Raw genomic sequence first — 114,232 nt, forward strand, 5'->3', positions numbered from 1 at the left:
TGCACGTCGATCGGGCGCAGGAAGTCGATGGCGACATCACCGGTTTTGATCCGGTCGACCAGGTCGATCTGCGGTCCCATGAACTGGGTGGCGCCGAGCAGTGCCTGCGACAACCACACATACGCCCCGATGGTGCCCTCGTCGTAGCCGCCGAAATCACCGGCGGCCCGCACCGCCGCGACCATCACCGCCGCGCGAACGAACCCGAACACACAGTTGGTGAAAAGCCCGGCGAACATCGCCAGTTTGTATTGCGCCTGCCGCTTGAACCCCGCCCGCGCCAACGTCCAATACACCCGGAAAGCACCTGGCTTGCGACGACGCCGCACCGCGACGGCAAGCCCACCATCCCCCACCACATCGCCCCGCACAATCACTCAACTCTAGGCCGATCGCCACGAATCAGGACGAAAACGGCACCGATCGCTGGTGCTTGGTCGATCCGCGGACGCTCAGTCCTTGGGGAAGCCTGTCGCGAACAAGATCGCAATCGCGACCGAGCTGACCACGGAGATGGCAAGGATGATCCACATGAGGCGAAAGATTACCTGCCTGCGGACGCAGTTCTGGCATCGCATCGCTGTGAGCGTCGTCCCACGCGCTGACCAGGCGAAATGGCAGTTCCGTCGGCGGCCGCGTCGGTTCGGCGGGTGGCGTACCCGGATCAGGACCTTCGCCACTGCGGTGGCGCGGACGCCTTCGCTCAATTCATCCCCTGGGGGTGAGGTTTCTCGCGGTGCCGGCATCGACGATGGATGCGGCCGACCTCACCGGGATCATGATCTGCAGCGGAGGCGTAATGAGCGTGTTGTCCAGTGATCTGAAAACCTTGAGCTACGAGGCGTACGTCTACCTGTACTCGTTGGTGACGATGGATGTCACCCGGCGGCAGCAGACGAACTCCCCGGCTGGTTCGACCCCGGGTTTCGGACCGCCGAACCAGTTCCATCACATGCGCGAGTTGCCTGATGTCGATTTTCGCGCGGTCGTACGCCCGAACTTCGACACGCTGTACTCGTCGGCGTGGCTTGACCTCACCGGCGGTCCGGTCCAGATTCATATTCCCGACAGTCACGGCCGGTATTACATGATGCCGATGCTCGACGCCTGGACGGACGCGTTCGCCGCACCGGGTAAGCGAACAACCGGCACCGAGGCCAAGGACTATGTCGTCGTCGGGCCGAGCTATCGCGGCCAGTTGCCCGCCGGCATCCCGGTGATCGAGGCGCCGACCCCGATCGTGTGGGTGATCGGGCGAACTCAGGCGAACGGCCCCGATGACTACGCCTCGGTCAACGAGTTCCAGGCCGGACTACAGATCACCGAGCTCGGCGACCGGCCGCCGTTCGTCCCCGATCCGGCCCTGGTCAGCGAGATCGAACCGCTCCGCACGGTCAACGAGATGACCGCGACGGAGTTCTTCGGCCACGCTGCCTCCGTATTGCAGACGATCCCCGCTCACCCGACCGACTTTTCCATCCTCGCCCGCATCTCGTTGCTCGGTATCGTCGTCGGCCAGGACTTCGACCCGACGCGGTTCTCCGCCGCCGACCTCGCCGAGATCGACGCGGGCGTCAGCGCGGCGCGTGCCGATCTCCTCGCCGCGCGGACCACGATGATCCCGCCCATCGACGGCTGGATGAGCATCCTCTACACCATCGGTGTCTACGGCAACGACTACTTTCGCAGGTCCGCGGTCACGCTGATCGGGCTCGGTGCCAACCCTGCCGAGGATGCGATCTACCCGCTGCTGGTTCGTGACGCCGCGGGCAACCCGCTCGTCGGCGACAACGACTATGTGCTCCACTTCGACGCCGGGAAACTGCCGCCGGTCGCGGCGTTCTGGTCGGTCACGATGTATGACCTGGAGGGCTTCCAGATCGCCAACGAACTCGACCGCTACGCCCTCGGCGACCGCGATCCGCTGACCTACAACTCCGACGGATCGCTCGACATCTACATCTCGCACAAGAACCCGGGCCCCGACCGCGAACCGAACTGGCTGCCCGCGCCGACCGGTCCGATGGGCATCACCTTGCGCCTCTACGCGCCCGCCGCCGAAGCCCTCGACGGAACCTGGACCCCGCCGCCGGTCCACCAAGCGTCATGACAACATCGCCATCGCCGGGCTGACGAAACTCTAGCTGTTGGATCGTTGTGCTGAAGTCGAGAATGGCCCCCGACCGGCAATTCATGCAGGTCAGAGGCCATTTGCGCCCCCGGCAGGAATCGAACCTGCGACCTAGAGATTAGAAGGCTCTTGCTCTATCCAACTGAGCTACGGAGGCAGTCGCTTTTACCTTGGCCGAAGTCGGCCGTGCTGTCCAGCTCGAAAAGTATAGCGACCGACCGGATCGTCGGGTTGGGGCTCGGGTGTGGCGCCCCCTCGGGGCGGGCCGGGGCACGTCGAACTACCCTCGTTGTCATGTCGTTATCGCAGGACCCTTCCGCTGGACCCGCCGTCGACGGCGGACCGTCGGCGGACTCGGGTCCGGCGGCGACGTTCGGTGTGCTCAGCGTCGTGGCCGGGTGTATCGCCGCGGTGGTCGCGGCCATGGTCGTCGGATTGTCGGCGGCGCACGCGCTCAGTTTGCTCGGTATACCCGATCCGGGGCCGTTGACAACATATGGATTGCCCGCGTTGCGCGCGGTGGCCGATCTGGCCGCCGCGATGACCGTCGGCTCGCTGTTGTTCGCGGCATTCCTGCTGCCACCGCGTGACGGTGGCCTGCTCGAAGCGGGCGGGTATCGGGCGGTGCGGCGGGCCTCGGACGCCGCGCTGGTGTGGGCCGCGAGTGCCGCGCTCCTGGTGCCGTTGACGGTGTCGGATACGACCGGTCAGCCGGTGAGCGCGATCTGGCGACCCGAAGTGTTGTGGCCGGTGATCACGCAGGTCGAGGTGGCGGGCGCCTGGCGCACGACGGTGTTGCTCGCGCTGATCGTGGCGATCGGGTGCCGGTGCGCGCTGCGCTGGGGCTGGACGCCGGTCCTGCTGGCGGGCGCGGTGGTGACGATGATGCCGCTGGCGCTGACCGGGCATTCGTCCTCCGGTGGCTCCCATGATGTCGCGACGAATTCGCTGATCCTGCACATGGTGTCGGCCGCGGTGTGGGTGGGCGGACTGGTGGCGGTGTTGGCGCACGCGATGCGTGGCGGCGCGAATACCGATATCGCGGCCCGGCGGTTCTCGGTGGCCGCGACCATCTCGATCGTGGTGATCGGCGTCAGCGGCGTGATCAACGCCTGGGTGCGGCTGCCCGCGTCGGACCTGTTCACCACCACCTACGGCAGGCTGGTCCTCGCGAAAGCGGCCGCGCTGCTTGTCCTCGGCGCCGTCGGCTATCTGCAGCGAAGGGCCTCGCTGCCCGCGCTGGCCGCAGACCCGCGCGACCGCGGCACACTCATCCGTTTCGCCGGCGTGGAGATGCTGATCTTCGCGGCGACCATCGGCCTGGCAGTCGGCCTCGGGCGTACCCCGCCACCGCCGCCGACCACGGTGCCGACACCGGTCGAGGTGGAGCTCGGCTACACCCTCGCGGGACCGCCTACGGTGAGCAGGCTGCTGTTCGACTGGCGCTTCGATCTGATCTTCGGAACCCTGGCGATCGTGTTGGCCGCCGTCTACCTGCTCGGCGTCTACCGGCTGCGCAAGCGCGGCGATGCCTGGCCGATAGGGCGCGCCATCGCCTGGTGCAGCGGCTGCCTGGTGCTGTTGATCGCCACGTCGTCGGGGGTCGGGCGCTATTCACCGGCCATGTTCAGCGTGCACATGGGCGCGCACATGGCGTTGTCGATGCTGGCGCCGATCCTGCTCGCGCTCGGTGGTGCGGTGACCCTGGCCTTGCGCGCGCTCCCACCCGCTGGACGCGGGGGTGTGCCCGGCCCGCGCGAGTGGATCCTGGCGGCCGTGCACAACCCGGTCTCGCGGTTTCTCACCCAGCCCGTGGTGGCGTCACTGATCTTCGTCGCCGGGTTCTACGCGTTGTACCTGGGCGGCATATTCGACACCTATGTCGACTCGCACGCCGCCCACCTGATGATGAACGCGCATTTCCTGCTCAGCGGCTACCTGTTCTACTGGGTGGTGATCGGCATCGATCCCAAGCCCCGCGAGGTGGCGCCGCTGACCAAACTCGCCATGGTGTTCGGCACGCTGCCCTTCCACGCCTTCTTCGGCATCGCGTTGATGAGCATGACGACCGTGCTCGGCGACTGGTTCTATCGCACCCTCGACCTCGGCTGGAACATCGACCTGCTCGCCGATCAGCGCAACGGCGGCAGTTTCGCCTGGGCCAGCGGCGAGGTGCCGCTGGTCGTGGTGATGCTCGCCCTGCTGATCCAGTGGTCACGCAGCGACACCAAGCTGGCCAAGCGCACCGATCGGGCCGCTGACCGGGACAACGACGCCGACCTGACCGCCGTCAACGCGATGTACGCGGAGCTGGCGCGTCGTGACGGCGAGGTCCGCCGGTGAGCGGATTCGGTGTGCCGTCGAGCGAATCGACTGAGCGGGCCGAGCCGGAACGGGTGCTGCGCACCGATGTGCGGGCGGCGCGGCGGCGGCTGGCCGGGCGGGTGCGCAAGACACCGGTGTTCCACACGAGCGTGGACGGCCCGACCGGGTCGGTGCCGGTCTCACTGAAAATGGAATTCCTCCAGCACGGCGGCACCTTCACGGTGCGCGGCGCGCTCAACGCTCTGCTGACCACCGACAGCGAGACCGACCATGTGGTGGTCGCCTCGGCGGGTAATACGGGCATCGCCGTCGCGTTGGCTGCCGCGCAGCTCGGCATGGAATGCACGATCATCGTGCCGGAGTCCGCGCCGCACACCAAGGTGGCCGCGATGTGGGCGCACGGTGCCGAAGTGCTGTGGCACGGAACGACTTACGCCGAGGCGCAACGACGGGCCGTCACGCTGGCCGCCGAGCGCGGCGCCGACCATCTGCACGCCTACGACATGCCCGCCGTGGTGGCGGGCGCCGGTGTGATCGGGCTCGAGCTGGAAGAGCAGGTGCGTGGCAGGCCGCCGGTGCTGGCCGCCGTCGGCGGCGGTGGGCTGATCGCGGGCCTCGGCGCGGCGCTGGGCAGGCGCAGGGAGATCGTCGGCATCGAATCCGAGCACATCCCGGTGCTCTCGGCCGCGCTCGCGGCCGGCGCGCCGGTCGATATCGACGTGCCCTCGCGTGCCACCGAACTGCTGTGCGCGACCAGGGTCGGCGATATCGCCTTCGACATCGCCCAGCGGCACCAGATGCCCGCGCTCGCGGTTGCCGACGACGCGGTCACCGCCGCCCGCGAATACCTCTGGCGTGAGTTCCGGGTGGTGGTCGAACTCGAGGGTGCCGCCGCGCTGGCCGCCGTGCAGAGCGGTGTGTACACGCCGGCGCCCGGCGTGCGGCCGATTGTGGTCCTGTGCGGGGCGAACACCGAGCTTCCCGTGCTCTGACACGGTCGATATCCACAACTGCCCGATTCATCCACAGATTCACTCGGCGCGTCCCACCCGCCCGCTCGCCAGGTCATCCTTGGGTGGTCAGAGCGACAAGCGGTGGATTCGAGCGGGGGGCGACTTCGATGTACGAGGCACACACGACGGTGATCGGCACCGTCATCACTCATCCGATACGGCGCGATCTCAGCAACGGCGAGCAGATGCTGACCTTCCGGATGGCGAGCAATTCGCGGCGATTCGACGCCAAAACGGGGGAGTGGACCGACAACGGGACGTTGTATCTGACGATCAGTTGCTGGCGCAGGCTGGTCGCGGGGGTCGACCGTTCGTTGCACCGTGGCGATCCGGTGATCGCCTACGGGCAACTGCGCTCGCACGAGTACCGCGGTAAGGACGGCACCGAGCGGCGGGATCTGGAGATGCGCGCGGTCGCGGTCGGTCCCGATCTGGCGCGTTGCCATGCGAGTGTGGTTCGCCGGTCCGAGGGCATGCGATCGCTGCCACACGCGGCGGTGCGGAATATTTCCGACCCCCGCGGCGCTGCCATATCAAGGATCGACGACGCTGCCACCGAGTATGCGCCGACCGCGCCCGGTGCCGTAGCCTCTACGACCGTGGCGGATCCCCTCCCCGCGCGATCGCCGGACGTGGTGTCGAGCACCAACCGTGCCGAGCAAGTCGACGCATGAGGGCTGTTTCCGCGGCACCCGACCTTTCCGCATCCCGTCCCTGTTTCCCCCACCGATAGGCTTCCGCGTATGGCTGAGTTCATTTATCAGATGATCAAGGTTCGCAAAGCGCACGGCGACAAAGTCATCCTCGACGACGTGTACTTGAACTTCCTTCCCGGCGCCAAGATCGGTGTGGTGGGTCCCAACGGCGCGGGTAAATCCAGCGTGCTGAAGATCATGGCGGGCCTGGACCGGCCGAACAACGGTGAGGCGTTCCTCGGCGCGGGCGCCACGGTCGGCATCCTCATGCAGGAACCCGACCTGAACGAGGAGAAGACCGTCCGCGGCAACGTGGAGGAGGGCCTCGGCGAGGTCAAGGTCAAACTGGATCGGTTCAACGAGATCGCTGAACTGATGGCCACCGACTACTCCGATGAGCTCATGGACGAAATGGGCAAGCTGCAGGAGTTCCTCGACCACGCCGATGCCTGGGATGTCGACTCCCAGCTCGAGCAGGCCATGGACGCGCTGCGCTGCCCGCCGCCGGACGAGCCGGTCACCAACCTCTCCGGTGGTGAGCGTCGCCGCGTCGCACTGTGCAAGTTGCTGCTGAGCAAGCCCGATCTGCTGCTGCTCGACGAACCGACCAACCACCTCGACGCCGAGAGTGTGCTCTGGCTCGAGAAGCACCTCGCCGACTATCCGGGCGCCGTACTGGCCGTCACCCACGACCGGTACTTCCTCGACAACGTCGCCGAGTGGATCCTCGAGCTCGACCGTGGCCGCGCCATCGGCTACGAGGGCAACTACTCCACCTACCTGGAGAAGAAGGCGCAGCGGCTCGAGGTCCAGGGCAAGAAGGACCAGAAGCTGCAGAAGCGCCTCAAGGACGAACTGGCATGGGTGCGGTCCGGCGCCAAGGCCCGTCAGGCCAAGAACAAGGCTCGACTGGGTCGCTACGAGGAAATGGCGGCCGAGGCCGAGCAGCACCGCAAGTTGGACTTCGAGGAAATTCAGATCCCCGCGGGTCCGCGACTGGGTGACATCGTGGTCAACGTGTCGAACCTGGACAAAGGCTACGGCGATCGTCAGCTCATCAAGGATCTGTCGTTCACGCTGCCGCGCAACGGTATCGTCGGCGTCATCGGACCCAACGGTGTCGGTAAGACCACGCTGTTCAAGACCATCGTCGGTCTCGAATCGCCCGACAGCGGTGAGGTGAAGGTCGGCGAGACGGTCAAGCTGAGCTATGTCGACCAGAACCGCGGAGGCATCGACCCGAAGAAGAACGTCTGGCAGGTCGTCTCCGAAGGGCTGGATTTCATCCAGGTCGGCAACCAGGAGATGCCCTCGCGCGCCTACGTCAGCGCGTTCGGCTTCAAGGGGCCGGATCAGCAGAAGCCGGCCGGTGTGCTCTCCGGTGGTGAGCGCAACCGCCTGAACCTGGCGTTGACCCTCAAGGAGGGCGGCAACCTGATCCTGCTCGACGAACCGACCAACGACCTCGACGTCGAAACCCTCGGTTCGCTCGAGAACGCGCTCGACCAGTTCCCCGGCTGCGCCGTCGTGATCTCCCACGATCGGTGGTTCCTCGATCGCACCTGCACCCACATCCTGGCGTGGGAAGGCGACAACGACAACGAAGCAAAGTGGTACTGGTTCGAGGGCAACTTCGAGGCGTACGAGGCGAACAAGATCGAGCGTATGGGCGCCGAAGCCGCTCGCCCGCACCGTGTTACGCACCGCAAGCTGACGCGCGACTGATACGCGCGGCCCGCATGACGGCCCGGTGGAACGATCTGTGAACGGTCGCTCCGCCGGGCCGTCGGCGTTGTGCCGATCGGCGCACCCTGCGCGTTCATCCAGCATTCCCCAAGTTACCGGCGCGGCAAGCCCGAATTCCCTCAGCGTGTTCGAGTACCCGGAGCTAGTCTCGAAAATGCGTCACCTGCGTTGCGAAATCGAAGCGAACCACAATCCATGGGAGTGGGCTAAACGATGACGGTCTCGTCGGAAATCTCCAGTGCGGCGTGGGCCGCGGGAATGCCGCAGAGTTTGCGCGGCGATCTCGCGACTCTCGAGGAGGCGTATTTCCGACACGTCGATGCCGGCGACGTGGACTTCCCGATCCCCGGAATCACCCAGATCTTCCGGCACCACATGGAATTGGCCGCCGTTCGCCGGCCGGGCAACGCCAAGGTGCGGGTACACCACCCCGACGACGGGACCGGAATGGGCGCGGCGGTCCAGGTCGTCACCGACGACATGCCGCTGCTGGTGGAATCGGTCACCGCGGCGCTTGGCCGGATGCAGGTGAGCGTCTCCGAGGTGATCCACCCGATCTTCGAGGTCACCCGCGACGAGGACGGCCACCTCACCGGCGCCGCGGCGCACGAGGTGGACGGCCACGGCGCGACCGGACTCACCGAATCGTGGATGCACCTGCAGCTGCACCCGTCGACCGGCAGAGCCCAGCTCGATCACATCGAACGCACCATGCCCGAGGTGATCGACGACGTCCGCCAGGTGATCGACGACACCGAGGCCATGGCCGCGGTGCAGAGTTCGCTCGCCGACGAGCTCGACCGGGCCGCTGCGGCCGGTGCCACGCCGTTCCCCGCCGTCGAGGTGTCCGACTGCGCCCAGCTGCTGCGCTGGCTGGCCGACGGCAACTTCACCCTGCTCGGATACGCGCGCTACCGCCGTGGTGTCGAGAACGGACACACCGTGTCGAGCGCGGTGCCCGGCGCGAGCCTCGGCGTCCTTCGCCCCGACATCGGCACCGACTTCCAGGTGCCCATCAACGGTGAGGACCGCCCGCTGCTGCTGCTCACCCAGGGGCTGGTGCGCGCGACCGTGCACCGCTCGGTGTACCCGTACTTCGTCGGTGTCGCCGACGTCGACGAGGCGGGCGCGGTGCTGGGCGTGCACCTGTTCATCGGCGTGTTCACCGTCAGCGCGGTGCACGAGAACGTGCTCGACATCCCGGTGATCAACCGCCGGGTTCGCACCGCGATCGAAGGCGCCGGGTTCGACAAGGACTCGTTCTCCGGGCAGGCGATGCTCGAGGTGATCGAGTCGTTCCCGCGCACCGAACTGTTCTCCGCCGACACCGAGGCCATGCGGCGCACCGCCGTCGCGGTGCTCGGCGTCGGTTTGCGCAGGCAGGTCCGGCTTTTCCTGCGCTGTGACGGCTACGGCCGCTTCGTGGCCTGCATGGTGTATCTGCCGCGTGATCGCTACACCACCGCGGTCCGCCTGGAGATGCAGGAGATCCTGGTCGCCGAACTCGGCGGTGTCGACATCGACTATTCGGCGCGGGTGAGCGAAAGCGAGCTCGCCAGTGTGTATTTCACGGTGATGTTGCCCGCCGACGCCACCGGCGGGGCCGCCACCGACACCTCCGAGGACAACCGGCTGCGACTGCAGTCCTTGCTCAACGCGGCCAGCCACACCTGGGACGACCGGATCGGCGATGCGGTCGCCTCCTCCACCGTGCTCGATCCCGCTGTGGTCAAACGGTATTCGGACGCACTGCCCGAAAGCTACAAGGAGGACTTCACCCCTGCCCGCGCGCTGGCCGACATCGTGCGGCTCGAGCAGCTCACCGAGGGTGGCATCGGTCAGTACCTGTACCGCAGGCCCGAGGCGGCGCCCGGTTCGTGGCGGTTCAGCCTCTACATCGCCGGTTCCGGTGTCTCGCTGAGCCAGGTGCTCCCGGTGCTGCAGAGCCTCGGCGTCGAGGTGGTCGACGAACGTCCCTACCAGCTCGAACGTGACGGCGGCACCGAGCGCTGGATCTATGATTTCGGGCTGGCTGCCCGCCCCGAATTGCTGCGCAACGCGCTCGGCGGCGACCTCGACGCCGCCCTGTTGCTCGAGGCCCCCGACCAGATCGACGCACTGCGCACCCGATTCACCGACGCCTTCGAAGCGGTCTGGTACGACCGGGCCGAAGCCGACGGACTCAATGAACTCGTGTTGCGCGCCGGCTTGCCGTGGCGGTCGGTCGCGATCCTGCGTGCGTACGCGAAGTACCTGCAGCAGGCCGGTTTCCCGTACTCCCAGGTCAATATCGCCCGCGTACTGCTGGCTCACCCGGAGGTCGCGCGCGATTTCGTCGACCTGTTCGCCGCCCGATTCGATCCGGCCACTGTCTCCGCCGAGGCCGCTGCCGAGCTCGAGGCGCGGGTGCGGGCCGGGATCGAGGAGGTGGTCAGCATGGATGCCGACCGCATCCTGCGCGCCATGCTCGGTCTGATCAAGGCCACGCTGCGAACCAACAACTACGTTCTCGACGCCGACGGCCGTCCGCGCGACTACCTGGCGCTGAAGGTGGAGCCGCGCGAGATCGCCGAATTGCCGAAGCCGCGACCGCAATTCGAGATCTTCGTGTACTCGCCGCGGGTCGAGGGCGTGCATCTGCGGTTCGGTTCGGTGGCACGCGGCGGCCTGCGCTGGTCGGATCGGCTGGAAGATTTCCGCACCGAGATCCTGGGGCTGGTCAAGGCGCAGGCGGTGAAGAACGCGGTGATCGTGCCGGTCGGCGCCAAGGGCGGTTTCGTGGTGAAGCGCCCGCCCGCGCCGATCGGCGACGCGGCTGTCGACCGCCAGGCGAGCATCGCCGAGGGTGTCGCCTGCTACCGCACCTTCATCTCCGGGCTGCTCGATGTCACCGACAATGTCGATCTGGCCACCGGTGCGGTGCTGCCGCCCGATCGGGTGGTGCGCCGCGACGGTGACGACACCTACCTGGTGGTCGCCGCCGACAAGGGCACCGCCAGCTTCTCCGATATCGCCAACGATGTGGCCCTGCGCTACGGATTCTGGCTCGGTGATGCCTTTGCCTCCGGTGGCTCGGCGGGCTACGACCACAAGGCGATGGGCATTACCGCCAAGGGTGCGTGGGAAGCGGTCAAACGCCACTTCCGGGAGATGGACATCGACACCCAGAGCCAGGAATTCACCGTTGTCGGTGTCGGCGACATGAGCGGCGATGTGTTCGGCAACGGCATGCTGCTCTCGCCGCACATCCGGCTGGTCGCCGCGTTCGACCACCGGCACATCTTCCTCGACCCGAACCCCGAGGCCGCGAGTTCCTTCGCCGAACGTGAACGGTTGTTCGCGCTGCCGCGATCGTCGTGGGCCGACTACGACCGGAGCCTGATCAGTGCGGGCGGCGGCGTGTTCGAGCGGACCGTGAAGTCGGTGCCGATCTCGCCGCAGGCACGGACCGCCCTCGGCCTGCCCGACTCCGTGCAGACGCTTTCGCCGCCGGAGCTGGTGCGCGCGATCCTGCTCGCGCCGGTGCAGTTGCTGTGGAACGGTGGCATCGGCACCTATGTGAAGGCGAGCACCGAATCCAATGCCGAGGTGGGCGACAAGTCCAACGACGCGGTGCGGGTCGACGGAAATCAGTTGCGGGTCAAGGTGATCGGCGAGGGCGGCAACCTGGGCGCCACCGCGCTCGGCCGGATCGAGTTCTGCCGCAACGGCGGCAAGATGAACACCGATGCCCTGGACAACTCCGCCGGCGTCGACTGCTCCGACCACGAGGTCAACATCAAGGTGCTGCTGGACGGTGTGGTCAGCGCGGGCGGACTCGCCCCCGCCGACCGCAATCCGCTGCTGGCCTCGATGACCGATGAAGTGGCTCGAATGGTGTTGCAGGACAACGTCGATCAGAACGTGTTGATCGGTATCGCGCGCACCGACGCGCCCCAGATGCTCACGGTGCACGGCCGTGTCATCACCGACCTCGAACAGCGCCGAGGCTTGGATCGTGAGCTCGAAGCGCTGCCCTCGCCAGCCGAACTGGCCCGTCGCGCTGAGGCGGGCGCCGGTCTGGCCTCGCCCGAACTGGCCAACCTGCTCGCGCATGTGAAGCTGGGACTCAAGGCCGATCTGCTCGACACCGATCTGCCCGACAGCACCTATTTCGCGACCAAGCTGCCGCTGTATTTCCCGACGCCGCTGCGCGAACAGTTCGGTGCGGCGATCAAGAAGCATCGGCTGCGCCGCGAGATCGTCACCACGATGATCGTCAACGAGGCCGTCGACTACGGCGGCATCACCTACGCCCATCGGCTCAACGAAGAGGTCGGCGCTACCACCTCCGACACGGTGCGCGCGTTCGCCGCGGCCAGCGAGATCTTCCAGCTCCACGACGTGTGGTCGCGCATCCGAAGCTCCGATGCGCCCGCCGGGGTGTGTGACCTGCTGGAACTGGAATCCAAGCGGACACTGGACCGGGCCTCGCGCTGGCTGCTGACCAACCGGCCGCAGCCGATCGCGGTCGGCGCCGAGATCAACCGGTATCACCGCCGGGTGCAGGAGCTGGCGCCGCAGGTACCGGGCTGGTTGCGCGGGCACCACGTCACCTCGCTCACCCAGGGCGCGGGCGAGCTGATCGCGCGCGGTGCGCCGACCGACCTGGCCACCGAGGTGTTCGGGCTGCTCGGGCTGTTCCCGCTGCTCGACATCGTCGACATCGCCGATATCACCGATCGCGACGGTGCCGAAGTGGGCGGTCTGTACTACGCGCTCAACGACCATCTCAAGATCGACTGGCTGCTCGAGGCGGTGAGCCACCTCGAACGGGGCGACCGCTGGCACGCGCTTGCCCGGCTCGCGCTGCGCGATGACATGTACGGTTCGCTGCGTTCGCTGACCCTCGATGTGCTCTCCGGGGGCGACCCGGAGGAAACGGCCGACGAAAAAATTGCATACTGGGAGTCGAAGAACCAGTCCCGGCTGGGTCGTGCGCGCGCGGCTCTGTCGGAATTGTTCGAGTCCGGGACCCACGACCTCGCCACACTGTCGGTTGCCGCGCGACAGGTGCGGAGCATGGTGAGCGGGGTGGGCGCCCAATCGGAGGTACCACGGTGACGAGTTCGCCGAACGGCAACACCGCCACGTCCGCACCGGAGTTGGTGTTGCCGCAGCGTTTTCACGCGAAAGTCGAGATCCGCTGGTCGGATATGGACGTGTTCCAGCACGTCAACCACGCTCGGATGGTGACCCTGCTGGAAGAGGCGCGGATTCCGTGGCTGTTCGACGACGACAAGCCGACGGCGTCGATGGGACGGCAAGGGTGTGTGCTGGTCGACCTGCACGTGAAGTATCGCGGGCAGTTGCGGCACGAGGACACCCCGCTCGACATCGCCATGTGGGTCAAGCAGCTGCGCGCGGTCGACTTCACCATCGGTTACGAAGTGCGGGCCGATGGCGCGGCCCCCGATTCGCCGCCCGCGGTCATCGCGACTACGCAGCTCGCCGCGTTCGACATCGACACGCAGCGGCTGCGCAGGCTCGCCGAGTCCGAACGTGACTACCTGGCGTTGTGGCGGGCCTGATTTCGTGAGCTCCGAACAGCGGGTGCTGCACACGCCCGACCCGGCCGAACGCGAAAACCTGGCCACCTTTCTCAGCCGCGCCATCCGGCTGGATCCGGCCGCTGTCGTCCGGTTGCGGCGGCGGGGGTCCAGCCTTGTATCAGCTTGGGTCGCAACGGGGTTCGAGACGCTCGCGGTGCGCACGATCACCGCTGAACTCGGTGTCGATGATGTCACCGTCGGCGCGGACATGGTCCTCGCCGGGCTCGGCACGGGCCACCCGATCGACCTCGGCTACTCGTTGGACTCGGCCTGGCGTGGTGCGCTACCGCCGACAGATGGATTCACCCACGTCGACGACATCCCCGCGCGAGCGCTCGTCGAATTGGCCGAACGTGGCGCCGACGTGGCACGCGAACACGGGGGGCCCAAGGGCCCGCCCGCGTCGCTGCTCGATCAGTCGGTGCTCACCGTCACCGGTCCCGGCGACCTCGAGGTGCAGGTGCCGATGCGCGTGGTCTTCGCGCTCACCGCAATGGATTTCATACCGCATGCGGGGGAGAAGACGGAGTCGCGGCGGATTCAGCCCTCGGAGTTGGTACGGGTTCGGGCGACCCGGACCTGGTTGCGGTTGGATGCGCGCTATGGCTCGGTGGCTCGGCGGCTGGGCGGTGGGATTCCGTTGTCGCCCAGCTGAATCGCATCGCGCCCGCGGCGCCAGGGGCGGTCAGTGCACGCCGATGAGTCGTAGCAGTGCGGTGGTGGCCGCCGCGGCCAGCACTGTGACGAGCAAAGGAGCGCGGCGCCAGGCGAGCACCCCGCCGATGGCGACGCCTGCGGGAAGGGCGACGCCGAGATGACCGGAACCGGTCGGCAGAGTCGCCGTCGCGACAAGTGCGGCGAGCAGGATCAGAGCGCCGGTGTCGAGAAGGTGAATTGCCCTGGGGGACAACCGTAGTCGGTGTCGCATCGCCGGCCCGGTCCAGCGGAGGGCGTAGGTGCCGACGGCCAGTGCCAACATCGCGGGCAGCAGATATGGCGCGTTCATGCCGTCACCGGATCCGCAGCGGTCGCGGGCGGTCGGAGCGCGAAGACCAGTCCGGCCAGTGCGATCAATACCGGCAGTCCCGCCGGCACGAACGGCGTCACGGCTACCGCCAACCCGGCGCCGACCAGCACCGGACGCAACGTCGCACGATCGCGCAGTGCGGGCAGGATCAACGCGAGCAGGATCACCGGGAACACCGCGTCCAGTCCGAGCGCCGACGTATCGGGGACCAGCGAACCCAGTGCCGCGCCGAGGGTCGCGCCCAGCGGCCAGCACAGCGCGACGCCGATCCCGCATGCCCAATACGCGGCACGTTTGCGCTCCTGATCGCCGGGGGCCGTGGCGAAGGCCACCGACTCGTCGTTGAGGACGTGGATACCGAGCACCCGCTTCCAGCCGCTCCCGAAGACCTCCGGCGCCGACAGCCCGTACGGCAGATGCCGCGCATTGAGCAGCAGCCCGGCCACCACCGCCGCCAGCGGACTACCACCGGCCGCGACGATCCCGAAGAACAGCAGCTCCGAGCCGCCCGCGAGCACCGTCACCGCCATCACGATCGGCATCCACATCGGGAACCCGGCCGCGATCGTCGACGCGCCGTAGGACACACCGAACAGGCCGACGGCAAAGCACGCCGCGGCTACGGCAGCCACGGTTCCCCGGTCGAGTGTTCGCCAGATCGAACGCATGTTGTTTATATTGAACGCATGGGGTGGGTAAAGTCAACGCGGTATCGCCAGCCCTCAGGAGGCGTAGATGGACCGGCAGGACCCTGTCGTCGGACCGCCCCAGGCGGTGATCGCGGCGGCGCTGCGTCGTGAACGCGGCCGCGCCGGCTTATCGCTGACGGAGGTCGCCAGTCGCGCGGGCGTCGCGAAATCCACACTGTCGCAACTGGAATCGGGCACGGGCAATCCGAGTCTGGAGACCCTGTGGGCGCTGTGCGTGGCGCTCGAGATGCCGTTCTCCCGGCTGCTCGACCCACCGCGCGCCAATGTGCAGGTCATCCGCGCCGACGAGGGCGCGCCCGTCCCATCGGCCGATGCCGACTACCGGGTGACATTGCTCGCAGCGGGCCAGTCACACACCCGCTGTGATGTGTACCGCATCGCGGCCGAACCCGGCCACACCCGCCGCTCGGATCCGCACAGCCCCGGCGTCGTCGAACATGTCGTGTTGGCAGCGGGCCACGCCATGGCGGGCCCGGCTGACGAGCCCGTGGAGATGCGCCCCGGCGACTACATCCGCTACCTGGGCGATCTCCCGCACATCTTCGAAGCCCTCGAACCGGGAACCTGGGCGACGATGGTCATCGAGAGCGCCTGAGTCGATCGACCGCAGTGTGTCAGGCGGCTCCTTCGCCGAGGTACTGCAACCAGATCGGATCCAGATCGGCGGTGGTGGACAGCAGTCGCCAGTGCGGGCCCTTGGGGGAGACCAGGGGATGGCGCAGGTGCCAGCCGAGGTCGGCCAGCATCTTGTCGGCCTTGCGGTGATTGCAGGGGGCGCAGCTGGCGACGCAGTTCTCCCACGAGTGTTCGCCACCGCGACTGCGGGGGATCACGTGGTCGATGGTCTCGGCTTTGCCGCCGCAGTATCCACAGCGGTAGTGGTCGCGATGCATGAGCGCGGCGCGGGTCATCGGCACGCGGGCGCGATAGGGCACCCGCACATAGGTGCGCAGGCGGATGACGGAGGGAATCGCGACTTGCGAGCCCGCGGAGTGCAGGACCGGGCCTTCCGGATCGTCGTGGACGGCGTCGGCTTTGGCGCAGATCAGCAGGACGACGGCGCGACGCGCGGACAGCGCGGTGAGCGGCTCGTAAGTGGCGTTGAGGAGGAGAACCCGGCGTTTGCGCCATGCGGCGGCGTCGTGGTCTCCGGCGAGGTGCAGAGGCGCGGGGATATGCGGCAGGTCGTGATGACCGTGTGCGCCCGGATGAGAATCGGACAAGATACGCAGCGGAACAGCCCCCGAGCCACGGTTGTGGACGTCGGCGGGCTGGAGTTGTCGGTGCGTGCGCGCCTCGTGTGAACGGGCGCTCGGTCGCTGCTTCATCTTCTTGACCTCAATTTCATGATTGGCAGGATCATGTGGTATCTGGGGCCGATACTGACCCCAGTTGACCATGGTTCTGCCGGTATTGCACGGCTATTTTTCAAACTTCCGGATGAACTGTGGTTGAAGGGCAGCGCGTTCGTGACCGTGGTGAACGGGGCACAATGGAGCGCGTGAGTACCGGTGAGCAGACAACGACCTCCTTCTACGAAGCCGTGGGCGGCGCGGAGACGTTTCGCCGTCTGGTGTCGGTCTTCTATCGAGAGGTCGCCGCAGACGAGATCCTGCGTCCGTTGTACCCCGAGGAAGACCTCGGGCCGGCCGAGCGACGGTTCCGGATGTTCCTCGAACAGTACTGGGGTGGTCCGCGCACCTACTCCGACGAGCGGGGACACCCACGCCTGCGCATGCGCCACAACCCGTTCGTCATCGGACCGCTCGAGCGCGACGCCTGGATGCGATGCATGCGGATCGCGGTCGGCGAGATCGAACCGTCGATCCTGGACGACGAACACCGCAAGGCCCTGCTCGACTACTTCCAAATGGCCGCAGCATCCCTCCAGAATTCCCCAGCCTGACCCCAGCAGGCGTACACCGTATTCCCGCAGCGTCCCTTCAGAACGCTCCAGCCTGACCCCAGTAGGCGTACACCGTATTCCCGCAGCGTCCCTCCAAAACGCCCCGTAGGCGCCTCCCCCGATGGTACGGGTGCCTGCTGTTCGCTGATGACCAGCAGATAGCGCCCCGGTTTCGGGTCGACGCCGCCTTTTACCACGATGTTTCGCAGCACCGTGGCGAACGCTGGTTATTTGCGGGATTCGCAGAAAGTCTCACCTCACATGATTATCCCGGGCGAACTTTGGCAATATTGCACGTGTGACACAGACACCTGCCTCGCCGGTGCCGGGGGAAGCAAGCACCGCTCCGTGGTGGAAAACCGCCGTGTTCTATCAGGTCTACCCGCGTTCGTTCGCAGACTCCGATGGTGACGGTGTCGGCGATCTGGGCGGTGTGCGCGAGAAGATGGGGTACCTGGAGCTATTGGGCGTAGACGCGCTGTGGATCTGTCCGGTGATGCGGTCACCGCAGGCCGACGGCGGCTACGACGTGTCCGATCCGCGCGATATCGACCCGCTGTTCGGCGGGCTGGCGGCGCTGGACGAGTTGATCGCCGAGGCGCACGACCGCGAGATCAAAGTGACGATGGATCTGGTGCCCAACCACACCAGCACCGAACACGTGTGGTTCGCCGAGGCATTGGAGGCCGCGCCGGGCAGTCCCGAACGCGCCCGCTACATCTTCCGCGACGGTCGCGGAGAGAACGGCGAAGAGCCGCCCAACAACTGGCCGAGTATCTTCGGCGGCCCCGCCTGGACCAGGATCACCGAGCCCGACGGCAAGCCGGGGCAGTGGTATCTGCACATCTTCGCGCCCGAACAACCCGACCTGAACTGGGACAACCCCGAGATCGCCGACGACTTCGAGAAGACCCTGCGCTTCTGGCTCGACCGCGGCGTCGACGGTTTCCGCCTCGATGTCGCGCACGGCATGGCCAAGCCCGAAGGCCTGCCCGACATGGACAAGGTCGAGACCAAGATGCTCGTCCACGACGACGACGATCCCCGCTTCAACAACCCGGGCGTGCACGCCATACACCGCCGTATCCGCACGGTGCTGAACGACTATCCGGCAGCGGTCTCGATCGGCGAGGTATGGGTCGACGACAACGTCCGCTTCGGCGAGTACGTCCGCCCCGACGAACTGCACCTGGCGTTCAACTTCCGGCTCGCCGAGACTCCCTTCACCGCACAGGGCGTCCACGACGCGATCACGCACTCGCTCGACGCGGTCGCCGACGCGGGCGCCCCGCCCACCTGGACGCTGTCCAACCACGACATCGAACGCGAGGTGACCCGCTACGGCGGCGGCAAGGCCGGCGTCGCACGGGCGCGGGCGATGATGATGGTCGAACTCGCCCTGCCCGGCGCGGTGTTCATCTACAACGGCGCCGAACTCGGCCTGCCCAATGTCGACGACCTGCCCGACGAGGTCCTGCAAGACCCCGTGTGGGAGCGCACCGGCCACACCGAACGCGGCCGCGACGGTTGCCGGGTGCCGATTCCGTGGGAAGGCGCGACCACACCGTTCGGATTCACCCAGGGCACGCCGTGGTTGCCGATCCCGGCCGACTGGGCCGAACGCACCGTCGAAGCGCAACTGGAAACCCTGCACTCGACGCTGTCGCTGTACCGACTGGCGATCGACCTGCGTGCCACCCGCCCGGAGTTCGCGGGTCAGCGGATCGAGTGGTACGGCAGTCCCGACGGCTGCCTGGCCTTCCGTCGTCCAGGCGGGCTGACCTGTGTGCTCAACGCCTCCGACGGCTCGATCCAGCTGCCACCGGGGGACGTGCTGCTGTCCAGCGCGCCCGTCGCCGACGACCGGTTGCCGCCGAACGCGGCGGCCTGGTTGGTGTGACACGCGCGTTAGGGACAGCCGGGGGATGAACTACTACACAGCATCGTCTACCTTTGGAGCGTGAGCATTCTCGAGACAGTGCTGATCTTCGTCGGCATCCCGGCCGCGATCTACTTCGCGATCGCGGGCTTGTCCTATCTCGGTAAGCCATTCCCCGGTGAGAAGCCGGCCCACTTCGCACTCGGGCAGAAGTGGACCCACCGGCCGGTGCTGTGGAGTGCGACCGATGAGGTGACCGCTGCGGCGGGTCACCACACCGCCGAGCCGCATGGCAGTCATGCGGCTCTCGAAACCGCGCATGCGGAGCTGATCGGAGGCCGGGCAAGTGGCAAGTTCTAATTGGCCCGCGGTGGTCGAGGCCGACCTGCCGCACGGATTCGCGCTGACCAGCAGCGGCCGCGTGTCCGGCGTGCACGAGCCGGGCACCGTGTTCGACGAGGTGCCGTTTACCGACCATGAGCGCATCTCCCTCGACAACGCGCTCACCGAGGCGACCCGCGCCACCAAGGTCCGCTTCAACATCTACCTCGGCGACCTCGGCGCCGATCCGGCGGCCGGTGCCGACGCGATCCTGCCGAACACCCCGGAGTCGGCCGATTCGGTGCTCATCGCCGTGTCCCCGAACCAGGGCGCGATCGAGGTCCGCTCCGGTGCGAACGTGGCCGAGCGCGCCAACGACCGCATCTGCCAGCTCGGCGTCACCGCCGCCCTGGCCTCGTTCCGTCAGGGCAACCTGATCGACGGCCTGATCTCGGCCTCCCGCGTGATGGCCGCCGCGATCGGCCGCTAGCTCGTTCTCTTCCGGACGGCGCGTTCACCTCATGGTGAACGCGCCGTTGGTGTTTGCGGACTTTCGTGACGAAGGAATACGGACACCGCCTGTCAGGTTCTAACCGCTGAAATCAATTTAGCGAGTTAGGAAATGCCATGATGAACCAGATCAGCCACCACACCGTCGAGATCCAGGGGCAGTCCCTCTTCTATCGCGAGGCGGGCGACCCGGACAAGCCGACTCTGCTTCTACTGCACGGCTTCCCGTCCACCTCGGCGATGTTTCGCAACCTCATCCCTGCGCTCGCCGACGACTATCACGTGATCGCCCCCGATCACCTGGGCTTCGGCCAGTCGTCGATGCCATCGGTCGACGAATTCGACTACACCTTCGACAAGCTCACCGAGCTCACCCGCGAACTGCTCGACACCCTCGGCATCGAACGCTTCGCGCTCTACATCCAGGACTACGGCGCCCCCATCGGTCTGCGGATCGCCGCGCGCAACCCCGAGCGGGTCAGCGCCATCATCACCCAGAGCGGCAACGCTTATATGGCGGGCTTCACCCCGTTCTGGGAGGTGCTGTTCGCGCACGCGACCGACCGTGTCACCCATGAGCCCGAAGTGCGCAAGCTGCTCGAGCTCGACGCCACGAAATGGCAGTACACGCACGGTGTTCCGGCCGACCGGCTCGCGTTGGTGAGCCCGGATACGTGGACCCTCGACCAGTCCTACCTGGACCGTCCCGGCAACAAGGAGATCCAGCTGCAACTGTTCTTCGACTACAAGAACAACCTCGACGGTTACCCCGGCTTCCAGAAGTACTTCGCCGAGCACCGGCCGCCGACACTCATCGCCTGGGGCGAGCACGACGAGATCTTCGGCGCCGACGGTGCCCGCGCCTACCTGCGTGACTTGCCCGACGCCGAACTGCATCTGCTCGACGCGGGCCACTTCGCGCTGGAGACGCACGGACCCGAGATCGCCGCGCTGATCCACGACTTCCTCGGCCGGGTCGTGCGCTGAGCTCGGTGGACGGCTGGGCATCGGGGGTGCCCGGCCGTCCGGATGGCATCGAGTAACCTGGTCGGCGGTCTATCGGCCACATCGTCGGCCGTCGGCATATCGGGGGGAAACTTGCACGCACGTATCACTCGGGTGCTCGCGGCGGCGTGCCTGGCGCTGACGGCGTCGTCCTGCGCGCAGGACAGTCAGCCGGTCGAATTCGCCGCCGCCGCACCTCTTTCCGCGTTCTACAACCCCAGCGCGGAATCGATTCCGGGGCAGCGTGGTTCGGTGATCCGCTCGCAGCCACTCACCGGGGCGCAGGTCGTGCCCGGCGCCCGCAACTACCTGACGCTGTACCGGTCGCTGGATGCGCAGGAGAAGCCCGTCGCGGTGTCAGGAACGCTCGCGGTGCCCGAAGGTGTTGCGCCCGCGGGTGGTTGGCCGCTCATTTCCTGGGGGCCGGGTAGCACCGGGGTCGCCGATGTCTGCGCGGCCTCGCGCTCCGAAGGTTCCTCGCCGAGCCGAGACGAACAGGCTCGCTGGGTGGCCAAGGGGTACGCGGTCGCCAGAACCGACTACCAGGGCTTGGGGACGCCGGGCGGTCACGGGTACATGATCGGTGAGACCGAACAGCGGGCGATGGCCGATATCGCCACGGCGGCAAGGGAAATCGACAAGTCGGTCGGATCACGCTGGGTGGCGATGGGGCATTCCCAAGGTGGTCACGCGGCCCTGTTCGCCGCCGTCGACGCCAAGGGCTGGACGCCGAATTCGCCGTTGCTCGGGGCCATCGCGCTGGCACCCGCCTCGCACCTGGGCGAACAGGTGCGCATGGCGAAGTGGGCGGCGTCGAATCCGCTGGGCAAACTCGGTACCGGCGATGTGTCGGTGTACCTACCGCTGTTGGTTCGCGGCGCCCAGACAGTGACCGATGTGGACCCCGCCCGATTCCTCACCGGCCGTGCGCAGTCCCTGCTGCCGGTCGCCGACTCCGAATGCACCGGCGGACTGCGCGACAAGAGCAAGTGGGGCGGTCTGTCGGCGAAGGACGTCTTCACCTCCGACGGCGACGTCTCGGGGCTGCTGCGAGTCCTCGACGACAACGACCCGAGCGGCCTCCGATTCACCGTTCCGGTCCTTGTTCTCCAGGGCCGTTCCGACCTCACCGTCCCGCTGAACGCGACCGATGCGATGGTCGCCGAACAGCAGGCACGCGGCGAGTCGGTCGACTACCGCAAATACGACGACGTCGACCACAGCGAAATCGTCTCCGCCTCCTTCGCCGACGCCCTCGGCTGGGCCGACACCTGCTTCGGCATCAATCGGTGAGGTTTGTACCTCGGTTACGCCGAGAGCAGAAGAGCCGGGTGTTTCGGTGCCGGTATCCCTACGCTCGGAGTATGGGCGAGCACAACGGGTTGCGGGTGATTCCAGGCGGACGCGGCGAACAGCGGTCGCGGCCGGAACCACTCTGGCGTGAGGCACTGGGCGAACGCCTGCGGGCCCTGCGTTTGGAGCAGTGCTCCACACTCGTCGACACCGCTGGTCGCGCGGGTATCTCGCCGCAATACCTCTCGGAAGTCGAGCGCGGGCGCAAAGAGCCGTCCAGCGAGATGATCGCCGCGCTGGCCGGTGCCCTCGGTACGTCGCTGGGCGAACTGGTCGCCCAGGTGGCCGAATCGATGCGTAGGTACGCACTTGTGCCGGCGCGTGCGGTGGTTCTGGGCGGGCAACGCCAGATCGCCCCCTCCCACGCGGGCCCGATGTCGCTGGCTCCGAACGCCGTCCTGCTCGCCGCCTGATTTGCACCTGTTCGCAGCGGCATCGCCTGTCGCTGTCCATCGAGATCAACCGGTCATGTGCTTTTCCGCTCGGACGACGCTTGCGAGATGTCCTGGCGATCAACCGTCCACTGACGCGCTTGTTCGCGCGGCGGCGATCTGGCTGCGGAGTAGATCGACGATCGCGCTGACGGGGAGTTCGGGGTCGATCGCGCGTTGCACCCCGAGGCCGATGCCGAGCGAGAGTAGTTGCAGCGCGGCATCTTCGGCGGCAATCGGGAGTTCGAGGCCGAGCTGATCGGCCTGTGTCTGGATCACCGTGGCGAGCATCGTCGTCAGGGTGCGTCGGCGATCGGCGAGCTCGGTGCGGATCTTGGGCATGTGCCGGGTGCTCGTCGCGAACTCGACCTCCAGCGCGGTCCAGCCGACATCACCGATGTTCTCGTCGGCCCATCGCGCGAAACCTTCGATCCGCGCCGCCATCGTGTCGTGCGGCAGCATCGCGTCCACGAGCGACTGCGCGCGCTCCACGTGCACGACATCGAGCACGGCGAGGCCCAATTCGTGCTTGGTCGCGAAGTTGGAGTACACCGCGCCCTTGGAGAACCCGGCCTCGGTGGCCACCTTCTCCAGCGGGGTCACGTTGTAGCCGTCGGCCATGAACAGCCGCTTGGCAGTCTCGACCAGTCGTTCACGCGTGAGAGCGTGCGACTCCTTGCGCGTCATCCTGGCCATGTGCAGGAGTTTAGCAAGATGGGCTACCGCTGGAATTCAAATACCGTTAGTATTCGAAATATGACAACACGACGTGGCTTAGCGATCGGCTGCGGTGGCCTGCTCGGCTTCGCCTGGACCGCGGTAGCCCTCGACGCCGTCGAACGCGCGATGAACTGGGACACCCGCACCGCCGATGTCCTGATCGGCACCTCCGCGGGCGCGGAACTCGTCGCGGCCCTCGGCTCCGGCCGCACCCCCGCTGACCTGCTCGCCGCCCTCGGCAAAGCCCCCGGCGCCGACCCGATCCTGGCCGCCCACATTGCCGTCGACCCCGGCAAATTCCCCCCGCTTCCGAGGCTCGGATTCCCCGGCCTCGGCCTGGTCGGTGCCGGTCTGCGCGCTCGTTCGCCCTACTCCGCGCTGGCCGGACTCCTTCCGTGTGGCCGCGGTGACGCCGACTGGTTGCGATCGTTCGGCCAGGCGCTCGCCGACCCGAGCGGCTGGGTGAGCCATCCCGCGACCTGGGTGGTGGGCGCCGACACGGCAACAGGCACGCGAGTCGCCTTCGGCGCGAACCGAAGGGGCAGCGGCATCGCGACGGCCGGAGATCCGACTGGTTCGGCGCCGGTCGACCTGGGTGACGCGATCGCCGCGTCCTGGGCCATCCCCGGTTGGTTCCCGCCTGCGCGGATCGGCGGGAAGGACTATGTGGACGGCGGTACGGTGTCGTCGGTGTCGGCCGATCTGCTGCTGCCACTGGAACTCGACGAGGTGGTGGTCATCGCCCCGATGACGTCCGAGGGCGGCGCACCGGCCACCGGCCTGAACCGCGTCGAACGCCTGCTCCGCGCGCAGATGACCCGCGGCCTCGACCGCGAAGTGGCCCTGCTGCGCGCCGCGGGCACCCGCGTGATCCGGGTCGAACCCGGCCCCGAGGAGCACGCCGCCATGGGCGCGAACTTCATGGATTCGGCCCGCCGTCCCGCCACCCTCGCCGCGGCCCGTCGCGGTGTCCCGGCCCGGGTCGCCGATGCGCTGCGCGCTTCCACCCTCGCGGGCCGACCCGCATGATCCGCCCGACCGGCTGGGTCGCGGATTCCGTCAGCACCGGCGCCGGGATCGGCGCACCATTTGTTTCGTTCGAAGGAGAAGTCGCATGAGCCGCCAGCACGAGGTCGTTGTGATCGGAGCGGGTGTCTCCGGCATCTGCGCGGCGATCAAGTTGATCGAGGCCGGTGTCGAGGATGTGGTGATCGTCGAGAAGGCCGAAACCTTCGGTGGCACTTGGCGAGCCAACACCTATCCCGGCTGCGCGTGCGATGTGCCCTCCGGCCTGTACTCGTTCTCCTTCGCGCCCAACATTGAGTGGTCGCGGCTGTTCGCGACCCAGCCCGAGATCCTCGCCTACGTCGATCGGGTGGCGCGCGAGCACGGGCTGGTCGAGCACACCCGCTTCGGGGTGGAGGTGGTCGGTTCGCGGTTCGACGAGGCCGCGCAACTGTGGCGGCTGGAGACCAGCGAGGGCCCGCTGAGCGCCCGCTTCGTCGTGTCGGCCGCGGGTCCGTGGAACGAACCGAACCTGCCCGAGATCCCGGGGCTGGCCGAATTCCCCGGCGAGGTCTTCCATTCCGCGCGCTGGAAACACGACTACGACCTGCGTGGCAAGCGGGTCGCGGTGGTGGGGTCTGGTGCGTCCGCGGTGCAATTCGTGCCCGCGATCGTGCCCGAGGTCGCCGAACTGCACCTGTTCCAGCGCACCGCGCAATGGGTGCTGCCCAAGCTCGATCACCGCGTACCCGGCTTCGAGAAGAAGGTGATGCGGCGATTCCCGTTCGCGCACAAGGCCTTGCGATCGACCGAGTACGCGTTGATGGAGGCTCTCGGGGTCGCGTTCCGGCATCCACGGCCGCTGATGCAGACCGTGCAGGCCGTGGGGTCGGCGTATCTGCGTGCCGTGGTGCGTGATCCGGCACTGCGGGCGAAGCTGACGCCGGACTATCTGCTCGGCTGTAAGCGAATCCTGTTCTCCAACAGCTACCTCCAGTCGCTGACCCGCGACAACGTCGACGTGCACGCCACCGGCGTCGCCGAATTCCGAGGCAACACCGTGGTCGGTGCCGACGGCACCACCGTCGAGGTCGACGCCGTCATCCTCGGTACCGGCTTCCACATCCTCGACACCCCGCTGGCCGACATCGTCCGCGGCGCCGACGGCCGCACCCTGGCCGAGCACTGGAAGGGCTCGCCCGAGGCCTATCTCGGCACCGTCACCACCGGTTTCCCCAACGCGTTCACCGTGCTCGGCCCCAGCCTCGGCACCGGCCACTCCTCGGCGTTCGCCATCCTGGAAGCCCAGGTCGCCTTCCTCGTCTCGGCAATCGAGAGCGCCCGGCGCGAAGGCTGGGCGGGGCTGGACGTGCGGCCCGAGGTGCAGGCGCGCTACGTCGACCAGGTGCAGGCCGCGCTCGCGGGCACCGTTTACAACGCGGGCGGTTGCCAGAGCTACTACATGGACGCCAACGGCCGCAACAGTTTCAGCTGGCCCTGGTCCACCGGCGAACTCACCACCCGCGTCAGCGCGTTCGACCCCGCCGACTTCACCATCACCGACGTGACAGTGCCCGCGTGAGCGCTTCCACCGCGCGCACGTCGATCACCATCGGGTGCGCGACCCGCAGACCGACCACCAGACGAGAGGCCACACGATGAGCTACCCACGGATCGATCTCGCAGGCGCGACGATCGCGATCACCGGTGCCGCCCGCGGCATCGGGCTGGCCACCGCCAATGCGTTCGTCGAGGCGGGCGCCTATGTCGCGCTCGGTGACCTCGATGAAGCGCTGGCGGTACAGGCCGCCACCGAGATCGGTGACCACGCGATGGGCCACGCGCTCGACGTCACCGACAAGGCTTCCTACGCACAGTTTCTCGATGCGGTCGCCCAATGGCACGGCCCGCTCGACGTGCTGGTGAACAATGCCGGCGTGATGCCGAACGGCCCGTTCCTGGCGCAGTCCGACCGCATCGACCAGCTCACGATGGACGTCAACGTCTACGGCGTCATCCACGGCATGCGGCTGGCACTGCCCGGCATGGTCGCGCGCGGCTACGGCCATGTCGTGAACGTCGCCTCGCTGGCGGGCAAGTTCCCGCTCAAGGGCCTCGCCGTGTACAACGCCAGCAAGTACGCGGTGGTCGGCCTGACCGCCGCCACCCGGCTGGAAATGGATGGCACCGGTGTCAGCGTGAGTGCGGTGCTGCCGTCGGCGGTGCGCACCGAACTCAGCTCCGGCATCGACTACGGCATCCTGCCCGCCGTCGATCCCGAGGACATCGCCGCCGCGGTTGTCCGCTCGGTCAGGACTCGGGCAGCCGAGACGGCGGTGCCCGGGTATGTCGGGCTGATGGCGAACGCGTCGGGCCTGGTGCCGGAGCCGGTGTTGCGGGCCATCCGCAAAGCTGCCAACGACGATGCCGCGATCAACGGGGTCGACGACAAGGTCCGCCGCGTCTACCTGGACCGCATCGAAAAGCAGTAGGTATCAGGTCAACCCGGCTCGGGTACAGGGGCTCGAGCCGGGATCCCACGCTGGGCGTATACAATCCGGATCTCGGTCGAATGTCCACCGCTCGAGCGGTGTTGTGAACTCCCAGCGTAGTCTCGGCTCCCGATCAGTCCCGCTCGTGCAGTACCTGGTCGACCAGTCCGTACTCGAGTGCGGTGTCGGCGGTGAACACCCGGTCGCGGTCGGTATCGCGGCGCAGGGTTTCCGGGGTCTGACCAGTGTGCTTGGACAGGATCGCCTCGATCGCCGCACGCATGCGGACAATCTCGTCGGCCTGCAGGATCAGGTCGGGAATCGTGCCCTGGCCGCGAGTCGCGGGCTGGTGCAACACGATTCGGGTATGCGGGAGCATCGCCCGATGACCGGCCGCGCCACCCGCGAGGAGAACGGCACCGACCGCGATCGCCTGTCCGACACAGGTGGTGTGCACCGGCGCCTTGATGAATCGCATGGTGTCGTAGACGGCGAGCATGGCGGACAAGTCGCCGCCTTCGCAGTTGATGTAGAGGCTGATCGCCTGGCCGGGGCTGTCGGATTCCAGGTGCAGGAGCTGGGCGATGAGGGCGTTGGCGACGCCGGAGTCGATGGGAGTGCCCAGGTAGACGATGCGTTCGCTGAGCAGGTGCGAGTAGATGTCGGTGATTCGCTCACCACCGCCGCGATGCTGGGACACCACGTTCGGAATCGTGTACGTCATGAGATCCGGCCCTCTCCGAGTATTTCTGCCTGATTCGTCTGCCTCGTGGATCGTGTCGGCGGCAGGCGGTCGTGCTGTTGGTCGTGTGCGCTCGCACCCGGTGAGCTACCCATGTGCGTGCGCGATCAGTGGCCGCTGTCGGCGCGGGAAGCAGATCATGCGGTGATCCCGATGCGGTGACGGTTCGGGACGACCTGGTCGAACGATTCGACGATGTGGTCGATGAACCCGTACTCGAGTGCCTGGGGTGCGGTGAACCAGCGGTCGTGCAGCGAGTCCTCGTACACACGGTCGAACGGCTGGCCGGTGTCCTCCGCGATGAGGCCGAGCACGGTGTCGACGGTGTAGCGCAGGTCGTCGGCCTGCACTTCCACCTCCACTGCGCTGCCACCGATTCCCGCCGACCCCTGGTGCATGAGGACGCGGGCGTGCGGCAGGGCGTACCGCTTACCCGGTGCGCCGGAGGAGAGCAGGAATTGCCCTGCGCTGCAAGCTAATCCGAGCGCCAGGGTGGACACCTCGCACGGCACGAGCCGCATCACGTCGCGGATCGCCAGCATCGACGGGACGGAACCGCCGGGGGAGTGGATCCACAGTGAGATCCCGGCCTCGGGGCTCTGGGCGCCGAGGGTGAGTAGTTGGGTGATCAGCAGGGTGCCGTTGTCGTCGTCGAGGGGGCCGTCGAGGACGAGGATGCGGCGGCCGAACAGTTGCTCGCGGGCCCGCCAGCTGAACATCGGGGTTTTCTCGTCGTGTGCCATGGGTCCACGGTGCCTCGTTTGCATGGTGGTTCGCTGGTAATGCTGCTGTGGGCGGATCTGCTCTCAGCAGCGTGTTCTGCGGGGGCTGGGGTTCGGGTGGTCGCAGGGGGCTGTCTGGCTGGGCTCCGGCGGGTTGGATAGGCCCGGGACGTGTGTGTGTGTGGCAGGGGCGCGGGTTTGAGTAGACCCAGGACGTGTTGGTATGGCAGAGCTCCGGGGTTTGAGTAGTCCTAGAGGCGCTGGCTGTGTTTATTGGAGCGCTGGCGCGCTCGAGTCGCGGCCCCTAGGGGCCGCCGGTTAGGCACCGGTGCTTGCTCCTTCGTCGCCTACGCACCGGCGCCTAACCGGCGACCCGGCCGCGACCGGCCACTTCGTGGCCGTCCCTCCCTAGGGGTCGGGAGTGCGGTGGGTGGGTTTTGTGGGGTGTGGAAGACGGGGACAGGCCATGTGCACGGTGTGGTCTGGAATGCGGTAGGCCTGCGGGTTTGGGGTAACCGCTGCGGCTGAAAGTGCGGTAGGCCTGCGGGTTTGGGGTGGCCGGTGTGGTTGGAAGTGCGGTAGGGCTGCGGTCTTTGGGGTGGCCGGTGTGGTTGGAAGTGCGGTAGGGGTGCGGTCTTTGGGGTGGCCGGTGTGGTTGGAAGTGCGGTAGGGGTGCGGTCTTTGGGGCGGCCGGTGTAGCTGGGAGTCGGTGGGCTGCGGACCGGGGTGAGTTGGTGTTGGGGGTGGTGTGGCTGGTACGCGGGGAGGGCGGCGGCATTGTGTCCGCCGCCCTCCCTGGTGCGTTTCTACTTGGCGTCGAATTCCCTTGCGCGCAGGGAGCGTTCGATGCCGGCACGGCCTTCGGAGACCAGGCGGTACAGGGCGGGCGGGTGGTTGCCGGACAGGAATTCGTCGGCCTTGGCGACGGCTTCCTCGGTGATCGCCCAGTGGGGGTACAGGCCGATCACGACGGTTTGGGCGACTTCGCTCGAGCGGCGTTCCCATACGGCGGAGATGTCGGCGAAGTACTTGTCCACGTATGGGGCGAGCAACGCGCCCTGGCCGGCGGGGGCGAAGCCGCCGACGATGGCGCGGGCGGTGATGTTGGGGACGGAGTCGTCGGCCATCACGGTGTGCCAAGCCTGCGCCTTGACCTCGGCGATCGGGCGCGCGGTGGCTGCCGTGGCTGCCTGGCGCTTGCCTGCCGCGGTCGGGTCGTTCTGGAGTTCGGCGTCGATGGTCGGGGAATCGACACCGCCGGCGTCGATCCGGCCTGCCGCCGCCAGTGCGGTGACGACGCGCCAGCGCAGATCGGTGTCGATGGTGAGTCCGGCCAGACCTGCCGCGCTCGGATCGTCGTCGAGCAGCCGCGCCAGTGCGTCGAGGTGGCGTGATTCCAGCTTTGCCCCGGTCAGCGCGTTGACGAAGGCCAGCTGGTAGTCCGAACCCGCCTCGGCACCGCGAGCCAGTTCGAGTAGCCGGTCGGCGAATTCCGGCCAGCCGACCTGGTCGGCCCACTCCGGATCGGCGTAGCTCCCGATGGCGGTGCTGGCCTGCATGAGTAGCCGCTGCACCACTCCGATCTCGGATTCGGCGCCGATCCCGCGCTGCACGAGAGCGACGAAATCGCGCGCCTTCATCTCGGACTGGCGGGTCATCTCCCAGGCCGCCGACCAGGCCAGCGTGCGCGGCAGCGAGTCGGCGATGTCACCGACGCGCTGCACGACCACGTCGAGGGAATCGGGGTCCAGACGCAGCGAGCAGTAGGTGAGGTCGTCGTCGTTGACCAGCACCAGCGCACCGCGCGGCACGCCGACCAGCTCGGGCACCTCGGTGCGCCCGGCGGCGTCGAGGTCGAGTTCGACGCGGTTGGTGCGCACCAGCTTTCCGTCGACATCGTCGTAGACACCGACCGCGATCCGGTGCACCCGGTACTCGCCCGCGCCCGGCGCGGCGCCTTCCTGCACGACCGCGAAGCTCGAGAACGTGCCGTCGGCCGCGACGGCGAAATCGGGGCGCAGGATATTGAGGCCGGTGGTCTTGAGCCACTGCGCGCCCCAGTCCGACAGGTCACGCCCCGACGCCTGCTCCAGCGCGGCGAGCAGATCGTCGAAAGTGGCGTTGCCGTAGGCATGTTCGGCGAAGTAGGCACGCAGACCGGCCAGGAACGGCTGTAGCCCCACGTAGGCCACGAGCTGCTTGAGGACCGAAGCGCCCTTGGCGTAGGTGATGCCGTCGAAATTGACCTCCACCGCGTGCAGGTCGGGGATGTCGGCGGCGATCGGGTGGGTCGAGGGCAGCTGGTCCTGGCGGTAGGCCCAGGACTTCTCCACATTCGCGAAAGTGGTCCAGGCGCTGGTGTATTCGGTGGCCTCGGCCTGGCACAGCACCGAGGCGAAGGTCGCGAACGACTCGTTCAACCACAGGTCGTCCCACCACTTCATGGTGACCAGGTCGCCGAACCACATGTGCGCCATCTCGTGCAGCACGGTCTCGGCGCGACGCTCGTACGACGCGCGGGTCACCTTGGACCGGAACACGTAGTCCTCGAGGAAGGTGACAGCGCCGGCGTTCTCCATCGCGCCCGCGTTGAACTCCGGCACGAACAGCTGGTCGTACTTGCCGAAGGCATAGGGCACGCCGAAGTTGTTGTGGTAGAACTCGAAACCCTGCTTGGTCTCGGTGAACAGCCGTTCGGCGTCCATGTACTCGGCCAGCGAGGACCGGCAGTACAGACCAAGTGGAATTTCGCCGCTCGCGTCGGTGAAGGTGTCGGACCACTTCGCGTACGGGCCCGCGATCATGGCGACCAGGTAGGTGCTCATCCGCGGGGTGGTGGCGAAGGTGTGGCGCACGACCGCGCCGATTGTGTGCTGCTCGATATCGGCACCGTTGGAGATGACCACCCAGTCCGCGGGCGCGGTGGCGACGATGTCGAAGGTGGCCTTGAGGTCGGGCTGATCGAAGCAGGCGAACATCCGCTTGGCATCGGCGGTCTCGAACTGCGAGTACAGGTACACCTTGTCGTCGGTCGGATCGACGAACCGGTGCAGACCCTCACCGGTGTGCGAGTACTCGCACTCGGCCTCGACTACCAGCTCGTTGTTCTCGGCCAGCTCCGGCAAGGCGATCCCGGCGGACTCGTCATACGAGGTCACCTCGAGCGCGACCCCGTTGAGCACCGCCGAGCGCACCCGCGGCGCCACCAGGTCGATGAACGTGCTCGCGCCGGGAGTGGCGGTGAAGGTGACAGTGGTCTTCGACCCGAACGTGTCCGACACCTCGGACCCGGCACCGCGCGGCTGATCGGTGAGGTCGAGTTCGATCCGGTAGTTCTGCACGGCCACCACGGCCGCGCGTTCGACCGCCTGGTCGCGGGTGAGATTCGGGGCGGACATTGATCTCCTTCGTCGTCGACGAACACGGCACGGTAGTTCGGCGTCCACAATGCCACTTGCCGTCGGCCCCCGCTCACGAGTTTCTCGCCCAGGCCGCTACGACGGTGGTGCGACCACACTGCGGCCGTGGCGAGCATCACGAGGGAAGTGACCGGCTCCGCGTCGCGGTGACCAGGCGTGATTCGGTGCTCGGGGCCGTCTGTAGAGTTCGTACATACTCAGTATGTGGACCCAGGATTCGGAGGCTCGACGTTGAAGCATGTGCACGCCGGGAAAGTTCGTGACCTCTACGAGGACGGCGATACCCTGCTGCTCGTCGCGTCGGACCGGGTTTCGGTCTATGACGTGGTGCTGCCGACGCCGATTCCGGACAAGGGCGCGTTGTTGACGCAGCTGTCGAACTGGTGGTTCGAGTACTTCACCGGGATTCCGAATCACGTGGTCTCGGCGACCGACGTGCCCGCCGAGTTCGCCGGGCGTGGGATTCGGGTGAAGCCGTTGAAGATGCTGTCGGTCGAGTGCATCGCGCGGGGATATCTGACCGGGTCGGGGCTGAAGGAGTACCAGCGGTCGGGGACCGTGTCGGGGATCGCGTTGCCTGCCGGGCTGCGTGACGGCGACAAATTGCCCGAGCCGATCTTCACCCCGTCGACCAAGGCTTCCGAAGGCCATGACGAGGCGATCAGCTTCGCCGATGTGGTGAATCAAGAGGGTCGCGAGGTGGCCGAGAAGCTGCGTGATCTCACCCTCGAGATCTACTCGCGCGGAGCCGAGCACGCGGCGAAGGCGGGCGTGATCGTGGCCGACACCAAGGTCGAATTCGGTTGGGACGGTGATGTTCTCACCCTCGGTGACGAGGTGCTGACCTCGGATTCCTCCCGCTTCTGGCCGGCCGACGAGTGGGAGCCGGGCCGGGCCCAGCGCTCCTTCGACAAGCAGTTCGTGCGCGACTGGTCGACCTCGACCGGCTGGAACAAGGAATATCCGGGCCCCGAGATCCCCGCCGACGTCGTCGAGGGGACGCGTCGCAAGTACGAAGAGGCCTACGAACGCATCACCGGCCGGCGGTGGAATCAGGCTTGATCCGCGGCGGCGCCGGTCGATGGGCCGTTGGAGTATCGCGTCAGTGCACGGGTGCGTCCACACCCTTGACCGCGCAGATATGTTCCAAGTTCTCGTTGCCCCAGGCGCCGAGGGTGACCAGCGCCGCGTTGAGTGACACCCCCCGTTCGGTGAGCGAGTACTCGACCTTCGGGGGCACCTGCGCGTAGACCTCGCGGCCGATGATGCCGTCGTGTTCGAGCTCGCGTAGCTGCTGGATCAACATCTTCTCGGTCACGCCGGGGATCAGCCGTTTCAGGTCGCCGAAGCGTTGGGTGCCGGTGGAAAGGGCCCACAGGATCAGCGCCTTCCACTTCCCGCCGACAACGTCGAGCGCGGCATCGATACCGCAGGAATAGGGACGTTCTCGCAGCTTCATGGTCGCCTTACTTACCTTTTGGTGGGTATTGCACTTCATAGTCGGTACTTGTCGATTGTAGTGTAACCCTAGATTCTAGGAGTGCGTTGCCGAGCGGCAGCGAAGAACTTCGGAACAAGGAGAACAATGGCCAACCAGACTGCAGCACAGCATGTTTCGGTGATCGGACTCGGCGCGATGGGTGCCGCGCTGGCGAAGGCTCTGCTGGCGGGCGGCCATGAGGTGACGGTATGGAACCGCACCCCGGCGCGGGCCGAGGCATTGGTGGCTCACGGCGCGAAGGTCGCGGCGAATGCCGCCGAGGCGATGGCGGCGGGGGACCTGGTGATCCTGTGCGTGCTCGACGACGCCGCGGTGCGCGAACACCTCGAGCCCGCCGCGGCGCAGGTGCGCGGGAAGGTGGTGGTCAATCTGACCACCACCTCGCCGGAGCAGGCGCGCTCGCTGGGTCGCTGGGCCGAGGCCGAGGCGGTCGAGCTGATCGACGGCGGCATCATGGCGGTGCCCGAAATGATCGGTGGACCTGCGGCTTTCGTGCTCTACAGCGGTGCCGTCGCCGGATTCGAGCGATTCCGCGCGGTGCTGGAATTGTTCGGTCGCGCCGAATTCGTCGGCGAGGATCTCGGTGCCGCCGCCATGTACGACGTCTCGATCCTCGGCGGCATGTACGCCATGTTCGCCGCGTTCCGTCAGGGCGGCGCGATGGTCCGCTCCACGGGTGGCTCGGCCGCGCGCCTGGCCGAGTTGATGGGGCCGTTCCTGCAGACGATGGCGACCTTGCTGGAAGGGTTTGCGGCGGGCATCGACAATCCGGCGGACTACGTGCAGCCGCAGAGCGACGAGTTCACCGCCGCCGCCATCGACCTGATCGACAAGTCCGCCGCAGAATCCGGCAACCCCACCGAGCTCTACGGAGTCCTGCGCGACGGTCTCGCCGGTCTGTGACCGTATTCAACCGGGCTACGTCCCGGGTCATCCTGGAACCGAACGAGGCGATCAGGCCGCAGGCCCGACCCCGCAGTGACCAGGGAGGGTCACTGCGCAGTCGGGCCGATCGTCCGGTGCGCGCCGATCACGCCGGGTGGTCAGCGCGTGTACGCGTCGATGGCGTTGTCGGAGTAGGGATCTCGTATATCAAGCATTGACCAGGTCGAGGGCGAGCAAGTCGTCGACGAAGGCTTCGGCTTTTGCCTCGAAGGCGGCGTAGTGGGTGGTCCGCGCGTCGCCGCTGATCGCCTCGCCGATCACGAGATTGCCCTCGGCATCGATACTTTGGGGCTGCTCCTCGGCGTCGGGGAGCAGCCCGACCCGGGAAATCGCGATACCGGCGTATTCGGCCAGACCCACGTTGAGCTGGGCCTCCAGCAGCTGCTGCATGCCGGGGACAATCGCGTCACCGGCTGTGGCACCGGCCAATCCGAGCCACAGGATGCGCTTGCCCGCCAGGCGTGGCTTGCTGCGGCCGTAGGCGAAACCGTAGTTCCAGACAGCATCGATCCAGCCCTTGAGCATCGCGGGCACGCTCTGCCAATAGACCGGGAACACCACGACGATGACGTCGGCGGCCAGCACGCGCCGCATGTGCGCCTCGGCGGTGGGGGAGTAGACCTTGTCGCGGTTGCCCCACTCGGGCTGGTCGGCCACGGTCATCCTCGGGTCGAAATTCTCGGCGTGCAGATCGAGGAAATCGATGGCGTAGCCGGCGGCGGTGAGCCGGTCGACGGCCCGGCCCGCGATATGGGCCGACAGCGAGTCGGCGCGATGGTGGCCGAGCACGACGAGCGCGGTCGGTGCGGAGTCGGCGGTGCTCGATCCGGTGGTGGTCAGTTCGGCGGTGGCAGTCGTGGTGGCGGCGGACTGGGTCACGGTGAGCTCCTGTTCGATCGTGGTGCGGGCTGTTCGGCCCGGTGTATCGAGTCAACCGCGAAATGCGTGGACGATCTATGGCTGATCATCTCGGGTCGATAGGAATTCGTCTACGCTGGTGCTGTGGACCCGTTGAGTTCGTTGCTGAGCGGCATTCGTGCCGAAGGATCGGTCGTCGCCCATGCTGTGCTGCGCCCACCGTGGACGATTCGCTTCGCCGACCGTGCTCCGCTGATCATGGTGACGGTGCTGCGTGGTGGCGGCACGCTGGTGCTCGCGGATGGCTCACGCACGAGTCTGATCGCCGGTGACACCGCGCTCGTGCAGGCAGGTGAACCGTTCCATCTGGTCGATACTCCCGCCGCGCTGGACAGTCCGCACGCGCGCTACGAGCTGTCCTGTTTCGTGCCGGACGGCTTCGGTCCCGCCGATTTCGACTGTGCGGTACCCGAATTGATCGACGCGCCCGCGAAAGAGGGCGCACCGGAGGAGACTTCGCTGCTGGTAGGCGCCTATCGCGCCTCGGGGCGACGCCACGAGCGGCTGTTGCGGGCGCTGCCGCAGGTGATGGTGGTCCACGAAGACCCTGAGATGTGTTTGTGGCTGGAACGATCCGCCGCCGACGCGGTGCGCTTCAGCGCGGGCTCGCAGGCGCTGATGGACCGGCTGCTGGACTGGGCGCTGGTCTGCACGCTGCGCTCCTGGCTCGCCGAACAGCAACACTGCGCGCCCGCCTGGTACCGCGGGATGGCCGACCCGATCGTCGGCCCCGCGCTCACCGCCATCCACGACCGGCCGTTCCACCGCTGGACCGTGGCGAGCCTGGCCACCGAGGCGGCGGTCTCGCGCGCCCTGTTCGCCCGGCGCTTCAGTGAGGTGATGGGCGAACCGCCACTGGCCTACCTCACCGAGTGGCGAATGGCCGAAGCCGAGGAACTGCTCGCCGACCCCGCCCGCAGCGTCGCGCAGGTGGCGACAACCGTCGGCTACTCCGATGCCTTCGGCTTCAGCGCGGCGTTCAAGCGGCTCCGCGGGACGAGTCCCACGGAGTTCCGGGCAGCGCTGGTGTAGCGCACACCTTCGCTGCGACGGAGTCGCGCCAAGCGATGAGCGCGCGCAGTCAGCTTCTCGGCGTGAGGAGGACCAAGGGGATCTCGCGGGTGGTTTTCGTCTGGTAGTCCGCGTACCCCTTGTAGGCCGCGGTGACCCTTGGCCACAGTGTCGCGCGTTCCTCGGCGGTGGCGACGTGGGCCGTCATCGGGCGCTCGGGACCCTCGCGCAGCGACACCTCGACGTTCGGGTTGTCGCGCAGGTTCAAAAACCAAGCGGGATGGGTGGGGTCGCCACCGCGGGAGGCGACGACGACGATCGTGTCGCCGTCGATGACGGGTGTGGTGAGCATGACCTTGCGTGGGTCACCGGTTTTGCGGCCGATCGTGGTGAGTTGCAGCGACGGCATCCCGAAGATCGAGTTGCCGATGCGCCCGCCGGTCACCGTGAGCAGCGTGCGGTGGACGGTGTTCATGATCTTCAGCTGCAAGTCGCTGGGCATGGTTGAAATCTACTCCGATTTCATGGCAGCTGTTCGGTGAGCCGGGTGAGGAAGGGGCGCTGTCCTTTGCCGAGCTTGTCCGCCGCGGTGCCGGGATCGAACCAGGCAGCGCGGTCGATCTCGGGGAATTCCGCGAGTCGCCCCGACCGCGGCGGCCACTCCATCTCGAAGGTGCCCGGCACTATCTCGGCAAGGTCGAGATCGCCCTCGACCGCCCACACGGTGAGGAACTTGCGCTTGCTCCCGCTGCGATAACTCACCTCGCCGAGGTCGAGCCACTCGCCCGCGGGCACCGGCAGCCCGAGCTCCTCGGTGAACTCCCGCGCGGCCGCGTCGCGTGCGGTCTCCTCGGGCTCGTACTCGCCCTTGGGAATCGACCAGGCCGACGCGTCCTTCTTCGCCCACAGCGGCCCGCCCATGTGCCCGAGCAGCACCTCGATCCCGGCCTCGCTCCGGCGATACACCAGCACGCCCGCGCTGAATACGTCCGTCATCGCAGTGAGTCTGCCAGTGGAGACGGCGTCGGTCGAGGTCGGTAGCGCCGCGTCAGATCGCGTCGCCCGCCCGCAGTCCGGCGGCGCGCAGCAGGAGGTAATCGCGTTCCGGCACGCTCGCGGTCTGCCTCGCGGCGCGCTGGTACTCGCGCACGGCGGCGGCCCGCTCACCGGCCATTTCGTGCAGGTGCCCGCGGACCGCCGCGAGCCGGTGTGAGCGCGAGAGCGGTTCGGCGACGCTGTCCGCGACCGCCAGCCCGGCGGCCGGACCGTGCACCATCGCGGTGGCCACCGCACGGTTGAGGGTGACCATCGGGTTCGGGGCAAGGCGTTCGATCATGGTGTAGAGCACCAGGATTCGCGACCAGTCGGTGTACTCGGGGCGGCGGGCCTCGGCGTGCAGGCCCGCGATGGCGGCCTGCAACTGGTACAGCCCGGTCAGCCCGGCGGGCAGGGTCGCGGTGAGCAGGCGCAGCCCCTCGGTGATCTGCGGGCGGTCCCAGCGCGAGCGGTCCTGTTCGGTGAGGGGGATCAGTTCGCCGTGTGGTCCGCAGCGGGCGGCGCGGCGTGCGTCGGTGAGCAGCATCAGCGCGAGCAGGCCGGTGACCTCGGTGTTCTCGGGGACCAGCGCGCGCAGGGCGCGGGTGAGCCGGATCGCCTCGGCCGACAGATCCCCACGCCGCAATCCCGCACCCGAACTGCTGGTGTGCCCCTCGGTGAAGATCACGTACAGCACCTGCAGCACCGCACTCACCCGGGTGCTGTCGTGCGCGCCGTCGGCGAACGGCCGCTCCGATTCCGCCAGTCGCTTCTTTGCCCGCGAAATACGTTGCCCCATCGTCGATTCCGGGACAAGGAAAGCGGCCGCGATCTCTGCGGTACTCAGGCCGCCGACCGCCCGCAGCGTCAGGGCGACGGCCCCGGCAGGCGGCAAGTCGGGATGGCAGCACAGGAAGTACAGGTCGAGGGTGTCATCGCGGTCGACCACGTCGACGGGCACGTCCCGCACGAAAACCGTGGTCTCCCTGCGTCGCCGCGCCACCTCGGCGCGCACCGCGTCCGCCATCCGGCGCTGCGCCACCTGGATCAGCCAGCCGCGTGGATTGTCCGGCAGCCCTTCCTGATTCCACTGGGTCGAGGCCGCGAGCAGCGCGTCCTGCACCGAATCCTCGGCGAGGTCGAAATCGCCGAAGCGGCGGACCAATACGCCGAGGACCTGCGGCGAAAGTTCACGCAGCAGGTGCTCGACGCGGGGGCGTGCCTCGATCACGCGACGTCGGGTGCGCTCATGATCTGACGCACCTCGATGTATTCACCGATCGGCTTGCCGCCGGGGCCGGGCGCCGCGGAGGCTTGCGCGGCGATCTCGACCGCGCGCTCGACCGAATCGACATCGACCACCCAGAAGCCGGCCAGGAACTCCTTGGTCTCCGGGAAAGGCCCGTCTGTCACGACCGGTGCCGACCGGCCATCGGAGCAGACGATGATCGCCTGATCGGGTGCGGCCAGGCCCTGGGCGTCGACGAGTTCACCCGCGGCGGCGAGCTGTTCGCCCAGTGCCCGCTGGAAGTCGATGTGGGCGGCGATGTCCTCGGGTGCCCACTCCGGCAGCGCGATATCGCAGTACGCGGCCTCGGAATAGGTCTTGACCAGCATGAATTTCATGGTTCGGCATCCTGCTCGATGCGCCCTTGTGGCGCGTTCGACAGTTGGTCGGAGCCGGCGAGCGGTCTTCGACACAACCATCGCTGTGAACTGAGTCACAGTGGGATGCTCGTGTCGGTGAGCCGATCGGGATCTACGGGTTCCGCCGAGCCGATCAGCTCCTTGATCCGGTCGGTCACATCCCACACGTTGACGTTCATCCCCGCACGTACCTTGTTCTGCTCGTCGAGCCAGAACGCGACGAACTCGCGCTCGTCGAGCTCGCCACGCACCACCACCCGCACGTCGTCGCCGCGCCCGACATAGCCGGAGTACTCCATCCCCACGTCGTACTGATCGCTGAAGAAGTACGGAAGCCGGTCGTAGACAGCGGTTTTGCCCAGCATCGTCTGCGCGGCGACGGCGGGCTGGTTCAGCGCGGTCGCCCAGTGCTCGATGCGGATCGGCCGGTGCAGCAGCGGATGGTCCTGCTCGGCGATGTCGCCCACCGCGACGACATCGGGGTTGCTGGTGCACAGCGCCGCGTCCACCAGTACGCCGCCGTCGACCGCCAGCCCAGCCGCGGTCGCGGTCTCGATATTGGGCTGTGCGCCCACCGCAACCAGCACCGCCTGTGCGGGCACTACGGTGCCGTCGCCGAGCTGCACGCCGGTCGCCTCACCCTCGTCGGTGAGTATCGCGTCGACGGAGGTGTTGGTGCGCAGGTCGACGCCGTGCGTGCGATGCAGACCGGCGTAGAACTCGCCCATCTCGGGGCCGAGCGCGCCGAGCAGTGGCAGGTCGGCCGACTCGATCACCGTAACCTCGACGCCCTTGGCGCGGGCCTGCGCGGCGACTTCGAGGCCGATCCACCCGGCCCCGATGATGACCAGCTGCCGGTCCGTGCGCAGTATCTCGAGCAGCGCGTTCGAATCGCCGATGGTGCGCAGGGTGTAGACGTTCGGCGCATCGGCGCCGGGAATGTCGAGCGTGCGGGCTCGCGAACCGGTGGCAAGGGCGAGCTTGTCGTAGTCGAGCGTGGAACCGTCGGGCAGCGTCACGGTCTTGGCGATCGGATCGAACGCGGTCGCTGTGGTGCCGAGCCGCAGGTCGACGTGGTGATCGCGGTACCAGGAGGCCGTGTCCACGGTGAAATCGGGCAGTTGCTGGGTGCCCGCCAGATGCTGTTTCGACAGTGGCGGGCGCTCGTAGGGCAGCTCTTCTTCGGCGGCCAGCACAGTGACGTGGCCGTCGAAGTCGTTGGCGCGCAGGGCTTCGGCGATCTTCGCCCCGCCCAGACCCCCACCGATGACGACGAAATGCTGATTCGAGCTCATGAACGGACCCCTTCTCGCGGACGACCCGGACTCCTCGCACCCCGAGCTTAGTGCGCGTTCTCGGCGACGGGAACGATTACGGCGCCGCCGCGGTTGCACCAGTCGACACCGGCGGTCCCACCCGCCGCAGCTGACCCGAGAGGAACCCATCGTGAGCGAGCAGGCCACCAAGGATGTCGCCGATTTCTGGTTCGACCCGCTGTGCCCGTGGTGCTGGATCACCTCGCGGTGGATCCTGGAAGTCGAGAAGGTGCGCGATATCGAGGCGCGCTTCCACGTGATGAGCCTGGCGGTGCTCAACGAGGGCAAAGACGACCTGCCGCAGGTCTATGTCGACATGATGGCCGCCGCCTGGGGCCCGGTGCGGGTCGTCATCGCCGCTGGTCAGAAGTACGGCGACGAGATCCTGCTCCCGCTCTACACCGCGATGGGCACCCGGATCCACGACCGCAAGTCCGAGTACGAGCGCGAGACGCTACAGGAAACCTTCGACGCGGTGATCGCCGATTCGCTCGCGGAGCTGGACCTGCCCGCCGAACTCGCGAAGGCCGCCACCAGCACCGACTACGACGAGGCGCTGCGGGCCAGCCATCACGCGGGCATGGACAAGGTCGGCCCCGATGTGGGTACGCCGACCATCCACGTGAACGGCTCCGCGTTCTTCGGGCCGGTGCTCTCGCGCATTCCGCGCGGTGAGGACGCGGGCCGGGTGTGGGACGGCGTGGTCGCGCTGGCCTCGTACCCGCACTTCTTCGAGCTCAAGCGCACGCGCACCGAGGACCCGGTCTTCGACTGATCGTGCAGTGCGGGGGGTGCCGGCGTCGGCACCCCCCCGCACCGATCAGACGGGTTTCGGCGGCAACGCCGGCGGCGCCGAATTCAGCGGATAACCACCCGGCGGCCCGATCATGCCGGGTTGCGGGGCGCTCGGACGCCAGAACATCGGGCCCGGCTTGCTGCGATCGCGCAGTGCCCACATCCGCCAGGTGAGCACCGGGTGGCTGGCCATCGCGTTGACCAGCCAGATGAAACCGCCCCTGTCGGAGGCGGCCCGATCGGCCATCTCGTCGACACCGACATCGGTGTTGAGGTACTTGCCCGCGGCCAGCGTGGCCATCGCGGTGGGTGCGCCGTGCGGACGGAAACAGAAGCCGTGATTGTCGGCGGTGTACTCCTGGGCGCGGATCAGCGACGACCCGAGCAGCGGCAACCACGGCGCGACGAACATCCCGAGCTGTCGCCAATACGACACGTGGCCCGCGGCGATATGGCCTACCTCATGGCCGATGATGAACGCGAGGCCGTCGGGTTCGCGTGCGGCGCCGCCGATTTCGAACAGGTCGCTGTAGACCACCACGAACCGGCGGAACCCGTGCCCGGCGGCGAACGCGTTGATCTGGCCGTTGCCCAGGATCACGTACGCGTCCGGCGCCTTGTGCATCCCGAATCGCGCCGCCGCCTCTTGCACCAGCTGGTACCCCTCGGGGAACTGGGTGGGCGACATCTTCACCCCGTTCACGCGCTGGGTCGCGAGGTTCATGCCACGACCGGCCCACAGCAGCACCGGCGCGAACAACAGCAGCAGGACATACGGGCTGGTGGCAATCGAACCGGCTTGCTCCACACCGTTCTCGTCGACGACAGGATCGGCGAACAACTCGACCGTCATCAGCAGCAGCGCCAGCAGGTACGCGACGGCGGTGATCATGATGACCACGATCAGCAGCGGGATCTCCCAGGGATGCCGGGCGGGGCGGTCCCACGGCATCAGGCCGCGCGGGCGGTGCAGCGGGGGTGCGGGCGGACCGCCGGGCGGGTAGTGGCCGGGAGCGTACTGACCCGGTGCGACGGGCGGATACTGGCCGGTCGGGCCAGGGAAAGGCGGCTGCGGTGCACTGCCATGCGCGGGGAAACCGCCGGTCCGTGGATCGGGTTGTGCCCACGGTGACGGCGGCGCGGCGTCTTTGTTCAGCGACGGCGTGTGCTCGGGCTGGGGGTCGGTGTGCTCCGGCGGGGAACCTGCCGAATGCGGGGAATGCGGTTCGTGCGGGTGCATGAAACGACTCTAAGCGGGCCTGCGACAATCGCAGCCATGCGCGTTTACCTGGGTGCCGACCATGCCGGTTTCGAACTGAAGAATCACGTCAAGGCCCATCTGCAGGAGGCCGGACACGAGGTCGTCGATTGTGGCGCCCTCGAATACGACGCTCTCGACGACTACCCCGGCTTCTGCATCGAAGCCGCGCGTCGCACCGTCGCCGATCCGGGCTCGCTCGGCCTGGTCTTCGGCGGCAGCGGCAACGGCGAGCAGATCGCCGCCAACAAGGTCCCCGGCGCCCGCTGCGCCCTGGCCTGGAGCGTCGAAACCGCCAAGCTGGCTCGCGAACACAACAACGCCCAGCTGATCGGCATCGGCGGCCGCATGCACTCCACCTCCGAAGCCCTCGCGATCGTCGACGCGTTCCTCGCGCAGGCCTGGTCGGAAGAGCCGCGCCACCAGCGCCGCATCGACATCCTGGCCGACTACGAGAAGTCCGGCGAAGCCCCCGAGATCCCCGCGTACTGAGTGCCTGAAGGACACACCCTCCACCGGATAGCGCAGCTGCATCAGCAGCGGTTTTCCGGTGGGGTGGTACGGGTTTCGAGTCCGCAGGGGCGGTTCACCGAGGGTGCCGCGCTCGTGGACGGACAGGTGCTGGAGCGGGCTGAGGCCTATGGCAAGCATCTGCTGCATCACTATGTGTCCGGGCTGACGGTGCACGTGCATCTCGGGTTGTATGGCACCTTCAGCGAGGTCGAGTTGCCGATGACGGCGCCGGTCGGGCAGGTACGGATGCGAATGCTCGGTGCCGCAACGGATTTCGGCACCGATCTGCGCGGACCAACCGCGTGTGAAGTGCTGATGCCGCCCGAGGTGGACGTACTCACCGCGCGACTCGGCGCCGATCCGTTACGCGCCGACGCCGACCATGAACGAGCGGGCGCGCGAATCCGCCGCTCCCGCAGGGCGATCGGCGCACTGCTGATGGACCAGGCCTTGATCGCCGGTGTCGGCAACGTCTACCGCGCGGAAGTCCTGTTCCGCCACGGCATCTCACCCTTTCGTCCTGGCACGTCGATCACCCCGGCCGACTGGGACGCGCTCTGGGCCGACCTGGTCGACCTCATGCCGATCGGCGTCAGCACCGGCCGCATGCACGTGGTCCGCCCCGAACACGACACCGGCGCACCGTCCTACAACAAGGACCGCCCCCGCACCTATGTCTACCGGCGCCAGGGCGAACCCTGCCGGGTCTGCGCGACTCCCATCGCGCACAAGGTCATGGAAGGCCGAAACCTCTTCTGGTGCCCCACCTGTCAGCCCGGGTAGAAATCGGCTGAGCCGGACCGCGAAGTGCAGGCTTCGCGATCCGACTCAGCCGGCGACCGCCGTTCCCAGTTCGGGGTCGCCCGATTCAGCGAGCGCGAAACGCCGCCCGCCCGCCGATTTCGCCGAGTACATCGCGCGGTCGGCGCGACGCAACAGATCGGTGAAATCGCACGTCTTTCCCGGTGGGCAGAAAGCGGTGCCCACGCTGGCCGAAACCGGTACGGGTCCCGCGCTCGACCACACCGGGTCGCGCAGTGCCGCGACCACCCGGTGAGCCAGCTCGCCGAGGGTGTCGCGGCGCGGGTTGGCCGCCACCACGAACTCGTCGCCGCCGTAACGGCAGATCACCGTGTCGGGCGGGCACACCTCACGCAAACGATTGGCCAGTTCGACCAGTACCTCGTCGCCGATCGCGTGTCCGTAGCCGTCGTTGATCTGTTTGAAGCGGTCCAGGTCCACCACCAGCACACCGACACCGCGGCTCGGGTCGGCGGCGAACGCGCGTACCCGTTCCTGCAGCAGCGTGCGGTTCGCCAGATCGGTGAGTGCGTCGTGGGTCGCCTCGTGGCGCAAGCGGTGCTGCAGCGCGGCGATCTCCTGTACGCGCAGTGACACTTTCGCCGAGATGTTCTGTTCCTGTTGCGCCAGAGCGCGTTCCTGCAGTGCCTGTGCGTAGCTGTCGATGGCCTGGCTGGCCACCAGCGGCCAGCGGGTCGCCACCAGCGAACCCGGAACCCCCGAGGGGAAACCGAGCAGCCAGCGACTGGCATGGGCCAGCATTCTGGTGCGTTCGAACGGTGCCTCGGCCAACCGCGCGCCGAGCTTGCGCGCCTGTGGAACCGGGAACGGTTCGGTCCGGGCCAGGTGCAGCAGCCGCTCGACGATGTCGACGAGCACCGGCTCCAACTGGTGCGGCGCCGTGGAAGAGCCCGGTTCGGCGCAGACCGCGCGGGCCCAGGCGCGGGCCATCGCGGCTACCGGTGGCTCGATGTGGGTCATCGAGATCACCGGCGGTGGGTGGCGACGAACTTGCCACCTCGATCATTCGCACTGCTACGCGGTTGGGTCCACCGAGTTCGGCACACGCTCACCGCCCCCTTTCCAGATACCCCCGTCCGGCAAAAAGGATCCTAGCAAGCCACCCGAGACCGAAAAGTCACGTTCTAGAACGTGTTCTCGCATCTCTCGCGAATGGCGATCGGCTATGACATCGCTGCAGAGTCTCCGGCGTTACATATTTCCCGAAAAGAATTTCGAGAGTCCGAAACGTGCAGCGTGATGCCCTCTGCTGGGCGGTGGCCGTTGCGTCGCCATGGGTCCCTCCTGGCACGGGTGCGAGTCGTGACGATGTGGCAATAACCGTCACGCGCACTCTCATGGTGGCCTACTCGCCGCCCACGTGCCAGGTTTTTAAGGAAAATTCTCCTGTTTAATCCCCCGGTGGAGCAGGCGCCGGTCCCCGTGAGCGCACCAACCATCGTCGCCGGGAGGGTGTTTCGGGGATAGGGTCATTAGGCCCTAATCGGGCATGGCGACGGTTGGTCGCGTGGGGGAGTGGGTACACCGGCGCCCGATGCGCGCGCCTCGACGGGCAAGCCGGGGCCGGATTGGCGTTTTTCGCGCGGGGTTCGGTACAGTCGTGGCGCACACGACATCGTGGCGATCCCATCGATGTCGTATGCCTGCGGGTGTAGTTCAATGGTAGAACCTCAGCCTTCCAAGCTGATGGTGCGGGTTCGATTCCCGTCACCCGCTCAAACATGTATTGCCTCGTCGGTGTACTCCGCCGGTGAAGTATCGGGGTGTAGCGCAGCTTGGTAGCGCATCCGCTTTGGGAGCGGAGGGTCGCAGGTTCAAATCCTGTCACCCCGACCATCACTCGAATCCAGCCCCGGACCAGGGGCTTTTTTCGATTTCGGGGCGCGATAGAGTGGCGCTCATGCCTTCTGACTCCAGGGTCGCGATCGTCACCGGTGCCGCACGCGGAATCGGTGCTGCCGTCGCCGCCAAACTCGCTGCCGACGGCAATGCTGTCGCCGTGCTCGACCTCGACGAAGCCGCCTGTGCCGGCACCGTCGCCGCCATCGAGGCCGCGGGCGGAACCGCGCTGGCCGTCGGTGCCGATGTTTCCGACGAAGCGGCGGTCGCGGCCGCGGTGGAGCGGATCGCCACCGAACTCGGCGCGCCGACGATCCTGGTCAACAACGCGGGCGTGCTGCGCGACAACCTGCTGTTCAAGATGTCGGTCGACGATTGGGACACCGTCATGAACGTGCACCTGCGCGGCGCCTTCCTGATGACCCGCGCGGTGCAGAAGCACATGGTGGAGGCGAAGTTCGGCCGCATCGTGAACCTGTCGAGCACCTCGGCGCTCGGCAACCGCGGCCAGGCCAACTACTCCGCCGCCAAGGCGGGCATGCAGGGCTTCACCAAGACTCTCGCCTTCGAACTCGGCAAGTTCGGCGTCACCGCCAACGCGATCGCCCCCGGCTTCATCGAAACCGACATGACCGCGGCCACCGCCGCCCGCGTCGGCGCCGACTTCGAGGCGTTCAAAGCCGCTGCCGCCGCGGCGATCCCGGTCAACCGGGTCGGCACTCCCGCCGATATCGCCAACACGGCATCTTTCTTCGCGAGCGAGGGTGCCGGTTTCGTGTCCGGTCAGGTGCTCTACGTGGCGGGCGGACCGCAGGATTAGGCGCAGCCGAAGCGGAAACCCGCGCGGGCGTCGGTGCCCGCCGCCACGGTAACCCGGACCGGCTCGGTATCGGTGAGCCCGCAGCCGCCGGGCACCGTCGCCACCCGCGCCTCGTAACAGCCGACGGGCAGGTCCGCCGTGACGTGCCCGTCGGCCCCGCTCACCAGGGTGGCGACGACCTGCTTCGCATCGCACGGTGTCACCTCGATCGTGGCCCGGTTCACCGGGATCGGTTCGGACCCGGTGAACGCCCGCACCGTCAACGTCCCGGTCCCCGGCGGTGCCGGATCGGCGCTCGCGATACCAGCAACCGCGAGCGGGCAGAGTACGGACAGTGCGAGCAGTGTTCGGCGCATGAACCTCTCCTCAACAGTGAGTGGGTCGTCCAGCGCTGATCGTAGGCCTGCCCTCACGAGAAACCGACGTCACACCCGGGTTTCGCGTTGACGATTCGATGACGATCGATCCAGGATCGACCGATGACCTATGTCGCCGATCCACGCGTCGACGCCTACATCGACGCGCTCCCCGCCTGGCAGCAGGCGATCTGTCACCAGGTGCGCGTCCTCGTCCACGGGGTCGACCCCGATGTGACGGAAACAGTCAAGCGAAGAGTCCGGCCCTACTTCGTCCTCGACGGCAATATCTGCGCCCTGCTCGCCGCTAAGACGCACGTCAACATCTTCCTCTACGACGGCGCGATCGTTCCCGACCCCGACAACATCATCACCGGTGGCCACGACAACAAGACCGCCCGAACGGTCGCGGTCCACGAGGGCGAGACCCTCAACGAACGAGCACTGGCGAAGATGCTGAAACAGATCATCGCCGACAACCGGGCGGGCGGCTGGCGCAAGATAAAGAAGGACCGCGGCGAGGTCTAGTCCGGTACGGCCGCGCCCGGGGTGATGCCCGCGCGCTCGCTCCAGACCTGTTCGGCGGGAACCGAGATCGTGGTCAGCTCCGGATACCGCACCGCCGACAGCGTGCCGCCGAAGACCGCGCCGGTGTCGAGGCAGAGGGTGTTGTTGACCCAGGTCAGATTGTGCACCGGGGTGTGGCCGTAGAGGACGGTGGCGGTGCCCCGGTAGTCCTGGGCCCAGTCGTAGCGGACGGGGTAGCCGTGCTCGTCCAGTTCGCCGGTGGGGGCGCCGTAGAGGGCGAAGGAGCGGGCTCGGCCGGAGGTGCTGCCGTGCAGGCTCGCGGGCAGACCGGCGTGGGCTACGACGAGCTTGCCGCCGTCCAGGAGATAGTGGGCGGGCAGATCGCGCAGGAAAGCGTGTGCGGCGGTCCGGAATTCGAGGTCTTCGTCGGCCAGTTGGGCCAGCGACTGTTCGAGGCCGTGCGCGATGCGGACATTGCGGCCGTCGAGGGCGCGCATCAGTTTGTGGTCGTGATTGCCGGTGACCGACAGCGCGGTCTTCGCTGCCACCATCCCCATCACCAGGCGCAGCACGCCGGGAGTGTCAGGGCCGCGGTCGACGAGATCGCCGACGAAAACCGCGGTGCGGTCCTCGGGGTGGGTAGCGCCGATCGCGCGGCCGCGGTCGTCGCGGTCGATCGCGAAGCCGAGCTCGCCGAGCAGGGTCTCCAGTTCGCTGCGGCAGCCGTGGACGTCGCCGATCACGTCGAACGGTCCGGTCAGGTCGCGGCGGTCGCGGGGGAGCAGGTCGGTGCGGCGGGGTTCGGTCATATCCTCTTCATCGTCGTGCAGGGCGGGCCCGCGCCGCAACTGCGTTACTCCGCGGTGGGGATCGCCGAGTCCGGCCAGGCCCAATTCGCGACGACCGGGATGTCGGCGCCCTGTTCACGGGTCCACCGGCGGGCGATCAACCGGGCGTCGACGATCTCCTGGCGCAGCCCAGCCGCTTGTTCACGCAGTCCGGGAACCCGGTCGATCACGTCGAGAACCAGGTGGAAGCGGTCGAGATCGTTGAGCATCACCATGTCGAAGGGCGTGGTCGTGGTGCCCTTCTCCTTGTACCCGCGCACATGCAGGTTGGCGTGATTGGTGCGGCGGTAGGTGAGCCGGTGCACCAGCCACGGGTAGCCGTGGAAGGCGAAGATCACCGGGCGGTCGGTGGTGAACAGGGCGTCGAACTCGGCATCGGGCAGCCCGTGCGGGTGTTCGTCGGCAGGCAGCATGCGCATCAGGTCGACGACATTGACGAATCGAATCCGTAGGTCCGGCAGCCGATCTCGCAGAATCGCCACCGCGGCCAGAGTTTCCAGCGTCGGCACATCACCCGCGCAGCCGAGCACCACATCGGGCGTCGTGCCGAGATCGTCGTTGTGACACGCCCAATCCCAGATCCCGAGTCCGCGCGTGCAGTGCGGCCCCGCCTGCTCGGCCGAAAGCCAGTCGGGCCCTGGCTGTTTGCCCGCGACCACCACATTCGCGTAGTGCAGCGACCGCAGACAGTGGTCGTAGGTCGAGAGCAGGGTATTGGCGTCGGGCGGCAGATACACGCGCACGATGTCGGGGCTCTTGTTTGCCACCACATCGAGGAAACCGGGGTCCTGATGGGTGAAACCGTTGTGGTCCTGGCGCCACACATGCGAGGTGAGCAGGTAGTTCAGGCTGGGGATCTTGCGCCGCCACGGCACCTGCAGGCTGGCATCGAGCCACTTGGCGTGCTGGTTGAACATCGCGTCGACGATGTGGATGAACGCCTCGTAGCAGGTGAACACGCCGTGCCGGCCGGTCAGCAGATAGCCCTCGAGCAGCCCTTCGCACATGTGCTCGGACAGCACCTCGACCGCGCGTCCGACCGGCGACAGATCGACGTCCCAGCGCCCGACTTCGCCCTGCCAGTCGCGTCCGGTCACCTCGAGAATGTCCTGCAACCGGTTGCTGGCCAGTTCGTCGGGGGCGAAGGTGAGGAAGTTGTGCGGATTGCGCGCGGTGACATCGCGCAGCCAGCTGCCGAGCACCCTGGTCGCCTCGTGCTGCCCCGCGCCGGGCGCCACGACGTCTACGCAGTAGTCACGCCAGTCGGGCAGGTCGAGATCGCGAATCAGCAAGCCGCCGTTGGCAATCGGATTGAGGCTCATCGGCCGCGTTGGGATCTGCTCCACGAGGGCGGGCACCGGCGAGCCGTCGTCGTCGAACAATTCCTCCGGTCGATACGACCGCAACCACAGCTCGAGCACCCGGCGGTGTTCCGGGTCGGTGCGCGCGTTGGGCAGCGGCACCTGATGCGCGCGGAACGTGCCCTCGACCCGCTGGCCGTCGACCACCGGGGGACAGGTCCACCCCTTCGGGGTGTGCATCACGATCATCGGCCAGCGCGGTCGGGTCGTGTCGCCGTCCTCGCGGGCGGCTCGCTGGTACTGGGCGATCCGGTCCATGCAGGTGTTCATCGCGGCGGCCATCGCCTGGTGCACCGGTGCAGGGTCGTTGCCGGAGACGATCAGCGGTTCGTAGCCGTAGCCGCGCAGCAGTTCGACCAGTTCCGACTCGGGGATGCGGGCGAAGATCGTCGGGTTGGCGATCTTGTACTCGTTGAGCGCGAGAATCGGCACCACCGCGCCGTCGCGACCCGCGTTGAGGAATTTGTTCGCGTGCCAGCTGCCCGCCAGCGGACCCGTCTCGGCCTCGCCGTCACCGACCACGCAGAACACGACGAGATCGGGGTTGTCCAGGGCCGCGCCGTAGGCGTGCAGCAGGCAGTAGCCGAGCTCGCCGCCCTCGTGGAAGGAACCGGGTGTCTCGGGCGCGCAGTGACTCGGCACGCCGCCGGGGAAGGAGAACCGGTGGAAGAATTCGCGCATGCCGTCCACGTCGCGGGCGATGTCGGGCTCGAGTTCGGCGTAGGCGTTCTCGAGCCAGGCGCAGGCGTTGGGACCAGGGCCGCCGTGGCCGGGGCCTGCGACGTACACCGCGTTCAGCCCGCGCTCCCGGATCACCCGATTGGCATGGGCCCAGACCAGATTCAACCCGGGCACGGTGCCGAAGTGGCCGAGCAGACGCGGCTTGATGTCGTCGGGGACCAGCGGGGTGCGCAGCAGTGGATTGCTCATCAGATAGATCTGGCCGACCGCGAGATAGTTCGACGCCCGCCACCACGCGTCGACGGCGACGAGCTCGGCGCGGGCGAGCGGGCCGGGCGCGTCGGTGAGAACGTAGGGCTCGGGGGCGATCGTCTCGCCCTGGTCGTCGCCGACGTTGTCCGCCGCGGTATCGCCGAACGTGGTCATCGCGGGCTCTCCTCGTACTCGCCGGAGTTTGCGGCGCCGTCCGCGCCGCGGGGCCTGCACGGGCGCCGATCGAGGACCGGCGACACCGGTGGAGAAACGCACCGACGAGCCTACCGTCGTGCCGGTACCCGATGCCGAAACGACGGTCGATTACTGTGCGGGCCATGCATTCTCTCGGCAGGATCATCGGAATCGGACTCGTCGCGGCCGCCGCGATCACCACAGCGGCCTGCGGCTCGGACACGGATTCGACCAGCTCCCCGAGCACCAGCGCGGCGGGCAACTCCGCCAGCACGGGTCTCGAGTGCACCGCCGACGACGTGAAGGTCAGCGGTGGTTTCGGCGAGACGCCCAAGATCACCATCCCCGACACCTGCGATGCGCCCAAGACCCTGATCACCAAGGATCTGGTGGTCGGCACCGGGCCCGGCGCGGTGGCCGGACAGCCGCTGACCATGAACTACGAGCTGGTCACCTGGTCGGACAAGCAGGTGCTCGACAGCTCCTTCCAGCGCGGCAAGCCGTTCGGGCTCACCCTCGGTACCGGCCAGGTCATCCAGGGTTGGGACGAGGGCCTGATCGGCGTGCAGCAGGGCACGCGCAGGCTGCTGATCGTGCCGCCGAACCTCGGCTACGGCGAAGGTGGCAACGGCGTGGCGCCGAACGAGACGCTGGTCTTCGTGACCGATGCCGTGCAGGTCGGCCGCTAGCGCACCCACAACCAACCGCCGATTGCGCGAGCACGTAGGCGGTCAACTACCCTGGTCGGGATGCGCGTTACGCGCCGCACCTGGCTTAGCCGTGCCTGACTATGGCGCGTCGCCCCACGCGGGGACACCACCATGAACTACGAACCAAGGAGTATGTCCGTGAAGAGCACCGTCGAGCAGCTGAGCCCGACCCGGGTCCGGATCAACGTCGAGGTGCCCTTCGAGGAGCTGAAGCCCGACTTCGACAAGGCATACAAGGCGCTGGCACAGCAGATCAAGATCCCCGGCTTCCGTCCCGGCAAGGCTCCGGCCAAGCTGATCGAGACCCGTGTCGGCCGTGGCGCCGTGCTCGAGCAGGTCGTCAACGACGCACTGCCGAACAAGTACGCCGAGGCCGTCGAGACCGCTGCGGTCAAGGTCATCGGCCAGCCCGAGATCGAGATCACCAAGATCGAAGACGGCGACGAGCTGGCGTTCACCGCCGAGGTCGACGTGCGCCCCGAGATCACCCTGCCCGATTACTCGGGCATCGAGGTGAGTGTCGATTCCTTCACCATCGGCGACGACGACATCGAAGAGCAGCTCACCTCGCTGCGTCAGCGCTTCGGCACCCTCACCGGTGTCGAGCGCGCGGTCGCCGACGGCGACTTCGTGTCGATCGATCTGTCGGCCACCGTCGACGGTGCGGACGTCCCCGAGGCGGCCACCACCGGCCTGTCGCACGAGGTCGGTTCGGGTCAGCTGATCGAGGGCCTCGACGAGGCCGTCATCGGCCTCAAGGCCGGCGAGTCCGCCGAGTTCACCTCCACCCTGGTCGCGGGCGACCACGCGGGCAAGGAAGCACTGATCACCGTCGCCGTGCAGTCGGTGAAGGAGCGCGAGCTGCCCGAGGCCGACGACGAGTTCGCCCAGCTGGCCAGTGAGTTCGACACCATCGACGAGCTCAAGGAAGACCTGAAGGGCCGCGTCGAGCGCGTCAAGAAGGTCGAGCAGGCCGGTTCGATCCGCGACAAGGTGCTCGACACCCTGCTCGAGACCGTCGAGGTTCCGCTGCCCGAGGCCGTCGTCAAGGCCGAGGTCGACGCCGTGGTCCACGACGCCGTGCACGGTTTCGACCACGACGAGGCCAAGCTGGCCGAGGCGCTCGAGGCGCAGGGCTCCTCCCGCGAGGAGTTCGACAAGGACACCCAGGAAGCTGCCGAGAAGTCGGTGAAGACCCAGCTGCTGCTCGACGCCATCGCCGAGGCCGAGAACACCCAGGTCGGCCAGCAGGAGCTGACCGAGCGGATCCTGTTCCAGGCCCAGCGTTACGGCATGTCGCCGGAGCAGTTCATCCAGCAGGTGCAGCAGGCCGGCCAGCTCGGCGCGGTCTTCGCCGACGTGCGACGCGGCAAGGCCCTTGCCGGAGTTGTCGGTCAGGTGAAGGTCACCGACTCCGACGGCAACGTGGTCGACACCACCGAAATGTTCGGTGACCCTGCGGAATCCGCTGACGCCGAGCCGGTAGACGCCGCTGCCGAGTAGCTTTCGGACGCGTGATTTGATTGCGCACGTGAGGAAGCGCCGCGAGCGAACCAATGTCGCAGCGCGTCTCGCGAAGAGTGGAATCGAGCGCGGCGAGATTGCGCTCTGAGCGAAGAAGGGCGGTGCCGGGAGTTCGGTGCCGCCCTGCTTCGTTAGTGTTTGTGACGACGAACCGTATTCGTATGGCCGTAGCAATCGGTGAGAAGAGAAGGCAGGTATCCGTGACGATCAACCAGGCAGGGGTCATGACAGCCGCTACCGCTGGACTCAACCTCAGTGATTCCGTATACGAACGGCTGCTTCGCGAGCGCATCATCTTCCTGGGCACCCAGGTCGACGATGAGATCGCGAACAAGATCTGCGCGCAGATCCTGCTGCTCTCGGCCGAGGACGCGACGAAGGACATCGCGCTCTACATCAACTCGCCCGGTGGCTCGGTCACCGCGGGCATGGCCATCTACGACACGATGCAGTTCGCCGAGTGCGACATCAAGACCGTCGCGATGGGCTTGGCGGCGTCGATGGGACAGTTCCTGCTGACCGCGGGCACCAAGGGCAAGCGTTTCGCGCTGCCGCACACCCGGATCATGATGCACCAGCCGTCGGCGGGCATCGGTGGTTCGGCGGCCGATATCGCGATCATGGCCGAGCAGTTCGCCCACACCAAGCGTGAGCTCAACGAACTGCAGTCGCTGCACACCGGCAAGTCGGTGGAGCAGGTGACCGAGGACGCGGACCGCGACCGCTGGTTCACGGCGAAGGAAGCCCTGGAATACGGCTTCATCGACCACGTGGTCGCGCACGCGAACCAGGCGAAGTAACCGCCGCCGTCCCCCCTCACTCGAGACAAGCTTGGAGATAACGATGGCCAACCTCTTCGACCCGCGCGCCGGCCACGGCGGCTCCCGTGCGGGCCTCCCGCAGTCGCGCTACATCCTGCCGCAGTTCACCGAGCAGACTTCGTTCGGCGTCAAGACCTCCGACCCGTACAACAAGCTGTTCGAGGAGCGCATCATCTTCCTGGGCAACCAGGTCGACGACGTCTCGGCGAACGACATCATGGCGCAGCTGCTGGTGCTGGAGTCCCAGGACCCCGACCGCGACATCACCATGTACATCAACTCGCCCGGTGGCTCGTTCACCGCGCTGATGGCGATCTACGACACCATGCAGTACGTGCGCCCCGACGTGGTCACGGTCTGCCTGGGTCAGGCCGCCTCGGCCGCCGCGGTGCTGCTGGCCGCCGGTGCCCCCGGTAAGCGTGCCGCGCTGCCCAACGCGCGCATCCTGATCCACCAGCCGTCCTCGGGCGGTGTGCAGGGCCAGGTATCCGACCTCGAGATCGCCGCGGCCGAGATCGAGCGGATGCGTCGCCTGATGGAAGTCACCATCTCGCGCCACACCGGCAAGCCCGAGGAGCAGGTCCGCAAGGACACCGACCGCGACAAGATCCTGACCGCCGAAGAAGCCAAGGATTACGGCATCATCGATCAGGTCTTCGACTACCGCAAGCTCAGCGGACAGAAGTGACACGCCCGGGCCCGCTGTCCTCATCTGGGCGGCGGGCCCGGCTTTTTCACCCGCGGTGGCTCACAATGGTGAGGACCCGCACAGCACTGCAGACAAACATGCGCGAGTTGTCGACCTCATTCGCGCACAACAGGTACGGTCGACTCAGGGACCATTGCTCTGATTGACGGCACCGAGACGTATTTCCGGCCCAATCGGGGGACGACGGTCGCACTCGGACAAGGAAGTAGGGACCTACGAGATGGCGCGCATCGGAGACGGCGGCGATCTGCTGAAGTGCTCGTTCTGCGGAAAGAGCCAGAAGCAGGTCAAGAAGCTCATCGCGGGCCCCGGGGTATATATCTGCGACGAGTGCATCGACCTGTGCAACGAGATCATCGAAGAAGAGCTGGCCGAGTCGAGCGAAGTGAAGCTCGACGAGCTGCCCAAGCCTTCGGAGATCCGGGATTTCCTGGAGAACTACGTGATCGGCCAGGACACCGCCAAGCGGACCCTCGCCGTCGCGGTCTACAACCACTACAAGCGCATCCAGGCGGGCGACAAGGGCCGCGACAGCCGCGGTGAGGCCGTCGAGCTGATGAAGTCGAACATCCTGATGCTCGGCCCCACGGGTTGCGGTAAGACCTACCTCGCGCAGACGCTGGCCAAGATGCTGAACGTGCCGTTCGCCATCGCCGATGCCACCGCGCTCACCGAGGCGGGCTATGTCGGCGAGGATGTCGAGAACATCCTGCTGAAGCTGATCCAGGCCGCCGACTACGACGTCAAGCGCGCCGAGACCGGCATCATCTACATCGACGAGGTCGACAAGATCGCCCGCAAGAGCGAGAACCCGTCGATCACCCGCGATGTGTCGGGCGAGGGCGTGCAGCAGGCGCTGCTGAAGATCCTGGAGGGCACCCAGGCGAGTGTGCCGCCGCAGGGCGGTCGCAAGCACCCGCACCAGGAGTTCATCCAGATCGACACCACCAACGTGCTGTTCATCGTTGCGGGCGCCTTCGCGGGCCTGGAGAAGATCATCTCCGACCGCACCGGTCACCGCGGCATCGGCTTCGGCGCCGAGGTGCGCTCCAAGGCCGAGGTCGACACCGACGACCACTTCGCCGACGTGATGCCCGAGGATCTGATCAAGTTCGGTCTGATCCCCGAGTTCATCGGCCGTCTGCCCATCGTCGCCTCGGTGACGAACCTGGACAAGGAATCGCTGGTCACCATCCTCTCCGAGCCGAAGAACGCACTGGTCAAGCAGTACGTTCGCCTGTTCGAGATGGACGGCGTCGACCTCGAGTTCACCACCGACGCCCTCGAGGCGATCGCCGATCAGGCCATCCTGCGTGGTACCGGTGCTCGCGGTCTGCGCGCCATCATGGAGGAAGTCCTGCTGCCCGTGATGTACGACATCCCGGGTCGTGACGATGTCGCCAAGGTGGTCGTGAACGCCGACACCGTCGTCGACAACGTCCTCCCGACGATCGTGCCGCGCAAGGCGCAGCGTCCCGAGCGTCGCGAGAAGTCGGCGTAACAAGCCAACGACAAAGGGCCCCTTCGGATCTGATCCGGAGGGGCCCTTCGCTGTGCGCTGGCAGCGATTAGATGGTGGCCGGGTTTCCCAGGCTCGGCGCGGCCAGGAGATCGTCGCCGTCGTCTGCCGGGATCTCCGCACTGGCACGCACGATCGCGGTGCTGTAGCGGGCGCTGGCGGCATTGTGGATGAGCAGTGCGACACCGATCATCACCGGGGCCACCGCGTGCACAGCGGCGTCGTACCAGTGCCCTGCGCTCAGATGGGGATAGGTGTTGAGGGCGATGGTCAGCGTGAGCAGGAACAGCTCCGCGATCAGCACCTGGTTGCGGTTGCCCATCACGCCCCACTCGGCCACCCGCGTGGTGCCGATCATGATGATGATCAGGCACACGCTGATCATCGCCTCCAAGCCGAAGCTGGCCCAGTAGAGCGGATCGCTCGGTCCGCCGGGGGCGATGTTGTGCTGGACGTTCACCGCCGACCACAGCATGCCCGTGATCACCACGCCTGCCAGCGCGCGCAGCGACCAGGTGCGGTGCTGATACAGCGAGGCCAGCCGGGCGCGCGGGTTGGATTCGCGGCGTTGCGCGGCGATGGCCTTGCGGGCCAGCATCAGGTCCGACATCTCGGCCCGCTCGAGTTCGGCGGTGGTGTCACGCAGACGGTCGGCGTGCGAGGAGGCGGCCTTGATGTGCTTCCAGCGCTGGTCGCGCTCGTAGGTGCGGATCTTCTCGGCGAGTTCGCGCTCGGCGCGCAACTCGTCTTCGGACAGCGCGTCGGTCAGTGCGGGGTCGGACTGATAGGCGATGCGACGCCTGGCCCGTTCCACCCGCACGGGCAGAGCGGTGACCTCGTGATCGAGCGGGTGTTCCTCGCGCATCGCAACTCCAGGTAGCAAAAGGGTTCGCCGGGTCGCGTCATTGTTGCGCATCGAGCGGGGAGACGACACCCGCGGGCCCGAATTGCTCGGCCCGCAGGCGCTGAAAATGTCTGGCGCACAACTGTGTAGCTGTCGGTGCAGCGATGCGGGAGACGGTGACGACCGTTCGAGAACGGGTCGCGCCCGGGCCGAGGAGCTTCGTTGATCCTCCATGGTTCGCCGTTGAACCTTGATCCCGTAAAAGTGCTTCTGATGATGTTTCGCTGCTGGTCACCGCGGTGTTACGTCGGCGAGAACCGCCTGTCTTTTCGTCCGTTTGGTCCGTCTTGCAAGGCCTTCAATGAATACGACGGGTTCGGCACGCAAAACTCATCGGCGTATCCTCGCGGTGTGTCGGACTGGTGCTGCCGATTTCGTGCTGTTTACTCGGTCCGTCAATCAGATGTTCGAGTGACGAGTGGAAGCGGAGGAGACATGGCACTGCCTACGATGACCGCCGAACAGCGCACCGAGGCGTTGGCCAAAGCGGCTGCCGTGCGCAAGGCGCGCTCGGAACTGATCGGCAAGGTGAAGGAGGGCAAGGTCACCGTCGCCGATCTGCTCAAGAAAGCCGACAGCGATGACCTGGTGAAGAAGACCAAGGTCGCTGCCGTGATCAAGGCACTGCCGGGCGTTGGTCCGGTCAAGGCCGCCAAGCTGATGGATCAGGCCGAGATTCCCGAGGATCGTCGTATCGGTGGGCTCGGTGCTCGTCAGCGCGCGGCACTGCTCGACGCCCTCGAGGCCTGAGCCGATTCGCGATCCGACGCCCGTGGAGCTGGATGCACGGGCGTCGGGATGGTCTGCAGGTATTTACACGCAGTAGGTCAGCAGGAAGTCGTTGATCCGCAGGCGCCAGCCCGGTTGCAGTTCGATCGGGAGGGTGCCGACGCGTGACCAGCGTTCGCTGTCGGGGGCGGCGAAGAAGGTTCCGGAGGTCGCGGGGGCCTCGCGGACGAACACCTTGCCACGGTCGGGGGCGACGAAGGCATGGACCCGCGAGACGAGCCGATCCCGTTCGATCAGTATCGGCGTCGCCGCGGAAGCGCGCACCGACTCCTCGCCCGAGGGGTTGCGGCCGAGAACATACGACCGGTCCAGTGGGTAACTCAAGCCGTCTTCGGTGACGAGGGCGCCGCGCGAACCACTGTGGGGCGCAGTGCCTTTGCTCAACGCGACCGGTTCGGCGCGTTTGGCGGCATCGAGTGCTTGGGACCAGGCGCGTGGCGCGTTGGCGGCGGGGGTGTTGCGTGGGCCGGTGCTCACCGTGACGCCGTCGGAGTTGGCCGGACCTGTACTGACGCTTTCGCCGGTGTTCGGCCGGGCACTCACTGTTTCGCCGTCGGGCTGGAAACCCGAGGTCGCGGGTTGATCCGGAGCCGGGAATCCCGCGGTGGCGGGCAGCGCGCCGCTGGTGTCGGTCGGTCTCGTGGACGGTCGGCGAACTGCCTGGAAGCCGGTGGCCTCGGTGGGGGCCGGTTCGTCGATGGCCTCGACCCGGCGCGGCGGGGGATTGCGGCGGCGGCCCAGGTTGAGGACGAAGCCGTTGCCGGTGACGATGCCCGCGCGCAGATCGGTGCGCGGATTGGCGCTGGTCGGGTCGGCCATCTCGGCGCCGACCGCGATCCGGCGGACGGGTTCGCGGATGATCTCGTCGACCCAGGTGAAGGCGCGGTCGCCGGCGAGGCGGCGGTTGCCCTCCGCGCCGGAGATCTCGGCGATCACCGCGCCGCGCAACAGGATCAGCATGCCGTCGGCGGTCGGGGCGAGTACACCGAAAGGCGGTGGCGCAGAGGCGCCGCCGAAGACCACGCCCGCCAGCCGCTGCGCCAGAGCCGCGCCGGGCGCGCTCGCCGCGGTGCTGTTGGCGACGGTTTCCACCGCGCCGAGTAAGCGATCGGTCGACGGTGTCTCCCCGGCCAGATAGACCACGACGTCGCCGAATCTAGCGACGATCCCGGTCCCCGGCACGATGGCCACGGTGGACGAATGCGCGTGCATCAACGCCTCCTAATCGGACTGGCCTTCACCGCCGCCCCGGCCGGTCACGCCCTGCGGCAGACCGCGACCGAGGTCCCGCCGCCAGCATAGATGGCCGGACGCTCGGGGATAAGGTCCGCAGGTGAATTTCGAACGTCGTTCGTGTCAAACGGCGTTCGTCCGGAGCGTAGGATCGGCGCATGAACGCCGCACCCGTCAGTCGCCGGGCCAGACCGGCGAAAGTCCCGCTGAGCCGGGACCTTGTCATCGAGACCGGCCTGCGCATCCTCGACACCGATGGCTCGGGCGCGCTCACCATGCGCCGGGTGGCCAAGGAGCTCGACACCGGCGCCGCGTCGCTGTACGTCTACGTCGCTCATCGTGACGACCTGCTGACCGGGATGCTCGATCACGTGCTGTCCCAGGTCACCGTGCCCGCCGAGGGGGACTGGCGTGCGCGGGTGACCCGGTTGGTCGAGTCCGCCATCGAGGCGCTGGGCCGCCATGACGGGCTCGCGCTCGTCGCGTTCGGGCGGTTTCCGATCACCGAACACGCCGTCGGCCTACGCGAACAGCTGCTCGGTCTGCTGCGTGAGGGGGGCGCAGACGCCGTGACCGCCGGTTGGGCCGGCGATCTGATCTACCGCCATATCGCCGCCGAAGCTGTCGAGCGTGCCGAGAGCGACGCGCGTGGGCGCTGGGCGATTCGCGCGCTGCTCAATGGGATCATCGCCACCCCGGCGGTCGGTGGGCCGGTCCGGCTCGCGCGCCAGGACGAGATCGCGGCGCTGCAGGAGATCGAGCGGCGGGCGGGCGCGCCGTTCGCCGAGGTGGGCATGGGTGCGATCGCCGACGACGAGCCGCCCTCCCGGGAAGTGTTGCGGGGCTTCGTGACCGATGGACGCGCGTGGGTCTGGCCTGATGGGGACGATCAGCCGATCGCGTATCTGATTCTCGGGCTTGTCGACGATCAGCCGCATATCGAGCAGGTTTCTGTCGATCCGGCTCATGCGGGGGCGCGGATCGGTAAGCGGCTGATCGACCATGCGGTGGGGTGGTCGAAAAGCAAGGGGTTGCGCGAGATCACGTTGACTACGTTCACCCAGGTTCCGTGGAACGGGCCGTATTACGAGCGGCTCGGGTTCACTTATATTTCGCCTGCGGACGAGTCTGCGGGGTTGCGTGCGATTCGGGTTGATGAGGTTGCTCATGGGCTTGATGAGTGGCCTCGTGCTTGTATGCGTGCAGAGGTGGCTACCTGGAGGAATGGGTGAGTGGGTGAGTGGTAGCCCTGGGTGGTTGTATGGCAAGGCCACGGGGGTGTTCGGGGTGGCCGGTGTGGTTGGGAGTGCGGGAGGGTGTTTTTGATCGGATGGGTCAGGTGGTGAGGGTGGCGTTTCTGGTGAGGGCGGCTTCGGCGGCGGGGGTGGCGGCTTCGCGGTCGGTGGGGATCAGGCCGATGCGGGTGCGGCGGTCGAGGAGGTCGTCGACTGTCAGGGCGGCTTCGTGGGTGAGGGCGAAGTCGAATTCGGCTGCGGTGACGTCGATTCCGGGGGCGACCGGTTCGGCGAGGGTGGGGTCGGCGAGCCAGGCGGAGACGATCTGGCTCGCTTCGGTGCCGTAGCGCTCGATGAGGACCGGTGGGGCGTCGATGCGGTCGCGGGCGGCGCCGGCGACCGCGCCGATGAGGGGGAGGCGGGTGGTTCGGCAGGGGGTGACGGGGAGTGCTGCCTGGGCTACTGCCGCGTCGACGGCGTCTTCGGCCATCTGGCGGTAGGTGGTGAGCTTGCCGCCGACGACGGTGATCAGGCCGTCGGGGGCGGTGAGGACGGCGTGTTCGCGGGAGATGTCGGCGGTGCTGTCGTCGGCGGTTTTGAGCAGGGGGCGCAAGCCGGCGAATTTGCCACGGATGTCGGAGCGGGTCAGCGGTTCCCGCAACGCGGTGTTGATGGTGTCGAGCAGGAAGTCGATCTCGGACTCGGTGGGCTGGGGTTCGTCGGGGATCGGGCCGGGGGCGTCCTCGTCGGTGAGGCCGAGGTAGACGCGGCCGTGGGCGGCTGGCAGCGCGAAGACGAACCGGCTGATGCTGCCGGGCACCGGCACGGTCAGTGCGGCGCTGAGCCCGCCGAAGGCCGCGGCGTCGAAGACGAGGTGGGTACCGCGGCTCGGCCGCAGTTCGATGCTGTGGTCGACCTCGCCCGCCCACACGCCGGTCGCGTTGATGACAGCGCGGGCGCGCACGTCCAAGGTTTCGCCGGTGAGAGTGTCGCGCAGCTGAACCGAATCACCGCTCGCCGCAACGGCTTCCACGCGGGTCAGAACTGTCGCGCCTTCGGCGGCCGCCGTGCGGGCCAGTGCGACGACCAGGCGGGCATCATCAACGAGCTGCCCGTCCCACGCCTGCAACCCGCCACGCAGCCCGTCGCGGCGCACGGTCGGCGCCAGTCGCAGGGCCTCGGCGGCGGCCACCCGGCGCGAGCGCGGCAATGTGTCGACGGACGTATGGGCCGCGATCCGCAGTGCGTCGCCGGCGGCGAAACCCGCACGGATGAGCGAACTCTGGGCCGATTTCAGGCCGGGCAGCAGTGGTACCAGCTGGGGTAGCGGGCGCACCAGATGCGGTGCGGTGGTGCGCAACAGGATGCCGCGTTCGACCGCGCTCTCGTGCGCGATCCCGACCCGCCCGCTCGCGAGGTAGCGCAACCCACCGTGCACCAGTTTCGAACTCCAGCGACTGGTGCCGAACGCGAAGTCGTTGCGCTCCACCAGGAGTGTGCGCAGACCGCGCGCGGCGGCGTCGAGGGCGACGCCGGTTCCGGTCACGCCGCCGCCGATCACCACCACATCCACGTCGGGATGGTCACCGAGGGCGCGCAGGTCGAAGGTGCGGCGCGCGGCGTTCAGCGTGGCCTTGGAGTCAGGAGTCATCACAGTCCTTGTCGGGTAGCGGGAGCAGGTAACCCTCGACAGCCCTGGACAATTCGGCATCGAACTCCGCACCGGCCAGCAGCGACTCCACGGTGCCCGCGGACTGCACCGCCGACTGGGTGATGAGCAGCAGCATGGTGGCCATGTGCTCGGCATCGCCCGCCCGAATCGACCCGTCTTCGTGCCCGATCCTGATCACCGTCGCGAACAGCCCGATCAGCGTGCGCTGATTGCGGCCGAGCCGACCGAACACATAGGTGAGCATCAGGTCGGTGTCGGTGCGGAAGATCTTGGCGAAAACCGCATTCGACCTGATCGCCCCCGCACCCGCCACGATGCCGCGCACCAGCCGATCCCGGCCGAGGCCGGTGTCGGGCACGGTCTCGGCGACGATCGTGCGCAGTTCGCGGACCAGCAGCTCGGCGATCAGCGACCCGGTGTCGGGCCAGCGGCGATACACCGTCGGCCTGCTCACGCCCGCCCGCCGCGCCACCTCGGTGAGTGTGGTTCGGCGAACGCCGAAATCGACGACGCAAGCCCGTGTGGCATCGAGAATCGCCACGTCGGTGGGCGAAAGCTGGTCAGCGTGGGTCGCGAGGTCGATCATCGTGCTTCACCGCCGGTGTGTTCGGCGGCGCCCGGAGAGGGCGCCGTGGTCGGGCTGGAACCGCCCAAGGGTATCGAGCGGACCAGCAGGGTTGACGTCGCGAATGTTCGGTAGTGACATCCGACAGCGGTACGGATGCCGACTCTGGGACATGTCGTTGGTTACTGCTTGACACTATATGTCATTATGTAACGCATGGTCGAGACGCAACACGAACAATCCGGGTCTGCCACCGAGGCGCCGAGCATGGTGTGGGATGCCTGGGGTGTCGCCGCCGGTCATCAGCCGCTGTCGGCGCAGATCCGTGGCCTGCTCGGGCAGGTGTTCGGGATCTCGGGTGAACCGGTAGCGCGCCGCGACGAGAACGATGTGCCGCTGATACCCACCGCCCTCACGGCCGCCGACCGGACCGGTCTGGCCGAGATCGTCGGTGACGAACATCTCACAACCGCCGATCTCGACCGGCTCCGGCACGCGGGCGGCAAGAGCACCCCGGACCTGCTGCGCCGCCGCGCGAGCGAGCCGCAGAACGCCCCCGACGCCGTCGTCTTCCCCGCCGACCACCCGCAGGTCCTCGCGCTGCTGACGTACTGCGCCGATCGCGGGATCGCCGTGGTCCCGTTCGGTGGCGGAACCAGCGTCGTCGGTGGCGTCGATCCGGTGCGCGGGCGCTTCGCCACCGTGATCGCCCTCGATCTGCGCAGGCTGGACACACTCACCGCGGTCGATCCGGCCAGCGGCACCGCCACTCTCGGTGCCGGTCTCACCGGCCCGCAGGCCGAGGAATTGCTGGGTGCGCACGGGCTCTCGCTCGGACACTTCCCGCAGAGTTTCGAATTCGCCAGCATCGGCGGGTTCGCCGCGACCAGGTCGTCGGGTCAGGCGTCGGCGGGCTACGGCCGGTTCGACGACATGGTCGAACGCCTGGTGATCGCCACCCCACAGGGCACCCTCGACCTCGGCCGCGCTCCCGCGTCGGCCGCCGGGCCGGATCTACGCGAGTTGTTCGTCGGGTCGGAGGGCGCGCTCGGCATCATCACCTCGGTCACCCTCCGGGTGCATCCGGTGCCGGAAACCGTTGGCTACCAGGCCTGGTCGTTCCCCGACTTCGCCACCGGTGCCGCCGCGCTGCGCGGTGTGGTGCAGGCCGGTGCCGCGCCGACGGTGATGCGGTTGTCCGACGAGGCCGAAACGGGACTGAACCTGGCCCGCTCCGCCGATGTCGGCGGCAACCCGGTGTCGGGCTGTCTGGCCATCACCACCTTCGAGGGCAGCCGGGCCCATGTCGCGGCGCGATCGGCCGAGGCGAGTGAGCTGCTGGCCGCCGCGGGTGGCACCGCGCTCGGTGCGGCGCCCGCGCAGCAGTGGGAGCACGGCCGGTTCGCCGCGCCCTACATGCGCGACGCGCTGCTCGATGTCGGCGTGCTGTGCGAGACGCTCGAAACCGCCACCAGCTGGGCCAATCTGGCGAATCTGAAGGTGAAGGTCACCGGCGCGCTGATGGACGCGCTCGGTGCGCAGGGCACGCCCGCGCTGGTCATGTGCCACATCTCGCACACCTATCCGACCGGCGCGTCGCTGTATTTCACCGTTGTCGCCAAGCAGCTCGACGATCCGATCGCGCAGTGGCGCATCGCCAAATCCGCCGCGAGCGACGCGATGGTGGCCGCGGGTGGGACCATCACCCACCATCACGCGGTCGGCGCCGACCACCGTCCGTGGATGCGTGCCGAGATCGGTGACCTGGGTGTTCGGGTTTTGCGTGCGGTGAAGCGCGAACTCGACCCCACCGGGGTGCTCAACCCTGGAAAGCTGGTGCCGTGAAGCAGCTTTGGCCAGCGAATCAGATGCCGACGGAGCCGAGCGCCTGCGGGGTGCGGTCGTGAGCGAACATCCGGTGCGGCGCGTCGTCGTGGTCACCAACCCGCATTCGGGGTCGGGCCGTGGTGACGGTGTCGCCGAGACGGTGCTGACTCGGCTCGCGGCGCGCGGTGTCGAGGTGGTCGAGGTGCGGGCGCCGAGTGCGGACGAGTCGGTGACGCAGGTGCGGACGCTGGTCGCGGGCGAGGACCGGCCGGATGCGGTGATCTGTGTCGGCGGTGACGGACTGATGAATGTGCTGCTGGCCGCCGTCGCGCACAGCGGAGTTCCGCTCGGACTGGTGCCCGCGGGCACGGGCAACGACCTGGCCCGGGAATTCGGGATACCGACCGGCGATCCGAAGGCCGCCGTCGACATCGTGCTCGGCGGCCGGACCCGCACCATCGATCTGGGGCGGATCGAATCGCCCACCGCCGCACCCACCTGGTTCGCGACCGTGGTGGGTACCGGGTTCGACGCACGAGTTACCTTGCGCGCCAACAAGATGCGGTATCCGCGCGGGCCGCTGCGCTACACCGCGGCCGCGGTGGTCGAGCTGATGCGCGGCTACACGCTGCCGTTCCGGATCGAGTTGTCAGGTCTGGCGCCCGGTGTTCTCGACAACCCGCCGGACTCGCATGTGGTGATCCTCACCGATGCGGTGATGGCGCCGATCGGCAACACCCGCACCTACGGGGGCGGGATGCTGGTGTGTCCGGAGGCCCGCGCCGACGACGGGTATCTCGACATCACGGTGGTGGGCGCGGTGTCGCGGCTGGAGATGGCGCGGCTGTTGCCCGCGTTGTCGGCGGGCAAGCGGATCGACCACCCGGCGACGAAGCGGTACCGGGCCCGGCGGATCACGGTCAGTGCCGAAGGCGGGTACGCGACGGCCGACGGTGAGCCCGCGGGGATGTTGCCGGTGACGGTGCAGGCGATGCCGGGGGCGCTGACTGTTCTGGTGCCGTAAGCGGCTGGAACGTGACGGCGGGCGCCGTCGTCGACCCGGGCGTAGCCGAGTCGACGACGAGGACGGTCACGTCGATCAGGCGGCGTCGAAAGCTATGCGCGACACGGCATGCAGGGTCGGCCGGTCGATGATCACCACCGACGTGGAGGACAGCGGTCGCGGGTCCGCGGTGTGGGTGGTGTCGCGGGCGCCGAGTTCGTCCATCATCGTGTCCCAGCGGCGGCAGTGGGCGACGAAGGCCAGGCCGTTGACGCTGCGGCCACGGCTGATCTGGCCGCGCCGCGCCTCGTCGGCGGGCACATCGATCAGCACCATGTGCAGTTCGCGGTGACCCTGCTCGGCCCAGCGGGTGATCAGGCGCCGACTCCAGCGGAAGGTCGCGCAGTCGTGGATGGCGACCGGCCCGTCGGTCTCGCGCAGCGCGTCGCGGATCGCGCGGTAGTGCGCCAGGTGCACCAGCGGGCGCCACAGCGAGTACGGCGCCCAGCCCAGACGATGGCGAAGGCGGTTGCGGGTGTGGTTCGAATCGAGGACCAGAGCGCCGGAAGCGGTGCGCACCGGGTGTTCGGCGTCGGGTCCCGCACCGAAGAAACGGTGTAGCGCGGTGGACTTTCCCGCGCCGGGGACGCCGGCGAAGACCAGAACGGTGGTGCGCGGGTAGCGCAGTTCTTCGACCTCGCTCGCGCGTAGGTCCACCAGGGCGACCGGGGTGATGGTCCGCGGTGCCGACGGCGGAACGGGGGAGGAGGATTCGAGCGGGGGCGTCACCCTCTCCAGGGTCCGGTAAATCGGACAAAACGGCAATCCGGGGTTACCCGGATATTCCGCTCGAGTGTTGGGCGACAACGGTTTCCGCGTGTCGTCGTGGCGCGTCACAGGCCTTGCTGACCAGCACAAGGCCGAAGCTGAGAATTCCATATGGATTCTCGTCGGCGGAGTTAATCGCCGGTAGTATCAGTGCTGTAGACGGAGTCTTCGGTGTCCCTCATCCACCGAAGAGTCCGTCTTTTTTGTGCCGGGGTAGGCGGGGAAAGGGTGGTTGCCGCTTCCCCTTAGGATTGGGACGTGACCAGCACAGCCCCTGACAACTCGCGTAATCGTGCCGATGCCCTGCCCAAGAGCTGGAACCCCAGCGAGGTAGAGGCCGACCTGTACGAGGGCTGGGTAAACGCCGGGTACTTCGCCGCCGACGCCGCCTCGGGCAAGCCGCCGTACTCGATCGTGCTGCCGCCGCCGAACGTCACCGGCACCCTGCACATGGGCCACGCGCTCGACCACACGATCATGGACCTGCTCACCCGCCGCAAGCGGATGCAGGGCTACGAGGTGCTGTGGCTGCCGGGCATGGACCACGCCGGTATCGCCACCCAGACGGTGGTGGAGAAGCAGCTCGCCGCCGACGGCAAGACCAAAGAAGAGTTCGGCCGTGAGCTGTTCATCGACAAGGTGTGGGACTGGAAGCGCGAGTCCGGCGGGCAGATCCAGGGGCAGATGCGTCGCCTCGGTGACGGCGTCGACTGGGCCCGCGACCGCTTCACCATGGACGACGGTCTCTCGCGCGCGGTGCAGACGATCTTCAAGCGGCTCTACGACTCCGGGCTGATCTACCGCGCCGAGCGACTGGTGAACTGGTCGCCGGTGCTGCAGACCGGTATCTCCGACCTCGAGGTGGACCACAAGGAGGTCGACGGCGAACTCGTGAGCATGCGGTTCGGTTCGCTGAACGACGACGAGCCGCACGTGATCGTGGCCACCACCCGCGTGGAGACGATGCTCGGCGACACCGCCGTCGCGGTGCACCCGGACGACGAGCGATACAAGGCGCTGATCGGCAGCACGCTGTACCACCCGATCACCGGCCGCCAGATCCCGATCGTCGCCGACGACTATGTCGACCCCGAATTCGGTTCCGGCGCAGTGAAGATCACCCCGGCGCACGACCCCAACGACTTCGAACTCGGCCTGCGCCATGGGCTGCCGATGCCGACGATCATGGACAAGACGGGCCGGATCGCCGACAGCGGCACCGAATTCGACGGCATGGACCGCTTCGAGGCCCGCGTCAAGATCCGCGAGCGGCTCGAGGCCGAAGGTCGCATCGCCGGACGCAAGTTCCCCTACAAGCACCAGGTCGGTCACTCGGAGCGCTCCGGCGAGCCGATCGAGCCGCGCCTGTCGATGCAGTGGTGGGTCAAGGTCGACACCCTGGCCAAGGCCGCGGGCGACGCCGTGCGCGAAGGCGACGTGAAGATCCACCCCGCCAGCCAGGAACCGCGCTGGTTCGACTGGGTCGACAACATGCACGACTGGTGCATCTCGCGTCAGCTGTGGTGGGGTCACCGCATTCCGATCTGGTACGGGCCCGACGGCGAGATCGTGTGCCTCGGCCCGGGCGAGGAAGCGCCCGAGGGCTGGGTGCAGGACCCCGATGTGCTCGACACCTGGTTCTCCTCCGGGCTGTGGCCGTTCTCCACGATGGGCTGGCCCGACTCGACCCCCGAGCTGTCGAAGTTCTATCCGACCAGCGTGCTCGTCACCGGTTACGACATCCTGTTCTTCTGGGTGGCCCGGATGATGATGTTCGGCATGTACGTCAGCGACGACCCGGTGCTCACCGCCGGTAAGGGCGGACAGAAGCAGGTCCCGTTCGAAGACGTGTTCCTGCACGGCCTGATCCGCGACCAGCACGGCAAGAAGATGTCGAAGTCGCGCGGCAACGGTATCGACCCGCTCGACTGGATCAACTCCTACGGCGCCGACGCGCTGCGCTTCACCCTGGCCCGCGGCGCCCAGCCCGGCGGCGACCTCTCCGTCGGCGACGCGCACGCGCTGGCCTCGCGCAGCTTCGTCACCAAGCTGTTCAACGCCACCAAGTTCGCGCTGATGAACGGCGCGCGCACCGGCGAGCTGCCCCCGCGCGAGACCCTCACCGACGCCGACCGCTGGATCGTCGACCGGCTCGACGAGGTCCGCGCCGAGGTCGACACGGCCTTCGACGCCTACGAATTCGGCAAGGCCTGCGAGGCGCTCTACCACTTCGCGTGGGACGAACTGTGTGACTGGTATCTGGAGCTGTCCAAGGTGCAGTTCGCCGAATCCGACGCGCGTGCCGAGAGCACCGCGGTGGTGCTCGGCAGCGTGCTCGACGCGGTGCTTCGCCTGCTGCACCCGGTGATCCCGTTCGTCACCGAGACGCTGTGGAAGGCGCTCACCGGCGGCGAATCGGTGGTGATCGCCGCGTGGCCGCAGGCCAGTGGCGTCGCGACCGACGAGCTCGCCGCGCAGCGAGTGGCCGATACGCAGCGGTTGATCACCGAGATCCGCCGGTTCCGCGGCGATCAGGGCCTGGCCGACAAGCAGAAGGTGAAGGCCACCCTCGTCGGCATCGAGGACGCCGGGCTCGGTGGTTTCGCCGACTCGGTGGCCAACCTGGCCCGCCTCACCGAACCGGGCGAGGACTTCGCCACCACCGCGGAGGTGGAGGTGCGACTGTCCGGCGGCACCGTCACCGTGCAGCTCGACACCTCCGGCGCGATCGACCTCGACGCCGAACGGCGCAGGCTGGAGAAGGATCTCGCGGCCGCGCAGAAGGATCTCGACACCACCACGGCCAAGCTCGGCAACGAGGCCTTCCTGGCCAAGGCGCCACAGCCGGTCGTCGACAAGATTACCGCGCGTCGTGATGTGGCCACGGCCGAAGTGGTTCGGATCGGCGCTCGCCTGGCGGAGTTGAGCGCCAAATGAGCGACCTCGGCCCCGGCGATATCGACCCGGAGGACATCGAACCCGACGACAGCGGTGACTTCGGTGGTACCGGCTATCAGGAGGCTCGGCTCGACACCGGGCCCTCACCGGTCGACCTCGCCGAAATGGCACTGGTAGAAGCCGAACTCGACAAGCGCTGGCCCGAAACCAAGATCGAGCCCTCGCTCACCAGGATCTCCACCCTGATGGACCTGCTCGGCAATCCGCAGAACAACTATCCGGCGATCCACGTCGCGGGCACCAACGGCAAGACCTCGGTCACGCGGATGATCGACGCCCTGCTCACCGCGCTGCACCGGCGCACGGGCCGGATCACCAGCCCGCACCTGCAGCTGGCGACCGAGCGGATCAGCATCGACAACGCGCCGATCTCGCCGGCCGACTACGTGGCGACCTATCACGAACTCGCCCCCTATATCGAGATGATCGACCAGCGTTCCGCCGAAACCGACGGCCCCGCGATGAGTAAGTTCGAGGTGCTCACCGGCATGGCCTACGCCGCGTTCGCCGAGGCACCGGTCGACGTGGCCGTCGTCGAAACCGGCATGGGCGGCACCTGGGACGCCACCAACGTGATCGGGGCGCAGGTCACGGTGATCACCCCGATCGGCCTCGACCACACCGAGTACCTCGGCCCCGACCTCGAATCGATCGCCAAGGAGAAGGCCGGGATCATCAAGCGCGCCCCCGAGGCGCTGATCCCGACCGACACCGTCGCGGTGATCGCCGAGCAGGAGCCCGAGGTGATGGACGTGCTGTTGCGCCGGGCCGTCGCCGAGGATGCCGCAGTGGCCCGCGCGGGCGCGGAGTTCCGGCTGCTGGAACGGGCCGTCGCCGTCGGCGGACAGCTACTGACGCTGCAGGGACTCGGCGGCGTCTACGACGAGATCTTCCTGCCGTTGCACGGTGAGCACCAGGCCCGCAACGCGTCGTTGGCGCTGGCCGCGGTCGAGGCGTTCTTCGGTGCGGGCGCGGATCGTCAGCTCGATATCGAGGCGGTGCGCACCGGTTTCGCGACTGTGGCCAGCCCTGGCCGGATGGAACGGATGCGCAACGCGCCGACCATCTTCGTCGACGCCGCCCACAACCCGGCGGGTGCGCAGGCACTGGCCGCGACGCTCACCGGCGAGTTCGACTTCCGCAAGCTGGTCGGGGTGGTCGCGGTGCTCGCCGACAAGGACGCGGCCGGCATTCTCGACGCGCTCGAACCGGTCTTCGACGAAATCGTCGTCACCAGCAACGGCTCACCCCGGGCCATGGATGTGGACGCACTGGCCGACCTGGCCGTGCAGCGGTTCGGCGATGAACGCGTGATCACCGCTGAGACGCTGCCCGACGCACTGGAGTCGGCGATCGCGCTGGCCGAGCAGGCCGGTGACGACGGCGACGTGATCTCGGGTGCCGGCGTGATCGTCACCGGGTCGGTCGTCACCGCGGGCGCGGCGCGTGCCCTGTTCGGAAAGGGACCGGCATGAGTGAAGTGCCTCCTCCCGCCACTGATCCTTGGAAGGGTCTGCGCGGGGTCATGGCGGGGACATTGGTCCTCGAGGCGATCGTGGTGCTGCTTGCGCTGCCGGTGGTCGCCGACGTCGGCGGCGGTGTCACGTGGTTCTCCGGGACCTACCTCGTGGTGCTGTCGGTGCTGATGATCCTGGGCGCCGGTGTGCAGCGGAAGCCGTGGGCGATCCCGTTCAACCTGGGGCTGCAGGTGTTGCTGCTCGCCGGTGCGTTCATCCACCTGTCCATCGGCGTGATCGCGGTGGTGTTCATCGCGGTCTGGGCCTTCATCCTCGTCCTGCGCTCGGACGTCCAGCGCCGCATGGATGCGGGACTCCTCCCCAGTCAGCGAATGGGCACCGAGTCCTGACAGCTCGAGGGCCCGATCGGCGTGCTGACGCGGCCGACGCTAGGGTTACCCCGTGACTGAGCAGACGTTGGTACTCATCAAGCCGGACGGTGTCTCCCGAGGCCTCACCGGCGAGATCCTGGCGCGCATCGAGCGCAAGGGCCTCACTTTCCAGGCGCTGGAGCTGAAGAACGTGTCCGCGGAACTCGCGGCCGAGCACTACGCCGAACACGCCGAGCGGCCCTTCTTCGGCTCGCTCATCGAATTCATCACCTCCGGCCCGGTCGTCGCGGCCGTGCTCGAGGGTCCGCGCGCGATCGCGGCGTTCCGTCAGCTCGCCGGTGGCACCGACCCGGTCGAGAAGGCCGTTCCCGGCACCATCCGCGGCGACTTCGGCCTGGAGACCCAGTTCAACCTGGTCCACGGATCCGACTCGCCCGAGTCCGCCAAGCGCGAGATCGCCCTCTGGTTCCCCGAATTTCCCGCCTGACCGCTCTGGTCGGTAGCGCAGTAGAGACAGTTGGACACCCGGTCAGGCGGTATCGAACTCCGCTCGACCGGGTTGGCCTCGCACGTGGCTGTGCACCGAGGAATACGGCGGCCGCGAGCGGGGCGGAGTTCGCGTGAGTTGCGCCGATGGCGATCCCCGCGCGAGCGGTATGGGATACTGACTACGGATGTGTTCGACGCCGACCTGTCGCGCAGGTACGTGACGCGGCGGCGGACATGACCGGATGACACCGCGGTTGATGCCGATCATCGCTGCCACGGACGGCCCTGTTGCTGGGGTTGCCCGCGCAGGCACGCTGGATGAGCGCTCGAAAGCGCGGTGGCACGCCGTACAGCCAGGCGCCGTGTGACCGGTTGGCCCGCCAGATGATCGATCAAGGTGCGACCGGACACGCGGGGCGAGACCAGATGACCCTCGTACCATCGGGTACGAGGTGCACGGACGATGCCCCCGCGTCGGCCGCGTTCCTCCCGTACCGGGGAAGGACGCGCCCGGGGGCCCGAGGAGACTTCGTGGCCGAAAAAGAGCCGCTGGACACAACACAACAGGATGCCGATCAATTGCCGGAGCGAATTCGAGTTCATGCACTGGCCAAACGGTTGGGAGTGACCAGCAAACGCATCCTGGCCAAACTGGCCGAGCTGGGCGCCGAGGCGCGCAGCGTTCAATCCAATGTCGACCGCTCGGTCGCCGAAACGGTGCGCGACGCGATCGCCGCCGCTGACGCCGAACCCGGCGAACCCGAGGTGGCCGCACCCACTACGCGCGCGAAGAAGCGCGCCGCGTCCACCCCCGTCGCCGAGCAGCCGGCCGACACCACAGCGGCGCCCGCGTCGCTGTTCTCCGCACCGCACGTCGCGCGCACCGACGAGGTGTTCGCCGCGATGCGCGAAGACGCGCACACCGATCTGTTCACCCACCGGTCCTCGGATGCTCCCGCGCAGACCGAGCCGGTGACCTTCGACGCACCCGCCTCCGTCGGCATGCCGCTGTTCCTCCCGCCGGATGCCACCGCCGCCGAGGAGACCCGCAAGCGCCGTCGCGCCGAGCGGACCCCCAAGCGCGAAGAGCCCGTCGCGCCGCCGGTCGAGGAGATCGAGGCCGAGGTCGAGGCGACCGAGGAATCCGCCGACGCCGCCGATGACAACGACAACGACGCCGACGGTCAGCCCCGCCGCCGCCGCCGTGGCCGCCGTGGCCGTGGCCGCGGTCGTGGCGAGCAGTCCGCCGACGGCGAGGACAACGAGTCCGACGAGGACGACACCGACGAGGCCGAGCAGCCGGCCGAGCAGGTCACCGCCGAGGCCGAACCGGCCGAGGACAGCGACACCGACGACGAAGACGGCACCTCCGATGGCGCGAGCCGCCGTCGCCGTCGCCGTCGCCGCCGCAAGGTGGGCGGTGAGTCCGCCGATGCCGAGGCAGCGACCGAGGACGACCCGCCCAACACCGTCGTGCACGAGCGCGAGCCACGCAACAAGCGGCGCGAACGTTCCAGCGCGAACAACAACCCCGACGAAGTGCAGGGCATCTCCGGCTCCACGCGCCTGGAAGCCAAGCGTCAGCGCCGCCGTGACGGCAGGGAAGCCGGGCGTCGCCGTCCGCCGATCCTGACCGAGTCGGAGTTCCTGGCCCGCCGCGAGGCGGTCGACCGGGTGATGGTCGTGCGCGAGAAGGCGTTCGACCCGGCCGAACACGCGCCCGGCCACCAGACCACCACCCAGGTGGCGGTCCTCGAGGACAACATCCTCGTCGAGCACTTCGTGACCAGTTCCGGTCAGGCGTCGATGGTGGGCAATGTCTACCTCGGCAAGGTGCAGAACGTGCTGCCCAGTATGGAAGCGGCGTTCATCGACATCGGCCGCGGCCGCAACGGCGTGCTCTACGCCGGTGAGGTGAACTGGGAGGCCGCCGGTCTCGGTGGTCGCGAGCGCAAGATCGAGCAGGCACTCATGCCCGGCGATCAGGTGCTGGTGCAGGTGTCCAAGGACCCGGTGGGTCACAAGGGCGCCCGCCTGACCACCCAGATCTCCCTGGCCGGTCGCTTCCTGGTGTACGTGCCCGGTGGCACGTCGACCGGGATCAGCCGCAAGCTGCCCGACACCGAGCGCAAGCGGCTCAAGGAGATCCTGCGCGAGATCGTCCCGTCCGACGCGGGCGTGATCATCCGGACCGCGTCCGAGGGTGTCAGCGAGCCCGAACTGGCACGCGATGTCGAACGGCTGCAGGCCGCCTGGCGCACCATCGAAGAGGCCGCCGCCAAGGAGACCAACGCACCGAAGGCGCTCTACGAAGAGCCCGACATGCTGGTCAAGGTCATCCGCGACCTGTTCAACGAGGACTTCGCCAAGCTGGTCATCGAAGGTGACCGCGCGTGGAGCACCGTCGAGACCTACGTCCGCACCGTCGCGCCCGACCTGCTGGGTCGGGTCAACCGGCACGAGAACAACGGCGTCGACGTCTTCGACGCCTTCCGGATCGACGAGCAGCTGGCCAAGGCGCTCGATCGCAAGGTGTGGCTGCCCTCGGGCGGCACCCTGGTGATCGACCGCACCGAGGCGATGACCGTCGTCGACGTCAACACCGGCAAGTTCACCGGCTCGGGCTCGTCGAACCTCGAAGAGACCGTCACCAAGAACAACCTGGAAGCGGCCGAGGAGATCGTGCGCCAGATGCGGCTGCGCGATATCGGCGGCATGATCGTCGTCGACTTCATCGACATGGTCCTCGAATCCAACCGTGACCTGGTGCTGCGTCGTCTCACCGAGGCGCTCGGCCGTGACCGCACCCGCCACCAGGTCTCGGAAGTCACCTCGCTGGGCCTGGTCCAGATGACCCGCAAGAAGCTGGGCACCGGACTGGTCGAGGCGTTCTCCACCACCTGTGAGCACTGCCACGGTCGCGGCATCCTCGTGCACTCCTACCCGGTGGATTCCGGGTCGGGCGTCGAGGAGCCGCGGTCGAAGGAGGGCGGTTCGCGCCGTCGTCGCGGTAAGGATCGCGACAAGCCCGCCACCACTGCCGCACCGGCGGCCAACGGCACCGCACCGGCCGCCGAACACGCCGAGGAGGACATCGCGGTCAAGCGTGCCCACCCGGTCGTGCTCGCGATGGCAGGTCACCACGACGACGAGGCCACCGAGGTTGCCGAAGCCGTCGAGGAGACGCCCGCCGAGCCGACCAGGTCGCGTTCCCGGTCGCGTTCGCGCCGGTCGGGACGTGGTTCCGCCGCGGCGAATCCTGAGCCGAGCACCGAGGGTCCGCTCACCGGGGTTATTTCCGGAGACGCCGAACCCGAGGAAGCGGTGACCGAGGAAGCGGTGACTGAGGAAGCGGTGACCGAGGACGCGGGGATCGCTGCGCTGGCGGTCGCTCCTGTTGTCCCGGAATCGGCATCCGAGCCCGCCGCGGTCACGCAGCCCGAACCGGCTCCGGCCGCCGAGTCCGAGTCCACCCCGGTCGCCGAACCGGCTCCGGCTGCCGCCGAACCCGCACCGCGGGCACCTCGTAGGCGTCGTGTGGCCCGGTCGACCGCGGCACCCGCCCCGGACAGCACGGGAGCCGTGTTCGTCCTGTCGGCGAACGAACAGCCGCCCGCGGCGGCCGTCGTGGATTTCGCGGCGGAGCCTGTCGTCGTCCCGGAACGCAAACCGCGCCGGCGCGCGGTGGGCCGTCCCGCGGGCGCACCGGCGGATTCGCAGTAGCTCGATGCTTGCGTGCGCGGATCCGTTCGCGCACGCAAGCCCTCGATTCGGCCCCTGACCGGCCGAATTGGGGGAGTGGATACCGCTCTGGTAACCTAGGTCGGTCGCTGCCCAGTGATTGAGCATCTGGCCGAACAGGCCGGGTGCGTACCGCAGGCAGCAAACGTTCTTCCCCCGCTCTGCGGGGATGAGCCCAGGAATACGCGTCGCAGCTGCGGCGTGGACATGTGCAGCACCAATGTGAGTGGAGGAAGCCGACCGATGGCAGCGTACGCAATCGTCAAGACCGGCGGAAAGCAGTACAAGGTCGCGGTCGGTGACCTGGTGAAGGTCGAGAAGATCGAGGGTCCCGTCGGCACCGCCGTGGCGCTGACCCCGGTTCTCGTCGTCGACGGCGCCGATCTGACCACCGACGCCGACAAGCTGGCCAAGATCTCCGTGGCCGCTGAGGTCATCGACCAGACCAAGGGCCCGAAGATCCGGATCCACAAGTTCAAGAACAAGACCGGCTACCACAAGCGCCAGGGTCACCGTCAGCCGCTGACGGTCATCAAGGTCACCGGCATCAAGTAAGAATTTTCCCGAGGAGACGAAGCAATGGCACATAAGAAGGGCGCATCCAGCTCCCGGAACGGCCGCGATTCGAACGCCCAGCGCCTCGGCGTGAAGCGTTTCGGCGGCCAGAAGGTCAGCGCGGGCGAGATCCTGGTCCGTCAGCGTGGAACCCACTTCCACCCGGGCGTGAACGTCGGCCGTGGTGGCGACGACACGCTGTTCGCCCTCGAGGCGGGCGCGGTCGAGTTCGGCACCAAGCGTGGCCGCAAGACCGTGAACATCGTTGTACCGGAGCCGGTCCAGGCCTGACCGCCTGGAGCTTTCGCTCCCCACGGACACCAGAGCGGGTCAGGGTTTCCCTGACCCGCTCTGTCGTGTTCGCCCACCCTTACCGAAAACGACAAGTCAGAAGGAGGAGGATCAACCCATGTCCAAATTCATCGACCGCGTCGTGCTGCATGTTCGTGCCGGTAGAGGTGGACACGGTTGCGCCTCGGTGCATCGTGAGAAGTTCAAGCCGCTCGGTGGCCCCGATGGTGGCAACGGCGGCAGCGGTGGCGACGTGATCCTCGAGGTCGACGCCAACGTCCACACCCTGCTCGATTTCCATTTCCACCCCAACGCCAAGGCGGGCAACGGCAAGCCGGGCGAGGGCAGTAACCGGGAGGGCAAGAACGGCGCCGATCTGGTGCTGCAGGTCCCCGACGGCACGGTCGTCGTCGATGACGACGGCAAGGTGGTCTGCGACCTCGTCGGCGCGGGCAACCGGTTCATCATCGCCCGTGGCGGCCGCGGTGGCCTCGGCAATGCCTCGCTGGCGTCCAAGGCCCGCAAGGCGCCTGGTTTCGCGCTGCTCGGTGAAGAGGGCGACGAGGTCGACGTCGTACTCGAGCTGAAGTCGGTCGCCGACGTCGGACTGGTCGGGTTCCCGTCCGCGGGCAAGTCGTCGCTGGTCTCGGTGCTGTCCGCGGCCAAGCCGAAGATCGCCGATTACCCGTTCACCACGCTGGTCCCCAACCTGGGCGTCGTGCTGTCCGGTGACACCACCTTCACCATCGCCGACGTGCCCGGCCTGATCCCCGGCGCCAGCGAAGGCCGCGGCCTCGGCCTGGATTTCCTGCGCCACATCGAACGCTGCGCGGTGCTCGCCCACGTCGTCGACTGCGCGACCCTCGAGCCCGGTCGCGACCCGGTCTCCGATGTCGACGCGCTCGAAGCAGAGCTCGCCGCCTACAAGCCGGCGCTGTCCGGTGACGCCAGCCTGGGCGACCTGGCCGACCGGCCGCGCGTGGTGATCCTCAACAAGACCGACGTGCCGGATGCGGCCGAACTGGCCGAGATGGTGTCGGCCGAGTTCGCTGAACGTGGCTGGCCGGTGTTCGAGATCTCCGCGGTGAGCCGGGCGGGCCTGCGTCCGTTGACCTTCGCGCTGGCCGATATGGTGCGCGAATACCGCGAAGCCCACCCCAAGGCCGTGGCCAAGCGCCCGATCATCCGCCCGATCGCGACCGACGAGACCGGTTTCAGTGTCATCGCCGATCCCGAGGAGCCGGGTGGCTTCATCGTGCGCGGTACGCGCCCCGAGCGCTGGATTCGCCAGACCGACTTCAACAACGACGAAGCCGTCGGCTACCTGGCCGACCGGCTGGCTCGCCTGGGTGTCGAAGCCGAGCTGGTCAAGCAGGGTGCGCAGCCGGGCTGTCCGGTCACCATCGCCGGTGTGACCTTCGAATGGGAGCCGATGATCTCGGCGGGTGTCGATATGCAGCCGACCGGCCGCGGTACCGACCTCCGGTTGGAGACCAACGACCGGATCGGTGCGGCCGAGCGCAAGCTCGCCTCGCAGGCGCGGCGTGGTCTGCTCGACGAAAACGGCGAACGCAAAGAGTGAGGCGGGTCGCGTCCGGCGAAAATCACTGTCGGGCGCGACTGTGGGATCGGCATACTGCGATGGGTCCGATGTAGCTCGGTGATCGTGGTGCAGGGAGTTGAACGATGCAGGTGGGTTCGGAGCTGAGTCAGGGACGCGCGGCGATCGTGTCGGCGCGCACCGTCGTGGTGAAGATCGGCTCGTCGGCATTGACCAGCCTCGAAGGTGGTCTCGACACCGCGCGCCTCGACCTGCTGGCCGACGCGGTCGAAGCGCGGATGCGGGCGGGGTCGGATGTGGTGGTCGTGTCCTCGGGCGCGATCGGTGCGGGGCTCGCACCGCTCGGGCTGTCGAAGCGGCCCAAGGACCTGGCCACCAAGCAGGCCGCGGCCAGTGTCGGCCAGCTGGCTCTCGCTCATGCTTGGGGAACCTCCTTCGCTCGCTATGAGCGCACGGTCGGCCAAATCCTGCTCTCCGCAGATGATTTCGCTCGGCGCGAGCATCATCGCAATGCGCAGCGCACGCTCGACCGGTTGCGATCGCTCGGTGCGATTGCGGTGGTGAACGAGAACGACACGGTTGCCACGGAGGAGATCCGCTTCGGCGACAACGATCGTCTCGCCGCTCTTGTTGCGCATCTGGTGGGTGCTGACGCGCTGATTCTGCTGTCGGATGTGGCGGGGCTTTACGACGGTGATCCGCGCAAGGGGGCCGCCAACTTCATTCCCGAGGTGCGTAGTAGTGCTGACCTCGATGGGGTCATCGCGGGTAGTGGTGGTGCGCTCGGGACCGGGGGTATGGCGTCCAAGCTCTCCGCTGCCCGGCTCGCCGCCGACGCCGGCATTCCGGTCCTGCTTGCCTCGGCCGCCGACGCGTCGTCCGCGCTCACCGATGGTGCGGTCGGTACCGCGTTCGCCGCTCGCCCGATTCGGCTGTCCGGTCGCAAGTTCTGGGTTCGGCATGCTGCTGACCCGCGTGGTGCGGTGCTGCTCGATGCGGGCGCTGTCGACGCGGTAGCTCAGCGGCATTCGCTGCTGGCTGCGGGCATCACCGGCATTCGCGGCCGCTTCTTCGGTGGTGACGTTGTCGACCTGGTCAGTCCCGATGATGAGATCGTTGCTCGGGGTGTTATCGAATACGACAGTGCCGAGCTCAGCCCTATGCTCGGGCGCTCTACGGCTGATCTTCCTGACACGATGCAACGTCCGGTGATCCACGCGGATGATCTGGTCAAGGTCTGACTTCTGTTCGGGCGTTCGTCGACCGGTCAGCCGAGGACGAGGCAGAACGGGTGACCGGCTGGATCCACCAGCACCCGCCACTGGTCGCCGCCGGGCTGGTGGTCCGGCCTGACCGCGCCGAACCCCAGCGCCGACTCCTCCGCCGCGTCGAGGTCCTCGACCCTGAGGTCCAGGTGCAACTGCTGCGGTACATCCTGACCGGGCCACCGCGGGGCCCGGTATCCGTCCGCCCGTTGGAAGCCCAGGTCGCAACCCGAACCATCGGTCAGGGCGACGAACTCGTCACTGTCATAGCAGAGCTGCATGCCTGTCAGCTCTCGGTAGAACCGGGCCAGAGCCCGGGGATCGGCGCAGTCCAGAGTCACGCCTCGCAGCTTGGCGATCGGCATCGTCCACTCCTCTGTCATCCATGTTCGCTGGCGCGCGGCGGCCCGCCGCAGGTAGTTATCCAACCGCACTGTCGTAGCCCGGCTCGACTCCTTTTCGGGCGGCCGACAGCGCCCGTCTCGGGCTCGGTCGTGTGCACCGTTGCGCCGCCAGGTTGGGTCGGGCTCGGGGGCTGGGCGCGCTGTGGCGGTCTACCGCTGCTGCGGAACGACGCCCGGTTGGTCGGTCTCGGGGGGTGGCGCCTTGGGGGTGGCGGGCTGCGATGGTGACACGTCGGCGCCGGGAACCGGGCCGGTGACGCCGGGTTGACCGCCTGGGTCGGACATGTCGGGCATGCCTGGTAGCGGAAGTGGTTGTGGTGCTTGGCGACCGGGTGGGGCTGGTGAGGCTGGTAGCTCCGAGGTCGGCGCGGGAACGTTCGGCTGGGCGGGCGGTTCCGGCGCCGGGGCTTGCGGCGGTGGCGCCGGCTCGGTGGCGGGCGGTTGTGGTGTTGTCGAGATCGGTGGTGGCGCAGGCTGTTCCGAAGTCGGCGCGGGGGGTTCTGTCGGCTGGGGAGCCTCTGCTGCCGGTGGTTTCGGGGCCGGCGGGTTCGAATCCTGCTGTGTCGGTAGCTGGTTCGGCTGCGAGGGGGAGGGGGCTTCGCTGGGTGCGCTCGTCGGCGGAGTGATGGGCGCTTGGCTGCTCGGGGCGGGCGGTTCGGTAGACGGCGCAGGCACTTCAGCAGGGGGCGCAGGCGCTTCGGCAGTTGGTGCGGGCGCTTCGGCAGTTGGTGCGGGCGCGGTCGACGGCGCGGGTGGCTCGGTGGGGGGCGCGGGCGCTTCGGTGGGGGGCGCGGGCGCTTCGGTGGTGGGAGTGGGTGTCTCCGATGTCGGAGACTGCGGAGTTGAGCCCTGGCCTTGGGGTGCGGGAGTTTCTGCCGGTGCGGGGGTTCGGGGTGCGGGGTCTTCGCCGGGCGCCGGAGTGTCACCGGGTGTCGTGCCGGATTCCGGGTTCTGTGATGATTCCGGCGAATTGCCTTGTGGTGCAGAGGGGTTCGTGCCAGGGCTGGGCGTCGAACCGTTGTTCTGTGCGGGTGAACCTCCGTGGCTCGACGGCGATTCCGTTTCCCCGGGCGCCGTGGGCAACGCTGGGACGCCGGTTCCGGCAAGCGAATACGACGGCTTGTAGATCATGTTCATCGCCAGCACCGCCTCCTGGCGCAACGCCTCGGCCGCCATCTGCGCGTCGATCACCTGCGCGCTCTCCAGCAGCCGGGCGATCGCCCCGATCGGGCCCGACCCGCCGGGCGCGACAACGGCCAGCTTCACGGCTTCGGCGGCCGCGGCGACACCACCGAGGCGGGCGCCGACTTCGGCCATCACCACGGCGAGTTCGTCGATCGAGGCGGCGAAGCTGCGGGTGCTCGCGGCGGCGGCATCGGCGGCGGTTCCGGACCAGCCGGTTTCGTTGATCACCCGGTCGGCACTGGATTTGGTCAGCGGCATCGAGGTGGTGAGGGTGGCGGCGGTTTCCAGCCAGGTCATCGACGCGCCGAGAATGGCCCCGGCGTCGATCTGCTGGGTGCGCGCGTAGATCTGTTCGTGCGGCATGGATTCGAAATGTTCCATCGCGCTGATATAGGTGGGGTCGGTGCTCATCCGCGCACCCTCGTGTCGACGGCGCGCAAGGCGGCGGCCGCGGCGGCGTCGGCTTCCTCGTAGAGGCCCGCGCTGAGCAGGAACGCCTCCTTCATCCGGTAGGCCGCCTCGATGTAGCGGTCGAGCAGCTCGGCGGCGTCGCGGGCCTTGTGCGCGAAGCCCGCCTGCAACTGCTGGGCGGAGACGAATCCGCCGAATCCCTCGGCCTCGGCAGCGTTCTCGAGCCCCTGACGCAGCTGGGCGAGGTGCTCGGCCTGCTGCTCGTAGAGGTCGGCGCACTTGCGCGCGGCATCGGGGTCGAATGTGAGTGTCCCCGCCGTGGCGGCGCTGCGGAACCGGGAGATCTCGGCTCTGCTGCTCTCGATCGTCATCGCGTCTCCCCTCCAGATGATGCGGTGGAGTCCAGGTTAGCCGGACCTTCTGCTGTGCGAACTGTGCGCCGGCACCAATCTTCGCTGTAACTGTGCGGCTAGTTGACCGCTCGACGCCGGCACCACGTGCACGGTTTCGCCCGCCCGCAGCAGGTAGCGACCGTCATTGGCCACGTCGATCCAGCTGTAGTGCACCGGCGGATTCGGCACCGCGCGGTCGAGCCCGGTTTCGATCCGGATGTGGCCCTCGGCGGTGTGCGGCCTGCGCAGTAATCGCTGAATGCGCGGCACCGCGGGATGGGTGGCGAGCACGGTTTCCTCATCGCGCACCGCGTCGGTCGCGGCCTCACGCGCGGGTTCGCGTCCGGGCGGGGTATCGGGCAGACAGGCCGTCACGCGAGCGCCGATCCCCGCGGTGTGCCCGATCGAAACACGGACGTTGCCGCCGTAGTCGGGCCGGGTACTCGGTTCCTGCACCACCAGCACCGCACGGTCGTAGACCGCGCAGGCGAGCAACCGGATTTCGCTGCCGGGAGTATGGGCGCCGCCGACGAGCACCACCCTGGCGTGCGGTTCGGCGATGATCCGCAGACAGGCGGCGACGTCGGGGTCGCCCCCGGGTAGTCGGTCGTCCAGGCCCGCGCGTAGCCGGGCCGCGTCGTGCTCGGTGCGCGGTGACTCGAGCACGCGCAGCGGAAAGGGCATGCGATCGCGACCCGATTCCCGCCAGACGTGCGCGAATTCGTCAGCGGTGAAGGTCCATCCCATTGCCGATCCCATCCTTACCGAACCAGGACGGGGACAGCCTAACCCGCTGTGTCCGATTCCGGCCTACTGATCAGACCCCGTCACTGTCGAATGGAATCTTTTGCCCGCTATGAGTACCTCAGATGAGTATTTCGGCGGACGCTCAGGTCCTGCGTGGCTTCTACCGTCAGGGCAGACCCGTCGAAGGGAGCGGTCATGTCCGATATCAAGCGGCGCGCGCGAACACTCACCACGGCGCTGGCGGCCGCGCTCGTCCTGGCCGCCGCGGCCGCGTGTACTGACGATTCCGGCCCGAAAACCTATTACGGCGACGAACGATCCATGGGCAACGGCCAGATCCGCACCTACGTGACCACCGACAAGGACGGCCATCCCACCGAGCTCGGCTTGCGCATCCAGGAGTCGGCGCTCGACGGCCTGCCGATGCCCGCCACGTTGCCCGAGGGGCCGCCACCGGCCAGCCCCGGCATGGCGTTCCCGAAGGAAGCCGAGGGCACGGTGGTCAACCACCTCACCTTCGACTGGGTCCCGCACGGCCACCCACCGGTCGGCGTCTTCGACGAACCGCATTTCGACACGCACTTCTACTTCATCGACGATGCCGCGGTGCAGGCGATCAGCCCGCAGGATCCGCAGTTCCTCGCCAAGGCGGCCGTGAAGCCCGACGCGAAGTACATGCCGACCGGCTACACCACCCTGCCCGAACCGATCGAGATACAGGCGGTGCCCGCGATGGGCGTGCACTGGGTCGACGGCACGAAACCGGTGGTTCCCGGCGAGTTCGACTTCACCCAGACGTTGATCAGTGGCGCGTGGGACGGCCAGTACATCTTCACCGAGCCGATGTTCACCAGGGCCTGGCTGCTCACCAAGCCATCGTTCACCGGCGACATCACCCAACCAGCGGCCTACCAGCACTCGACCCGCTACCCGACCACCTATTCGATCGAGTTCGACGATCAAGCGAAGGAGTACGTAGTTTCGGTTGGCGGCCTGACCGAGCGCACCGCCTCATAGCCCTGTTATAGCCCCTCACCTGCGAGTATGCTCTGATACTCGGAGGTGAGGTGTGACGACCGAGTTGATCGGACGTGACGGCGAACTGGCCGATCTGCTGGGTCGGCTCGACGACGCGGTGCGCGGTGCGCCGCAACTGGTGATCTGTTCCGGCGAGGCGGGCGTCGGCAAGACCAGCCTCGTCGCGGAACTGGCCGGGCGCGCGCGACGCGACGGCGTGCGCACCCTGTGGGCCCGTGCCCTGGAACTGCCCGATACCCCGCCGTTCTGGCTGTGGCATCAGGCTCTCGGCACCAGCACGCCTGCTCCCGGCGCCGACCGAGTTGCCCTGTTCGACGGGTTCGCCGCGGGTCTCGACGGTGCGACATCCGGAGTTCTGCTGGTCGTCGACGACATCCACTGGGCCGACGAGCCATCGCTGCAAGCCCTGCTCTACGTGGTGCGTGCCTCACGCGAGCGTCGGATCATGGTGTGCGCCACCGAATGCTCCGGTACCGCGGGCCCCGGCTGGACCACCATCAAACCCGACCTGCTGCGTGAACCGGTAGCGGGGTCGCTGCCCCTGCGCGGACTCTCGCCCGCCGACTCCGCGCACTGCCTGCGGATCGAAGCGGGCCGCGATCTTCCCGACCAGCTGGCGGGCGAGGCCTTCGATATGACCGCCGGAAACCCCTTCTACCTGCGTGAACTCGGTCGTTCCCTGCGCGGCTCCACCGATGACGCGCTCCGTCTGCCCACCAGCCTGCGCGAGGTGGTGCGCGGCCGCATGACACCCCGCTCGACGTCGGCGCGAGAGTTGCTACGGGCCGCGTCGATCCTGGGTGAAAGGTTCACGATCGCGGTGGTCGCACGGCTCGTCGAGCGGTCGATCCCGGAGTGCCTGGCCGCGGTCGACGAGGCGATCGAGGCCGGTTTGCTGGTGCCGGGCGAAGAACCGGGCGCGGTGCGTTTCACCCACGCGCTGGTGCGCGCCGCCCTGCTCGACGGACTGTCGCTCCAGCAGCGCGTGGTGCTGCATCAGCGGGCGGCGCTGGCCATCGAAGAGCTGTATCCCGATGCGGTGGAGTCGAATTCGGCCGCCCTGGCCTGGCACTGGGCCAACGCCGCCGTGGGTGGGGCGTACGAACCAGCCGTACGCTGGGCGCGCCGGGCGGCCGATGTCGCACTGCGGGAGTTGGCGTTCGAGGAAGCCGTGCGGCTCTACGGATTGGCCCTGGCGCACGCCGCCGACGTCGATCCGATCGACCGGGGCGGCCTGCTGCTCCAACGGGCGGCCGCATCCACCCGCGCCGGCGACCTGACTTCCGCGAAATCGGATTGCGCTGCCGCGCAGGCAGTAGCGCGCGCGGCCCGGGGTCGACAAAACACTTGTGGGGCTGGCGATTCCGCACAGGACCGGCACAAGGCCGCTGTGCTACTGGCCGAAGCCGCGCTGGTCCTCGAGCCGATCGGCGACCGGAGTTGGGATCGCGATATCGCCGACGCTTGTGCCGAAGCGCTGGCCGCCGACACCTGGCCCGACAGCATGACTGCCGATGCTCCGATCGGCACGCCGACCGTCGATGGCATGCCCGCCGTAGCGGACGCTGATTCGATGCCCGGCACACCGGCCACCGAGGCGCCGACCGTCGGCGTGCTGCCCGAATCGCTGCGGGCACGGTTGCTGGCCCGCGCCACCGAGGCGGCGGTCTACCTCGGCAATCTCGGCGGTGTCGATGAATCAAGCAGGGCCGCGCTGGAATCAGCGGATCGCAGTGACGATCCCGGTGTGCTCGCCGCCGCGCTGCGGGCCCGTCAACTCGCCCGCAGTGGACCCGAACACCGCGACGAACACCGTGTCCTCGCCGCCCGGATGATCGAAGCGGGCGAACGCGCGCGGGATCCCGCCGTGGAGATGTGGGGCCGATTGTGGCGCATCGATGCGTTGTGGGAGCAGGGGGATCTGAGCGAGATCACCGGCGAATTGTCCTGTCTGGGTTGGTGTTCGGACCGCACCGGTGGGCCGATGTCGCGGTGGCACCTGCTCATCGCGCAGGCCGCGCTGGCTCAGGCGCACGCCGAATTCGAGGATGCGCTCGAGCTCGGCGGGCAGGCGCACGCGCTCGCCGCGAAGCTGGGGCATCCGGCGGGGGAGGGTGCGCACCGGGCGCTGCTGGCCGTCGTCGGCCATCACCGCGGCCATCGACATGAAGCGCTGACGGGTCCCGGCGCGCCGGCGCGCGGGGAAGTGCGCAATCTGCTGTTCGCCGCCCTCGGCACCGCGTTTCCGATGGTGGACAGCGGGCTCATCACGGAAGCCGAGCCGTTCTATCGCAGCCTCGGTCCACCCCGGAAGTGGTCGATACCACCGTATTTCCGGCTCAATGTGCTCGCGGTCGGCGGGTCGATCGCCGCCGCGCTCGGGCTCGCCGATGACGTCGACTACTTCCGTGAGCGACTCGACCCCTTCCGGGGCATGCACGTCACCGGTGGTGGCGGAAACGCGCACTACCTCGGCCCGGTCACGCTGTGGCTGGGAAAATTCGCTGGGGCACTGGACGATCCGGACACGGCTCGCACCGAACTGGGCCACGCCGCGCAGACCGCTCGCGCGATCGGGGCTCCGGGTTTCGCCGTCGAAGCCGATTGCGAACTCGCCGAGCTGCTACTTCGTGACGGCGACCCGGTCGAGGCCGTCACTATCGCGAAAAGGGCTGTGCCGCAGGCAGTCTCGTTCGGCATGTGTCCGTGGGTGGAGCGCCTGCACGTTGTCGCCGCACGCGAAATCAGCTGCATCGCGCTGACACCACGCGAACGCGAGGTCGCCGATCTGGTGACCCGCGGCCTCACCAATCACGAGATCGCCAGTGCCCTGGTACTTTCCGACCGTACTGCCCAGAACCACGTTCAGCACATCCTCACCAAGCTCGGCTTCGCCAAACGCAGCCAGATCGCCGCCTGGGTGAGCGGCCGGACCTCTCAGTAGCCGCGCGAGGTGTCGATGATCGCGTCCAGCGGCTCGCCCGCGACGAACCGCGCCACATTCGCGCCGACATGATCGGCGAACGCCGCCAGCCGCAGCTGGGGTGGGTTCGAATCGTGCGGGGTGATGATCGCGTTCGGCAACGTCCACAGGGGGTGGCCGTCGGGCAGTGGTTCCGGGTCGGTGACGTCGAGCCCGGCGCCCCCGATCAACCCGCCGGTCAGCGCGTCGACCAGCGCGTCGGTGTCGATCAGGCTGCCACGGGCCACATTGATCACCCACGACGACGGCTTGAGCCGGGCCAGCTCGTCCGCGCCGATGAGGTGGCGGGTCTGCGCCGTCGCCGGAGCCGCGACCACCACGTGGTCGGTGTGCGACCAGACCCGCGCGAGCTGATCGCTCGGCACCGTCTCCACGTCGGCGGGGATGCCGTCACCACGCACCGGGCGGCCGGACCGGTTCACCGCGATCACGTGCGCGCCCAGCGGCGCCAGCATCGGGATCAGCGCGCGCCCGATCCCGCCCGCGCCGACGATCGTCACGGTCTTCCCGCGCAACGACCCGACGTGCGGGAAGAACTCGCGCTGCTGCCACGACGTCGCCCGCAACTGCTCGGGCAGATACCGCACACCGGCCAGCAACAGCATCAGCGCGTGCTCGGCGACGCTGTGCGAGAACGCGCCGGCCGCGGAGGTGAACCGCACGTCCGGGTGCGCGGTGAACACACCGGCGTCGAAGAAGTCCTCGATCCCCGCGGCGGGCAACTGCACCCAGCGCACCGACGACGGCAGGCTCACCGGAAAGTCGCCGGGTGTGCCGGTCCAGATCAGTGCGTCGGCCTCCGCCAGCTCACCGACCAGAGCGCCCGCTCCGACGACCGCCTTCTCGAGCAAACGCGGCGCCGGCTGATCCGGGGCGAGCGCGATCGTGGTCGCGGATTCCTGCACAGAGACCTCCTGGGTCGATCGGTGAGTCTGCGCCGCACTGCGGCTCGAGCGCTGTCATCGGCACCGCGTGCGGTCCCGGACTCTGATTCTTCCTCGTCGCTGTCGACGGCGCCGCCGCACCCTCCCCGTCCCGTCCCGTGCGCGGCGGTGTCCGGGCCGGGCGGCTCACGATTCGTCGAGGTCGACGGGCTCTTCGGTGCCGTGCCGGTCGGCCAGTTCCAGCAGGGGTGCGATGTCGAAAACGGCCTTGTCCATGTCGGCCTGCAGGTCACCGAGTTCGGCGTAGCGGGCGGGCACGGTCTGGACGGTGAAATCACGCGGTGTGATGTCGTCGATCTCGGTCCAGCGCACCGGGGTCGACACGGTCGCTTCCGGGACGCCGCGCACCGAGTAGGCGGCCGCGATGGTGTGGTCGCGCGCGTTCTGGTTGTAGTCGACGAACAACTGTGCCGGATCGCGATCCTTGCGCCACCAGGCCGTCGTGACATCCTCGGGCGCGCGTCGCTCCACTTCCTGCGCGAACGCGAGCGCGGCCCGCCGGACCTGCTGGAAGCCGTACTCCGGTGCGATCCGCACATACACATGCAGCCCCGAACCACCGGAGGTCTTCGGCCAGCCGACCGCCCCGAGTTCGTCGAGCACCTCGTGCACCACCCCGGCTACCCGCTGCACCCGCGACCACGGGCAGTCCGGCATCGGATCGAGATCGATGCGCCATTCGTCGGGCGACTCGGTATCGGCGGCCCGGGAATTCCAGGGATGGAACTCGACCGTGGACATCTGCACCGCCCAGATCACGTCCGCGAGCTCCTGCACGCACAGCTCGTCGGCGTGCCTGCCGTAGCGCGGAAAGTACACGCGCACCGTCGGAATCCAGTCCGGCGCACCCGCGGGCACCCGCTTCTGATGGACCTTCCCGCCGGGCAGCCCTTTGGGGAATCGGTGCAGCATGCAGGGCCGATCCCGCAGCGCGTTGACGATCCCGTCCCCGACGCTCAGGTAGTACCGCACGAGGTCGAGCTTGGTCACCCCGAGCTCGGGAAAATACACCCGGTCGGGATTGCTGACCCGCACCGTGTGCTCACCCACCGGTAGTTCGACCGCAGGCGCCGCAGACTTGGCCACCCGCCCAACGATAGACGAGCAGGCCCGCCCCCGGCGGGGAGCGGACCTGCGTCGCGTGGTGCTGCTGTGTCTACCAGCGGCTGTTCTCCGTCGGCGGTGTGTAGTAGCTCTCGGCGTAGGAGTGCTCAGCCCAACGGGACTTCGCGTCCTCGTCGCTGTCACCGCCGTGGCCGGGCCACCACGCGCGTCGCCCGAGCAGCGCGGTCACCGCTGGGGTGAAGAACAGCGCCATCACGAACGCGGCGATCGCGATGCCCACCGAGATCGCGAAGCCCATCTGCGACAGCGTGCTGTTGCCCGCCAACATCATCGAGGCGAACGTGCCTGCCAGGATCAACCCGGCCGCGGCCACCGTCGGCCCGGTGTGCCGCACGGCCAGCGCCGCCGCCTCGCGTGGGGTGTGCCCCTCGCGGGCTTCCTCCCGCAGGCGGGCGACCATCAGGATGTTGTAGTCGGTGCCAAGCGCGACGACGAACAGGTACATGATCACCGGCAGCGTGAAGATCAGCCCGTTCTCACCCTGGATCTGCTGGAACACCAGCACCGTCGCACCAAGGGTCGCGGCGAAGCCGAGGAACACCGAGGCCATCAGGTACCACGGCGCGACGAGACTGCGCAGCAGCAGCGCCAGCACGAGCATGATCAGGATCGCGGCCACCGGGAACACGATCGCGTAGTCGTGATTCATCGCGTCCTTGAAGTCGACGTACACCGCGGTCATGCCGCCGACCGCCGCGGTGGCACCCGCGGGCGCTGCCTGATGCGCGACCTCACGGAGTGGACCGGCCACCGTGTCTAGCGCGGCATCGGATTCCGGTGCGTTGGCGAGCGTCACCTGGAAGTTCGCGATCGTCCGGTCCGGCGACAGCTGCGCTTGCCCGACCTGGCCGACGCCGTCGACCTGGGTCAGTGCCGTCCGATATGTCGCGAGCTGGTCGTCGCCCAGCGGCCCGCCGGGTGAGTGCAGCAGCACGTCCGAGGGCTGGGTGGCACCGGCGGGCATGCCCTCGAGCAGCTCGGTGGTGAAGACGACCGACTCGGAGGCGTCGGAGGTGGAGCCCGAGCTCAGGTCGAAGGTCGGATTGAAGCCGACCGCGAACACCCCGAGCGCCACCAGCACACCGCCGGAGGCGACGGCGAACACGCCGGGTCGCCTGCCCATCGCCGCACCGATCGCGCCGAACCGGGCGCCCCTCGGCTCGACCTGCCACGCTTTCGATGGCCAGAACACCTTGGTGCCGAGCAGCGAGACGATCGCGGGTACCAGTGTGAGGCCGGCCAGTAGCGCCACCGCGACAGCGATCGCCAGCGCCGGACCCATCGCCCGGAACATGCCGAGGCTCGACAGCGTCAGCGCCATGAACGCGATGATCACGGCGGCCGCCGCCGAGGTGATGGCCTCACCGACGCGGGTCACGGCATTGACCATCGCGGTCTTCGGATCGTCGCCCGCCCGCAGCCGTTCGCGGTAGCGGAACATCAGGAACAAGATGTAATCGGTGCCGACGCCGAACAGCACCACCAGCAGAATCGCGCTGATCGACGTGTCGATATCGAGGTCGAAAGCCTTGGCCGCCATGGCGATCAGACCGCTGACCATGCTCGAGATCGCGCCGATGGTGAGCACCGGCAGCAACGCGATGACCGGACTGCGGAAGATGATCAGCAGCAGCACCAGGATCAGCACGATCGTGGCGATGCCGATGATCGCCATGCCCTTCTCACCCTCTTCGGTCTGATCGAGGGTCTGCGCCGCGGTGCCGGTGATGCCTGCCTTCAACCCGGTGTCACGCACCTGTTCTTTCAGCTGCTCGCGCAGACTCTTCACCGCCTCGCCCTGGGTCTTGTCGGCGGCGTCGGTGAGCTTGGTCATCTGCACCGCGATGACCTGGACCAGCCGGTTCTCCGATGGCGGTGTCACCTGAATGCCGGTGACGCCCTCGATATTCCGTGCGGTGAGTGCGGCGGCGGCGGAGGTGACCGCGGTCGAGTCGTCCTCGGTCAGCGCCGCGCCGTCCGCGCGGACCACCACGATGAGGGCGGCGGGTGCGGCATGCTGCGGAAATGCCCGCTCCTGCAGCTTCATCGCCTGGATCGACTCGTAATGTGAAGGCAGGAACTCGGATTGGTCGGTCGTCGCGGTGAGCGTCGGCGCCGTGGACAACACGGCGACGATCGCGAGCACCCAGAGCCCGATCACTTTCCAGGGATGATGGACGACGACGCGTCCCAGTCTGGCGAACATGGTGGTAGGTCCTTTCCGGCCTGGATTCTCAGACGTCGAGGTCGTGGTTCAGCGGGTGCTCGACGCGGTCGACGATCATCAGATGGACCTTCGGTGGGACCAGCGGGCGCAGTGCGTCGAGCGAGTCGACCACCTGGGTGGTGTAGTCGCCCCAGCTCTGTTCGCCCTTGCCGAGGATCGAGCGCCAGTTCTTCCAGTCCTCGGTCCAGTCGCCGAGCTCGTTGTAGTCCGACCACGCGGCGGTCTGCTTGTGCACCAGGAAGTTGCCCTTGCGGGTCACGTACACGCGGACGGTTTCGATGGCTTTGCGGGTGACCTGGCGTGATTCGCCGACCTTGCGGCCGGTGAAGCGCTGGGTGCGGCCGCCGCCGGGGCCTACCTTCACGGTGACGGGGGCGAAGTCGTCGTTGTCGGTGATAGTCGGCTTGGTGGTGTCCACCGCGGCGGTGTCCGTGTCGTGCGTGGCGTCGGTCATCGTTCGCTCCGATTCGATAAGGCAGTGCGCATATGGGCATGGGTGTACGAGCGGCGTACCCCTCGTTCCGGGCCGTCGTCGTGGGTCTGTGTGCAGTTGTGGTGGTCGTACGTTCCGTTCGACTCACTATAAGTAGATGTATACGTATAGAGCAAGAGGCAAAAAAAGTCCGCACGGAACTACTTCCGTGCGGACCGCTCCGTCGCGGGCGAAACTACAGCTCGTAGACGCCGAACGCCCGGTTCTGGATGCACATCGGCATCACATGGACCTGCTCGGTCCATTCGAACTTCGCTGCCGCCTCGACGGTTTCACGTTCCGCGACGCACACACTCGCGGTGCCGGGCATGGTCAGGGGGTTGAACACCGCCAGCGGGATGCCGGCGTGGATACCGCTGTAGAGGCCGCCGCTGAAGCACAGCGGCGTGATGGCGATGCCGCGGATGGCGCTCTCGCGGTCGGCGGCGGCCTGGGCGCCTGGCACGCCCGCGCAGTCGAGTGGGTTCTCGTTCGACGCCTGGGCGGGAACGGTCAAGAGGGTGAATCCGGCCGCACAGCCCGCGGCAACGGCCATCAGGGTTCGAGCAAATGTGGTCCTGGTCATAGGCGCATTCAAGCACTGGTGACGGTGGGTGCACACAATCTGGGCGGCGTGTTGGGGGTTTTGGCGTGTGGGCGGGTCAGGTGGGAGTGGCCAGGGCGAAAGGCAGGACCGCGTCGGCGCCGCTGGTGCGCAGGGCATGGGCGGCGACGGTCATGGTCCAGCCGGTATCGGTGAGGGTGTCCACGAGGAGGATGGGGCCATTGACGTCGGCGAGGTCGGGGAGCTCCCAGGAGTCGAACAGGCCGGCCACGCGGTGGGCGGAGTTCGCCGCGGAGACCGGGGGGCGGTCCGGTCTCGTGTGGAGAGTGCCGAGGTTGTCGAGTCTGCCGATGTGCGCCAGGCGCTCGGCGAGACTCGTGGTGAGCTGGGGATAACGAGGGGATTCGAGGGCAAGGACCGAGGTGGGGCGGGTGGCCCAGGTCCAGTCGCGCAGGACCGCGATGCAGGCGTCGAAGACCGCGTCGGGCACCGGTGCGTCGGGGGCGTCGAGCAGGGCGCGCAGGCGCATGCCCCAGCCGAGGTCGGTGAGCCTGCCGAGGACGCGGCCGGTTTCGGCGCCGCCGGAGATCTTGCCCGACAACGGGATTCCCAGTTTGGCCATACCGCTCGGCCACTGTTTGCGGGGAGCGAGGTCGAGGCCGGGGCGGTCGAGGCGGGCTCGGGTGGCGGCGATCGCGGCGTCGTCGACGGTGGTGTCGGGGCGGGTGCCGGTGCAGTTGTCGCAGCGGCCGCAATCGAGGTCCGAGGTGGCGAGCCCGTCCAGGCCTGGATCGTCGAGTTGGCGGCGCAGGAAGGTCATCCGGCAGGTGGCAGTCGCCTGATAGTCGATCATCGCCTGCTGTTCGGCGTCGCGTGCCGCGGCCAAGCCCTCGTAGCGTTCGGTGTCGTAGGTCCAGTCCTGGCCGGTCGAGAGCCAGCCGCCGCGGACCCGGCGCACGGCACCGTCGACATCGAGCACCTTCAGCACCATCTCGAGGCGTGATCGATTCAGCTCGACCAGCGGCTCGATCGCCACCGTCGACATCGCCCGGTCGCTGTCCAGCGCGGCGAGCACCGAGCGCACGATGTGCTCCCGAGGGAAGGCGACGGAGGCGAAGTAGCTCCAGATCCGCGCGTCCTCGGGCCCCGGCAGCAGTACGACCTCGGCGCGCTCGGTGCCTCGGCCCGCACGGCCGACCTGCTGGTAGTAGGCGATCGGCGAGGACGGCGCCCCGACGTGCACGACGAATCCGAGATCCGGTTTGTCGAAGCCCATCCCGAGCGCCGACGTCGCGATCAGTGCTTTGACCTCGTTGTTCAGCAGGGCTGCTTCGAGCACCTCACGTTCGGCCGGGTCGGTTTGGCCGGTGTAGGCGGCGACGGTGTGGCCGTGCGAGTTGAGCAGGTCGGCCAGATCGTTGGCCGCCGCGACGGTGAGGCAGTAGATGATCCCCGAACCCGGCATCCGATGCAGCTGCTCACCCAGCCACGCCGTGCGCTGGACCGCGTCGTCGAACCGGACCACCGACAGATGCAGCGACTCGCGATCCAGCGTGCCACGCAACACCAGCGTGTCGGTGCCGATCTGCCCGGCCACATCGGTGACCACCCGGTCGTTGGCGGTCGCGGTGGTCGCCAGCACCGGCACCTCGGATCCCAGGTCGGCGATCAGCGTGCGAATACGACGGTAATCGGGCCGGAAGTCGTGTCCCCAGTCCGATACACAGTGCGCCTCGTCGATCACGACGAGCCCGGCATCGGCGGCCAGCCGGGGCAGTACCTGATCGCGAAAGTCGGGGTTGTTCAATCGTTCCGGACTCACCAGCAGCACGTCGACCTCGCCGTCGGCCACCCGCTGATGGATCTCGTCCCACTCGGTGACATTGCCCGAGTTGATCGTGGCCGCCACCACCCCGGCGCGCTCGGCGGCCGCCACCTGGTTGCGCATCAACGCCAGCAGCGGCGACACGATCACCGTCGGCCCCCGCCCCGCACCGCGCAGCAACTTGGCCGCGATGAAGTACACCGCCGACTTACCCCAGCCGGTCCGCTGCACCACCAGCGCCCGCCTGCGCTGCACCACCAGCGCTTCGATCGCGATCCACTGGTCCTCCCGCAACCGCGCGTCGGGCCCGGCGAGCTCACGGAGCAGCTCCTCGGCTCGTTCGCGCAGGTCAGGAGCCGTCAGGTCGAGCACATCGTTGCCTGCGGGTGAGGTCATGCGGCCCATGCTGCCTTGTCCCACCGACAAGTTTGATCGGCGGTACAGAACCACCTCCGCGCGATGGTGGCCGGTCGTGCTCGATCACCCGGTGAATCGGCCCGTGGGGGAGGAGAATAGGGCTGATCACCGGGCTGTGGGAGGGGACTCATGTCGAACAGATTCGACTCGCCTGCGGGGTGGTCGCCGCCCGGTTCGCAATTCCAGACGAACTCGAACACCTCCCGGACACTGATCGGCGCGTTTCTCGCGCTGATCGTGACACCGGTCGGAATGGGGCTGGCCGCGCACGGCGCGCTGGACACCAGCCGGTGGGTCATCCTCGGTGATGCGGCCGACCGGCTCGGCTCGACCCTGCAGATCATCGTGGGCGCGCTGTTGCTCCTGCTGGTCAGCGCCCTGGCCGGGTTCACCCCGATCGCGACGGTCCTGGCCGGGCTGGTGTGGGGCGTGCTGCCGAGTCTGGTCTACTTCGTGTCGCCGGAGAGCACCTGGCGGATGGTCGGTGATCTGCCGCTGATGAACGACGAGATGCACCTCGCGATCAACGCGTGGATCACCAACGGCTACACCTTCGTCGTCGGGTTGCTGCTCGTCGGCGCAGGTGTGGCGGGCACCCTGCGCCGACGATGAATCAGCCCTTCACACACAGCACCTGACGCAGCGTCGCCACCACGTCGACCAGGTCGGCCTGTGCCGCGATCACCTGGTCGATGTCCTTGTACGCGGCCGGGATCTCATCGACCACGCCCGCGTCCTTGCGCGATTCCACACCTTCGGTCTGCGCCACCAGATCCGCGACCGTGAACTGCTTCTTGGCCGCCGACCGGCTCAACCGCCGCCCCGCACCGTGCGAAGCCGACTGGAACGAAGCAGGATTCCCCTTGCCCCGCACCACATACGAGCGCGTCCCCATCGATCCCGGAATCAAGGCGAGTTCACCGGCACCCGCCCGCACGGCACCCTTCCGGGTCACCAGCATCGGCTCACCGTCGATGATCTCCTCGGCCACATAGTTGTGGTGGCACGAAACGGGGTCGTCGAAACGCACCTCGCGCCCGGCGAATTCGTCGCGCACCGCACGGCACACCAGCGACAGCATCACCGCCCGATTGCGCGCGGCGTACTCCTGCGCCCAGGTGAGATCGCGCCGGTAAGCGTCCATTTCCGCGGTCCCGGAGACGAACACGGCCAGATCCCGATCCGGCAGCGACTGGTTGTGCGGCAACGCGCGCGCCACCGCCATGTGCCGCTCGGCCAGTTCCTTGCCGATATTGCGCGAACCGGAGTGCAACAGAATCCAGACGGCGTCCTCGGAGTCGAGGCAGACTTCGATGAAGTGATTGCCGGACCCGAGTGAGCCGATCTGCTTGTGCGCCTTGGATTCCAGCTGGGATACCCCGGGATGCAGCTCGCCGAACGAACGCCAGAACCGCGCCCAGCCGTTGGCGCGCAGCGCCGCCTGCCCGTGCGAACCCGCGAGCTCGGCACCGAGCTTCGTCACGTTCACCGCGTCCTTGTGCGCCTGGAAGCCGACGGGCACCGCCTGCTCGATCCGGCTCCGCAGCGACCGCAGATCGTCCGGCAGATCGGCCGCGGTGAGATCGGTCTTCACACTCTCCATCCCGCAGCCGATATCGACCCCGACCGCAGCGGGCGCGACCGCATGACGCATGGCGATCACCGAGCCCACTGTCGCCCCTTTTCCCAGGTGCACATCGGGCATCACGCGCAGTCCGTGCACCCATTCCAAATTCGCGATATTGCGAAGCTGGCGCAGCGCTGACTGCTCGATCTCGTGCTCGTCGGCCCACATGAGCGTCTGCGCTCGCGTACCGCGCAGCTCGACGGGAAACATGGTCGGTCCTTTCCTGGATGAAGGACCAACGGTATGGGTGGGGCGGATGTGTCGCACCTGATTTTCACGGCGCCTGAAGGTCAACTGGGGGTGAGTGCAGCCGCGATCTGCGCGCTCCCAGGGATCGACGAGCTTGCGCCGAGACTGGTGGTCGCCAATGCTCCGGCGGTATTCGCCCAGTTCAGCGCGGTAGACGCGCCCTGATCCCAGGTCGCGACCAGTGCGCCGGTGAACGCGTCGCCCGCGCCGGTCGTGTCGAGAACCGCTACGTCGAGGCCCGCGGCGGACAGCTCGGTTCCATCGCCGCGATAGACCGCCCCGTCCCCACCGAGCGTGCGCACCAGATGCGCTACCTGCGTCAGCTCGGCCGAATACTGCTCGGACTCCAGTGAATTCACGATCGCGAGGTCGACGGCGGCCCACAACTCCTCGGGCAGCGGCTGCACCGGCGAAGGATTCAGCGCGACGACCGTGCCCGACGCGCGGGCGTGCTGTGCTGCGGCGCGCACTGTCTCGATCGGAATCTCCAACTGGCACAACAGCATGTCGGCATCCGCGATCGCCGCGAGTTCGGCGGCGGTCAGCTCGGTCATTCGCCCGTTCGCTCCCGCCACCACGATGATGCTGTTCTCGCCGGTGCCGTCGACGATGATCGAGGCGACCCCGCTGGCACCGTCGACCCTGCGTAGCAAGGTGATATCGACGCCGGCCGCCGAGAGCGTGGCCGCCAGCTCCGTGCCGAACGCGTCGTCGCCGATCGCCCCGAGAAACCGCACCTGCGCACCGGATCGCGCCGCCGCGATCGCCTGGTTCGCGCCCTTACCCCCCGGCACGGTCGCGAACTCGGTCCCGAGCACGGTCTCGCCCGGTGCGGGCCTGCGTGCGGTTGTCGTGACCAGATCCATGTTGACGCTGCCGAGTACGACGACGGTCGGGGAATCGGGGCGATCCATGGCGGTAAATCTAACGGTGACGCCGCCGCTCCTATCGGGTTCGGGCGGTTCGTCGCATTCGGCCGGTCGGCGTGCACGCACGGAAACCCAGTGGTCACGCCTTGTGGATAACTCCGTTGACGGCGGCGCCGAACCTGTGGACAACTCGGTCCCGGTGCCGGTCGGAGGGGTATTCCGGGTCCTGGGTGGGGTCGAGCGCGCAAGGCGCACTGCGTACGCTGATACCCATGACGGTAGAAGTGACCCCCGAGCTCGACATCCGCGCAGCGGTGCACGACGCCGCCCGCAGGGCTCGCGTCGCGTCCCGTGTGCTGGCACAGCTGACCACGGCGCAGAAGAACGACGCACTGCACGCGGCGGCCGACGCCCTGCTCGCCGCCGCCGATCGCGTGCTCGCGGCCAATGCCGCCGACATCGCGACCGCGCAGGCGGCCGGAACCGAGGAGAATCTGCTCGACCGGCTGCGCCTCACCAAGGCTCGGATCGACGGCATCGCCTCGGGTCTGCGCCAGGTGGCCACCCTGCCCGACCCGGTCGGCGTCATCGTGCGCGGTTCCACGTTGCCCAACGGTCTCGAGATCCGCCAGACCCGTGTCCCGCTCGGCGTGGTCGGCATGGTCTACGAGGCGCGGCCCAATGTCACCGTCGACGCCTTCGGCCTCGCCCTCAAGTCGGGTAACGCGGCGCTGCTCCGTGGGTCGTCGTCGGCCGCGAACTCCAATGCCGCCCTGGTCGAAGTACTGCGCGAAGCCCTTGTCGTCCAAGGTGTTCCGGCCGACGCTGTACAGCTGCTGCCCAGTCATGACCGCTCGAGCGTCACCCACCTGATCCAGGCCCGCGGCCTCGTCGACGTGGTGATCCCGCGCGGTGGCGCGGGCCTGATCAACGCCGTCGTCCGCGACGCACAGGTGCCCACCATCGAGACCGGCACCGGCAATTGCCACGTCTACGTGCACTCGGCAGCCGACCTGGACATGGCCGAGGCCATCGTGCTCAACGCCAAGACCCGCCGCCCCAGCGTCTGCAACGCCGCCGAGACGGTGCTCATCGATGCCGCCGTCGCCGCGACCGCGCTGCCCCGCCTCAGCAAGGCGCTCGAAGACGCGGGCGTCACCATCCACGGCGATCTGCCCGGTCAGGTCCCGGCCACCGACGCCGACTGGGGTGAGGAGTACCTCACCATGGATATCGCGCTGAAGGTCGTCGACGACCTCGACGCCGCGGTCGACCACATCAACACCTGGGGGACCGGCCACACCGAGGCCATCGTCACCGCCGACCTTGCCGCTGCCCGCGAGTTCACCGCCCGCGTCGACGCCGCCGCGGTGATGGTGAACGCGTCCACCGCGTTCACCGACGGTGAGCAGTTCGGCTTCGGCGCCGAGATCGGCATCTCCACCCAGAAGCTGCATGCCCGCGGCCCGATGGCACTGCCCGAACTCACCTCCACGAAGTGGATCGTGTGGGGCGACGGCCAGACTCGGCCGGTGTGATCATGGCTCTCGTACAGGAACCGATCTTCTCCTCGGTCGACGATGTCATCGACCGGCTCGCCACCACCGGCTACCTGGCCGACAAGGCAACGGCCACGTCGGTCTTCCTCGCCGATCGGCTTGGCAAACCGCTGCTCATCGAAGGCCCGGCCGGTGTCGGCAAGACCGAGCTGTCGCGCGCGGTGGCCCAGGTCGCCGACGCCGAACTGGTGCGCCTGCAGTGCTACGAGGGCGTCGACGAGGCACGCGCGCTCTACGAGTGGAACCACGCCAAGCAGATCCTGCGCATCCAGGCGTCGAGTGAAAACGATTGGGCCGAAACCAAAGCCGACGTCTTCACCGAGGAATTCCTGCTCTCGCGCCCGTTGCTCACCGCCATCCGCCGCACCGAGCCGACGGTGCTGCTGATCGATGAGACCGACAAGGCCGACGTCGAGATCGAGGGCTTGCTGCTCGAGGTACTCAGCGATTTCGCGGTGACCGTGCCCGAACTGGGCACCATCACCGCCACCCGCAAGCCGTTCGTGGTGCTCACCTCGAACGCCACCAGGGAACTGTCGGAGGCGCTCAAACGCCGCTGCCTGTACCTGCACCTCGATTTCCCCGACGAAGACCTCGAGCGCCGCATCCTGGCCAGCCGTGTACCGGAACTCCCCAGCACTGTGGGCGAGCAACTGGTGCGGGTCGTGCACGTGCTGCGCGGTATGCAGCTCAAGAAGCTGCCCTCGGTCGCCGAGACCATCGACTGGGGCAACACCTTGCTCGCGCTCGGCGCCGCGGACCTGGACGACGCGACCGTGCGCGCCACGCTCGGCGTGGTGCTCAAGCACCGCAGCGATCACCAGCGCGCGCTGGCCGAGCTGAAGCTGGCCTGACCGTGACTGCGCCGGCACCACATGGAATCGGTGGCCACGTCGCCGGTTTCGTCGGTGCGCTCCGGGCCCGTGGGGTGCCGGTCGGGCCCTCGGAAACCGTCGACGCGGGCCGGGTCTTGACTGTGCTGGATCTGCTCGATCGCGAGGCGGTGCGTGAGGGGCTGGCTTGTGCGCTGCTGCGCAGGCCCACCCATCGCGCCACCTTCGACGGTCTGTTCGACCTATGGTTCCCCGTCGCCGTGGGCGATCGCACCGCCGCGGCGCCGGACCTGCCACGCACCCCCGACGGTCAGATCGACCTGGCCGCCCTCCGTGCGCAACTCGCCGAGATGCTCGCCGCCGAGGATGGTGGCGAGCAGTTGCAGATGTTGGCCGGACAGGTCGTCGAGCAGCTCGGGCAGTACCAGTCCGCGCGCGGACCATCCTTCTCCGCGTACCAGGCACTCAAAGATCTTGCGCCACAGACCTTGCTGGCCAAGGTGCTGGCGGGCCTTGCCCTGCCGGCGGACGCGAGCGAGCGCGACACCGAGGTGGCGCGCCGCGTCGCCAGGGAACGCATCGCGGGGTTCCGGGCGAGCGTGGAAGCCGAGACCAACCGGCGCGTGGCCGAACAGATCGGACGCGAACGCGTCGCGACCTACGGCGTCGCCCGCCAGGCCGAGGACGCCGACTTCTTACGCGCTTCCGAACGCGAGCTCACCGAATTGCGGCGCGGCACCCAGCGTTTGGCTCGAATCCTGGCCTCCCGGCTGGCGGTGCGGCGCAAACGAGCCCGGCGCGGCGAGATCGATCTGCGCAAGACCTTGCGTGCCTCGATGTCCACCGGTGGCGTGCCGATCGACCTGGTGAACCGCAAACCTCGCCCCGGTCGCCCGGAACTGGTGCTGCTGTGCGATATCTCGGGCTCGGTGGCCGGGTTCAGCAATTTCACCCTGCTGCTGATGAGCGCGCTGCGCGAGCAGTTCTCGCGGGTGCGGATCTTCGCGTTCGTCGACCGCACCGACGAAGTCACCAGCTTCTTCGAGCCGTACGCGGGCCTCGACGACGTGATGACCCGGATCTTCACCGAGTCGCGCATCATCGACGCCGACGGCCACTCCGACTACGGCTACGCGCTGACCAGCTTCGCCGAGAACTTCGGCGAAGCCGTCACCAGCCGTAGCTCGCTGCTCGTCCTCGGCGACGGCCGCACCAACTACCGCAATCCGCGACTCGACACTCTGCGTGAACTGGTCGGCACCGCCCGGCACGCGCACTGGCTCAACCCCGAGCCCAAAAATCTATGGGGGACAGGCGATTCGGCGGCTCACGAGTACGGTTCGGTGATCGAGATGCACGAATGCCGATCTGCTCGGCAGCTGACCGAGGTGGTCTCCCGACTGTTGCCCGTCTGAAGGAGCTTCGAGGATGAGTGTGGACGTGCTGGCCTACTGCCTGGCCAAACCCGGTGCCTGGGAAGACGAGCCGTGGGAGGGCGACACCGTCGCCAAGGTCGGTGACAAGATCTTCGCCTTCCTCGGCGCGGGCACATCGATCGGCCTCAAATGCGGCCGCGACCGCACCGAAGCCGACGAACTGGTCACTGTGTACCCCGACGATGTCACCGTGTCGGCCTACATCGGCCGCTACGGCTGGAACAGCATCCGCGTCGGCGGCGCGGTGCCCGACGACGAGCTCCGCGAACTGATCGACGCCTCCTACGACGCGGTCGTCGCCAAACTCCCGAAGTCGAAACGCCCCACCGCCTGACCACTTCAGCCGACGTTAAGCGCCTCACATGGCGCGGCTACCAAGATCACGCCCATGCTGGCAGGGGCGTCGCGCGACGACGAGCGATCCGATCGACGGATATCGGATGTCGAGATGGTGCGGTCGGGCCGTGCGCTCGCCGGCTGGGCGCGGTCCACCCGGTGACCGATCCGCTCGAGAACGATCGCTCCTACGGCGAGCCCATCGCCGTAGGCGGCACCCCGGCCGACTCGGTGGAAGGTCGACCTGTCGACTGGTGGGAGGCGGCCTCCCCGGAAGGCGCCTCGCGACGCGCTTCGCCCGGTTCCGGGAATGACTCCGCTGCCCGGTCATCCATGGCGGTCGTCGACAGCTCACCAGGTGCCGAATCTCCGCAGCTCGCGCCCGGTTCGGGGGCGCGCACGGCGCGGCGTCTGGCCGGGGTCGCCGCGGCGCGACTGGTGGACGCGCCCGCCGCGGCGGAGGAACAGCTGCGCAGGGCGCTCGTCGTCGGTGCCGGTGAGCTGGGTGGACGAGAGCTCGCCGCGATGCGCACCCAGTTGGTCACCGCCGTCGCCGCCCAGCCGGGTCGAGACCGTGATGTCGCCCGAGCCGCCGCCTCGGCCGCCGCGTGCTGGCAGCCGATCTCCCCGGCCGACGCGGTCCACCTGTGGCTGGTCGCGGGTCGCGCGTGGCATCGGGCAGGCAAGCACGCGCGGGCGGTCGCGGCATTCGACCGCCCACTGCTGACCGGACCCGTCGGCTACCCACCCGCCGAACTCGCGCTGGTTCGCGCCCAGTTCGCCGAATCGCTGAACCACCTCGGCCGCTACCGCCAGGCCGCCTGGCAGTTCGCCGAGGCGGCGCGGCTGATCGCCGGCTCGCCCGCACAGCGCCGCCACCACGCCGACCTGGTGTGGTCGGCCGCGGTCGCCCGCGAGTGCTGCGGACAGGAATCCGAGGCGCTCGGCGGCTACCTGCGCGCCGCGGGGCTGTGGGGCGAACAGGACAAGATCGTGCCGCGGGCCCGCTGCCTGCGCGCCGCTGCCTGGCTACAGCTGCGCGGACCGCGGGGACGGGTGCGCGGGCCATGGTGGGTGACGATCAAGGTGTTGCTGACCGAACTCGATCGCCGGGTCGCCGCTGACCCGGCAGCACACCTGGTCGAAGAGCTGAAGACCACCCGCGCGCAATTCGCGCAGATGTGTGCGCAGACGTCGGCGCCGCACGAGCACCGTGATGTCGCGCAGTAGTCCGGTCCGCCCCGATCCAGGCGCCCGGATTAAGCTCAGACCTCATGCACGAAACAGCTCGGCCGCGCCGCAAGCTCGGTGTCATGGGCGGCACCTTCGACCCGATCCACCACGGCCACCTGGTCGCGGCGAGCGAGGTCGCGAACCGGTTCGAGCTCGACGAAGTGATCTTCGTGCCGACCGGGCAGCCGTGGCAGAAGGTCAACAAGCAGGTCAGCCCCGCCGAGGACCGCTATCTGATGACGGTCATCGCCACCGCGTCCAACCCGAGGTTCTCGGTCAGCCGGGCCGACATCGAACGCAACAAGGTCACCTACACCGTCGACACCCTGCGGGAGATGCAGAACACCCACCCCGACGCGGAGCTGTACTTCATCACCGGTGCGGACGCGCTGGCCAACATCCTGACATGGCAGGATTGGACCGAACTGTTCGAACTGGCGAAGTTCGTCGGGGTGAGCCGACCGGGTTACGAACTCAACACCGATCATCTCGAGGAGCATCTGCGGGACCTTCCCGCCGACGCCGTGACGATGGTCGAGATCCCCGCGCTGGCCATCTCGTCGAGCGAATGCCGCCGCCGCGCCGCCGACGGCCGACCGGTCTGGTACCTCGTCCCTGATGGCGTGGTGCAGTACATATCGAAGCGGCACCTCTACGTGCCCGCAGGAACGGAAGGTAGCTGACGTTGAGCCACATGGTTCTGACCAAGCAGGAGGAGACCGCATGAGTGCCTCTACCGAAGCCATCGAGATGGCCACGGTCGCGGCACTCGCGGCCGACGACAAGCTCGCTACCGATGTCGTCGTTCTCGACGTCTCGGAACAGCTGGTGATCACCGACTGCTTCGTGATCGCGTCGGCGCCCAACGAGCGCCAGGTCAACGCGATCGTCGACAACATCGAGGACAAGCTGCGCGAGGCAGGCCACAAGCCGGTCCGCCGCGAAGGCACCCGCGAGGGACGCTGGGCGCTGCTCGACTACGTCGACATCGTCGTGCACGTTCAGCACAACGACGAGCGCAACTTCTACGCGCTCGAGCGCCTGTGGCGTGACTGCCCGGCGGTTCCCGTCGAGGGCATCGCGGCACTGCCGACTCCGGCCGCCGACGACGACGCGCAGGTAGAGGCAGACAGCGAGTGAGCAAGTACGCCCATGTGCGCAACCTGATCCTGTTGCGGCACGGGCAGACCGAATGGAACGCCGCCGACCGGATGCAGGGCCAGATCGACACCGATCTCACCGAACTCGGTCGCCAGCAGGCCAAAGAGGCTGCGCGCGAACTGGGTTCACGCAATTCCATCGCGATCCACGCCTCCGATCTGCGGCGCGCCAAGGAAACCGCGCAGGCGCTCGGTGACATCACCGATCTGCCTGTCATCACCGATCCGCGGCTGCGCGAGACCAACCTCGGTGACTGGGAAGGCCTGACCCACCTCGAGGTCGACGCCGACTACCCCGGCGCGCGTGTGCAGTGGCGTCTCGACGCCACCTACACACCGCCCGGCGGCGAGAGCAAGCTCGAGGTCGGTGCGCGGTCGCTGCCTGTGGTGCGCGAACTCTACAACGAGCGACAGGATTGGCCCGGTCGGACTATCATCCTGGTTGCGCACGGCGGGTTGATCGCTGCTCTGACGGCCGCGTTGCTGGAACTGCCACCGGAGAACTGGCCTGCCCTCGGCGGGCTGGCCAATACGAGCTGGGTGCAGCTTTCCAGTCACGGCCCGGATATCGACCGACCCGGATGGCGCCTCGATGTTTGGAACGCAGCGGCGAAGGTAGCTCCCGATGTCCAATGAAGAGCCTGTCCGATCGGTACCTGATGAGATGTTCCAGCAGGTGACGGCCAAAGCCGGACGGCAATTGCCGGACGCGCTTTTCGGTCCGCCACCCGCTCGGCCCGCTCGCGCGGAGCGCGAGGAGCCGATCCGATCGGTACCGGACGAACTCTTCCAGCAGGTCACCGCGCGCAGCACCCGATCGCTGCCCGATGCCCTGTTCGGCCCGGTTCCACCGCCGGCCGCCCCGGAACCCGAGCTGGTCAGCTCGACGGCGGATGCCGTCGAGTCCGGCTCGGCGACAGCGGATTCCGCGTCGTCGGCCGACGGCGATTCCGTGGCCGACGGCGACGCCACCGACAGCGCGGTGACTTCGGTCGGTGACGATGTCGCGAGCGAGGCCGACGAGAAGCAGGTGGATACCGTAGAGCCTGCGGCGGATACCGCCGAAGTCGTCTCCGAAAGCGGCAGCTCCGTCGACGATCCGGCGGTGGTCGCCGAGTCGTTCGCGGTTGCCACAGAATCGATCGATCCGGCTGCGCCACAAGTTCTCCGACAGGGAACGACTGATCCGGTTGTCGCGGATGCCGAGGTCGCTCCTTCTGTCGACGATTCCGAAACTCTGTCGGCCGGCGAGGCGGCTGCCGCCGACTCCGCAAACGACGCAGGAGCTCAGGTCGAGCCCTCCGCGGTAGGTCTGGACGCGGGCTCCGCTGACGCCTTGCTCGCGCCTTCGTCTGCGGCGCACACCGATCTTGTAGCCGACGTGTCCGCGAACCCCGAGGCACCGCAAGGTGAATCGGTCGCTGAGGCCGCTGCCGGTTCGGTGCTCGTCGAGGAAGCCGTTTCGCCGAGGCCGGTGGAGTCCGCAGCACCGCGACCCGTGCTGCTGGTGATCGCCGATTCCCTCGCCTACTACGGGCCAAAGGGTGGGTTGCCCGCCGACGATCCGCGGATCTGGCCGAACATGGTTGCCGCGGAACTGGATTGGGATGTCGAGCTGATCGCGCGGATCGGCTGGACCTGTCGCGATGCCTACTGGGCGCTGATCGGAGATCCGCGGGTCTGGGCCGCGGTGCCCCGCGCCGGGGCGGTCGTGTTCGCCGTCGGCGGTATGGACACCCTGCCGTCCCCGCTGCCCACCGCGCTGCGGGAAATGATCCGCTACATCCGTCCGCCGCGGTTGCGTCGTGGCGTGCGGGCTTCTTACAACTGGTTGCAGCCCAAGCTGTCGAAACTCGGCCGCCCGGTTGCCCTTCCGCCGCGGGTGAGCGTGGACTACCTGGAACAGTCGCGTACCGCGTTGAACCATCTGCGTCCGGAGCTGCCGGTTGTCGCGGTACTGCCGTCGGTGCACAAGTGCGACGCCTACGGGCGAGTGCACCGGGGCAGGGCGCGGGCGGTCAAGGCCTTGCAGGCGTGGTCCGGTCGCACCTCGGTACCGCTCGTCGACCTCGGTGAGGCCGTGCGCGACGACATCGAGTCGGGGTCCGCGAACCCGGACGGCATCCACTGGGGCTGGGCCGGGCACGCGGCGGTCGCGACGGCGATGACCAAGGCGCTGCAGGAGGTCCGGTAGTCCGTGGCCGTTGTGGTGGTCACCGATTCGGCGGCGGGGTTGTCCGCTGACCTCGTCGCCGAGCTCGGTATCGACGTGGTGCCGTTGCACGTGCTCGTCGGTGAGCGGGAGATCCGCGAGGGCGTCGACCCGATCGAGATCGACTACACCGCCGACTCGGTCACCACCTCGGCCGCCTCGCCCGGTGAACTGCGCGAAGCCTACGAATACGCGTTGACCCGCAGCGACGGCGACGGTGTCGTGGCCGTCCACCTGTCGCGCCTGCTGTCGGCAACCTGGGAATCGGGCCGCCAGGCGGTGCGCGACATGGGCGCCGAAGACCGTGTGCGCGTGGTGGATTCGCTCGGCGCGGGCCTGGCCACCGGCTTGCCGGTGCTGGCGGCCGCCCGCAGGGCGATGGCCGGTGCTGCGCTGGACGACGTCTACGAGTGCGCGGTGTCGGCCGCGACCCGGTCGCGCACGTTCATCCTGGTCAACCGCACCGAGCAACTCCGCAAGGGCGGCAGGCTGAGCAGTGCCGCCGCGTTCTTCGGCAGCGAACTGGTGACGAAGCCACTGCTGCAATTGGTGGAGGGCAAGCTCGAAATGCGCGAAAAGGTGCGAACCCGATCGCGCGCCTACACCAAGCTGGTGGCCGCCGCGGTGGACGCGGCCGCGTCCGACGGTGCGGCGCTGGGCATCCAGCATCTCGGTGCCCCCGAGGCCGCCGCAAACATCGCCGCACAACTGCGTGAGCAGCTGCCGGAAGTTCGAGAACTGTACATCGCCGAGTTCGGCCCCGCACTCGGTGTGCACCTGGGCGTCGGCGCCCTCGGCGTCGCGGTACTGCCGGGCGGCTGTGTCTGATCGCGGCGGCTCAGAATCTCGCTGAGGGCAAACCGCACGCTGGTGATGCGGGTGCGCGCGAGGAACCTGCACTGAAGTCGTGATCGCTGGGGGATCTACGATTTCCCGATGACCGGATACGACGACTTCGACTATCTCGACGCCGCGAACCTGCCTCCCCGCAGGCAACACATTCTCGCCGTGATCAGGGATTCGGTGCAGGCCAACGGCTACGCGCCGAGCACGCGGGAGATCGCCGACGCGGTGGGCCTGCGCTCCACATCCACGGTCTCTCAACACCTGAAGGCCTTGGAGGAGGACGGTTTCCTGCGTCGCTCCGCCTCCATGGGCCGTCCCATCGACGTGCGCCTGTTCCTGCGTGGCGCGCCCGCCGCCGATTCCGACGCCTCGGTATCGGTGCCCGTTGTCGGTGACATCGCCGCGGGTGCCCCGATCCTGGCCGAGCACAACCCCGACGACGTCATGACCCTCCCGCGTGAACTGGTCGGCCGCGGCGAGGTTTTCGGCCTCCGGGTGCGCGGTGACTCGATGATCGACGCGGCGATCTGCGACGGCGATCTCGTCGTGATCCGCAGTCAGCGCGAAGCCGACTCCGGCGATATCGTCGCCGCGATGATCGGCGAGGAAGCCACGGTCAAGGTGTATCGCCGCCGCAACGGCCACGTCCACCTCGAACCGCGAAACCCCGCCTACTCCGTGATCGACGGCGACGAGGCAGTCATCCTGGGTCGCGTGGTGTCGGTGATGCGCCGAATCTGAGGTCGCTACGCCGGGCCGAACCAGTCCAGCGACTGGCCGTGCGGCCCGGCGAACGCCAACGGCTCGTCGTCGAGAGCGAGCACCAACCGGGCCGCCACGCTCTCGCGTCGCGGCAGCCGGTCGGCCAGCGAGCTGAGTACCCCGGTGCCCTCCTGCGAAATCCAGTGGCAGGGCAGGCCCCGCACTGTCGCGCGGAAGTCCGCCCGCGCCTCGGGCGAGAGGTAGCTGAGCACAGCACTGTGGAACACCACCACGGTGCTGTCGCGCGGTGCCGCGTGTACCAGTTCGGTGATCTTCTCGTTCAGATCGCCGGTGACGATGGTCGGTGGATCCGCCGCGGCGATCTCGCAGGCCGCGTTCAGCCGCGACAGCCGCTCGCCCTGACCCGGCCAGACGAGCGCGGACAGCCATTGCCGGTCGTCGCTGTCGCCGGGATCGAGCGGGTTCAGATCGACGCCCGCGCGATGGACGATTCGGGGGAGCCGGTCCGGGATCGGTACCGCCCCGGTTGTCTTGCAGGTCAGCACGACCGGTGACCGGCCGTCGGAAGGATCGAGCGCGGCACTGCCGTAGCGATAGCTGAAACGATCCGGATACAGGCACAGTCCGGCCGAGGCTCCGACCTCGATGAGTGACAGTGGTCCAGGTAGAAGTGCCAGTGCCGGCAGCAAGGTGGCTGCCCGGCCCGCCTCGTTCGTCTGCGTCCGCCGACGCAGCGCGGTCGCCGAGATCGCCGACCAGTTCTCGCGCAGCTGATCGCGGAACTCGCTGTAGGGAACCGCGATCGCGCCGTTCACTCGCGCGGCAGCCAGGACCAGGTTGGGTTGCTGCTTGTCCGTGGGCAACTGGGCGATCAGCGCCAGTACGTCCTGGTCCGTGCTGATGTCCAGTGCGCGCTGGTGATACAGCGGGGAATTGTCGCGTGCTTCGCGAAGTGCGAAGTCGCGGAATCGTTGTGCGAGTCCCATACGTCCATGAGTACTTCGATCCGGTCATGAGCGCACGGTATCTATTCGGGCAGGCCGATTCCGGGCTCGATGGCGCCTGAAGGGTGAGTTATCCACAGGGTCGGAGTTATCCACAGGTTTCTTCGGAGGCCAGGTCGGCGCGTGTTCGCTCGGTCGGCGCAGGCATAGCGTCGCTGCCATGTCACGACACGAAGAGCACGAGCGAGTACGGCAGCGGCTGGGTGGTCTGGCGGTCCGCGAGCGAGCACGACCGAGCAGCCGACCGCTGCGCGAGTCCGGGATGGCGGACGGGAACAGCGCTTCGGACTCTGATGATGGCGAAGGGCATTGGGACGACGACGAACTCGCACCGTCGTCGGGACCACCTGGTGCGGTGGGGACACCAGGGTGGCTCGAAGGTGGTGGAACGGGACGGCGAAACCGGCTGGTGCCCGAGCGCTTTCGGGAAGCGCGGCTGGATCCGGGCCGACGCGGTGCGCTGGTGCTCGGCCTGGTCGGGGTTATCGCTGTGGTGCTGACCGGTGTGATGGTGCTGCGCGATCAGCCGGTGGCGCGTGCGGTGCCGCCGGTGCCGGTGCCGGTGCTGCGGGCGGAGAGTGCTGCGGTACAGCCAGGACCGACTGCCGTGGTCGCGGCGATATCCGGGCAGGGCCCGTCCCCGAGCGCCGATGTCGTTGTCAGTGTGGTCGGCTTGGTCGAAAGCGCCGGGCTGCACAGATTGCCGGACGGCTCGCGGATTGCCGACGCCTTGGAGAAGGCAGGCGGTATCCGGGAAGGTGCCGACCTGGCAGGCCTGAATCTGGCTCAACGACTCGCGGACGGCGACCAAGTCGTCGTCGGAGCGACCGACCCACAGTCCGGCCAACCACGCGTCGGCAGCATCATGATCGGCGCGGGCCGTCCACCGGCGACTCCGTCGAGTACCGCAGGCTCGAACACCTCGCCTTCGAAGCCCGCGGGTTCGAGCACGGTGGGTTCGAGCACCAGCGCCGGTGCCGCGCCCGGCAATTCCCGCGTCGATCTGAACACCGCGACCGAAGCCGAATTGGACGCCCTGCCCGGCGTAGGCCCGGTCACCGCGACAGCGATCCTCGCGTGGCGCACCACCAACGGCCGCTTCACCGATGTCGCCCAACTCGGCGAGGTAGACGGCATCGGCCCGGCTCGCTTGGCCAAACTGCGCGACCTGGTGACGACATGATCCCTCCGCCGTGGCGTAACACCCAGTACGAAGTCCGGTGCACCGCAATCAATGGCAACCGGACGGTCGCGTTCGCGGAGGTGACCGCATGAACTGCCCGGTGTGGCCATGCGCGAGGAAGGAAAGTCGGCGCACCACAGACCGATCCGAGGGAGCGGTGGACGACTGCGCGTCGGCATCGGGGGACACCCGCCCGGCATGTGCGAACGGACTCGGCGAAATGCAGTGCCCTGCGGACGTGGCCACGGGGAATACGGACAGCGGCACGCACAGACGTGACGACCTGGCCGGCGGATGAGAGCAGCGCCGGGCGAGGGAGCAGTACGGGAGGAGCCGGAAGCGGAGGAGTCGAAGCCGCAGGTACTGGACATGCGGCTGGTACCTGCAGCGCTCGGGTGTTGGGCGGCGACGATCGTCGCGGTGACCGTGGGGTGGGTCGCGGGACTGGTGGTGGCGGTTGGTGCCGTGGTGGTGGCGATCGGGCTGTGGGTGGTGTTGCTGTGGGCGATGGCGCATCGGCGGGAGCGGTGGCGGGTTGTCGCGGTGGCCGGGTTGGCGACGATGCTGCTCGGGGCAGGCTTCGCGGCAGCGGGTGCTTGGCAGGAGCATCATGTGCGGTCGCACCCACTGCGAGAGTCGTTCGGGCGGTCGGTACACGTGCGCGCGGTGGTCACCGACGATGCGAAACCCATGCGCGCCGGTGGATTCGGTGGCGAACGTCGGTGGATTGTCCGTGCGGATCTGCGCGAATTCGGACAGGGCCAGGCGTGGACGCGGGCCGGCGGATCGATTGTGGTGCTCGCGCAGGGCAGTGAATGGGCCGAGCTGTCGCCTGGACAGATGGTGCGGTTCCGGGCGCAGGTGCGTGAACCGAACCGTGCCGACCTGACGGTGGCTACCTTGAACACCACTGATGCACCGAAGCGGATCGGTGCGCCGCCGTGGTGGCAGCGGATGGCCGCAAGTGTGCGATCGGATCTGGCCGACGCCTCAGCTCGGGCACTCCCGCCGGACGCCGCGGGGCTGCTGCCCGCACTCGTCGTCGGCGATACCGCCGCATTGCCCGACGATGTGCGCGATGCGTTCGAAATCGCTGGCCTGCAACATCTGTGCGTAGTCAGCGGCGCGAATTTCACCATAATCCTGACTGCGCTGCTCGCGCTCGCCCGACTGCTCACCGCCGGTCCACGGACCAGTGCCGCGGCGGCCGCGGTGGTGGTCGGGTTGTTCGTGGTGATCGCGCGTCCCGACCCGAGTGTGCTGCGCGCGGCGGCGATGGGTTCGGTGACGGTGCTTGCCCTGCTCACCGGCAGGCGAAAACAGGCGCTACCCGCACTGTGCGCGGCGGTGATCGGATTGCTCGCTGTCGCACCGCAATTGGCCGTGAGCGCCGGATTCGCACTGTCGGTGCTTGCCACGGCCGGCCTCATCCTGCTCGCGCCGAGCTGGGCGGACTGGTTGCGGGCGCGCGGTTGGTGGCGCGCACCAGCGGAGATCGTCGCGGTGTCGGCGGCCGCCTTCGTCGTCACCGTGCCGCTGATGGTCGCGTTGTCGGGACGGGTGAGCCTGGTCGCGATCGTGGCGAATGCGCTTGTCGCACCGGTCGTCGGGCTGATCACGGTGATCGGGGCGGTGGGCGCGGTCGTGGCCTGTGCGTGGGGCGATGCCGCGGTGTGGGTGCTGTGGTGCGCTCGGCCACCGATGTGGTGGTTGCTCGGCGTCGCGGATCGTGCGGCCGCCGTGCCAGGCGCCACGATGACGGTGCCGGGCGGCGCGGTCGGCGGTGGGGCCGCGACGGTGGTAGTCGTCGGGGTCGTGGCGGCACTGCGCTGGTCGCACACCCGCAGGCTCCTGGCGGTGGCAGCACTGGGCGTGTCCATCGTGCTGGTTCCGGTCCGCTTCTTGCAGCCGGGTTGGCCGCCGTCGGGCTGGGTGCTCGCGATGTGCGACGTCGGCCAGGGGGATGGATTGGTCTTGTCAGTCGCCCCGGCTGCCGCGGTCGTCATCGACGTCGGCCCCGACCCACGCCCGATTCGGACCTGTCTGGACCGCCTGGAAATCACCCACATCCCGCTCCTCGTGCTCACCCATCCCCATGCCGATCACATCAACGGGCTCGCCGGCGCCCTCCGCGGCCGTACCGTCGACGCGATAGCCACCGCGCCAGGCGAACTCCGCTCAGCGATCGCCAGCACATGCGCGGCGGCGAACCGAACGTCCGCGAACTCCGCCACGAGTCCGACGCGCCTCACCCAGGAGATCGGCTCGTCGCCGGACCACGAGAACGGAGTGGAGTCGTCGCACCGCGCCGGGGTCGCTGGATCATCCTCTAGGGCGTGGCAATCGAGCGTGGGTGCAGAGCCTCGGCCGACGGGAGATAACTCGGTGTGTCCGAGTGGAACACCGGGGGAGCGGGCTCCGATGCCTGAGGTGACGCCACCGGAACATGGCGTTGCACAGCGGGAGTCGCACGGTCACAGCGATGACACCGGTGGGGTCGAACGGGTGGCGGAGCTCGCCGGTGCGGCCGGGATCCCGCTGATGGAGCTCTTCGCCGGGCACGAAATGACGTTCGGCACAGTCGGTTTGCGGGTGCTGGCGCCGAGCCGCGCGGTGCCTGGTTCGCTGGCCGCGGACGAGGCCAACGATCGGTCACTGGTGATGCGGGCCCGGACGCCGGCCGGAACGATCCTGTTCACCGGTGACATCGAGGCCGAGGCGCAGGGGCGAATGGTGCGCGGTGGCGATGTCCGGGCCGACATCCTCAAGGTGCCGCATCACGGATCACGCACCACCACACCGGAATTCCTGCGTGCCGTCGGTCCACGTCTGGCCTTGGTCAGCGCCGGGGCAGGTAACACCTTCGGTCATCCGCACCCCACAGTGACCACCACCCTTGCCACGCTCGGCACCACGGTGGCTCGGACCGACCTCGACGGTGATGTCGTGATCGTGGGGACCGCCGCCGACCTGCGAACTGTGACGACCCGTCGACGGGTCCGTCGACGGGTCCGGCGCGGGAAGGCCGCGCGTGTCCGGTTGTCGGTGGGCGTACGTAGGATCGCGGAGGTGAGCGAACGCCCTGCCTCGGTGCATCTGGTCCTCGGAGACGAGGAACTGCTGGTCGAACGTGCGGTTGCGAAGGTGACCGCGCAGGTGCGGGCCTGTGCGCCCGACCCGGATTCGGTGCCGGTCGACAGATTGCGTGCCGGCGATGCCAGCACCGCGGAGCTGGCGGAGTTGCTCAGCCCGTCGCTGTTCGCCGAAGACCGGGTAATCGTGCTGGAGTCGGCGGCGGAGGCAGGCAAGGACGCGGTCGCGGTGATCACCGAGGCGGCGGCCGATCCGCCCGACGGTGTGGTGCTGATGGTCCTGCATTCGGGCGGCGGGCGGGCCAAGGCACTGGCGCCCGCGTTGCAGAAGAAGGGCGCGACCGTCCACGAGTGCGCCAAGCTCAACAAGGGTGCCGAGCGGGTGGAGTTCGTGCGTGGCGAGTTCCGGTCCCTCGGCGTCAAGGTGCCGACCGAGGTGGTTCAGGTGCTGCTCGAATCCGTCGGTTCGGAACTGCGCGAATTGGCCGCCGCCTGTTCGCAATTGGTGTCCGACACCGGTGGCAAGGTCGATGCGAACGCGGTTCGCCGCTACTACTCCGGCCGAGCGGAGGTCACCGGCTTCGACGTTGCCGACCTCGCCGTGGCAGGCGATCGACCCGGCGCGATGGAGGCTTTGCGCTGGGCCACCGACCGCGGTGTCCCGCACGTTCTCCTGGCCGATGCCCTCGCCGACTCCGTGCACACCATCGCCAAGGTCGGTTCAGCAGGCCGCGGCGACCCGTTCGCCCTCGCCCAAAAACTCGGCATGCCCCCTTGGAAGATCAAAAAGGCCCAAGCCCAAGCCCGCGGCTGGAATCCCACCACCATCGGCACCGCCCTCCAGGTAGTAGCCACCCTCAACGCCGACGTCAAAGGTGGCGCCGCCGACGCCACCTACGCCGTGGAGCACGCCCTCGCCCGCATCCTCGATCTCCGCGCCACCGGCTGAACCAGGCGCGGGTCTGTACCGTTGCGGTCGGCGTGCGCCAGTTCGCGGTGCAGGACCGGACAGCTCCGCTGCGGATTTCGCAGGACCTCGGCACCCGTCCCCACTGATGAGGCGCGCCGCACCTCCATCCAATCGGGATCGAATCGCGATGTCTGTTCGCTGTCACGGCTGGCACAGTTGATCATGCGATGGTTGAGCCGACGGGTCACCGGAACGGACAAGGCGGGCGCGGTCGACGCGGTCGGGGTTCGGCGGGGCGCGTCGCGAGGCAAGTAGTGAAGGTGGTCGCGGCCCTCTTGTCGGCCGCGGTAGTGGTGGTGACGGCGTATGGGTGGTCGACGGCGGGGAGCTTCGATGCGGGGTTCCTGCGGTCGGGGGCGATCGGGGACGACGCTCCGCATTCGCTCGGGGGTGATCTCAATATCCTGTTGATCGGGTTGGATACCCGGCGCGATCAGAACGGCAACGAACTGCCGGCCGAGGTCCTCGATCAACTGCACGCGGGTGACGGCGACGAGGGCGGGTACAACGCCAATACCCTGATCCTGGTGCATATTCCGGCCGCGATGAACAAGATCGTCGCGGTATCCATCCCTCGCGACGACTATGTGCCGGTGCGCGGCATCCCCGGCTACACCCACGCCAAGATCAAGGAGGCGTACGGGCTGAGGAAGGCGGCCGTGCAGGACCAGCTGATCGCGCGGGGAGTCACCGATCAGCGGAAGCTGGAACAGGCGGGCAGGGAGGCGGGGCGGGCCTCGACCGTGGCGGCGGTCCGCGATCTGACCGGAGTGCCGATCGACAGGTTCGCCGAGGTCACCCTCGCAGGGTTCTACGACCTGGCCGCCGCGCTGGGCGGGGTGGAAGTCTGCTTGAACTCCCCGGTCCGCGACGAGGCGTACTCCGGCGCCGATTTCCCCGCGGGCCGCCAGCACCTGAATCCCGCCCAGGCACTGGCCTTCGTCCGGCAACGGCACGGACTGGAGAACGGTGACCTGGACCGAACCCACCGTCAGCAGGCGTTCTTGACCTCGGTGGCCCGGCAGCTCCGCAGTGCGGGCACCCTCACCGACGCGGGCAAACTCTCGGCACTGATGGACGTGGCACATCGCAATATCGTGCTGTCGGATGGCTGGAACATGACCGAGTTCGTCCGCACCCTCGGCAACGCCGACGATCCACAGGTCGAATTCCGCACCCTGCCGGTGCTGCGCTACGACGTGATCAATGGCCAGGATGTGAACATCGTGGACCGGGCGGCGATCCGCCGCGAGATCGCCGCGGCCTTCGGCATGCCGGTTCCGGCCTCCACCACCAAGCGCACCGGACAACGCACCGAGCCCCCGGCCGCCTGGTCGGCGGAGTCGACAGCGGGCGCCTGGCAGACCAGCACGACCGCATCGGAGCCGGAGACTCCCGACGCGGGCAAGCCGGTCCGCAGCGACATCACCTCGGGGCAGGTGCCCTGCGTGAACTAGCTACTCGCCCGCGATGACGAGCGAGACATCCGCGTCCTCGTCGTCGTCCAGATCGTCGTAGCGGCCTTCCCACTCGTCGTACAGGGGAACCTCGTCCTCACGGGTGACGATCCAGGCGGCGCCGTAGCCACCGTCCTCGTCGGGCACCATCACATTTTCGACCTTGAGACCGATACCCAGGATCTCCGCCGCGCGGATCACCTCGGCCAGGTCATCGCCTCGTACCACCGTCTGATTCGCGTACACCGTCAACATGGCGCGAATGGTAGCCCCTCG

At 68.0% G+C, this 114,232-nt stretch carries 101 protein-coding genes, 3 tRNA genes and 1 pseudogene (1 of these 105 cut by a window edge); 65 read left to right on the forward strand and 40 right to left on the reverse strand.

What is annotated here, in order from left to right; all coding sequences use genetic code 11:
* Positions 1–371, reverse strand: partial view of an ABC transporter permease gene (locus ACWZHB_RS01590; RefSeq protein ID WP_427906166.1) — the 5' end (the start) only. 493 nt of this gene lie to the left of the window's left edge; 371 of the gene's 864 nt are visible here — the first part of the coding sequence; it begins with the start codon at positions 369–371; its stop codon lies off the left edge, out of view.
* 428 nt (positions 372–799) lie between these two features.
* Between ACWZHB_RS01590 and ACWZHB_RS01595 the strand changes: the two genes are divergently transcribed.
* Complete coding sequence (locus tag ACWZHB_RS01595; protein ID WP_427906167.1) at positions 800–2,110, forward strand: DUF1254 domain-containing protein; 1,311 nt, start codon at positions 800–802, stop codon at positions 2,108–2,110.
* Between the two features lie 104 nt (positions 2,111–2,214).
* Here the strand turns inward: ACWZHB_RS01595 and ACWZHB_RS01600 are convergent.
* Positions 2,215–2,288, reverse strand: a tRNA-Arg gene (locus tag ACWZHB_RS01600).
* 137 nt (positions 2,289–2,425) lie between these two features.
* Here ACWZHB_RS01600 and ACWZHB_RS01605 point away from each other — a divergent pair.
* The 7 genes from ACWZHB_RS01605 (at position 2,426) to ACWZHB_RS01635 (ending at position 14,156) form a co-directional block, all read left to right on the forward strand.
* Entirely contained in the window at positions 2,426–4,474 is a 2,049-nt protein-coding gene (locus tag ACWZHB_RS01605; RefSeq protein WP_427906168.1) for a cytochrome c oxidase assembly protein, read from the forward strand.
* Positions 4,471–5,448, forward strand: a complete 978-nt coding sequence (locus tag ACWZHB_RS01610; RefSeq protein WP_427906169.1) for a serine/threonine dehydratase — start codon at positions 4,471–4,473, stop codon at positions 5,446–5,448. Before ACWZHB_RS01605 ends, ACWZHB_RS01610 begins: the two co-directional genes overlap by 4 nt.
* 128 nt (positions 5,449–5,576) lie before the next feature.
* Positions 5,577–6,143, forward strand: coding sequence for a single-stranded DNA-binding protein (locus ACWZHB_RS01615; protein WP_427906170.1), 567 nt, complete (start codon positions 5,577–5,579; stop codon positions 6,141–6,143).
* Positions 6,144–6,212: 69 nt separating this feature from the next.
* A complete protein-coding gene (ettA, locus tag ACWZHB_RS01620; protein WP_427906171.1) occupies positions 6,213–7,889 on the forward strand; it encodes an energy-dependent translational throttle protein EttA in 1,677 nt (558 codons plus the stop codon).
* Positions 7,890–8,123: 234 nt separating this feature from the next.
* Complete coding sequence (locus ACWZHB_RS01625; protein ID WP_427906172.1) at positions 8,124–13,013, forward strand: NAD-glutamate dehydrogenase; 4,890 nt, start codon at positions 8,124–8,126, stop codon at positions 13,011–13,013.
* Positions 13,010–13,480 (forward strand): acyl-CoA thioesterase, encoded by a 471-nt coding sequence (locus ACWZHB_RS01630; protein WP_427906173.1) that lies wholly within the window; start codon positions 13,010–13,012, stop codon positions 13,478–13,480. The genes ACWZHB_RS01625 and ACWZHB_RS01630 overlap by 4 nt, the downstream gene beginning before the upstream one ends.
* A 4-nt stretch (positions 13,481–13,484) precedes the next feature.
* Positions 13,485–14,156 (forward strand): hypothetical protein, encoded by a 672-nt coding sequence (locus ACWZHB_RS01635; RefSeq protein WP_427906174.1) that lies wholly within the window; start codon positions 13,485–13,487, stop codon positions 14,154–14,156.
* Positions 14,157–14,186: 30 nt separating this feature from the next.
* Here ACWZHB_RS01635 and ACWZHB_RS01640 read toward each other — a convergent pair whose 3' ends face one another.
* Both ACWZHB_RS01640 and ACWZHB_RS01645 read right to left on the reverse strand, forming a co-directional pair.
* Entirely contained in the window at positions 14,187–14,507 is a 321-nt protein-coding gene (locus tag ACWZHB_RS01640) for an AzlD domain-containing protein (protein WP_427906175.1), read from the reverse strand.
* Complete coding sequence (locus ACWZHB_RS01645; protein ID WP_427906176.1) at positions 14,504–15,196, reverse strand: AzlC family ABC transporter permease; 693 nt, start codon at positions 15,194–15,196, stop codon at positions 14,504–14,506. Before ACWZHB_RS01645 ends, ACWZHB_RS01640 begins: the two co-directional genes overlap by 4 nt.
* Before the next feature lie 67 nt (positions 15,197–15,263).
* Here ACWZHB_RS01645 and ACWZHB_RS01650 point away from each other — a divergent pair, with 67 nt between their 5' ends.
* Positions 15,264–15,833: a helix-turn-helix domain-containing protein gene (locus tag ACWZHB_RS01650; RefSeq protein WP_427906177.1), complete on the forward strand. Its 570-nt coding sequence runs from the start codon at positions 15,264–15,266 to the stop codon at positions 15,831–15,833.
* Between the two features lie 19 nt (positions 15,834–15,852).
* Here ACWZHB_RS01650 and ACWZHB_RS01655 read toward each other — a convergent pair whose 3' ends face one another.
* On the reverse strand, positions 15,853–16,566 hold the full coding sequence (locus ACWZHB_RS01655; RefSeq protein ID WP_427906178.1) for an HNH endonuclease: 714 nt from the start codon (positions 16,564–16,566) through the stop codon (positions 15,853–15,855).
* Between the two features lie 164 nt (positions 16,567–16,730).
* On the opposite strand from ACWZHB_RS01655, the gene ACWZHB_RS01660 reads away from it, so the two are divergent.
* The 7 genes from ACWZHB_RS01660 (at position 16,731) to ACWZHB_RS01690 (ending at position 22,625) form a co-directional block, all read left to right on the forward strand.
* Complete coding sequence (locus ACWZHB_RS01660) at positions 16,731–17,144, forward strand: globin (protein WP_427906179.1); 414 nt, start codon at positions 16,731–16,733, stop codon at positions 17,142–17,144.
* Between the two features lie 298 nt (positions 17,145–17,442).
* Complete coding sequence (locus ACWZHB_RS01665) at positions 17,443–19,044, forward strand: glycoside hydrolase family 13 protein (RefSeq protein ID WP_427906180.1); 1,602 nt, start codon at positions 17,443–17,445, stop codon at positions 19,042–19,044.
* A 60-nt stretch (positions 19,045–19,104) separates the two neighbouring features.
* Complete coding sequence (gene ctaJ, locus ACWZHB_RS01670) at positions 19,105–19,383, forward strand: aa3-type cytochrome oxidase subunit CtaJ (RefSeq protein ID WP_194829561.1); 279 nt, start codon at positions 19,105–19,107, stop codon at positions 19,381–19,383.
* Positions 19,370–19,834: a DUF5130 domain-containing protein gene (locus ACWZHB_RS01675; RefSeq protein ID WP_427906181.1), complete on the forward strand. Its 465-nt coding sequence runs from the start codon at positions 19,370–19,372 to the stop codon at positions 19,832–19,834. The genes ctaJ and ACWZHB_RS01675 overlap by 14 nt, the downstream gene beginning before the upstream one ends.
* A gap of 140 nt (positions 19,835–19,974) precedes the next feature.
* Positions 19,975–20,841 carry an alpha/beta fold hydrolase gene (locus ACWZHB_RS01680; protein WP_427909046.1) on the forward strand — a complete coding sequence of 289 codons (867 nt, stop codon included), beginning with the start codon at positions 19,975–19,977 and terminating at the stop codon, positions 20,839–20,841.
* A 111-nt stretch (positions 20,842–20,952) separates the two neighbouring features.
* Positions 20,953–22,152: an alpha/beta hydrolase family protein gene (locus tag ACWZHB_RS01685; protein ID WP_427906182.1), complete on the forward strand. Its 1,200-nt coding sequence runs from the start codon at positions 20,953–20,955 to the stop codon at positions 22,150–22,152.
* 71 nt (positions 22,153–22,223) lie between these two features.
* Entirely contained in the window at positions 22,224–22,625 is a 402-nt protein-coding gene (locus tag ACWZHB_RS01690) for a helix-turn-helix domain-containing protein (protein ID WP_427906183.1), read from the forward strand.
* A 99-nt stretch (positions 22,626–22,724) separates the two neighbouring features.
* Here ACWZHB_RS01690 and ACWZHB_RS01695 read toward each other — a convergent pair whose 3' ends face one another.
* Positions 22,725–23,339 carry a TetR/AcrR family transcriptional regulator gene (locus tag ACWZHB_RS01695; protein ID WP_427906184.1) on the reverse strand — a complete coding sequence of 205 codons (615 nt, stop codon included), beginning with the start codon at positions 23,337–23,339 and terminating at the stop codon, positions 22,725–22,727.
* 60 nt (positions 23,340–23,399) lie between these two features.
* Between ACWZHB_RS01695 and ACWZHB_RS01700 the strand changes: the two genes are divergently transcribed.
* The 3 genes from ACWZHB_RS01700 to ACWZHB_RS01710 all read left to right on the forward strand — a co-directional run bounded on the left by ACWZHB_RS01700 (position 23,400) and on the right by ACWZHB_RS01710 (position 26,860).
* Complete coding sequence (locus ACWZHB_RS01700; RefSeq protein ID WP_427906185.1) at positions 23,400–24,392, forward strand: patatin-like phospholipase family protein; 993 nt, start codon at positions 23,400–23,402, stop codon at positions 24,390–24,392.
* A gap of 85 nt (positions 24,393–24,477) precedes the next feature.
* The gene (locus ACWZHB_RS01705; RefSeq protein WP_427906186.1) at positions 24,478–25,950 is read left to right on the forward strand and encodes a flavin-containing monooxygenase; all 1,473 of its coding nucleotides are present in this window, start codon (positions 24,478–24,480) and stop codon (positions 25,948–25,950) included.
* Between the two features lie 76 nt (positions 25,951–26,026).
* Positions 26,027–26,860, forward strand: a complete 834-nt coding sequence (locus tag ACWZHB_RS01710) for an SDR family oxidoreductase (RefSeq protein ID WP_427906187.1) — start codon at positions 26,027–26,029, stop codon at positions 26,858–26,860.
* A gap of 133 nt (positions 26,861–26,993) precedes the next feature.
* Here ACWZHB_RS01710 and ACWZHB_RS01715 read toward each other — a convergent pair whose 3' ends face one another.
* From ACWZHB_RS01715 to pepN, 3 genes are all read right to left on the reverse strand, one after another.
* Complete coding sequence (locus tag ACWZHB_RS01715; RefSeq protein ID WP_427906188.1) at positions 26,994–27,584, reverse strand: ClpP family protease; 591 nt, start codon at positions 27,582–27,584, stop codon at positions 26,994–26,996.
* 155 nt (positions 27,585–27,739) lie between these two features.
* Entirely contained in the window at positions 27,740–28,345 is a 606-nt protein-coding gene (locus tag ACWZHB_RS01720; protein WP_427906189.1) for a ClpP family protease, read from the reverse strand.
* Between the two features lie 785 nt (positions 28,346–29,130).
* The gene (gene pepN, locus ACWZHB_RS01725) at positions 29,131–31,722 is read right to left on the reverse strand and encodes an aminopeptidase N (protein ID WP_427906190.1); all 2,592 of its coding nucleotides are present in this window, start codon (positions 31,720–31,722) and stop codon (positions 29,131–29,133) included.
* A 252-nt stretch (positions 31,723–31,974) separates the two neighbouring features.
* Between pepN and ACWZHB_RS01730 the strand changes: the two genes are divergently transcribed.
* Complete coding sequence (locus ACWZHB_RS01730; RefSeq protein ID WP_427909047.1) at positions 31,975–32,805, forward strand: phosphoribosylaminoimidazolesuccinocarboxamide synthase; 831 nt, start codon at positions 31,975–31,977, stop codon at positions 32,803–32,805.
* 40 nt (positions 32,806–32,845) lie between these two features.
* Here the strand turns inward: ACWZHB_RS01730 and ACWZHB_RS01735 are convergent, their stop codons facing one another.
* Complete coding sequence (locus ACWZHB_RS01735) at positions 32,846–33,202, reverse strand: winged helix-turn-helix transcriptional regulator (RefSeq protein ID WP_427906191.1); 357 nt, start codon at positions 33,200–33,202, stop codon at positions 32,846–32,848.
* Between the two features lie 81 nt (positions 33,203–33,283).
* Here ACWZHB_RS01735 and ACWZHB_RS01740 point away from each other — a divergent pair, with 81 nt between their 5' ends.
* Positions 33,284–34,147: an NAD(P)-binding domain-containing protein gene (locus ACWZHB_RS01740; protein ID WP_427906192.1), complete on the forward strand. Its 864-nt coding sequence runs from the start codon at positions 33,284–33,286 to the stop codon at positions 34,145–34,147.
* A 189-nt stretch (positions 34,148–34,336) separates the two neighbouring features.
* Here ACWZHB_RS01740 and ACWZHB_RS01745 read toward each other — a convergent pair whose 3' ends face one another.
* Positions 34,337–35,068 (reverse strand): NAD(P)H oxidoreductase, encoded by a 732-nt coding sequence (locus ACWZHB_RS01745; RefSeq protein WP_427906193.1) that lies wholly within the window; start codon positions 35,066–35,068, stop codon positions 34,337–34,339.
* Positions 35,069–35,191: 123 nt separating this feature from the next.
* On the opposite strand from ACWZHB_RS01745, the gene ACWZHB_RS01750 reads away from it, so the two are divergent.
* Complete coding sequence (locus ACWZHB_RS01750; RefSeq protein ID WP_427906194.1) at positions 35,192–36,139, forward strand: AraC family transcriptional regulator; 948 nt, start codon at positions 35,192–35,194, stop codon at positions 36,137–36,139.
* Between the two features lie 49 nt (positions 36,140–36,188).
* Here ACWZHB_RS01750 and ACWZHB_RS01755 read toward each other — a convergent pair whose 3' ends face one another.
* From ACWZHB_RS01755 to ACWZHB_RS01775, 5 genes are all read right to left on the reverse strand, one after another.
* Positions 36,189–36,620 (reverse strand): nitroreductase family deazaflavin-dependent oxidoreductase, encoded by a 432-nt coding sequence (locus ACWZHB_RS01755; RefSeq protein ID WP_427906195.1) that lies wholly within the window; start codon positions 36,618–36,620, stop codon positions 36,189–36,191.
* A gap of 20 nt (positions 36,621–36,640) precedes the next feature.
* Positions 36,641–37,114: an NUDIX domain-containing protein gene (locus tag ACWZHB_RS01760; protein ID WP_427906196.1), complete on the reverse strand. Its 474-nt coding sequence runs from the start codon at positions 37,112–37,114 to the stop codon at positions 36,641–36,643.
* Positions 37,115–37,166: 52 nt separating this feature from the next.
* The gene (locus ACWZHB_RS01765) at positions 37,167–38,384 is read right to left on the reverse strand and encodes an RNA polymerase sigma factor (RefSeq protein ID WP_427906197.1); all 1,218 of its coding nucleotides are present in this window, start codon (positions 38,382–38,384) and stop codon (positions 37,167–37,169) included.
* Complete coding sequence (locus ACWZHB_RS01770) at positions 38,381–38,779, reverse strand: YciI family protein (RefSeq protein WP_427906198.1); 399 nt, start codon at positions 38,777–38,779, stop codon at positions 38,381–38,383. Before ACWZHB_RS01770 ends, ACWZHB_RS01765 begins: the two co-directional genes overlap by 4 nt.
* 95 nt (positions 38,780–38,874) lie before the next feature.
* Positions 38,875–40,095, reverse strand: coding sequence for an NAD(P)/FAD-dependent oxidoreductase (locus ACWZHB_RS01775; RefSeq protein WP_427906199.1), 1,221 nt, complete (start codon positions 40,093–40,095; stop codon positions 38,875–38,877).
* Between the two features lie 151 nt (positions 40,096–40,246).
* Between ACWZHB_RS01775 and ACWZHB_RS01780 the strand changes: the two genes are divergently transcribed.
* On the forward strand, positions 40,247–40,891 hold the full coding sequence (locus tag ACWZHB_RS01780) for a mycothiol-dependent nitroreductase Rv2466c family protein (RefSeq protein ID WP_427906200.1): 645 nt from the start codon (positions 40,247–40,249) through the stop codon (positions 40,889–40,891).
* Positions 40,892–40,936: 45 nt separating this feature from the next.
* Here ACWZHB_RS01780 and ACWZHB_RS01785 read toward each other — a convergent pair whose 3' ends face one another.
* Positions 40,937–42,151, reverse strand: a complete 1,215-nt coding sequence (locus ACWZHB_RS01785) for a M48 family metallopeptidase (protein ID WP_427906201.1) — start codon at positions 42,149–42,151, stop codon at positions 40,937–40,939.
* Between the two features lie 36 nt (positions 42,152–42,187).
* Here ACWZHB_RS01785 and ACWZHB_RS01790 point away from each other — a divergent pair, with 36 nt between their 5' ends.
* Positions 42,188–42,661 carry a ribose-5-phosphate isomerase gene (locus ACWZHB_RS01790; RefSeq protein ID WP_427906202.1) on the forward strand — a complete coding sequence of 158 codons (474 nt, stop codon included), beginning with the start codon at positions 42,188–42,190 and terminating at the stop codon, positions 42,659–42,661.
* The gene (locus tag ACWZHB_RS01795) at positions 42,662–43,465 is read left to right on the forward strand and encodes an Fpg/Nei family DNA glycosylase (RefSeq protein WP_427906203.1); all 804 of its coding nucleotides are present in this window, start codon (positions 42,662–42,664) and stop codon (positions 43,463–43,465) included.
* Between the two features lie 45 nt (positions 43,466–43,510).
* On the opposite strand, the gene ACWZHB_RS01800 is transcribed toward ACWZHB_RS01795, so the two are convergent.
* Positions 43,511–44,464: a GGDEF domain-containing protein gene (locus tag ACWZHB_RS01800; RefSeq protein WP_056821857.1), complete on the reverse strand. Its 954-nt coding sequence runs from the start codon at positions 44,462–44,464 to the stop codon at positions 43,511–43,513.
* Positions 44,465–45,149: 685 nt separating this feature from the next.
* On the opposite strand from ACWZHB_RS01800, the gene ACWZHB_RS01805 reads away from it, so the two are divergent.
* The 3 genes from ACWZHB_RS01805 to fabG all read left to right on the forward strand — a co-directional run bounded on the left by ACWZHB_RS01805 (position 45,150) and on the right by fabG (position 46,163).
* A tRNA-Gly gene (locus ACWZHB_RS01805) sits at positions 45,150–45,220 on the forward strand.
* 43 nt (positions 45,221–45,263) lie between these two features.
* Positions 45,264–45,340: transfer RNA gene (locus tag ACWZHB_RS01810), tRNA-Pro, on the forward strand.
* 64 nt (positions 45,341–45,404) lie between these two features.
* A complete protein-coding gene (gene fabG / locus ACWZHB_RS01815) occupies positions 45,405–46,163 on the forward strand; it encodes a 3-oxoacyl-ACP reductase FabG (RefSeq protein ID WP_427906204.1) in 759 nt (252 codons plus the stop codon).
* Here fabG and ACWZHB_RS01820 read toward each other — a convergent pair.
* Positions 46,160–46,519 carry a hypothetical protein gene (locus ACWZHB_RS01820; protein ID WP_427906205.1) on the reverse strand — a complete coding sequence of 120 codons (360 nt, stop codon included), beginning with the start codon at positions 46,517–46,519 and terminating at the stop codon, positions 46,160–46,162. The two genes, fabG and ACWZHB_RS01820, sit on opposite strands and share 4 nt — an antisense overlap.
* 123 nt (positions 46,520–46,642) lie before the next feature.
* Between ACWZHB_RS01820 and ACWZHB_RS01825 the strand changes: the two genes are divergently transcribed.
* Positions 46,643–47,047, forward strand: coding sequence for a DUF1801 domain-containing protein (locus ACWZHB_RS01825; protein ID WP_427906206.1), 405 nt, complete (start codon positions 46,643–46,645; stop codon positions 47,045–47,047).
* Here the strand turns inward: ACWZHB_RS01825 and ACWZHB_RS01830 are convergent.
* The gene (locus ACWZHB_RS01830) at positions 47,044–47,856 is read right to left on the reverse strand and encodes a metallophosphoesterase (RefSeq protein ID WP_427906207.1); all 813 of its coding nucleotides are present in this window, start codon (positions 47,854–47,856) and stop codon (positions 47,044–47,046) included. The genes ACWZHB_RS01825 and ACWZHB_RS01830 overlap by 4 nt on opposite strands.
* A gap of 44 nt (positions 47,857–47,900) precedes the next feature.
* Positions 47,901–50,363 carry a phosphoketolase family protein gene (locus ACWZHB_RS01835; protein WP_427906208.1) on the reverse strand — a complete coding sequence of 821 codons (2,463 nt, stop codon included), beginning with the start codon at positions 50,361–50,363 and terminating at the stop codon, positions 47,901–47,903.
* A 164-nt stretch (positions 50,364–50,527) separates the two neighbouring features.
* Between ACWZHB_RS01835 and ACWZHB_RS01840 the strand changes: the two genes are divergently transcribed.
* The 5 genes from ACWZHB_RS01840 to clpX all read left to right on the forward strand — a co-directional run bounded on the left by ACWZHB_RS01840 (position 50,528) and on the right by clpX (position 55,649).
* Positions 50,528–51,073 (forward strand): FKBP-type peptidyl-prolyl cis-trans isomerase, encoded by a 546-nt coding sequence (locus tag ACWZHB_RS01840; protein WP_427906209.1) that lies wholly within the window; start codon positions 50,528–50,530, stop codon positions 51,071–51,073.
* A 159-nt stretch (positions 51,074–51,232) separates the two neighbouring features.
* Positions 51,233–52,597 carry a trigger factor gene (gene tig, locus ACWZHB_RS01845; RefSeq protein ID WP_427906210.1) on the forward strand — a complete coding sequence of 455 codons (1,365 nt, stop codon included), beginning with the start codon at positions 51,233–51,235 and terminating at the stop codon, positions 52,595–52,597.
* Positions 52,598–52,842: 245 nt separating this feature from the next.
* Complete coding sequence (locus ACWZHB_RS01850; protein WP_056821854.1) at positions 52,843–53,418, forward strand: ATP-dependent Clp protease proteolytic subunit; 576 nt, start codon at positions 52,843–52,845, stop codon at positions 53,416–53,418.
* A 43-nt stretch (positions 53,419–53,461) separates the two neighbouring features.
* A complete protein-coding gene (locus ACWZHB_RS01855) occupies positions 53,462–54,127 on the forward strand; it encodes an ATP-dependent Clp protease proteolytic subunit (RefSeq protein WP_427906211.1) in 666 nt (221 codons plus the stop codon).
* A 241-nt stretch (positions 54,128–54,368) separates the two neighbouring features.
* On the forward strand, positions 54,369–55,649 hold the full coding sequence (clpX, locus tag ACWZHB_RS01860) for an ATP-dependent Clp protease ATP-binding subunit ClpX (protein WP_266298437.1): 1,281 nt from the start codon (positions 54,369–54,371) through the stop codon (positions 55,647–55,649).
* Between the two features lie 67 nt (positions 55,650–55,716).
* Here the strand turns inward: clpX and ACWZHB_RS01865 are convergent, their stop codons facing one another.
* Positions 55,717–56,532, reverse strand: a complete 816-nt coding sequence (locus ACWZHB_RS01865) for a hypothetical protein (RefSeq protein ID WP_427906212.1) — start codon at positions 56,530–56,532, stop codon at positions 55,717–55,719.
* A 474-nt stretch (positions 56,533–57,006) separates the two neighbouring features.
* Here ACWZHB_RS01865 and mihF point away from each other — a divergent pair, with 474 nt between their 5' ends.
* Entirely contained in the window at positions 57,007–57,321 is a 315-nt protein-coding gene (gene mihF / locus ACWZHB_RS01870) for an integration host factor, actinobacterial type (protein WP_019045768.1), read from the forward strand.
* A 63-nt stretch (positions 57,322–57,384) separates the two neighbouring features.
* Here the strand turns inward: mihF and ACWZHB_RS01875 are convergent, their stop codons facing one another.
* Positions 57,385–58,572 carry an FHA domain-containing protein gene (locus ACWZHB_RS01875; protein WP_427906213.1) on the reverse strand — a complete coding sequence of 396 codons (1,188 nt, stop codon included), beginning with the start codon at positions 58,570–58,572 and terminating at the stop codon, positions 57,385–57,387.
* Between the two features lie 179 nt (positions 58,573–58,751).
* Between ACWZHB_RS01875 and ACWZHB_RS01880 the strand changes: the two genes are divergently transcribed.
* Positions 58,752–59,825 (forward strand): GNAT family N-acetyltransferase, encoded by a 1,074-nt coding sequence (locus ACWZHB_RS01880; protein WP_427906214.1) that lies wholly within the window; start codon positions 58,752–58,754, stop codon positions 59,823–59,825.
* 103 nt (positions 59,826–59,928) lie between these two features.
* Here the strand turns inward: ACWZHB_RS01880 and ACWZHB_RS01885 are convergent, their stop codons facing one another.
* A complete protein-coding gene (locus ACWZHB_RS01885) occupies positions 59,929–61,479 on the reverse strand; it encodes a glycerol-3-phosphate dehydrogenase/oxidase (protein WP_427906215.1) in 1,551 nt (516 codons plus the stop codon).
* A complete protein-coding gene (locus tag ACWZHB_RS01890) occupies positions 61,469–62,086 on the reverse strand; it encodes a TetR/AcrR family transcriptional regulator (RefSeq protein WP_427906216.1) in 618 nt (205 codons plus the stop codon). The genes ACWZHB_RS01885 and ACWZHB_RS01890 overlap by 11 nt, the downstream gene beginning before the upstream one ends.
* A gap of 195 nt (positions 62,087–62,281) precedes the next feature.
* Between ACWZHB_RS01890 and ACWZHB_RS01895 the strand changes: the two genes are divergently transcribed.
* Together ACWZHB_RS01895 and ACWZHB_RS01900 are read left to right on the forward strand one after the other, a co-directional pair.
* A complete protein-coding gene (locus ACWZHB_RS01895) occupies positions 62,282–63,910 on the forward strand; it encodes an FAD-binding oxidoreductase (protein ID WP_427906217.1) in 1,629 nt (542 codons plus the stop codon).
* A gap of 58 nt (positions 63,911–63,968) precedes the next feature.
* Entirely contained in the window at positions 63,969–64,916 is a 948-nt protein-coding gene (locus tag ACWZHB_RS01900; protein WP_427906218.1) for a diacylglycerol kinase family protein, read from the forward strand.
* Positions 64,917–64,991: 75 nt separating this feature from the next.
* Here ACWZHB_RS01900 and ACWZHB_RS01905 read toward each other — a convergent pair whose 3' ends face one another.
* Complete coding sequence (locus ACWZHB_RS01905; protein ID WP_427906219.1) at positions 64,992–65,684, reverse strand: AAA family ATPase; 693 nt, start codon at positions 65,682–65,684, stop codon at positions 64,992–64,994.
* A gap of 297 nt (positions 65,685–65,981) precedes the next feature.
* On the opposite strand from ACWZHB_RS01905, the gene ACWZHB_RS01910 reads away from it, so the two are divergent.
* From ACWZHB_RS01910 to proB, 9 genes are all read left to right on the forward strand, one after another.
* A complete protein-coding gene (locus tag ACWZHB_RS01910; protein WP_427906220.1) occupies positions 65,982–68,660 on the forward strand; it encodes a valine--tRNA ligase in 2,679 nt (892 codons plus the stop codon).
* Positions 68,661–68,785: 125 nt separating this feature from the next.
* On the forward strand, positions 68,786–70,156 hold the full coding sequence (gene folC / locus ACWZHB_RS01915; RefSeq protein WP_427909048.1) for a bifunctional tetrahydrofolate synthase/dihydrofolate synthase: 1,371 nt from the start codon (positions 68,786–68,788) through the stop codon (positions 70,154–70,156).
* Positions 70,153–70,548 carry a DUF4233 domain-containing protein gene (locus tag ACWZHB_RS01920; RefSeq protein WP_427906221.1) on the forward strand — a complete coding sequence of 132 codons (396 nt, stop codon included), beginning with the start codon at positions 70,153–70,155 and terminating at the stop codon, positions 70,546–70,548. Before folC ends, ACWZHB_RS01920 begins: the two co-directional genes overlap by 4 nt.
* A 52-nt stretch (positions 70,549–70,600) precedes the next feature.
* Positions 70,601–71,017 (forward strand): nucleoside-diphosphate kinase, encoded by a 417-nt coding sequence (gene ndk, locus ACWZHB_RS01925; protein ID WP_266298471.1) that lies wholly within the window; start codon positions 70,601–70,603, stop codon positions 71,015–71,017.
* 533 nt (positions 71,018–71,550) lie between these two features.
* Positions 71,551–74,742, forward strand: coding sequence for a translation initiation factor IF-2 N-terminal domain-containing protein (locus ACWZHB_RS01930; RefSeq protein WP_427906222.1), 3,192 nt, complete (start codon positions 71,551–71,553; stop codon positions 74,740–74,742).
* 261 nt (positions 74,743–75,003) lie between these two features.
* A complete protein-coding gene (rplU, locus tag ACWZHB_RS01935; RefSeq protein WP_056821499.1) occupies positions 75,004–75,315 on the forward strand; it encodes a 50S ribosomal protein L21 in 312 nt (103 codons plus the stop codon).
* Between the two features lie 24 nt (positions 75,316–75,339).
* Positions 75,340–75,606, forward strand: a complete 267-nt coding sequence (rpmA, locus tag ACWZHB_RS01940; RefSeq protein ID WP_056821498.1) for a 50S ribosomal protein L27 — start codon at positions 75,340–75,342, stop codon at positions 75,604–75,606.
* A gap of 118 nt (positions 75,607–75,724) precedes the next feature.
* The gene (obgE, locus tag ACWZHB_RS01945) at positions 75,725–77,188 is read left to right on the forward strand and encodes a GTPase ObgE (RefSeq protein WP_427906223.1); all 1,464 of its coding nucleotides are present in this window, start codon (positions 75,725–75,727) and stop codon (positions 77,186–77,188) included.
* 104 nt (positions 77,189–77,292) lie between these two features.
* Positions 77,293–78,408, forward strand: a complete 1,116-nt coding sequence (gene proB, locus ACWZHB_RS01950) for a glutamate 5-kinase (protein ID WP_427906224.1) — start codon at positions 77,293–77,295, stop codon at positions 78,406–78,408.
* A 26-nt stretch (positions 78,409–78,434) separates the two neighbouring features.
* Here proB and ACWZHB_RS01955 read toward each other — a convergent pair whose 3' ends face one another.
* The 4 genes from ACWZHB_RS01955 to ACWZHB_RS01970 all read right to left on the reverse strand — a co-directional run bounded on the left by ACWZHB_RS01955 (position 78,435) and on the right by ACWZHB_RS01970 (position 81,571).
* On the reverse strand, positions 78,435–78,797 hold the full coding sequence (locus tag ACWZHB_RS01955; RefSeq protein ID WP_427906225.1) for a VOC family protein: 363 nt from the start codon (positions 78,795–78,797) through the stop codon (positions 78,435–78,437).
* Between the two features lie 189 nt (positions 78,798–78,986).
* Positions 78,987–80,432 (reverse strand): hypothetical protein, encoded by a 1,446-nt coding sequence (locus tag ACWZHB_RS01960; RefSeq protein WP_427906226.1) that lies wholly within the window; start codon positions 80,430–80,432, stop codon positions 78,987–78,989.
* The gene (locus tag ACWZHB_RS01965; RefSeq protein ID WP_427906227.1) at positions 80,429–80,803 is read right to left on the reverse strand and encodes a hypothetical protein; all 375 of its coding nucleotides are present in this window, start codon (positions 80,801–80,803) and stop codon (positions 80,429–80,431) included. Before ACWZHB_RS01965 ends, ACWZHB_RS01960 begins: the two co-directional genes overlap by 4 nt.
* Before the next feature lie 36 nt (positions 80,804–80,839).
* Complete coding sequence (locus ACWZHB_RS01970) at positions 80,840–81,571, reverse strand: ESX secretion-associated protein EspG (protein WP_427906228.1); 732 nt, start codon at positions 81,569–81,571, stop codon at positions 80,840–80,842.
* Positions 81,572–81,766: 195 nt separating this feature from the next.
* On the opposite strand from ACWZHB_RS01970, the gene ACWZHB_RS01975 reads away from it, so the two are divergent.
* Together ACWZHB_RS01975 and ACWZHB_RS01980 are read left to right on the forward strand one after the other, a co-directional pair.
* On the forward strand, positions 81,767–82,588 hold the full coding sequence (locus ACWZHB_RS01975; protein ID WP_427906229.1) for a DUF5602 domain-containing protein: 822 nt from the start codon (positions 81,767–81,769) through the stop codon (positions 82,586–82,588).
* A gap of 52 nt (positions 82,589–82,640) precedes the next feature.
* Positions 82,641–85,553, forward strand: a complete 2,913-nt coding sequence (locus tag ACWZHB_RS01980; protein ID WP_427906230.1) for a helix-turn-helix transcriptional regulator — start codon at positions 82,641–82,643, stop codon at positions 85,551–85,553.
* Here the strand turns inward: ACWZHB_RS01980 and ACWZHB_RS01985 are convergent.
* The 6 genes from ACWZHB_RS01985 to ACWZHB_RS02010 all read right to left on the reverse strand — a co-directional run bounded on the left by ACWZHB_RS01985 (position 85,547) and on the right by ACWZHB_RS02010 (position 93,146).
* Positions 85,547–86,497 carry a D-isomer specific 2-hydroxyacid dehydrogenase family protein gene (locus tag ACWZHB_RS01985; protein ID WP_427906231.1) on the reverse strand — a complete coding sequence of 317 codons (951 nt, stop codon included), beginning with the start codon at positions 86,495–86,497 and terminating at the stop codon, positions 85,547–85,549. The genes ACWZHB_RS01980 and ACWZHB_RS01985 overlap by 7 nt on opposite strands.
* Before the next feature lie 165 nt (positions 86,498–86,662).
* The gene (gene ligD / locus ACWZHB_RS01990; RefSeq protein WP_427906232.1) at positions 86,663–87,622 is read right to left on the reverse strand and encodes a non-homologous end-joining DNA ligase; all 960 of its coding nucleotides are present in this window, start codon (positions 87,620–87,622) and stop codon (positions 86,663–86,665) included.
* A gap of 70 nt (positions 87,623–87,692) precedes the next feature.
* Positions 87,693–89,867, reverse strand: coding sequence for an MMPL family transporter (locus ACWZHB_RS01995; protein WP_427906233.1), 2,175 nt, complete (start codon positions 89,865–89,867; stop codon positions 87,693–87,695).
* Positions 89,868–89,895: 28 nt separating this feature from the next.
* A complete protein-coding gene (locus tag ACWZHB_RS02000; protein ID WP_427906234.1) occupies positions 89,896–90,342 on the reverse strand; it encodes an EXLDI protein in 447 nt (148 codons plus the stop codon).
* Positions 90,343–90,556: 214 nt separating this feature from the next.
* Entirely contained in the window at positions 90,557–90,946 is a 390-nt protein-coding gene (locus ACWZHB_RS02005) for a hypothetical protein (protein WP_427906235.1), read from the reverse strand.
* A gap of 76 nt (positions 90,947–91,022) precedes the next feature.
* Entirely contained in the window at positions 91,023–93,146 is a 2,124-nt protein-coding gene (locus ACWZHB_RS02010) for a RecQ family ATP-dependent DNA helicase (RefSeq protein ID WP_427906236.1), read from the reverse strand.
* A 150-nt stretch (positions 93,147–93,296) separates the two neighbouring features.
* Here ACWZHB_RS02010 and ACWZHB_RS02015 point away from each other — a divergent pair, with 150 nt between their 5' ends.
* Positions 93,297–93,779, forward strand: a complete 483-nt coding sequence (locus ACWZHB_RS02015; protein ID WP_427906237.1) for a hypothetical protein — start codon at positions 93,297–93,299, stop codon at positions 93,777–93,779.
* A gap of 1 nt (position 93,780) precedes the next feature.
* Here ACWZHB_RS02015 and ACWZHB_RS02020 read toward each other — a convergent pair whose 3' ends face one another.
* Together ACWZHB_RS02020 and ACWZHB_RS02025 are read right to left on the reverse strand one after the other, a co-directional pair.
* Positions 93,781–95,004, reverse strand: coding sequence for an RtcB family protein (locus ACWZHB_RS02020; protein ID WP_427906238.1), 1,224 nt, complete (start codon positions 95,002–95,004; stop codon positions 93,781–93,783).
* An 80-nt stretch (positions 95,005–95,084) separates the two neighbouring features.
* Complete coding sequence (locus ACWZHB_RS02025) at positions 95,085–95,957, reverse strand: ribokinase (RefSeq protein ID WP_427906239.1); 873 nt, start codon at positions 95,955–95,957, stop codon at positions 95,085–95,087.
* Between the two features lie 227 nt (positions 95,958–96,184).
* On the opposite strand from ACWZHB_RS02025, the gene ACWZHB_RS02030 reads away from it, so the two are divergent.
* The 11 genes from ACWZHB_RS02030 to lexA all read left to right on the forward strand — a co-directional run bounded on the left by ACWZHB_RS02030 (position 96,185) and on the right by lexA (position 106,268).
* Positions 96,185–97,450, forward strand: a complete 1,266-nt coding sequence (locus tag ACWZHB_RS02030) for a glutamate-5-semialdehyde dehydrogenase (protein WP_427906240.1) — start codon at positions 96,185–96,187, stop codon at positions 97,448–97,450.
* 2 nt (positions 97,451–97,452) lie between these two features.
* On the forward strand, positions 97,453–98,325 hold the full coding sequence (locus tag ACWZHB_RS02035) for an AAA family ATPase (RefSeq protein ID WP_427906241.1): 873 nt from the start codon (positions 97,453–97,455) through the stop codon (positions 98,323–98,325).
* Positions 98,322–99,719 (forward strand): vWA domain-containing protein, encoded by a 1,398-nt coding sequence (locus tag ACWZHB_RS02040; RefSeq protein WP_427909049.1) that lies wholly within the window; start codon positions 98,322–98,324, stop codon positions 99,717–99,719. The genes ACWZHB_RS02035 and ACWZHB_RS02040 overlap by 4 nt, the downstream gene beginning before the upstream one ends.
* Before the next feature lie 13 nt (positions 99,720–99,732).
* Complete coding sequence (locus ACWZHB_RS02045) at positions 99,733–100,074, forward strand: MmcQ/YjbR family DNA-binding protein (RefSeq protein ID WP_427906242.1); 342 nt, start codon at positions 99,733–99,735, stop codon at positions 100,072–100,074.
* A gap of 161 nt (positions 100,075–100,235) precedes the next feature.
* Positions 100,236–101,306, forward strand: coding sequence for a hypothetical protein (locus tag ACWZHB_RS02050; RefSeq protein WP_427906243.1), 1,071 nt, complete (start codon positions 100,236–100,238; stop codon positions 101,304–101,306).
* Positions 101,307–101,350: 44 nt separating this feature from the next.
* Positions 101,351–101,992, forward strand: a complete 642-nt coding sequence (nadD, locus tag ACWZHB_RS02055) for a nicotinate-nucleotide adenylyltransferase (RefSeq protein WP_056821473.1) — start codon at positions 101,351–101,353, stop codon at positions 101,990–101,992.
* A gap of 40 nt (positions 101,993–102,032) precedes the next feature.
* Complete coding sequence (rsfS, locus tag ACWZHB_RS02060; protein WP_427906244.1) at positions 102,033–102,449, forward strand: ribosome silencing factor; 417 nt, start codon at positions 102,033–102,035, stop codon at positions 102,447–102,449.
* Entirely contained in the window at positions 102,446–103,105 is a 660-nt protein-coding gene (locus tag ACWZHB_RS02065) for a histidine phosphatase family protein (RefSeq protein WP_427906245.1), read from the forward strand. Before rsfS ends, ACWZHB_RS02065 begins: the two co-directional genes overlap by 4 nt.
* The gene (gene octT / locus ACWZHB_RS02070) at positions 103,095–104,663 is read left to right on the forward strand and encodes a diglucosylglycerate octanoyltransferase (RefSeq protein WP_427906246.1); all 1,569 of its coding nucleotides are present in this window, start codon (positions 103,095–103,097) and stop codon (positions 104,661–104,663) included. Before ACWZHB_RS02065 ends, octT begins: the two co-directional genes overlap by 11 nt.
* Positions 104,664–104,666: 3 nt before the next feature.
* A complete protein-coding gene (locus ACWZHB_RS02075; protein WP_427906247.1) occupies positions 104,667–105,509 on the forward strand; it encodes a DegV family protein in 843 nt (280 codons plus the stop codon).
* Between the two features lie 108 nt (positions 105,510–105,617).
* Positions 105,618–106,268 (forward strand): transcriptional repressor LexA, encoded by a 651-nt coding sequence (gene lexA / locus ACWZHB_RS02080; protein WP_427906248.1) that lies wholly within the window; start codon positions 105,618–105,620, stop codon positions 106,266–106,268.
* A gap of 5 nt (positions 106,269–106,273) precedes the next feature.
* On the opposite strand, the gene ACWZHB_RS02085 is transcribed toward lexA, so the two are convergent.
* Positions 106,274–107,236, reverse strand: coding sequence for a DUF2332 domain-containing protein (locus ACWZHB_RS02085; RefSeq protein WP_427906249.1), 963 nt, complete (start codon positions 107,234–107,236; stop codon positions 106,274–106,276).
* A 178-nt stretch (positions 107,237–107,414) separates the two neighbouring features.
* Between ACWZHB_RS02085 and ACWZHB_RS02090 the strand changes: the two genes are divergently transcribed.
* The 4 genes and pseudogenes from ACWZHB_RS02090 to ACWZHB_RS02105 all read left to right on the forward strand — a co-directional run bounded on the left by ACWZHB_RS02090 (position 107,415) and on the right by ACWZHB_RS02105 (position 113,956).
* Positions 107,415–108,437, forward strand: a complete 1,023-nt coding sequence (locus tag ACWZHB_RS02090) for a ComEA family DNA-binding protein (RefSeq protein ID WP_427906250.1) — start codon at positions 107,415–107,417, stop codon at positions 108,435–108,437.
* A 369-nt stretch (positions 108,438–108,806) separates the two neighbouring features.
* Positions 108,807–110,558: pseudogene (locus tag ACWZHB_RS02095) on the forward strand (ComEC/Rec2 family competence protein); the annotation flags it as partial.
* Positions 110,559–111,506: 948 nt separating this feature from the next.
* Positions 111,507–112,478 carry a DNA polymerase III subunit delta gene (gene holA, locus ACWZHB_RS02100; RefSeq protein WP_427909050.1) on the forward strand — a complete coding sequence of 324 codons (972 nt, stop codon included), beginning with the start codon at positions 111,507–111,509 and terminating at the stop codon, positions 112,476–112,478.
* 281 nt (positions 112,479–112,759) lie between these two features.
* Positions 112,760–113,956 carry an LCP family protein gene (locus ACWZHB_RS02105; RefSeq protein WP_427906251.1) on the forward strand — a complete coding sequence of 399 codons (1,197 nt, stop codon included), beginning with the start codon at positions 112,760–112,762 and terminating at the stop codon, positions 113,954–113,956.
* On the opposite strand, the gene ACWZHB_RS02110 is transcribed toward ACWZHB_RS02105, so the two are convergent.
* Positions 113,957–114,211, reverse strand: a complete 255-nt coding sequence (locus ACWZHB_RS02110; protein WP_427906252.1) for a hypothetical protein — start codon at positions 114,209–114,211, stop codon at positions 113,957–113,959. It lies immediately after the preceding gene.
* Positions 114,212–114,232 lie beyond the last annotated feature (21 nt).

The organism is Nocardia sp. FBN12, assembly GCF_054031145.1.

Coding starts and splice junctions, on each gene's coding strand:
- ACWZHB_RS01595 (WP_427906167.1), top strand. CDS start 800: ATGAGCGTGTTGTCCAGTGATCTGAAAACCTTGAGCTACGAGGCGTAC.
- ACWZHB_RS01605 (WP_427906168.1), top strand. CDS start 2,426: ATGTCGTTATCGCAGGACCCTTCCGCTGGACCCGCCGTCGACGGCGGA.
- ACWZHB_RS01615 (WP_427906170.1), top strand. CDS start 5,577: ATGTACGAGGCACACACGACGGTGATCGGCACCGTCATCACTCATCCG.
- ettA (WP_427906171.1), top strand. CDS start 6,213: ATGGCTGAGTTCATTTATCAGATGATCAAGGTTCGCAAAGCGCACGGC.
- ACWZHB_RS01625 (WP_427906172.1), top strand. CDS start 8,124: ATGACGGTCTCGTCGGAAATCTCCAGTGCGGCGTGGGCCGCGGGAATG.
- ACWZHB_RS01640 (WP_427906175.1), bottom strand. CDS start 14,507: ATGAACGCGCCATATCTGCTGCCCGCGATGTTGGCACTGGCCGTCGGC.
- ACWZHB_RS01645 (WP_427906176.1), bottom strand. CDS start 15,196: ATGCGTTCGATCTGGCGAACACTCGACCGGGGAACCGTGGCTGCCGTA.
- ACWZHB_RS01650 (WP_427906177.1), top strand. CDS start 15,264: ATGGACCGGCAGGACCCTGTCGTCGGACCGCCCCAGGCGGTGATCGCG.
- ACWZHB_RS01655 (WP_427906178.1), bottom strand. CDS start 16,566: ATGAAGCAGCGACCGAGCGCCCGTTCACACGAGGCGCGCACGCACCGA.
- ACWZHB_RS01660 (WP_427906179.1), top strand. CDS start 16,731: ATGGAGCGCGTGAGTACCGGTGAGCAGACAACGACCTCCTTCTACGAA.
- ACWZHB_RS01680 (WP_427909046.1), top strand. CDS start 19,975: ATGAACCAGATCAGCCACCACACCGTCGAGATCCAGGGGCAGTCCCTC.
- ACWZHB_RS01690 (WP_427906183.1), top strand. CDS start 22,224: ATGGGCGAGCACAACGGGTTGCGGGTGATTCCAGGCGGACGCGGCGAA.
- ACWZHB_RS01695 (WP_427906184.1), bottom strand. CDS start 23,339: ATGGCCAGGATGACGCGCAAGGAGTCGCACGCTCTCACGCGTGAACGA.
- ACWZHB_RS01700 (WP_427906185.1), top strand. CDS start 23,400: ATGACAACACGACGTGGCTTAGCGATCGGCTGCGGTGGCCTGCTCGGC.
- ACWZHB_RS01705 (WP_427906186.1), top strand. CDS start 24,478: ATGAGCCGCCAGCACGAGGTCGTTGTGATCGGAGCGGGTGTCTCCGGC.
- ACWZHB_RS01710 (WP_427906187.1), top strand. CDS start 26,027: ATGAGCTACCCACGGATCGATCTCGCAGGCGCGACGATCGCGATCACC.
- ACWZHB_RS01715 (WP_427906188.1), bottom strand. CDS start 27,584: ATGACGTACACGATTCCGAACGTGGTGTCCCAGCATCGCGGCGGTGGT.
- ACWZHB_RS01720 (WP_427906189.1), bottom strand. CDS start 28,345: ATGGCACACGACGAGAAAACCCCGATGTTCAGCTGGCGGGCCCGCGAG.
- pepN (WP_427906190.1), bottom strand. CDS start 31,722: ATGTCCGCCCCGAATCTCACCCGCGACCAGGCGGTCGAACGCGCGGCC.
- ACWZHB_RS01735 (WP_427906191.1), bottom strand. CDS start 33,202: ATGAAGCTGCGAGAACGTCCCTATTCCTGCGGTATCGATGCCGCGCTC.
- ACWZHB_RS01755 (WP_427906195.1), bottom strand. CDS start 36,620: ATGCCCAGCGACTTGCAGCTGAAGATCATGAACACCGTCCACCGCACG.
- ACWZHB_RS01760 (WP_427906196.1), bottom strand. CDS start 37,114: ATGACGGACGTATTCAGCGCGGGCGTGCTGGTGTATCGCCGGAGCGAG.
- ACWZHB_RS01770 (WP_427906198.1), bottom strand. CDS start 38,779: ATGAAATTCATGCTGGTCAAGACCTATTCCGAGGCCGCGTACTGCGAT.
- ACWZHB_RS01775 (WP_427906199.1), bottom strand. CDS start 40,095: ATGAGCTCGAATCAGCATTTCGTCGTCATCGGTGGGGGTCTGGGCGGG.
- ACWZHB_RS01785 (WP_427906201.1), bottom strand. CDS start 42,151: ATGCACCCGCACGAACCGCATTCCCCGCATTCGGCAGGTTCCCCGCCG.
- ACWZHB_RS01790 (WP_427906202.1), top strand. CDS start 42,188: ATGCGCGTTTACCTGGGTGCCGACCATGCCGGTTTCGAACTGAAGAAT.
- ACWZHB_RS01800 (WP_056821857.1), bottom strand. CDS start 44,464: ATGACCCACATCGAGCCACCGGTAGCCGCGATGGCCCGCGCCTGGGCC.
- fabG (WP_427906204.1), top strand. CDS start 45,405: ATGCCTTCTGACTCCAGGGTCGCGATCGTCACCGGTGCCGCACGCGGA.
- ACWZHB_RS01820 (WP_427906205.1), bottom strand. CDS start 46,519: ATGCGCCGAACACTGCTCGCACTGTCCGTACTCTGCCCGCTCGCGGTT.
- ACWZHB_RS01825 (WP_427906206.1), top strand. CDS start 46,643: ATGACCTATGTCGCCGATCCACGCGTCGACGCCTACATCGACGCGCTC.
- ACWZHB_RS01830 (WP_427906207.1), bottom strand. CDS start 47,856: ATGACCGAACCCCGCCGCACCGACCTGCTCCCCCGCGACCGCCGCGAC.
- ACWZHB_RS01835 (WP_427906208.1), bottom strand. CDS start 50,363: ATGACCACGTTCGGCGATACCGCGGCGGACAACGTCGGCGACGACCAG.
- ACWZHB_RS01840 (WP_427906209.1), top strand. CDS start 50,528: ATGCATTCTCTCGGCAGGATCATCGGAATCGGACTCGTCGCGGCCGCC.
- ACWZHB_RS01850 (WP_056821854.1), top strand. CDS start 52,843: ATGACAGCCGCTACCGCTGGACTCAACCTCAGTGATTCCGTATACGAA.
- ACWZHB_RS01855 (WP_427906211.1), top strand. CDS start 53,462: ATGGCCAACCTCTTCGACCCGCGCGCCGGCCACGGCGGCTCCCGTGCG.
- clpX (WP_266298437.1), top strand. CDS start 54,369: ATGGCGCGCATCGGAGACGGCGGCGATCTGCTGAAGTGCTCGTTCTGC.
- ACWZHB_RS01865 (WP_427906212.1), bottom strand. CDS start 56,532: ATGCGCGAGGAACACCCGCTCGATCACGAGGTCACCGCTCTGCCCGTG.
- mihF (WP_019045768.1), top strand. CDS start 57,007: ATGGCACTGCCTACGATGACCGCCGAACAGCGCACCGAGGCGTTGGCC.
- ACWZHB_RS01875 (WP_427906213.1), bottom strand. CDS start 58,572: ATGCACGCGCATTCGTCCACCGTGGCCATCGTGCCGGGGACCGGGATC.
- ACWZHB_RS01880 (WP_427906214.1), top strand. CDS start 58,752: ATGAACGCCGCACCCGTCAGTCGCCGGGCCAGACCGGCGAAAGTCCCG.
- ACWZHB_RS01885 (WP_427906215.1), bottom strand. CDS start 61,479: ATGACTCCTGACTCCAAGGCCACGCTGAACGCCGCGCGCCGCACCTTC.
- ACWZHB_RS01890 (WP_427906216.1), bottom strand. CDS start 62,086: ATGATCGACCTCGCGACCCACGCTGACCAGCTTTCGCCCACCGACGTG.
- ACWZHB_RS01895 (WP_427906217.1), top strand. CDS start 62,282: ATGGTCGAGACGCAACACGAACAATCCGGGTCTGCCACCGAGGCGCCG.
- folC (WP_427909048.1), top strand. CDS start 68,786: ATGGCACTGGTAGAAGCCGAACTCGACAAGCGCTGGCCCGAAACCAAG.
- ACWZHB_RS01920 (WP_427906221.1), top strand. CDS start 70,153: ATGAGTGAAGTGCCTCCTCCCGCCACTGATCCTTGGAAGGGTCTGCGC.
- rplU (WP_056821499.1), top strand. CDS start 75,004: ATGGCAGCGTACGCAATCGTCAAGACCGGCGGAAAGCAGTACAAGGTC.
- rpmA (WP_056821498.1), top strand. CDS start 75,340: ATGGCACATAAGAAGGGCGCATCCAGCTCCCGGAACGGCCGCGATTCG.
- obgE (WP_427906223.1), top strand. CDS start 75,725: ATGTCCAAATTCATCGACCGCGTCGTGCTGCATGTTCGTGCCGGTAGA.
- proB (WP_427906224.1), top strand. CDS start 77,293: ATGCAGGTGGGTTCGGAGCTGAGTCAGGGACGCGCGGCGATCGTGTCG.
- ACWZHB_RS01955 (WP_427906225.1), bottom strand. CDS start 78,797: ATGCCGATCGCCAAGCTGCGAGGCGTGACTCTGGACTGCGCCGATCCC.
- ACWZHB_RS01960 (WP_427906226.1), bottom strand. CDS start 80,432: ATGAGCACCGACCCCACCTATATCAGCGCGATGGAACATTTCGAATCC.
- ACWZHB_RS01965 (WP_427906227.1), bottom strand. CDS start 80,803: ATGACGATCGAGAGCAGCAGAGCCGAGATCTCCCGGTTCCGCAGCGCC.
- ACWZHB_RS01970 (WP_427906228.1), bottom strand. CDS start 81,571: ATGGGATGGACCTTCACCGCTGACGAATTCGCGCACGTCTGGCGGGAA.
- ACWZHB_RS01975 (WP_427906229.1), top strand. CDS start 81,767: ATGTCCGATATCAAGCGGCGCGCGCGAACACTCACCACGGCGCTGGCG.
- ACWZHB_RS01995 (WP_427906233.1), bottom strand. CDS start 89,867: ATGTTCGCCAGACTGGGACGCGTCGTCGTCCATCATCCCTGGAAAGTG.
- ACWZHB_RS02000 (WP_427906234.1), bottom strand. CDS start 90,342: ATGACCGACGCCACGCACGACACGGACACCGCCGCGGTGGACACCACC.
- ACWZHB_RS02005 (WP_427906235.1), bottom strand. CDS start 90,946: ATGACCAGGACCACATTTGCTCGAACCCTGATGGCCGTTGCCGCGGGC.
- ACWZHB_RS02010 (WP_427906236.1), bottom strand. CDS start 93,146: ATGACCTCACCCGCAGGCAACGATGTGCTCGACCTGACGGCTCCTGAC.
- ACWZHB_RS02015 (WP_427906237.1), top strand. CDS start 93,297: ATGTCGAACAGATTCGACTCGCCTGCGGGGTGGTCGCCGCCCGGTTCG.
- ACWZHB_RS02020 (WP_427906238.1), bottom strand. CDS start 95,004: ATGTTTCCCGTCGAGCTGCGCGGTACGCGAGCGCAGACGCTCATGTGG.
- ACWZHB_RS02025 (WP_427906239.1), bottom strand. CDS start 95,957: ATGGATCGCCCCGATTCCCCGACCGTCGTCGTACTCGGCAGCGTCAAC.
- ACWZHB_RS02030 (WP_427906240.1), top strand. CDS start 96,185: ATGACGGTAGAAGTGACCCCCGAGCTCGACATCCGCGCAGCGGTGCAC.
- ACWZHB_RS02035 (WP_427906241.1), top strand. CDS start 97,453: ATGGCTCTCGTACAGGAACCGATCTTCTCCTCGGTCGACGATGTCATC.
- ACWZHB_RS02045 (WP_427906242.1), top strand. CDS start 99,733: ATGAGTGTGGACGTGCTGGCCTACTGCCTGGCCAAACCCGGTGCCTGG.
- nadD (WP_056821473.1), top strand. CDS start 101,351: ATGCACGAAACAGCTCGGCCGCGCCGCAAGCTCGGTGTCATGGGCGGC.
- rsfS (WP_427906244.1), top strand. CDS start 102,033: ATGAGTGCCTCTACCGAAGCCATCGAGATGGCCACGGTCGCGGCACTC.
- octT (WP_427906246.1), top strand. CDS start 103,095: ATGTCCAATGAAGAGCCTGTCCGATCGGTACCTGATGAGATGTTCCAG.
- lexA (WP_427906248.1), top strand. CDS start 105,618: ATGACCGGATACGACGACTTCGACTATCTCGACGCCGCGAACCTGCCT.
- ACWZHB_RS02085 (WP_427906249.1), bottom strand. CDS start 107,236: ATGGGACTCGCACAACGATTCCGCGACTTCGCACTTCGCGAAGCACGC.
- ACWZHB_RS02090 (WP_427906250.1), top strand. CDS start 107,415: ATGTCACGACACGAAGAGCACGAGCGAGTACGGCAGCGGCTGGGTGGT.
- ACWZHB_RS02110 (WP_427906252.1), bottom strand. CDS start 114,211: ATGTTGACGGTGTACGCGAATCAGACGGTGGTACGAGGCGATGACCTG.